At 71.4% G+C, this 115,343-nt stretch carries 98 protein-coding genes, 1 tRNA gene and 2 pseudogenes (1 of these 101 cut by a window edge); 45 read left to right on the forward strand and 56 right to left on the reverse strand.

Annotation, left to right across the window (positions count from 1 at the left end; genetic code table 11):
• The 11 genes and pseudogenes from LPA41_RS19205 to LPA41_RS19255 all read left to right on the forward strand — a co-directional run.
• Nucleotides 1–656, forward strand: the 3' portion of a protein-coding gene (locus LPA41_RS19205) for a WxL protein peptidoglycan domain-containing protein (RefSeq protein ID WP_229072011.1). The gene continues 391 nt to the left of window position 1, outside the view; the window shows 656 of its 1,047 coding nt (coding positions 392–1,047); its start codon lies off the left edge, out of view; the stop codon is at nucleotides 654–656.
• Nucleotides 653–2,233 (forward strand): TIGR03773 family transporter-associated surface protein, encoded by a 1,581-nt coding sequence (locus LPA41_RS19210; protein WP_229072012.1) that lies wholly within the window; start codon nucleotides 653–655, stop codon nucleotides 2,231–2,233. Before LPA41_RS19205 ends, LPA41_RS19210 begins: the two co-directional genes overlap by 4 nt.
• Before the next feature lie 72 nt (nucleotides 2,234–2,305).
• On the forward strand, nucleotides 2,306–2,956 hold the full coding sequence (locus LPA41_RS19215; protein ID WP_229072013.1) for a choice-of-anchor M domain-containing protein: 651 nt from the start codon (nucleotides 2,306–2,308) through the stop codon (nucleotides 2,954–2,956).
• Nucleotides 2,953–3,591, forward strand: a complete 639-nt coding sequence (locus tag LPA41_RS19220) for a choice-of-anchor M domain-containing protein (protein ID WP_229072014.1) — start codon at nucleotides 2,953–2,955, stop codon at nucleotides 3,589–3,591. Before LPA41_RS19215 ends, LPA41_RS19220 begins: the two co-directional genes overlap by 4 nt.
• Nucleotides 3,592–3,654: 63 nt before the next feature.
• Nucleotides 3,655–5,199: an anchored repeat ABC transporter, substrate-binding protein gene (locus LPA41_RS19225; protein WP_229072015.1), complete on the forward strand. Its 1,545-nt coding sequence runs from the start codon at nucleotides 3,655–3,657 to the stop codon at nucleotides 5,197–5,199.
• A gap of 18 nt (nucleotides 5,200–5,217) precedes the next feature.
• Entirely contained in the window at nucleotides 5,218–6,096 is an 879-nt protein-coding gene (locus LPA41_RS19230) for a choice-of-anchor M domain-containing protein (protein ID WP_229072016.1), read from the forward strand.
• A complete protein-coding gene (locus LPA41_RS19235) occupies nucleotides 6,093–6,815 on the forward strand; it encodes an anchored repeat-type ABC transporter ATP-binding subunit (RefSeq protein ID WP_229072017.1) in 723 nt (240 codons plus the stop codon). Before LPA41_RS19230 ends, LPA41_RS19235 begins: the two co-directional genes overlap by 4 nt.
• A 1-nt stretch (nucleotide 6,816) precedes the next feature.
• Nucleotides 6,817–7,665, forward strand: a complete 849-nt coding sequence (locus LPA41_RS19240; protein ID WP_229072018.1) for an anchored repeat-type ABC transporter permease subunit — start codon at nucleotides 6,817–6,819, stop codon at nucleotides 7,663–7,665.
• A 147-nt stretch (nucleotides 7,666–7,812) separates the two neighbouring features.
• Nucleotides 7,813–8,703 (forward strand): annotated as a pseudogene (locus LPA41_RS19245) (choice-of-anchor M domain-containing protein); the annotation flags it as partial.
• 1,476 nt (nucleotides 8,704–10,179) lie between these two features.
• A pseudogene (locus LPA41_RS19250) lies at nucleotides 10,180–10,998 on the forward strand (hypothetical protein); the annotation flags it as partial.
• A gap of 174 nt (nucleotides 10,999–11,172) precedes the next feature.
• A complete protein-coding gene (locus LPA41_RS19255; RefSeq protein WP_229072019.1) occupies nucleotides 11,173–12,885 on the forward strand; it encodes an ATP-binding protein in 1,713 nt (570 codons plus the stop codon).
• A 264-nt stretch (nucleotides 12,886–13,149) separates the two neighbouring features.
• Here LPA41_RS19255 and LPA41_RS19260 read toward each other — a convergent pair whose 3' ends face one another.
• Entirely contained in the window at nucleotides 13,150–14,304 is a 1,155-nt protein-coding gene (locus LPA41_RS19260; RefSeq protein WP_229072020.1) for an acyl-CoA dehydrogenase family protein, read from the reverse strand.
• A gap of 218 nt (nucleotides 14,305–14,522) precedes the next feature.
• Here LPA41_RS19260 and LPA41_RS19265 point away from each other — a divergent pair, with 218 nt between their 5' ends.
• Complete coding sequence (locus LPA41_RS19265) at nucleotides 14,523–19,718, forward strand: SCO7613 C-terminal domain-containing membrane protein (RefSeq protein ID WP_229072021.1); 5,196 nt, start codon at nucleotides 14,523–14,525, stop codon at nucleotides 19,716–19,718.
• 31 nt (nucleotides 19,719–19,749) lie between these two features.
• Here the strand turns inward: LPA41_RS19265 and purE are convergent, their stop codons facing one another.
• The 3 genes from purE to LPA41_RS19280 form a co-directional block, all read right to left on the reverse strand.
• Nucleotides 19,750–20,247, reverse strand: coding sequence for a 5-(carboxyamino)imidazole ribonucleotide mutase (gene purE / locus LPA41_RS19270; protein ID WP_229072022.1), 498 nt, complete (start codon nucleotides 20,245–20,247; stop codon nucleotides 19,750–19,752).
• Nucleotides 20,247–21,389 carry a 5-(carboxyamino)imidazole ribonucleotide synthase gene (locus LPA41_RS19275; RefSeq protein WP_229072023.1) on the reverse strand — a complete coding sequence of 381 codons (1,143 nt, stop codon included), beginning with the start codon at nucleotides 21,387–21,389 and terminating at the stop codon, nucleotides 20,247–20,249. Before LPA41_RS19275 ends, purE begins: the two co-directional genes overlap by 1 nt.
• Nucleotides 21,390–21,603: 214 nt before the next feature.
• Nucleotides 21,604–21,975, reverse strand: coding sequence for a VOC family protein (locus LPA41_RS19280; RefSeq protein WP_229072024.1), 372 nt, complete (start codon nucleotides 21,973–21,975; stop codon nucleotides 21,604–21,606).
• Between the two features lie 63 nt (nucleotides 21,976–22,038).
• On the opposite strand from LPA41_RS19280, the gene LPA41_RS19285 reads away from it, so the two are divergent.
• On the forward strand, nucleotides 22,039–22,587 hold the full coding sequence (locus tag LPA41_RS19285; protein WP_229072025.1) for a MarR family winged helix-turn-helix transcriptional regulator: 549 nt from the start codon (nucleotides 22,039–22,041) through the stop codon (nucleotides 22,585–22,587).
• A 36-nt stretch (nucleotides 22,588–22,623) separates the two neighbouring features.
• Here the strand turns inward: LPA41_RS19285 and LPA41_RS19290 are convergent, their stop codons facing one another.
• The 4 genes from LPA41_RS19290 to mca form a co-directional block, all read right to left on the reverse strand.
• On the reverse strand, nucleotides 22,624–24,636 hold the full coding sequence (locus LPA41_RS19290) for a thioredoxin domain-containing protein (protein WP_229072026.1): 2,013 nt from the start codon (nucleotides 24,634–24,636) through the stop codon (nucleotides 22,624–22,626).
• Between the two features lie 12 nt (nucleotides 24,637–24,648).
• Entirely contained in the window at nucleotides 24,649–27,174 is a 2,526-nt protein-coding gene (locus tag LPA41_RS19295) for a bifunctional diguanylate cyclase/phosphodiesterase (RefSeq protein ID WP_229072027.1), read from the reverse strand.
• Between the two features lie 323 nt (nucleotides 27,175–27,497).
• Nucleotides 27,498–27,848: a hypothetical protein gene (locus LPA41_RS19300; protein ID WP_229072028.1), complete on the reverse strand. Its 351-nt coding sequence runs from the start codon at nucleotides 27,846–27,848 to the stop codon at nucleotides 27,498–27,500.
• A 17-nt stretch (nucleotides 27,849–27,865) separates the two neighbouring features.
• Complete coding sequence (gene mca, locus LPA41_RS19305) at nucleotides 27,866–28,747, reverse strand: mycothiol conjugate amidase Mca (RefSeq protein ID WP_229072126.1); 882 nt, start codon at nucleotides 28,745–28,747, stop codon at nucleotides 27,866–27,868.
• A gap of 112 nt (nucleotides 28,748–28,859) precedes the next feature.
• On the opposite strand from mca, the gene LPA41_RS19310 reads away from it, so the two are divergent.
• Nucleotides 28,860–29,279: a DUF4307 domain-containing protein gene (locus tag LPA41_RS19310; protein ID WP_229072029.1), complete on the forward strand. Its 420-nt coding sequence runs from the start codon at nucleotides 28,860–28,862 to the stop codon at nucleotides 29,277–29,279.
• A gap of 120 nt (nucleotides 29,280–29,399) precedes the next feature.
• A complete protein-coding gene (greA, locus tag LPA41_RS19315; protein WP_229072030.1) occupies nucleotides 29,400–29,894 on the forward strand; it encodes a transcription elongation factor GreA in 495 nt (164 codons plus the stop codon).
• A 67-nt stretch (nucleotides 29,895–29,961) separates the two neighbouring features.
• Here greA and ilvA read toward each other — a convergent pair whose 3' ends face one another.
• From ilvA to LPA41_RS19330, 3 genes are read right to left on the reverse strand one after another with little or no spacing between them, the layout of a single operon-like run.
• Nucleotides 29,962–31,203 carry a threonine ammonia-lyase gene (gene ilvA, locus LPA41_RS19320; protein WP_229072031.1) on the reverse strand — a complete coding sequence of 414 codons (1,242 nt, stop codon included), beginning with the start codon at nucleotides 31,201–31,203 and terminating at the stop codon, nucleotides 29,962–29,964.
• 25 nt (nucleotides 31,204–31,228) lie between these two features.
• The gene (locus tag LPA41_RS19325; RefSeq protein WP_229072032.1) at nucleotides 31,229–32,584 is read right to left on the reverse strand and encodes an amidase; all 1,356 of its coding nucleotides are present in this window, start codon (nucleotides 32,582–32,584) and stop codon (nucleotides 31,229–31,231) included.
• A gap of 25 nt (nucleotides 32,585–32,609) precedes the next feature.
• Nucleotides 32,610–33,761 carry a cystathionine gamma-synthase gene (locus LPA41_RS19330; protein ID WP_229072033.1) on the reverse strand — a complete coding sequence of 384 codons (1,152 nt, stop codon included), beginning with the start codon at nucleotides 33,759–33,761 and terminating at the stop codon, nucleotides 32,610–32,612.
• 24 nt (nucleotides 33,762–33,785) lie between these two features.
• On the opposite strand from LPA41_RS19330, the gene LPA41_RS19335 reads away from it, so the two are divergent.
• The 4 genes from LPA41_RS19335 to LPA41_RS43300 all read left to right on the forward strand — a co-directional run bounded on the left by LPA41_RS19335 (nucleotide 33,786) and on the right by LPA41_RS43300 (nucleotide 35,638).
• Nucleotides 33,786–34,232: an HIT family protein gene (locus tag LPA41_RS19335; protein ID WP_229072034.1), complete on the forward strand. Its 447-nt coding sequence runs from the start codon at nucleotides 33,786–33,788 to the stop codon at nucleotides 34,230–34,232.
• A 2-nt stretch (nucleotides 34,233–34,234) separates the two neighbouring features.
• On the forward strand, nucleotides 34,235–34,894 hold the full coding sequence (gene msrA / locus LPA41_RS19340; protein WP_229072035.1) for a peptide-methionine (S)-S-oxide reductase MsrA: 660 nt from the start codon (nucleotides 34,235–34,237) through the stop codon (nucleotides 34,892–34,894).
• 72 nt (nucleotides 34,895–34,966) lie between these two features.
• Nucleotides 34,967–35,290, forward strand: coding sequence for a hypothetical protein (locus LPA41_RS19345; RefSeq protein ID WP_229072036.1), 324 nt, complete (start codon nucleotides 34,967–34,969; stop codon nucleotides 35,288–35,290).
• A gap of 165 nt (nucleotides 35,291–35,455) precedes the next feature.
• Nucleotides 35,456–35,638 (forward strand): type II toxin-antitoxin system RelE/ParE family toxin, encoded by a 183-nt coding sequence (locus LPA41_RS43300; protein WP_374238182.1) that lies wholly within the window; start codon nucleotides 35,456–35,458, stop codon nucleotides 35,636–35,638.
• Nucleotides 35,639–35,803: 165 nt separating this feature from the next.
• On the opposite strand, the gene LPA41_RS19350 is transcribed toward LPA41_RS43300, so the two are convergent.
• The 4 genes from LPA41_RS19350 to LPA41_RS43020 form a co-directional block, all read right to left on the reverse strand.
• The gene (locus tag LPA41_RS19350) at nucleotides 35,804–36,325 is read right to left on the reverse strand and encodes a GNAT family N-acetyltransferase (RefSeq protein ID WP_229072037.1); all 522 of its coding nucleotides are present in this window, start codon (nucleotides 36,323–36,325) and stop codon (nucleotides 35,804–35,806) included.
• The gene (locus LPA41_RS19355) at nucleotides 36,322–37,227 is read right to left on the reverse strand and encodes a ribonuclease Z (RefSeq protein WP_229072038.1); all 906 of its coding nucleotides are present in this window, start codon (nucleotides 37,225–37,227) and stop codon (nucleotides 36,322–36,324) included. The genes LPA41_RS19350 and LPA41_RS19355 overlap by 4 nt, the downstream gene beginning before the upstream one ends.
• Before the next feature lie 279 nt (nucleotides 37,228–37,506).
• Nucleotides 37,507–38,424: a polyphosphate kinase 2 gene (ppk2, locus tag LPA41_RS19360; RefSeq protein WP_229072039.1), complete on the reverse strand. Its 918-nt coding sequence runs from the start codon at nucleotides 38,422–38,424 to the stop codon at nucleotides 37,507–37,509.
• 80 nt (nucleotides 38,425–38,504) lie between these two features.
• On the reverse strand, nucleotides 38,505–40,034 hold the full coding sequence (locus tag LPA41_RS43020; protein WP_229072040.1) for a CYTH and CHAD domain-containing protein: 1,530 nt from the start codon (nucleotides 40,032–40,034) through the stop codon (nucleotides 38,505–38,507).
• 141 nt (nucleotides 40,035–40,175) lie between these two features.
• Between LPA41_RS43020 and LPA41_RS19370 the strand changes: the two genes are divergently transcribed.
• The gene (locus tag LPA41_RS19370; protein WP_229072041.1) at nucleotides 40,176–40,352 is read left to right on the forward strand and encodes a hypothetical protein; all 177 of its coding nucleotides are present in this window, start codon (nucleotides 40,176–40,178) and stop codon (nucleotides 40,350–40,352) included.
• Nucleotides 40,353–40,636: 284 nt separating this feature from the next.
• On the opposite strand, the gene LPA41_RS19375 is transcribed toward LPA41_RS19370, so the two are convergent.
• From LPA41_RS19375 to LPA41_RS19390, 4 genes are all read right to left on the reverse strand, one after another.
• Nucleotides 40,637–40,963: a hypothetical protein gene (locus LPA41_RS19375; RefSeq protein WP_229072042.1), complete on the reverse strand. Its 327-nt coding sequence runs from the start codon at nucleotides 40,961–40,963 to the stop codon at nucleotides 40,637–40,639.
• Between the two features lie 1,164 nt (nucleotides 40,964–42,127).
• Nucleotides 42,128–42,427: a hypothetical protein gene (locus LPA41_RS19380; protein WP_229072043.1), complete on the reverse strand. Its 300-nt coding sequence runs from the start codon at nucleotides 42,425–42,427 to the stop codon at nucleotides 42,128–42,130.
• A 308-nt stretch (nucleotides 42,428–42,735) separates the two neighbouring features.
• Nucleotides 42,736–44,094 carry a cystathionine beta-synthase gene (locus tag LPA41_RS19385; RefSeq protein ID WP_229072044.1) on the reverse strand — a complete coding sequence of 453 codons (1,359 nt, stop codon included), beginning with the start codon at nucleotides 44,092–44,094 and terminating at the stop codon, nucleotides 42,736–42,738.
• Nucleotides 44,095–44,097: 3 nt separating this feature from the next.
• Nucleotides 44,098–44,442 (reverse strand): YkvA family protein, encoded by a 345-nt coding sequence (locus LPA41_RS19390; RefSeq protein ID WP_229072045.1) that lies wholly within the window; start codon nucleotides 44,440–44,442, stop codon nucleotides 44,098–44,100.
• Between the two features lie 226 nt (nucleotides 44,443–44,668).
• On the opposite strand from LPA41_RS19390, the gene LPA41_RS19395 reads away from it, so the two are divergent.
• From LPA41_RS19395 to LPA41_RS19405, 3 genes are read left to right on the forward strand one after another with little or no spacing between them, the layout of a single operon-like run.
• The gene (locus tag LPA41_RS19395) at nucleotides 44,669–45,694 is read left to right on the forward strand and encodes an SGNH/GDSL hydrolase family protein (RefSeq protein ID WP_229072127.1); all 1,026 of its coding nucleotides are present in this window, start codon (nucleotides 44,669–44,671) and stop codon (nucleotides 45,692–45,694) included.
• 16 nt (nucleotides 45,695–45,710) lie between these two features.
• Nucleotides 45,711–46,499, forward strand: a complete 789-nt coding sequence (locus tag LPA41_RS19400; RefSeq protein WP_229072046.1) for an SGNH/GDSL hydrolase family protein — start codon at nucleotides 45,711–45,713, stop codon at nucleotides 46,497–46,499.
• 56 nt (nucleotides 46,500–46,555) lie between these two features.
• Nucleotides 46,556–47,797 carry an acetyl-CoA C-acetyltransferase gene (locus LPA41_RS19405; protein ID WP_229072047.1) on the forward strand — a complete coding sequence of 414 codons (1,242 nt, stop codon included), beginning with the start codon at nucleotides 46,556–46,558 and terminating at the stop codon, nucleotides 47,795–47,797.
• Between the two features lie 62 nt (nucleotides 47,798–47,859).
• On the opposite strand, the gene LPA41_RS19410 is transcribed toward LPA41_RS19405, so the two are convergent.
• The 4 genes from LPA41_RS19410 to LPA41_RS19425 all read right to left on the reverse strand — a co-directional run bounded on the left by LPA41_RS19410 (nucleotide 47,860) and on the right by LPA41_RS19425 (nucleotide 50,559).
• The gene (locus LPA41_RS19410) at nucleotides 47,860–48,873 is read right to left on the reverse strand and encodes a hypothetical protein (RefSeq protein ID WP_229072048.1); all 1,014 of its coding nucleotides are present in this window, start codon (nucleotides 48,871–48,873) and stop codon (nucleotides 47,860–47,862) included.
• Nucleotides 48,870–49,190 (reverse strand): PadR family transcriptional regulator, encoded by a 321-nt coding sequence (locus LPA41_RS19415; protein ID WP_229072049.1) that lies wholly within the window; start codon nucleotides 49,188–49,190, stop codon nucleotides 48,870–48,872. Before LPA41_RS19415 ends, LPA41_RS19410 begins: the two co-directional genes overlap by 4 nt.
• A gap of 134 nt (nucleotides 49,191–49,324) precedes the next feature.
• Nucleotides 49,325–49,633, reverse strand: a complete 309-nt coding sequence (locus LPA41_RS19420; protein ID WP_229072050.1) for a hypothetical protein — start codon at nucleotides 49,631–49,633, stop codon at nucleotides 49,325–49,327.
• Nucleotides 49,634–49,716: 83 nt separating this feature from the next.
• A complete protein-coding gene (locus LPA41_RS19425) occupies nucleotides 49,717–50,559 on the reverse strand; it encodes a Bax inhibitor-1/YccA family protein (protein WP_229072051.1) in 843 nt (280 codons plus the stop codon).
• Nucleotides 50,560–50,769: 210 nt separating this feature from the next.
• On the opposite strand from LPA41_RS19425, the gene LPA41_RS19430 reads away from it, so the two are divergent.
• Nucleotides 50,770–52,149 (forward strand): hypothetical protein, encoded by a 1,380-nt coding sequence (locus LPA41_RS19430; RefSeq protein WP_229072052.1) that lies wholly within the window; start codon nucleotides 50,770–50,772, stop codon nucleotides 52,147–52,149.
• 51 nt (nucleotides 52,150–52,200) lie between these two features.
• Here LPA41_RS19430 and LPA41_RS19435 read toward each other — a convergent pair.
• From LPA41_RS19435 to eno, 16 genes are all read right to left on the reverse strand, one after another.
• Nucleotides 52,201–52,283: transfer RNA gene (locus tag LPA41_RS19435), tRNA-Leu, on the reverse strand.
• A gap of 57 nt (nucleotides 52,284–52,340) precedes the next feature.
• Nucleotides 52,341–53,720, reverse strand: a complete 1,380-nt coding sequence (locus LPA41_RS19440; protein WP_229072053.1) for an NAD(P)/FAD-dependent oxidoreductase — start codon at nucleotides 53,718–53,720, stop codon at nucleotides 52,341–52,343.
• An 87-nt stretch (nucleotides 53,721–53,807) separates the two neighbouring features.
• Nucleotides 53,808–54,371, reverse strand: a complete 564-nt coding sequence (locus LPA41_RS19445; RefSeq protein WP_229072054.1) for a hypothetical protein — start codon at nucleotides 54,369–54,371, stop codon at nucleotides 53,808–53,810.
• A 2-nt stretch (nucleotides 54,372–54,373) separates the two neighbouring features.
• Nucleotides 54,374–55,735 carry a DUF58 domain-containing protein gene (locus LPA41_RS19450; protein ID WP_229072055.1) on the reverse strand — a complete coding sequence of 454 codons (1,362 nt, stop codon included), beginning with the start codon at nucleotides 55,733–55,735 and terminating at the stop codon, nucleotides 54,374–54,376.
• Nucleotides 55,728–56,717 carry a MoxR family ATPase gene (locus LPA41_RS19455; protein WP_229072056.1) on the reverse strand — a complete coding sequence of 330 codons (990 nt, stop codon included), beginning with the start codon at nucleotides 56,715–56,717 and terminating at the stop codon, nucleotides 55,728–55,730. The genes LPA41_RS19450 and LPA41_RS19455 overlap by 8 nt, the downstream gene beginning before the upstream one ends.
• Nucleotides 56,718–56,730: 13 nt before the next feature.
• Nucleotides 56,731–57,312 carry a hypothetical protein gene (locus LPA41_RS19460; RefSeq protein WP_229072057.1) on the reverse strand — a complete coding sequence of 194 codons (582 nt, stop codon included), beginning with the start codon at nucleotides 57,310–57,312 and terminating at the stop codon, nucleotides 56,731–56,733.
• Nucleotides 57,309–58,010, reverse strand: coding sequence for a DUF4129 domain-containing protein (locus LPA41_RS19465; protein WP_229072058.1), 702 nt, complete (start codon nucleotides 58,008–58,010; stop codon nucleotides 57,309–57,311). The genes LPA41_RS19460 and LPA41_RS19465 overlap by 4 nt, the downstream gene beginning before the upstream one ends.
• 45 nt (nucleotides 58,011–58,055) lie before the next feature.
• On the reverse strand, nucleotides 58,056–58,808 hold the full coding sequence (locus LPA41_RS19470) for a uracil-DNA glycosylase (RefSeq protein ID WP_308036581.1): 753 nt from the start codon (nucleotides 58,806–58,808) through the stop codon (nucleotides 58,056–58,058).
• 60 nt (nucleotides 58,809–58,868) lie between these two features.
• The gene (locus tag LPA41_RS19475; RefSeq protein WP_229072059.1) at nucleotides 58,869–59,993 is read right to left on the reverse strand and encodes a hypothetical protein; all 1,125 of its coding nucleotides are present in this window, start codon (nucleotides 59,991–59,993) and stop codon (nucleotides 58,869–58,871) included.
• Between the two features lie 174 nt (nucleotides 59,994–60,167).
• A complete protein-coding gene (locus LPA41_RS19480; RefSeq protein WP_229072060.1) occupies nucleotides 60,168–61,115 on the reverse strand; it encodes a hypothetical protein in 948 nt (315 codons plus the stop codon).
• Nucleotides 61,112–61,441 (reverse strand): PadR family transcriptional regulator, encoded by a 330-nt coding sequence (locus LPA41_RS19485; protein ID WP_229072061.1) that lies wholly within the window; start codon nucleotides 61,439–61,441, stop codon nucleotides 61,112–61,114. Before LPA41_RS19485 ends, LPA41_RS19480 begins: the two co-directional genes overlap by 4 nt.
• A 98-nt stretch (nucleotides 61,442–61,539) precedes the next feature.
• The gene (locus LPA41_RS19490; RefSeq protein WP_229072062.1) at nucleotides 61,540–62,451 is read right to left on the reverse strand and encodes a Ppx/GppA phosphatase family protein; all 912 of its coding nucleotides are present in this window, start codon (nucleotides 62,449–62,451) and stop codon (nucleotides 61,540–61,542) included.
• A gap of 7 nt (nucleotides 62,452–62,458) precedes the next feature.
• Nucleotides 62,459–62,953 (reverse strand): amino-acid N-acetyltransferase, encoded by a 495-nt coding sequence (locus LPA41_RS19495; RefSeq protein ID WP_229072063.1) that lies wholly within the window; start codon nucleotides 62,951–62,953, stop codon nucleotides 62,459–62,461.
• On the reverse strand, nucleotides 62,950–63,504 hold the full coding sequence (locus LPA41_RS19500) for a DUF501 domain-containing protein (RefSeq protein ID WP_229072064.1): 555 nt from the start codon (nucleotides 63,502–63,504) through the stop codon (nucleotides 62,950–62,952). The genes LPA41_RS19495 and LPA41_RS19500 overlap by 4 nt, the downstream gene beginning before the upstream one ends.
• Complete coding sequence (locus tag LPA41_RS19505) at nucleotides 63,504–64,055, reverse strand: septum formation initiator family protein (RefSeq protein WP_229072065.1); 552 nt, start codon at nucleotides 64,053–64,055, stop codon at nucleotides 63,504–63,506. Before LPA41_RS19505 ends, LPA41_RS19500 begins: the two co-directional genes overlap by 1 nt.
• Before the next feature lie 100 nt (nucleotides 64,056–64,155).
• Nucleotides 64,156–65,439, reverse strand: coding sequence for a phosphopyruvate hydratase (gene eno / locus LPA41_RS19510; RefSeq protein WP_229072066.1), 1,284 nt, complete (start codon nucleotides 65,437–65,439; stop codon nucleotides 64,156–64,158).
• Nucleotides 65,440–65,609: 170 nt separating this feature from the next.
• Here eno and LPA41_RS19515 point away from each other — a divergent pair, with 170 nt between their 5' ends.
• A complete protein-coding gene (locus LPA41_RS19515) occupies nucleotides 65,610–66,242 on the forward strand; it encodes a hypothetical protein (RefSeq protein ID WP_229072067.1) in 633 nt (210 codons plus the stop codon).
• A gap of 83 nt (nucleotides 66,243–66,325) precedes the next feature.
• A complete protein-coding gene (locus LPA41_RS19520; protein ID WP_229072068.1) occupies nucleotides 66,326–67,000 on the forward strand; it encodes a hypothetical protein in 675 nt (224 codons plus the stop codon).
• A 604-nt stretch (nucleotides 67,001–67,604) separates the two neighbouring features.
• Here LPA41_RS19520 and LPA41_RS19525 read toward each other — a convergent pair.
• Genes LPA41_RS19525 through mfd form a run of 4 tightly spaced genes read right to left on the reverse strand, consistent with a single transcriptional unit; the run spans nucleotide 67,605 to nucleotide 74,579 of the window.
• Entirely contained in the window at nucleotides 67,605–69,221 is a 1,617-nt protein-coding gene (locus LPA41_RS19525) for a DUF885 domain-containing protein (protein ID WP_229072069.1), read from the reverse strand.
• Between the two features lie 10 nt (nucleotides 69,222–69,231).
• Nucleotides 69,232–70,188, reverse strand: coding sequence for a nucleoside triphosphate pyrophosphohydrolase (locus LPA41_RS19530; RefSeq protein ID WP_229072070.1), 957 nt, complete (start codon nucleotides 70,186–70,188; stop codon nucleotides 69,232–69,234).
• Nucleotides 70,185–70,919 carry a hypothetical protein gene (locus LPA41_RS19535; RefSeq protein ID WP_229072071.1) on the reverse strand — a complete coding sequence of 245 codons (735 nt, stop codon included), beginning with the start codon at nucleotides 70,917–70,919 and terminating at the stop codon, nucleotides 70,185–70,187. Before LPA41_RS19535 ends, LPA41_RS19530 begins: the two co-directional genes overlap by 4 nt.
• A gap of 39 nt (nucleotides 70,920–70,958) precedes the next feature.
• Nucleotides 70,959–74,579 carry a transcription-repair coupling factor gene (mfd, locus tag LPA41_RS19540; RefSeq protein WP_229072072.1) on the reverse strand — a complete coding sequence of 1,207 codons (3,621 nt, stop codon included), beginning with the start codon at nucleotides 74,577–74,579 and terminating at the stop codon, nucleotides 70,959–70,961.
• 190 nt (nucleotides 74,580–74,769) lie between these two features.
• Between mfd and LPA41_RS19545 the strand changes: the two genes are divergently transcribed.
• From LPA41_RS19545 to ppc, 5 genes are all read left to right on the forward strand, one after another.
• Complete coding sequence (locus LPA41_RS19545) at nucleotides 74,770–76,578, forward strand: hydrogenase maturation protein (protein ID WP_229072073.1); 1,809 nt, start codon at nucleotides 74,770–74,772, stop codon at nucleotides 76,576–76,578.
• 12 nt (nucleotides 76,579–76,590) lie between these two features.
• On the forward strand, nucleotides 76,591–78,405 hold the full coding sequence (locus tag LPA41_RS19550; RefSeq protein ID WP_229072074.1) for a glycosyltransferase family 2 protein: 1,815 nt from the start codon (nucleotides 76,591–76,593) through the stop codon (nucleotides 78,403–78,405).
• Between the two features lie 35 nt (nucleotides 78,406–78,440).
• On the forward strand, nucleotides 78,441–80,351 hold the full coding sequence (locus tag LPA41_RS19555) for a galactose oxidase early set domain-containing protein (protein WP_229072075.1): 1,911 nt from the start codon (nucleotides 78,441–78,443) through the stop codon (nucleotides 80,349–80,351).
• Complete coding sequence (locus LPA41_RS19560) at nucleotides 80,351–81,367, forward strand: glycoside hydrolase family 6 protein (protein WP_229072076.1); 1,017 nt, start codon at nucleotides 80,351–80,353, stop codon at nucleotides 81,365–81,367. Before LPA41_RS19555 ends, LPA41_RS19560 begins: the two co-directional genes overlap by 1 nt.
• Before the next feature lie 125 nt (nucleotides 81,368–81,492).
• Nucleotides 81,493–84,288, forward strand: coding sequence for a phosphoenolpyruvate carboxylase (gene ppc, locus LPA41_RS19565; protein WP_229072077.1), 2,796 nt, complete (start codon nucleotides 81,493–81,495; stop codon nucleotides 84,286–84,288).
• 663 nt (nucleotides 84,289–84,951) lie between these two features.
• Here the strand turns inward: ppc and LPA41_RS19570 are convergent.
• From LPA41_RS19570 to LPA41_RS19590, 5 genes are all read right to left on the reverse strand, one after another.
• Nucleotides 84,952–85,662, reverse strand: a complete 711-nt coding sequence (locus LPA41_RS19570; protein ID WP_229072078.1) for an ABC transporter permease — start codon at nucleotides 85,660–85,662, stop codon at nucleotides 84,952–84,954.
• Nucleotides 85,662–86,600: an ABC transporter ATP-binding protein gene (locus LPA41_RS19575; protein WP_374238183.1), complete on the reverse strand. Its 939-nt coding sequence runs from the start codon at nucleotides 86,598–86,600 to the stop codon at nucleotides 85,662–85,664. Before LPA41_RS19575 ends, LPA41_RS19570 begins: the two co-directional genes overlap by 1 nt.
• A gap of 11 nt (nucleotides 86,601–86,611) precedes the next feature.
• A complete protein-coding gene (locus tag LPA41_RS19580) occupies nucleotides 86,612–87,478 on the reverse strand; it encodes an ABC transporter permease (protein ID WP_229072080.1) in 867 nt (288 codons plus the stop codon).
• Nucleotides 87,471–88,385, reverse strand: a complete 915-nt coding sequence (locus tag LPA41_RS19585) for an ABC transporter ATP-binding protein (protein ID WP_229072081.1) — start codon at nucleotides 88,383–88,385, stop codon at nucleotides 87,471–87,473. Before LPA41_RS19585 ends, LPA41_RS19580 begins: the two co-directional genes overlap by 8 nt.
• Nucleotides 88,386–88,474: 89 nt before the next feature.
• A complete protein-coding gene (locus LPA41_RS19590) occupies nucleotides 88,475–89,731 on the reverse strand; it encodes a glycosyl hydrolase (RefSeq protein ID WP_229072082.1) in 1,257 nt (418 codons plus the stop codon).
• A 195-nt stretch (nucleotides 89,732–89,926) separates the two neighbouring features.
• Here LPA41_RS19590 and cysC point away from each other — a divergent pair, with 195 nt between their 5' ends.
• The 9 genes from cysC (at nucleotide 89,927) to LPA41_RS19635 (ending at nucleotide 100,564) form a co-directional block, all read left to right on the forward strand.
• Entirely contained in the window at nucleotides 89,927–91,447 is a 1,521-nt protein-coding gene (cysC, locus tag LPA41_RS19595) for an adenylyl-sulfate kinase (protein WP_229072083.1), read from the forward strand.
• A 168-nt stretch (nucleotides 91,448–91,615) separates the two neighbouring features.
• Complete coding sequence (locus LPA41_RS19600; protein ID WP_229072084.1) at nucleotides 91,616–93,217, forward strand: lipopolysaccharide biosynthesis protein; 1,602 nt, start codon at nucleotides 91,616–91,618, stop codon at nucleotides 93,215–93,217.
• Nucleotides 93,214–94,584 carry a hypothetical protein gene (locus LPA41_RS19605; protein WP_229072085.1) on the forward strand — a complete coding sequence of 457 codons (1,371 nt, stop codon included), beginning with the start codon at nucleotides 93,214–93,216 and terminating at the stop codon, nucleotides 94,582–94,584. The genes LPA41_RS19600 and LPA41_RS19605 overlap by 4 nt, the downstream gene beginning before the upstream one ends.
• Complete coding sequence (locus LPA41_RS19610) at nucleotides 94,581–95,810, forward strand: hypothetical protein (protein ID WP_229072086.1); 1,230 nt, start codon at nucleotides 94,581–94,583, stop codon at nucleotides 95,808–95,810. The genes LPA41_RS19605 and LPA41_RS19610 overlap by 4 nt, the downstream gene beginning before the upstream one ends.
• 5 nt (nucleotides 95,811–95,815) lie before the next feature.
• The gene (locus LPA41_RS19615) at nucleotides 95,816–96,694 is read left to right on the forward strand and encodes a sulfotransferase (protein ID WP_229072087.1); all 879 of its coding nucleotides are present in this window, start codon (nucleotides 95,816–95,818) and stop codon (nucleotides 96,692–96,694) included.
• Nucleotides 96,691–98,241, forward strand: a complete 1,551-nt coding sequence (locus tag LPA41_RS19620; RefSeq protein WP_229072088.1) for a lipopolysaccharide biosynthesis protein — start codon at nucleotides 96,691–96,693, stop codon at nucleotides 98,239–98,241. The genes LPA41_RS19615 and LPA41_RS19620 overlap by 4 nt, the downstream gene beginning before the upstream one ends.
• The gene (locus LPA41_RS19625) at nucleotides 98,238–98,972 is read left to right on the forward strand and encodes a class I SAM-dependent methyltransferase (RefSeq protein ID WP_229072089.1); all 735 of its coding nucleotides are present in this window, start codon (nucleotides 98,238–98,240) and stop codon (nucleotides 98,970–98,972) included. The genes LPA41_RS19620 and LPA41_RS19625 overlap by 4 nt, the downstream gene beginning before the upstream one ends.
• The gene (locus tag LPA41_RS19630) at nucleotides 98,965–99,963 is read left to right on the forward strand and encodes a glycosyl hydrolase (protein WP_229072090.1); all 999 of its coding nucleotides are present in this window, start codon (nucleotides 98,965–98,967) and stop codon (nucleotides 99,961–99,963) included. The genes LPA41_RS19625 and LPA41_RS19630 overlap by 8 nt, the downstream gene beginning before the upstream one ends.
• A gap of 73 nt (nucleotides 99,964–100,036) precedes the next feature.
• On the forward strand, nucleotides 100,037–100,564 hold the full coding sequence (locus LPA41_RS19635; protein WP_229072091.1) for a DUF4262 domain-containing protein: 528 nt from the start codon (nucleotides 100,037–100,039) through the stop codon (nucleotides 100,562–100,564).
• A gap of 51 nt (nucleotides 100,565–100,615) precedes the next feature.
• Here LPA41_RS19635 and LPA41_RS19640 read toward each other — a convergent pair whose 3' ends face one another.
• A complete protein-coding gene (locus LPA41_RS19640) occupies nucleotides 100,616–101,401 on the reverse strand; it encodes a WecB/TagA/CpsF family glycosyltransferase (protein WP_229072092.1) in 786 nt (261 codons plus the stop codon).
• Between the two features lie 62 nt (nucleotides 101,402–101,463).
• Here LPA41_RS19640 and LPA41_RS19645 point away from each other — a divergent pair, with 62 nt between their 5' ends.
• The 4 genes from LPA41_RS19645 to galT all read left to right on the forward strand — a co-directional run bounded on the left by LPA41_RS19645 (nucleotide 101,464) and on the right by galT (nucleotide 105,293).
• Entirely contained in the window at nucleotides 101,464–102,396 is a 933-nt protein-coding gene (locus LPA41_RS19645; protein WP_308036582.1) for a sulfotransferase, read from the forward strand.
• Nucleotides 102,396–103,310, forward strand: coding sequence for a glycosyltransferase family A protein (locus LPA41_RS19650; RefSeq protein ID WP_229072094.1), 915 nt, complete (start codon nucleotides 102,396–102,398; stop codon nucleotides 103,308–103,310). Before LPA41_RS19645 ends, LPA41_RS19650 begins: the two co-directional genes overlap by 1 nt.
• Nucleotides 103,311–103,428: 118 nt before the next feature.
• Nucleotides 103,429–104,205, forward strand: a complete 777-nt coding sequence (locus LPA41_RS19655; RefSeq protein WP_229072095.1) for a DeoR/GlpR family DNA-binding transcription regulator — start codon at nucleotides 103,429–103,431, stop codon at nucleotides 104,203–104,205.
• Entirely contained in the window at nucleotides 104,202–105,293 is a 1,092-nt protein-coding gene (gene galT / locus LPA41_RS19660) for a galactose-1-phosphate uridylyltransferase (RefSeq protein ID WP_229072096.1), read from the forward strand. The genes LPA41_RS19655 and galT overlap by 4 nt, the downstream gene beginning before the upstream one ends.
• A 52-nt stretch (nucleotides 105,294–105,345) precedes the next feature.
• On the opposite strand, the gene LPA41_RS19665 is transcribed toward galT, so the two are convergent.
• Together LPA41_RS19665 and LPA41_RS19670 are read right to left on the reverse strand one after the other, a co-directional pair.
• Nucleotides 105,346–106,563: an NADP-dependent isocitrate dehydrogenase gene (locus LPA41_RS19665; protein ID WP_229072097.1), complete on the reverse strand. Its 1,218-nt coding sequence runs from the start codon at nucleotides 106,561–106,563 to the stop codon at nucleotides 105,346–105,348.
• Nucleotides 106,564–106,745: 182 nt separating this feature from the next.
• Nucleotides 106,746–107,411 carry a hypothetical protein gene (locus tag LPA41_RS19670; protein WP_229072098.1) on the reverse strand — a complete coding sequence of 222 codons (666 nt, stop codon included), beginning with the start codon at nucleotides 107,409–107,411 and terminating at the stop codon, nucleotides 106,746–106,748.
• A gap of 171 nt (nucleotides 107,412–107,582) precedes the next feature.
• Between LPA41_RS19670 and LPA41_RS19675 the strand changes: the two genes are divergently transcribed.
• Nucleotides 107,583–108,464, forward strand: coding sequence for a DUF559 domain-containing protein (locus tag LPA41_RS19675; protein WP_229072099.1), 882 nt, complete (start codon nucleotides 107,583–107,585; stop codon nucleotides 108,462–108,464).
• Between the two features lie 249 nt (nucleotides 108,465–108,713).
• Here LPA41_RS19675 and purH read toward each other — a convergent pair whose 3' ends face one another.
• The 5 genes from purH to sucC form a co-directional block, all read right to left on the reverse strand.
• Nucleotides 108,714–110,279 carry a bifunctional phosphoribosylaminoimidazolecarboxamide formyltransferase/IMP cyclohydrolase gene (gene purH / locus LPA41_RS19680; protein WP_229072100.1) on the reverse strand — a complete coding sequence of 522 codons (1,566 nt, stop codon included), beginning with the start codon at nucleotides 110,277–110,279 and terminating at the stop codon, nucleotides 108,714–108,716.
• Nucleotides 110,276–110,893 (reverse strand): phosphoribosylglycinamide formyltransferase, encoded by a 618-nt coding sequence (purN, locus tag LPA41_RS19685; RefSeq protein WP_229072101.1) that lies wholly within the window; start codon nucleotides 110,891–110,893, stop codon nucleotides 110,276–110,278. Before purN ends, purH begins: the two co-directional genes overlap by 4 nt.
• Nucleotides 110,894–111,066: 173 nt before the next feature.
• The gene (locus LPA41_RS19690; protein ID WP_229072102.1) at nucleotides 111,067–112,527 is read right to left on the reverse strand and encodes a DUF6350 family protein; all 1,461 of its coding nucleotides are present in this window, start codon (nucleotides 112,525–112,527) and stop codon (nucleotides 111,067–111,069) included.
• 106 nt (nucleotides 112,528–112,633) lie between these two features.
• Nucleotides 112,634–113,515, reverse strand: a complete 882-nt coding sequence (gene sucD, locus LPA41_RS19695) for a succinate--CoA ligase subunit alpha (RefSeq protein ID WP_229072103.1) — start codon at nucleotides 113,513–113,515, stop codon at nucleotides 112,634–112,636.
• Nucleotides 113,516–113,519: 4 nt separating this feature from the next.
• Nucleotides 113,520–114,698, reverse strand: a complete 1,179-nt coding sequence (gene sucC, locus LPA41_RS43305; RefSeq protein ID WP_229072104.1) for an ADP-forming succinate--CoA ligase subunit beta — start codon at nucleotides 114,696–114,698, stop codon at nucleotides 113,520–113,522.
• Between the last annotated feature and the right edge of the window lie 645 nt (nucleotides 114,699–115,343).

The following is a 115,343-nucleotide window of genomic DNA, read 5'->3' on the forward strand; positions in this document are numbered from 1 at the left end:
ACGCCACCCCCGGCGACCACGGGGGCGGGGTGGTGGCCTCGCTGGTCGCCGCGACCACGGACAGCGCGGGCAACCAGGTCTCCGTCGATCACCGAGTCGGCACCCGCGTCTACCTGCGGATCACCGGGCCGCTGCGGCCCGCCCTCAGCATCACCGACATGAGGATCGGGACCGCGTCGTCGTGGAATCCGCTGTCGCTGCCGCGCGTCACGGCCGCCTTCACCATTTCCAACACCGGCAACGTACGCCTCGGCGGCACCCCGTCGGTCCGGATCGAAGGGCCGTTCGGCATCGGCGGCCGCACCGCCACGGCTGAGCCGATCCCGGAGATCCTGCCCGGCGGCTCGGTGACCACCACCGTCGCGCTGGATTCCGTGCCACCACTGTTCCGCGAGAGGCTGACCGCCGGCATCCTGCCGGTTCCCGCCGACGGCCGCGCCATCGATCCCGCACCAGGCCGCGCGACATCCCAGCACACCCTCTGGCTGATGCCGTGGCCACAGCTGATCATCGTCGCGGCCGCCGCGGCACTCCTGCTCGCCTGGCTGTTCGCCCGCCGCCGGCGCCGCCACCGCGTGCGGGCGGCCCTGGTCGCCGCTGAACAACGCGGCCGCGAGCAGGCAAGCGCAACCCTGGAGAAGGAAGGAACCTCATGACCCGCAGGAGAAGGCTCGACCTGCGCAGGACCGTCGCCGTTGCCACCACCTCCCTGGCGATGACACTTGTCGGGGGCACTCCGGCTGTCGCGGCTACGCCGGCCGACGGCGCCGACCTGCTGGCGCTCTCCGTGGAGTCCGGCGATCTGCGCATGAGCTTTCGCAGCCTCGGACAGACCGGCACGGATCCGCAGTCGGTGCGCTTCACCGCCTCCGGTTCACCGGTCGGCGTCGTCCCCGACGATCCGGCCTTCGCCTTCCTCGGCAAGCCCGGCGCGCCGGTGTGGTCACTGCAGGAGGGCTCACCGTTCTCCACCTTCGACACCACCGCGATCACCGACGGCGAGCTGGCCCTCGATCTGGCATCGGTCGACGGTCCCGGCTCCTTCGCCGCCTACACGCTCTCGGAGTGGGGACGGCCCACCCTGCTGCTCGACAGCGACGGCCGAAAGGGCACCCGGCTGGCGGCCGGGCAGCGACTGGGCGGCGTGGTCTGGCTGTTCGACGCCGCCGGCGAGTACCGCGTGACACTGCGGGCGACGGCACGCATCGGCGCCCGGACGTTGCGGGACGAAGCCGTCTACAGCGTCTCCGTGCCCGTCCAGACGCGGGCCCTGACGCCGCAGCGAACAACACCGGCGGAACAGGCCGCTCCGGCCGTCACCAAGACCGCCGGGACCACCAAGGCCGCCGACGTCGCGGCAGCGCCGAAGGTCACGGCAGCGGCCGGCGGCAAGAAGGTGATCTCGGATGGTCACGTCGACATGGGACCCCAGCTGTCCGGCGGCGCCCTCGCGATCAAGATCAAGGACGACTCGACCACTCCTGCGACCTGGCGTGAACTGGCGGACGTCACGCTCAAGGTGACCGAGAAGGCGGTGATCGACGTTCCGTCCGGCGCGGGTTACGCCTTCCTCGGCAAGGCCGGCGACAAGGTATATCTGCTACCGCAGTCGCAGCAGTCCGGCATCGTCTGGCCCGGTTGGAACACCCAGCACGAGTCGGTGGTGAAAGGCACCAAGGGCGACGTCACCTGGCGGCTCAAGCAGGTCAGCGGACCCGGCGACTTCAAGCTCTTCCTCACCGGCTCGTTCGGCACGCCCGAGGTCGTCTTCGACTCCGCCAAGACACTGCCGCAGCAGCTCAGGATCGCGCCCAACACCCACGCGCACGGCAATTGGGCTTTCACCGAAGCCGGGCTCTACAAGCTCACGGTGGACATGACCGCAACCACAACGGCCGGCAAAAGCGTGTCCGACACCAAGACGCTGACCCTCGCCGTGGGTGACTCGACGGACACCGGCGACGGCAAGGACAGCACTGGGGACGGCAAGGACGGCTCCGGTGACGGCAAGGAGGGCTCCGGCGACGGGGGCGGCAGCGGGGGCACCGGCAGTGGAGACGGCGCCAGTACCGGCGACGACTCGGGTGACGGCCGCCTCGCCAAGACCGGCATGAACGTCGTGTCGATCGCCGGAGGCGGCGTCGCGTTGCTCGTGGCCGGAGCGGTCACCGTTGTGCTCGCTCGCCGCCGCCGCGGCGAGACGGACCACGTGTCCACCCCAGAGCCTTCCTAACGACAATGAAAACCAATATCGTTTACGTCGACCCGGCCGCCCCTGAGCCGGACTCGTCTCAAGGAGCTCGCCTTGCGTAAACCGTTCCGCCTCCTGATCGGCAGCGGCGTCCTCGCCGCCGCCCTGCTCGGCCCGGCCGTGCCTGCCCAGGCCGCCGGCGCCGTGGTGCTCAGCTCCGGCCACGTCGACATCGTCGACCTCGCCTACGAAGACGGCGCCCTGGAGATCGGCGTCCACGACGAGACCGTCGAACCCGACGTCGAGCGGGAGGTCGACGACGTCGTCTTCCTCGTCAAGAACGCCGCCAGGACCACCGTCCCGGACAACCCGGCTTTCGCCTTCCTCGGCACCGCCGGCAAGCCGACGTGGATCCTTCCCGAGATCCAGAACGAGGAGTTGCTCTGGCCCGGCATCGCCACCGAGGAGGTCGAGGCCGGCATCTTCGCCGGCGACACGGTCTCGCTCGCGGTGCAGAAAGTGACCGGTCCCGGCCGTCTCGCGCTCTTCACCGAGGACGCGGTCGGCACCCCGAACGTGCTGGTCAACAGCGCCGACGGCCTGCCCGACACGCTGAACCTGGACGCCGGCTCGCATCAGCACGCCAGCTGGGCGTTCTCCAAGGCCGGGGTGTACCTCATCAAGATCCGCGCCACCGGCACCCTCACCGACGGCACCACGGTCACCTCCGACCCGGCCGTCTACAAGGTGGTGGTCAAGCCGTGAAGCGCCTCCTGACCGCGGCCGCACTTTCCGCCGCACTGGTCGTCGCGGCCGGCTCCCCCGCCTACGCTGCCACCACCCTGACCAGCGGCCATGTCGACGTCCTCGACGTCGACTACACCGCTCCGGGCACCCTGACCCTGAACGTCGGCGACCAGACCGGCGGCACCCTGATGGAACGCGACCCCGCCGACGTGGTCTTCCAGGTGCCGGCAGCCGCCAAGATCACCGTCCCGGCCGGCACCGCGTGGTCATTCCTCGGCACCACGGGCGGCACCGCCTGGGTGCTCCCGCAAGGCAACACCAGCGGTCTGCTCTGGCCCGGATGGAACACCGCGGACATCCCGTCCGGCGTCTTCCAGGCGAACTCGGTGACGTTCCGGCTGAACAGCTTCACCGGCCCCGGCCACGTCAGCGTCTACACGGTCGCCTCCGGCACGCCGACCCGGCTGTTCGACTCCAGCGACGGGTTGCCGGACACCCGGGCCGTCGCCTACCACGCGCACACCCACGCCAACTGGGCCTTCACCAAGGCCGGCACCTACACCGTCAACTACGAGGTGACCGGCAAGCTGCTCGCCACCGGAGCGACCGTCACCACCGGCACGAGGGCGTTCACCTTCACCGTCCTGCCGTAAACGAGGCGGGTCCGCTCCACCGGAATTGGAGCGGACCCGCCGCCCCACCGTACCCGGAGACCGATGAAACGCCTGCTCGCCGCCACGTTACTGCTCGGTGCCGTGGCCGGTTGCGCGCCGCCACCCGCCCTGTCCGACACCGACGGCCGTGTCCAGGTGGTCACCACCACCGGCATCCTCGCCGACCTGGTGCGCAACGTCGGCGGCGGCCGGGTCCTGGTCGACTCGATCGTGCCCGACAACGCCGACGCGCACGCCTACGAGCCGACCCTGCGCGACGTGCGCAACATCGTCTACGCCGACGTGGCGTTCAGCAACTACCTGTTGCTCGAAGCCCAGAGCGTGATCAAGACGATGGACGCGAACCTGCCCGACGGGGTCCGGCAGATCTCCCTGGCCGAAGGCGCCACCAAGTACGCCGCCGAGATCATCCCGCTCGTCGAGGACGTCTCCCTGGACACCATCTGGCTCGGCCTGCGCGCCAGGGGCGACGGCACCGCGCACGGTGTCACCCGCTCCTCCGACGTCCGGCTCTCGGCGACCCGCATCGACGGTCCCGGCCGGCTGTCCGCCTATCTGACCGAGTCGTTCGGCAATCCCGACACCGCGTTCGACTCCGGCGACGGCCTGGACCCTGCCAACGGCTACCGCGACGACACCATGACCCTTCCGCCGGATGCGCACACCCACATGAGCTGGGCGTTCACCGAACCCGGCATCTACCGTCTCACGCTGCGCGCCGAACTCGCCGTGTCCGCGGACAGCAGGCCCGTGCCGATGGGCGAGCAGACGTTCACCTTCGCCGTGGGCGTCGACCCGCACACCGTGCCGGGGATGAGCGGGGCGCTGGTGCTGCGCGACGGCCACACCGATGTCACGGCGGACATCGACACGGGCCGGCTGTACCTGTACACCGACGGGGAGGGTGGCACCGAGCAGAAGCGGCACGATCCCGCCCGTACCGTGATCGAGGTCCCGGCCAAGGCCCTCAAGGAGGTGCCCGCCGGGCCCGGATTCCGGTTCCTCGGCCGGCCGGGCACGCGGATCTACCAGCTGCCACAGGCAGTGCTCGGCCGGCATGTGCACGGCGAGATCGATCCGCACCTGTGGCAGGACGTCGGCAACGCGCAGTCCTACGTGGAGCTGATCCGGGACAGCCTGATCGCCGCCGACCCCGCCGGCACCGCTGACTACCGTGCCAACACCGACCGTTACCTGGGCGAGCTGAGCGCGCTCGACGCGTACGTCAGGGCCCAGGTCGAGGCCATTCCGGCGGCGAACCGGCACCTGGTCACCACACACGACGCCTTCGCCTATCTGGCCAAGGCCTACGGCATCCCGGTCGCGGGTTTCGTCACCCCCAACCCGGCGGTCGAACCGAGCCTCGCCGACCGGCGCCGTCTCACCGAGACACTGCGCAACCTGCACATCAAGGCAGTCTTCCTGGAACCCAACCTGCGCTCCCGCTCGTCCACGCTCGTCGAAGTCGCCAAGCAGCAGGACGTGCGGGTCTGCGACATCTACGGCGACGCCTTCGACGACCGTGTCACCGACTACATCACGATGATGCGCTTCAACGCCGACTCCCTCCGCTCCTGCCTCTCCTGAACCACCCGAGGACGAACCTTGATCAAATCTCTGCTCGCCCTGCTTCTCGTGGCGGCACCGAGCCCGGCACCCGACCTCGACCAGTCACTCGACCCCGGCCAGTCCCAGGCATCCGGCCGCGCGGTGCTGGAGACCGGCCACGTCGACATCGGCCCGCGTCTGCGTGACGGCGAGTGGACCGTCCAGATCCACGACGACCACGCCGTACCGTCGGTGTGGCGTGAACCGGCCGACACGGTCCTGCGCATTCGCGACACCGCCCGGCAGCCGGTTCCCGACGACGAGGCCTACGCCTTCCTCGGCGAGCAACCCGGCGCCGAGGTGCACGTCGTGCCGCAGACCGAGAAGCAGGGCGTCGTCTGGATCGGCTGGAACACCCAGGACCCCGGCGTTCTCGGCGCGATCAGCCGCGGCGTGACGATGAACCTGCGCGGCGTCCAAGGGCCCGGCAACGTCACGATCTTCCTGCAGTCGGGCAACCTCGGCGCCCCGCAGGTGCTGTGGAGCTCCGCCAAGCCGTACCCGCAGCCGATGTGGGTGGAGACGAACACGCACACCCACGCCAACTGGGTCTTCGGCAAACCCGGCACCTACCTGCTCGCCGTCGACGTCACCGCCGACCTTGCCGACGGCTCCACCGCCACCGCGAGCACGATCCTGCGCCTCGCCGTCGGCGACACCACCGACCCCGACGACGCCTTCGGCGCCGCTTTCACCGCGCCCCTGCCGGCCGCTTCCGGGTCCGCCCTCGCCCAGGCCACCGAACGCTCCTCCGGTACGGGCAACGCGCTGATCTATGTCGCCGCAGCCGTCGGGTTGGCCGTACTGATCCTGGCCCTGCTCGTGCTCCGGCAGTCCGCCGTGCGCCGCCGCGCCGAACAGGAACCGGGGCGATGACCGCCGCCTTGCAGATGACCGGGGTCGCCGCGGACCTCGGTGGGCGGCCGGTGCTGCGCGACGTCGACCTGCGCCTGGATGCCGGCGAGTTCACCGCCCTGCTCGGCCCGAACGGCGCCGGCAAGACCACCCTCATGCGCGCCGCCCTCGGCCTGGTGCCCTTGCGTGGCGGCACGGTCAGCACCGGCAGCGCCGGGTACGTCCCGCAACGCCACGAGTTCACCTGGGACTTCCCCGCCAGCGTGCAGGACGCCGTGCTCAGCGGCCTGGTCCGCCGGATCGGGCTGTTCCGCCGCCCGAAGGTCGCCCACTGGCAGTCGGTGTGGGCAGCCCTCGACCAGGTGAAGCTGGGCGACCTGCGGAAACGCCCGGTCGGAGAGTTGTCCGGCGGTCAGCGGCAACGGGTGCTCGTTGCCCGGGCGCTGGTTCTGGAACCGTCGGTGCTGCTGCTCGACGAGCCGTTCACCGGTCTCGACATGCCGGCCCAGGAGACGCTGACCGACCTGTTCACCGAGATCGCCCGGGAACGCGCGGTGCTCATGGCCACCCACGATCTGACCGCGGCGGCGTACACCTGTGATCGTTTGATCTTGCTCAATCGCACCGTCATCGCCGCCGGCCCGCCCGCGGATCTGAAAGATCCGGAGATCTGGATGCGGACGTTCGACGTCGGTCCCGGCAGCCACCTGCTCAAAGCCCTCGATCTCGTGGGAGCCTGACGTGTCACCGTGGCAGTTCCTCGCCGACCTGACCAATCCCGACCTGGCCTTCCTGCCCAAGGCCCTGACCATCGCCGTGCTGTCGGCAATCATGTGCGGGGTCGTCGGGTGTTACGTCGTGCTGCGGGGCATGGCGTTCATCGGCGACGCCGTCGCCCACGCCGTCTTCCCCGGCCTGGCCATCGCGTTCCTGTTCTCCGGCAGCCTGGTTCTCGGCGGCACCATCGCCGGCATCGTCACCGCCCTGCTGGTGACGGTCTTCGCGCAGAACCGGCGGCTCAAGGAGGACTCCGTGATCGGGATCTTCTTCGTCGCCGCCTTCGCTCTCGGCATCGTGATCATCTCCCGGGCGCCGGGCTACGCGGGTTCGCTGCAACAGTTCCTGTTCGGCTCGATCACCGGCATCCCCGACCGTGACCTCTACGTGGTCGGCGGCACCACCATCGCCGTACTGCTGACCGTGTTCCTGCTGCACAAGGAGTTCGTCGCCGTCACTTTGGACCGGGAGATGGCCCGGGCGCTGGGCCTGCGCGTCTTCTGGCTCGACCTCATGCTTTACGTGCTGGTCACCCTGGCCGTGGTGATGGCCGTGCAGACCATCGGCAACATCCTCGTCCTGGCCCTGCTGGTCACCCCGGCAGCCACCGCCCGGCTGCTCACCGACCGGTTGCCCGCCATGATGGCACTCGCGCCTGCCATCGGCGCCGGCTGCGCCCTCATCGGGCTCTACCTGTCCTGGTCCTGGGACCTCCCCGTCGGCGGCACCATCGTGCTCACCCTGACCGGGGCCTTCCTGCTCGCCCATCTGCTGGCGCCACGGCACGGACTGGTCGCCCGGCTCGCCACCTGACATCCGTCTTTCGCTTCACACGCCCGGCCACGTCCGGGCGTGCCACCGCCATGCCCATTTTCGAGAAGGACAGAGGCAGTGCACATACGATCACGGCCACGCCGCAGGGCTGCGGCCCTGGCATTGGTCACCGTCGCGACAGCCGCCGTGCTGGCTCCGGCGACGACCGCGACCGCGGCCGAAGGGCCCGCCCCGCAACCACAGGAAAACCGGATCATCGCCGGGGTCCACACCGACGCCGTGTCCACGTTCCTCGACGACGGCCGGCTCGCCCTGGCGTCGAAGGCCGACGTGGCCGAGGGCAACGGGACCCGGTTCACCGCCGACGACATCCGGTTCCACCTGGCCGACGATGCCAAAGCCACCGTGCCGGCCGGCTACGAGTTCATCGCCCCGGCCGGCAGCCAGGTATGGATCGCCCCCGAGTCCAACCCGGGAACGGGCCGGTTGTGGCCGGGATTCTCCACCGAATCGGTGCCCACCGGCGCGATCGACGACAACCAGACCACCTTCACCCTGACCGGCGCCGAGGGACCCGGCAGCCTCGAACTGTTCACCGCCGGCGGTTTCGGCGGCGCCAAGCGCCTGTGGTCCTCCGACGACGACGGCTTGACCGCGTTCACCGTCGGCCGCACCCACATGCACGCCAACTGGGCGTTCACCGACGCCGGCACCTACCGCATCGGCGTCCAGGCCGCGGTCACCGTGGCCGGCCGGCGGCAGACCGCGGCCGCCACCTACACCTTCGTCGTCGGCGGGCTACCCGCCGCGACCGGCACGAGCACCGCACTGGCCGCCGGCGCCACCAGCGTGGTAGCCGGTGACACCGTGCAGCTCGACGCGACGGTCACACCGGCCGGCGCGCAGGGCTGGGTCGAGTTCCTCGACGGCGGCACCGTGCTCGGGCACACCGCCGTGACCGGCGGAAAAGCGCGCTTCGAGGTGGCCACGCTGCCGCTGGGCAGACGGTCGGTCAGCGCGCGGTTCGTGCCGCACGTGCTCAACCAATACACCCGGTCCGCCTCGGATCCGGTGAACGTCACGGTCACCGAACAGGCCGGCGGCGACGTCTTCGCCATCACCGGCCTCGCCGACAGCTATCGCGCCGGCGAGCAGATCGACCTGCGGTTCACCGGCGTCACCCTCGGCGACGGCCACCAGCCGATCTGGATCATCCGCCCCAGCGGGCAGACCACCGAGTACTACGCCGTCGCCGGCGACCGGTACACCCGGGACGCCACCGTCGCCCTCGACGGCGCGGACATCAAGGTGCGGATCCTCGACGCGCGCAACAAACTCGTGCAGGACAGCGAATACCGGCGCCTGAACGTGGCGGGGCCCGACACCGGCACGGGCGAGCCGGTCACGGTCACCGGCGTTCGCGACAGTTACCACATGGGCGACCCGGTGCGCGTCGTGGTCGAGCACCGCGCGCTGGCTCCCGGTGAGAGGGCCCGGTGGCTCATCCGGAACTTCCCCGGCGGCGTCGCGTGGGAAGAGGTAGGCGAATGGGCGTTACCCAAGACGGTTCCGGGCAGCCCGGGAACGCATCTGATCGACGCGCAGTGGGTCAATCAGAACGAGTGGGCGTACGAGATCGTTGCCGCCGACGGCACCGTAGTGGGCCGCTCCCCCGCCATCACCGCGAAGATCATCGACCGGGAGCTGCAGCTCTCCGGTCTTCGTACCGTCTACCGGGCCGGTGACACGATCAAGGCCGCGTCCGAGCTCTACCCCGCACGGGACCGCCTCGCCTACGAGTGGGGCATCGCCTCCGACCAGTGGACCCCCATCCCCGGCGCCACCTCCTCCTCGATCGAACTGCCGGTCACCCCGGACCTCGACGGCACGAGCCTGTACCTGACCGTGACCGATGCCGACACCGGCTACTTCGTCGCCAGCGCCCAGCATGAACTGCGGGTCACCGACGCCGCGCCCGGCGAGCAACTGCTGTTCCTCGACTCGCTGTCCGGCCACTACCACCAGGGCAGCACGATCCGCCTGCACGCCTTCGGCGACCCGGTCGCCAGTGACACCGACACCTATCGGTGGCTGTGGAAGCGGCCCGACCAGTCCGCATACGTGGTGCTGGGCAAGATCACGACGTCGAGCCACGAGCTCCGCGCCGAGCAGGCCCTCGACGGCACGCAGGTCAAGGCCGAGCTGCGTACGGCCGGCGGTGCACTTCTGGCCACCAGCGAGCCGGCGACCGTCCACGTGGACGACCACGGTGCGGCCCCGCAGCAGAAGGTGACCGTCGACGGGCTGGCCGACGGCTACCGGGTCGGTGACGAGGTCACGCTTACCGCAACGGTGGCGCCCACGTCGGTGCTGACCCGCTGGGAGTGGTATGTCCAGAAGCCCGGCGCGGAGGCACCGCAGCTGGTGGTCGGCCAGAACGGCGCGCAGCTGTCGCTGGCCGCCGCCGCCGAGTACGACGGTGCCGGTGTCTTCGCCCGCTTGACCTTCGACGACGGCCGCAAGTACGTCGAGTCCACCCCCGCAGTGCTGCACATCACCGGCGCCGGCGAACCCGGCGGCCCGGCGCTGTCCGTGTCGGGCATGTCCGACGGCGAATACCAGCCCGGCGACGCCGTCACCTTGCAGGCCGTCCAGTCGCCGCAAGGCCCGCTCAGCGCGTACCGGTGGTTCGCCAAACGGACCGGTGAAGACAACTTCACGCCCGTCGAGGGCGAGACCGGCGCCGCTTACTCCTTCACCGCCACCCGGGAACTGAACGGCACGCAGTACCTGGTCAAGCTCTACGACGGGCAGACGGTGGCCGCCGTCAGCGCACCGGTCACGGTGCAGGTCGCGGCCGGACAACAGGTCGGTGACGCGTCGAAGACGGTGACCGCGACCATCAGCGACACCGAAGGCGCGCTCGTCATCAGCGTCGACGCCGCCGACCGGGCCGTCACCCTGCCGGCGGCCGCGCTGAACAGCAGCGGCGACCGCTGGGAGAGCACCGGCACACTGAAACCCGTGACCGTCACCGACACCCGCTCCGGTCAGCCCGGCTGGACGGCGTCCGGACAGGTCGCCGACGGGTTCCGCACCGCCGACGGGAAGACCTTCGCAGGCGGTTACCTCGGCTGGGCGCCCACCGTCGTCGACCAGGGCGAAACCCAGGGCGTGGTCGCCGGACCCATCGCGCTCCCCTACGTGACCGGGCAGACCGGGACCGGCCTCGGCGACAGCGCGGTGCTGGCGACAGCGCCGGGCGGGGCCGGGCGGGGCACCGCCCGGCTCGACGCCGAGCTGACCCTGAGCGTGCCGACCGACACCGCGGCCGGCACCTACACGGGCACTCTCACCCTGACCGCCATCTGAGGAACAGCGCGGTGAGCGGCCGAATGTCCGGGCCGCTCACCGCGTGCTCGTCCGTCCGTTCCGCCACGATCCCGACAGCACGGCACACCCGCACTCTTCACACCTCTTCACCGAGCTTCACAATTTCTTCGCACGTAGCTTGCGAGGTGTGAAGCTCGGTGATGAGATGAGCCCATGAGCGCCGAAAGCGTCAGGGAAGCCCTCGCCACGTTGCGTCGGATGGGCGGCGAACCGACACGAATCGAGGCGAAACGTGCCGCAGGCGGGTTACCCAAGGCGGTGCGCGAGACACTGTCCGCCTTCTCGAACACCGATGGCGGGACGATCTTGCTCGGCGTAGACGAAGCGAGCGGCTTCAGCGTGGTCGAGCTCACCGATCCCAGCTCCCTCCGTGATGCGCTGGTGCAGATGTCACGAGACGACATCACGCCCCCTCTGCAGATCAGCACCGAGATCGTCGAGGTCGAGGACCGGCTGGTGGTCGTGGCCGAGGTCCCCCCGATGTCAGCGGACAGGCGCCCCGTCTACGTCACCACGCAAGGAATCTCCGGCGGTTCCTACCTACGCGGAGGAGACGGCGATCGGCACATGACCGAGGCTGAGATCGCCCTCGTCATGGCAGCCCGGACTCAACCGGTCTACGACCGCGAAGTCATCGACGAAACCTCCGTACAGGACCTGGACGAGGAGGCATGGCGGCGCACCTTGCGACGGGTTCGGGCCGGGTTCCCCAAACTCGCACAGTCCGACGACGCAACGGTCCTCTTCCGCCTGGGCATCACCGCCGGGCGTTCCGCGGACGCCCCGCTGACACTGGCGGGGCTGCTGGCCTTCGGCCAGTTTCCACAGCAGTTCTTTCCCCAGCTGATGGTCTCGGTCGTCGTACACAGTCCGGACCCCAGCTCCGGAACGCGTTTCCTCGACAATCAGACAGTCCGTGGCCCCATCCCCGAGATGGTCGAGACGACACTGGCCATGCTTCGCCGCAACCTCGCGGTCCGCGCCGTCATCAGTGAGTACGGCTCACGCGTGGACGAAGTCGAGTACCCCTTGGAAGCGGTGCGTGAGGCGGTCGTCAACGCCCTGATGCACCGTGACTACAGCCCGGTGACCAGAGGCACCCAAGTACAGATCGAGCTGTTCCCCGATCGTCTCGTCGTCCGCAGCCCCGGCGGGCTCTACGGCGGAGTCGTTGTCGATGAGCTCGGCGAGGAGGGCATCTCGTCGTCTCGGAACGCGGTACTGAGCAGTCTTCTCGCAGACACCTACCTCCCGTCATCAAACGAACTCGTGGCGGAAAACAGGTCCTCGGGCATCCCCGCGATGCTGGCCGTGGCCCGGCGCCGAGGACTCCCCCGGCCGAGCTTTCGCAGCTCGATCGCCAGCTTCGTGGTCACCATGGCCCGGTCTGAACTCCTCAGCCCCGAAGTCCGCGGCTGGATCTCCCGGCTCGGAGCCCACCTGCCCACACAGGCACACCACCTCGCTCTCGCCATGCTGCGCGACGACTACCTGACCAACGAGATGCTCCGGCAGTGGGGAGTGGACCGCGTAGCAGCCGGCCAAGTCCTCCGCGACCTCGTCGATCAAGGACTGGCAGTGAAGGAGGGCGGCAGACGCTATGCACGGTACGTCCTCGACCCCGCAGCCGCAGGCCAGCCACGTACTCCCGATCTCTTCTCGGCACTTTCGCCTCAGTCGCCGCCCGACGTCGCCGAAGCGCTCAAGGCACGTGGAGAAGCGACAGCAGGCGAACTCGTAGAAATGACCGGGCTGTCCCGTAATACCGTCTTGAACCATCTCCGCGCTCTGGCCAAAACCCAGACCATCGAGGTTGTAGGACCTACCCAGAGCCCCAAACGTCGCTACCGATGGGTTGCGCCATAAAGACACCCTGGATCTCGTCGCTCTGTCGCACCGATTGCCTGCCGCGTTCCCGTTGTCGCGTCCTTGTACTCCACGCGGTAGGTGCGGCTCAGTAGGTCGTGCACGAGCAACTCGTCGAGGCAGAGCGATGGGTCTCGTCATTGCGGCTGCGCGGACGGCCGCGGAGGGATCGAGGAAGGCTATTCTATGAGCCACTCGTAGATGACAAAACGGGGCTGACTCCGAAGAGTCAACCCCGCTCTGACCTGCTAAAATCCGCTTTCCCTAACCCTTGAGAAGCTGCCGCGCCATCACGATGCGCTGGACCTGATTGGTGCCTTCGTAGATCTGGGTGATCTTCGCGTCGCGCATCATGCGCTCCACCGGGTAGTCGCGGGTGTAGCCGTAGCCGCCCAGGATCTGGACCGCGTCGGTGGTGATCTCCATGGCGGCGTCCGAGGCGAAGCACTTCGCCGCCGCGCCGAAGTAGGTGAGGTCGGCGTCGCCGCGTTCGCTCTTGCCGGCCGCAGCGTAGGTCAGCTGGCGCGCCGCCTCGAGCTTCATGCCCATGTCGGCGAGCATGAACTGCAGGCCCTGGAAGTCGGCGATGGGCTTGCCGAACTGCTTGCGCTCCTTGGCGTAGCCGAGCGCGAAGTCGAGGGCGCCCTGCGCGATGCCGATGGCCTGCGCGGCGATGGTGACCCGGGTGTGGTCGAGGGTCTTCATCGCGGTGGCGAAACCGGTGCCTTCCGCGCCGATCATGCGGTCGGCGGGGATGCGTACGTTGTCGAAGTAGACCTCGCGGGTTGGCGAGCCCTTGATGCCGAGCTTCTTCTCGGGGGCGCCGAAGCTGACGCCCTCGTCGGACTTCTCGACGACGAACGCGGAGATGCCGCGTGAGCGGGCGGACGGGTCGGTGACCGCGAAGACCGTGTAGAACTCGGAGACGCCGGCGTTGGTGATCCAGCGCTTGACGCCGTTGAGCACGTAGTGGTCGCCGTCGCGGACCGCGCGAGTGGTCATCGAGGCGGCGTCGGAGCCGGCCTCGGGCTCGGAGAGGCAGTAGGAGAACATGCCTTCGCCGCGCGCGACCGGGGTCAGGTACTTGCGCTTCAGCTCTTCGGACGCCGACAGGATCAGCGGCATCGTGCCGAGCTTGTTGACCGCCGGAATCAGCGAGGAGGAGGCGCAGGCGCGGGCCACTTCCTCGATCACGATGGCGGTGGCGAGGGCGTCCGCGCCGGCACCGCCGTACTCGGCGGGGATGTGCGGCGCGTGGAAGTCGGAGGAGCGCAGCGCCTCGTAGGACGCCTTGGGGAATTCGCCGGTCTCGTCCGCCTCGGCGGCGTGCGGAGCGACCCGGGCGTCACAGACCTCACGCACGGCGGCGCGAATGGTCTCGTGGTCCTCCGGCAACCGGTATGCGTCGAAATCAGACATGACCTTAACCTTCCCTAAGCGGTCCCGAGGTCATGTTACCGGCGCGTAGCGCAGTCGTGGCAACAGTGGCAAGTGTGCGGAATCTCCTGCCGGGGAAGGACCCGCAGGGGAACTGCCGGGTTGCGAACCGTTTCCACAGATCTCCACCCGGTTGAGACTGTTCTAATGAGGTGTCCGACCGGCATGCTCTAGTTACACCGAGGAGTCGAGGAGGTCCTGTGGCGCAGGGTGACGAGTCCAGTTACGCCGACGATCTGGCTCGTATCGACGCCTCCATCGCGGAACTGAAGATTCGTGACATGCAGGCCGCGTCCGAGCGGACGAAGATCGCCAGCAAGATCCAGGCGGCTCAGTTCCAACGCGACATCCTGGCGCACGCGCAGAAGGCCAAGGGCACCAAGAGCAGGCGGACCACGCGGCGGCGACCACCCGGCGACGGCGACTTCCCGCCGCCGCCACCACCCGGCTCCCCGGCCGCCGACGAGCCGCCACCACCTGCCCGGGGCGCCAAGCGCAGCAGCACCGCGACCACCTCCGCGGCCGCGCCGCCGCCGGCGAGCGGCCCGGACGCCCCGCCGCGGAGCACACCGAGAGCGACGCCGAAAGCCGCGGCCGGGTCGGTGCCCGACTGGGCCGAGCCGGGCACCCGGCACACCGGTCCGCCCGGCGTCGCCACCGACGGCGTCACGCTCCTGGTCGACGACCCGCCGCCGACCGAGCGGGTGCCACCGCGGACCCGCCCGCGCCGGCAGCCGCCCCCACCGGAGCACCCGCCGGAGGCGTCCACCCAGTCGGTGCAGAACATCCTGCTCGGCCTGGGGGCGCTGCTGCTCGGCGTGGCCGCGGTGGTCTTCGCCGGTGTCGCGGTCGAGAACCCGTTCGCGCGTACGCTGATCCTCGCTCTCGCCACCGGCATCGCCCTCACCGTCGCGCCCGGCATCGCCCGCCGCGGGCTCACCTCGACCGGGGAGAGCATCGCGGCGGTCGGGCTGATCCTGCTGCCGATGACGCTGTTCGCGCTGCACGGCAGCTCGCTGGCCGGCGGCTCGGACGTCCCGGTCGCGCTCTACCTGGGCATCACGTTCGCGATCACGGCGGTGGCCGGCTTCCTCTACGCCGGTGTCACGCGGCTCGCCGCACCGCGGTACGCCACGGTCATCGCCACCCAGCCGGTGGCGCCGCTCCTGGCGTACCCCTTGATCCAGAGCCCGGCCGGTTGGGGCCTGGCCCTGACCGCCGTGGCCGTGCTCGACCTCCTGCTTCTCACCACCGTGATCCGCACCGGCCGGTTGGTGCCGCGCTGGCCGGTCGGCCGGCCCCTGCCCGCCGACCGCGAGTCGCTGGCCGAGGCGGACGCCGACGCCGAGCGGTTCGCCCGCCGGCCGGGTGCGCCCGATCCCGCCGACCCGGCGGCCTACGCGGCGGACGCGCCGCCCCGCCCGGAGTCGCGGCCGGAGGAGCCGGATCTCATCATCTCCGGGCTGAGCCGGCCGCGCCGGCGCTGGTTGCCCACCCGGATCTTCCCGGGTCCGCGTCCGGCCGGCGCCCCGGCGGCCGGTTCGGTGCCGCTCGCCCCGCCCGCCACCCCGCCGTCCGCCGACTGGTTGCGGGAGCTGACGTTCGCGCTGCTCTGCCTGGCGTGCACGGGCGCCCTGCTCTACTCCTCGGTGGCCCTGCTGCAGGCGCAGGTGGTCGGTGACGCGCTGCGGTCCGGCCTGGTGCTGGTCGCGGCCGCGCTCACCGCGGTGGCCGCCGCCCGGCTGCTCAAGAACCCGCTCGCCATGAACATCGCCGGCGCCGTGCTGACCCTCGCGGTGATCGGCACGGCGGCCCGCCTCGCCGACGTGGTGTCGCCGCCCTGGACGCTCGTCGTCGCCGCCGCGACCGTGGCCGTCACCGGCGCGGTCGTCGGCCTGCTGGCCGAGCCGATCCGCCGCGGCCCGCAGTACGCGTCCACCGGCGCCCTGACCGTGATCGGCGTGATCGTCTCGATCGACGCGCTGCGTGCCGCGTTCGCCCCGGTCGCCGCGGCCCGCCCGGTCTGGAACGCCGACACCGCCACCTACTCCCAGCAGCTCGCCGAGGCCGTCGGCCCGTCCGGCTGGCTGCTGGCGTTCAGTGCCCTGCTGATGACGATCGCGGCCGCGCTGGCCCTGCCGTCGAGCATCCGGCACGAGGGCGCGGTCGCCGGCATCGCACTGACCGCCCTCGCCGTGCCGGCCTCGCTGGGTCTGCCCTGGTCGGAGGCGCCGTGGCCGCTCGTGCTGGCGTCCATCGGCCTGGGCGCGGCAGGCCTCTGGGCCGGCACCCGGCGGATCGCGCTGGCGCACGTCATCGCGGCCGGTGTGGTCGGCCTGTTCGGCGCCGCCGCCTCGCTGAGCGCCTCCTGGCTGACCGCCGCGGTGCTGACCGCCATCGCCGGCGCCGGCGTGATGGTGGCGATCGCCGCGCGGCAGATCCCGGTCCGGCTCTTCGCCTGGCTGGTCGGTGACTGGGCGTCCGGCGGGGCCGCCCTCGCGCTGCCCGGTGCCGCGGTCACCGCCGCCCTGGCGGTCACCGACACCGGTGGCGGCCCGCCGCCGACCGGGCAGGCCACCGTCCCGGCCCTGGCCGCCGGTTTCCTCGCGGTCGCCGGCACGCTCAGCTACGCGGCCGTGTTCCAGGTGGCCCGGCGCGAGATCAGCCTGCCGCTGACCCTCGGCACCGGCCTCGGCGCGGTCGCGATGGCGATGGCCGCGCTCTTCGCACCCGGCGCGGCCGCACCCGACCTGTGGGTGGGCGCGCTGCTGCTGGGCGCGGCCGGCCTGCTCTTCTTCGCCAAGTCGATCGACGAGCGCGGCCGCAACGACCGGCTGCTGGACGGGCCGGACATCGCCGCCGCGGCCGCGACAGTGGCGATCTGCGGCGCGCTGTCCCGGGTTGCCGCGCTCGCCTTCCCGGAGGCGCCGCTCGCCGTGGCCGGCGTGGTGGTGCTGCTGGTCGGGCTCGGCATCACCGTGCTGCCGGAGGACTGGAAACGCGGGCCGTCCCGGGGTCTCGGCATCGCCGCCCTGGTGGTCGGCCTGATCGCCGGCGCCCAGGCGCTCGTCGGCGGGCTGCGGATCCTCTCCGCGCCGGGGCCGATCTGGGCCGCCGACCTCAGCCGGTACGCCTCCGACCCGCCCGCAGGCGCCTGGCAGGCGCCGTTCGCCCTGGTCATGATCGCCATCACGGCCGCGATCGCGATGCCCAAGCCGTGGGCGCACTACGCCTCCGGCCTGGCCGCCGCCCTCGCCACCGTCGGCGCGCCGTACGCGTTCGGCATGCCCTGGTGGGCGCCGCTGCTCGTGGGCGGGGCGGTCGCCATCGCGTACGGTCTCGCCGCCGTCGCCGCGTCCTCCCCCGCCGCCGCCCGGGCCCGCGCCGCGGTCGCCGCCGCGGTGCTGCTGCACGCCGTCGCCACCTGCCTGGTCCGGCCCTGGGCGACCGCGCTCGGGCTGCTGCTCGTGGTGCTGCTGGGTGTGCTGGTCGCGGTGACCGCGCGGCTGCGGACGAACGCCGAGGACGCCGAGACCCTCCCCCGCCACCGCGCTCAGATCGGCGGCGCGGCCACCGGCGCGATCCTGCTGGCCCTGCCCGGTGTGTTCGCCGCGGCCGCCGCCGACCAGGGGTACGACCTGCAGGTGGTGCTGACCGCCGCGCTCGCCGCGTCGAGCATCGGACTGGCCGTGCTGGCCGCCCTCGGCAGGTACATCCCGCAATACCTGCCCTGGGCCACCATCGGCCTCGTCCTGGGCGCGACGATCACCGCGATCACCTCGGTGCCGACCGACTACCCGACGGCGCTGTACGCCGCGGCGGCGGCCCTGCTGGGTGTCCTCGCCGAGTTGCTGCGCGGCGCCACCCCGGCACCCGTGGCGCCGGTCTCGCCGCTCGACGACCGGACAGCGCCGCGTTACACCCGGGTCCGGCGCGGCACCCTGCGGGCGTCCGGGCTGACCGCCGGTGGGCTGGGTGAGCGCTGGCTGGCCGACCCGGCGACCGGTGCGGTGTGGCTGGCACTGCTGCCCACCCTGCTGGCGCTCTTCTCGCTGGCCCCGGCTCTGCGCGCCGCCCTGATCGACCCGCTGAAGCAGGTCAACACGATCTGGGAGGGCCCGATCCCGGCGCTGGCCATGCCGGACGCCGGCACCGTGGACGCCACCAGCGCCCTGGCCGCGGTGCTGCTCACCGGGGCCGCGGCCCTTGCCGCGCTCGGTTTCGGCGGCAAGGCGTCGGAGACCGTGCCGGTGATCCTGCCCGGGGTCGCGCTGACCCTGCTGATCACCCCGATCGCGCTGCACGCCGGGTTCCCGGCGGCTTCCGGCGCGGCGCTCGTCGTCTTCACCATCTCGATGCTCGGGCTGGCGCTCACCCCGCCGCCGGCCGCGACGCGGGCGCCGCTGCTGCGGACCACCCGCTACATCGTCTTCGTGGTGGGCCTGCTGGCCGGGGGCGCCGGGCTGGCCGGCAGCCTCGCCGAGGAGCCGCTGACCCTGTTCACACTGGGCAGCGCGATCGGTGTCGGCCTGGTCGCCGCGATCGGCGGCCGGAGCCAGATGGCCCGCATCCTCGGCTGGCTCTTCGCCGCGCTGATGGGTCAGATGTTCGTGCTGACGGTGGCGATCTCCGCGGGCCTGGCCCGGCAGTGGGCGGCCTTCGGGGTTCTCGCGGTCGGCGCGGTGCTGCTCTCCCTGGAGGCGGCGCTGCCCCGGCTGGGCCTGCCGCAGTACCGTGCCGAGGCCGTCACGGTCGAGTGGTGCGGTTACGCCTCCGCGCTCATCGCCGGTGTGCTGGCCTTCGACTCCCCCGCGCACCTGGCCGCCCTGCTCGCGGCGTTCGGCGCAGTGCTGGGCCTGACCGCGTCCCGGCCGGACCGCACACCGCAGCAGCGGCGCACGCTGTTCTGGGTCGCGGTCGGTTTCGAGATCGTCGGCTGGTGGCTGTTCATCGCACTGGCCGAGGTGGCCGTGCCGGAGGCGTACACGTTGCCGTTCGCCGCGCTGGCCCTGGCGGTCGGTGTGGTGGAGGCGCACCAGCGGCCGGACCTGAGCAGCTGGGCGGCGTACGGTCCGGCGCTCATCGCCGCGTTCGTCCCGACCATGGGGATCGTGCTCGCCGACAGTGGTGGCGACAGTGGCGGCGACACCCGCCCGGTGCTGCTGCTCCTCGGCGCGGTGACGACGCTGATCCTCGGTTCCCGGTCGCAGCAGCAGGCGCCCGTGGTGATCGGTTCGGTCGCGACCGTCTTCACCGCGCTGTGGTTCGTGTTCAACCTGGTCGGGCCGTGGCTGGTGCTCGTGCCGGTCGGCGTGGTGCTGCTTCTGCTCGGCGCCACCAGCGAGAACCGGCGGCGCACCCAGGAGCTGCGCAGCGTCCTGTCCAAGATGCGCTGAAGCCGGGTCGGCTTCTCGGTTCGGGGCGGCCTCAGCCGAGCAGTTTGGCGCGCAGCGCCGCGTCCTTCTCGCCGACCATCTTCTCCAGCCCTGCTTGGAAGTCGCTCATCCGGCGCCGCAGCTCCGGATCGGCGGCGCCGAGGATCCGCACCGCGAGCAGGCCGGCGTTGCGGGCCCCGCCGATCGACACCGTCGCCACCGGCACGCCCGCCGGCATCTGCACGATCGAGAGCAGCGAGTCCATGCCGTCGAGGTGCTTGAGCGGCACCGGCACGCCGATCACCGGCAGCGGGGTCAGCGCGGCCACCATGCCCGGCAGGTGTGCCGCGCCACCGGCGCCGGCGATGATCGCCTTGATGCCCCGGTCGGCGGCCGACTCGGCGTAGTCGACCATCTTGCGGACGGTCCGGTGCGCGGACACGACACCGACCTCGAACGGCACCTCGAACTCGGCGAGCGCCAGCGCGGCGGCCTCCATGGTGGGCCAGTCCGAGTCGCTGCCCATGATGATGCCGACGACGGGTGCCATCACTTGCCTTCCTGAAGCCATGTCGCGGCCCGCGCGGCACGCGCCCGGACCTCCGCCAGGTCCGAACCCAGCACGGTCACGTGGCCGATCTTGCGACCGGGCCGGACCTGCTTGCCGTAGAGGTGGACCCGCGCGTCCGGCACCTCGGCGAACAGGTGGTGCAGCCGCTCGTCGATCGACATGCCGCCGGGCTCGCCACCGAGCACGTTGGCCATCACGACGACCGGTGCGGTAAGTGCGGTCGAACCCATCGGGTAGTCGAGCACGGCCCGCAGATGCTGCTCGAACTGCGAGGTGCGGGCGCCCTCGATGGTCCAGTGCCCGGAGTTGTGCGGTCGCATCGCCAGCTCGTTCACCACGATGCCGTCGTCGGTCTGGAACAGCTCGACGGCGAGCAGGCCGACCACGCCCAGCTCGTTCGCCAGGTCGATGGCGAGCTGCTGCGCCTCCAGGGCCAGCTCCTCGTCCAGCTCCTGAGCGGGCGCGATCACCTCGACGCAGATCCCGTTCTGCTGCACGGTCTCCACCACCGGGTAGGCCGCGACCTGCCCGAACGGCGACCGGGCCACCAGTGCGGCAAGCTCGCGGCGCAGCGGCACCTTCTCCTCGACGATCAGCGGGATGCCGGTCGAGATCAGGTCCGCGGCGGCCTCCGGCGAACCGACCATCCAGACACCGCGTCCGTCGTACCCCCCGCGCGTGGCCTTGGCCACCACCGGCCAGGACCCACCCGCGAAGGCCTCGATCTCCGCCGCCGACGTCACTCGCTGCCAGCGCGGCACCGGCGCGCCGAGCGCGGCGAGGCGCTCCCGCATCATGCCCTTGTCCTGGGCGAAGAGCAGCGCCTTCGAGCCCGGGAAGATCTTCACACCCTCGGCCTCGAGTGCCTCGATGTGCTCGGTGGGCACATGCTCGTGGTCGAACGTGACCGCGTCGCACCCTTTCGCGAACTCACGCAGCGCAGCCAGATCGGTGTGCACCCCGATCGGGACATCCGCCGCGACGAGCGCAGCACTGTCATCGGGCCGCTCACTGAGCACACGCAGTGACTGGCCGAGGGAAATGGCGGCCTGGTGGGTCATCCGGGCCAGCTGGCCACCGCCCACCATGCCGACTACGGGCAGACCGGTTCGGGTATCCATCGCCAGGCCAGCCTAGCGACGAGCAGGCTCGGACCGAAAATCGGGGAGTACGGGCCACCGCTTCCCCACCCGCAGCCGGAACCGCACCCGCCCTGCGGGCGCTACCGCATGCCCCTCCAGCCGCACCGGGCACAGCGGGTGTGCTCCTACTCAGGCCGACTCGTGTACTCCCTCAGGCGCGCTCGCGTGCTCCCTCGGCCGACTCGTGTACTCCTCAGACCCGGTCGTGGATGGTGATCGCGTAGCCGTCCGGGTCACTGAAGGTGAAGGTCCGCCCGAACGGGCCGTCGATCGGGCCGGCCAGGATCGGCACGCCGGCCGCGGCGAGGTCGTCGTGCAGGGTCTGCGCGTCGTCGGCGTGCAGCCACAGGGCCACGCCGGTGCGGAGCCCCGGCGTCGCGGCGTCGAGGTCGACGCCGGGCATCGGGGCTCGCACGGCGAACGGTACGGGGCTGGTGGCGAAGACGACGGCGTGCGGCGGGCTGACCGGTGCGCGGCGCAGCCCGAGGCGGGTCTCGTAGAAGTCGGCGGCGGCGTCGAGGTCGCGCACCTGGAGGGCGATGAAATCGGGTCCGGTGACCGGCATGGCGGTTCTCCTCATCAGCATGTCAGGAACCTGACATGCACGAGCGTATGTCAGGATGCTGACATGGTGCAAGAAGTGGGTGACCTGAACCTCTCCGTCGGCTACGCCTTGAAGCAGGCCGCCGCGGCGCTGCGCACAGCCATGGACGCGGGGTTGCGTCCGCTGGGGCTGTCGGTGTCGCAGTACTCCTGCCTGGAACTGCTCGGCCAGCGCCCCGGGCTCTCCGCGGCCGAACTCGCCCGCGGCGCGTTCGTCACCCGGCAGTCCATGCACGCGGTCCTGCTCGGCCTCGAGGAACGCGGCCTGCTGGAACGGGCCGCCACCGCACCACAGGGCCGGGCCCTGCCGACGCAGCTCACCGCCGCCGGCCGCGCAGCACTGACCTCGGCCAGCCGGATCGTCGCCGCCGTCGAGCAGCGGATGACGCAGACCCTGACAGCCGGCGGCCGCGACCGCCTGCACGCCGACCTGATCGCCTGCGTGGCGGCCCTCAGCACCGACCCCGCCGAGGCCGGCGGCGACAACCCGTCCGCAGCACTCGACGCCAACCAGAGCGCACTGCCCAGCGACAACCCGGCCTCAGCACTCGGCCCAGATTCATCCCCGGAGTGAAAGCCGCCCCGGGCCCCCGCACCCGCAGAAAGAGCGTCAGGCAGGCATGACGTCCGGGCGGAGACGGACCGCCAGGTCTTCCGGCGTGCTGACCGGGCGGTCGCAGACGAACCCCCGGCAGACATAGGCGGCCGGACCGCCGTCGATCAGCGGCCGGTCCGCCAGCAGCGGCACCCCCGGCCGGTCCGGTTCCCCCACGACGATCACCGTGCCGCCCGGTGCGGACCGGTGGGCGGCCTCCACCAGCGCGCCCGCGGCTGCGGGGTCGGTGGTGGCGACGGCGATCTCGTACGGCCCGGTCAGCGCCGCCTCGGCCACCGCCGCCGCGTAGCCGGCGAACCGCGGGTGCCCCCCGATCAGCGGGCCGGCCGTGGCGAGCGCCGCGTCGGCCACCTGGCGGTAGGATGTCTCGCCGCTCAGGGCCGCACACGAGACCAGGGCCGCGCAGATCGCCGACAGCCCGGACGGGGTGGCGTTGTCGGTGGGGTCGGCGGGGCGGGTGAGCAGCTTCTCCGCGTCGTCGGCCGTGTCGTAGAAGCCGCCGTCGCCGCTGCCGAACCGGGCCACGGCGACGTCGAGCAGTTGCCGGGCGAGCTCCAGCCACCGCGGCTCGGCCGTGACCTGGTGCACCGCGAGGAAGGCCTCCGCCACACACCCGTAGTCCTCCAGCACACCGGCCGGTTCCCCGGCCACGCCGTCCCGGGAGACCCGGCGCAGGCGGCCGTCGATGAGGTGCCGGTCGGCGAGGATACCGGCGAGCGCGATGGCGGCGTCCCGGGAGGTGGCGGAGCCGGTGAGGACGCCGTGCTCGGCGAGCGCGGTGATCGCCAGGCCGTTCCAGGAGGCGACCACCTTGTCGTCGCGGGCCGGCTGGGGGCGTGCGGCGCGGGCGGCGAGCAGGCGCCCGCGGACGTCGCGCCAGCGGTCGGCGATCGGCGGGTCGGCCTCGTCGATGTCCCGGGCCAGCACGAGGACGCTCCGGCCGTGCTCGAACGTCCCCTCGGGTGTCACCCGGAACAGGTCGGCGGCCCAGGCGCCGTCGTCCGGGCCGAGGGCGGCCACCAGCTCGGCCGGGTTCCACGCGTAGGTCAGGCCTTCGACCCCGTCGGCGTCGGCATCCAGGGCGGATGCCAGCCCGCCGGACGCGGTGCCCAGGTCACGCAGCAGGAAGGCGGCCGTCTCGTCGGCGATCCGGCGGGCGAACGACTCGCCGGTGATCCGCCACAGCTGGGTGTAGACCCGCAGCAGCAACGCGTTGTCGTAGAGCATCTTCTCGAAGTGCGGCACGGTCCAGGTGGCGTCCACCGCGTAGCGGGCGAACCCGCCGGCCAGCTGGTCGTAGATGCCGCCGCGGGCCATCCGCTCGCACGCGTGCCGGACCGTCTCCAGCGCGTCGGCGGAGCCGGTGCGCTCGTGGTGGCGCAGCAGGAAGAGCAGGTTCATGTGCGGCGGGAATTTCGGTGCGCCGCCGAAGCCGCCGAACGTGTCGTCCTGATCTTTCGCCAGGCCGGCGGCCGCCGCCGCGAGCAGCTCGGCGGAGATCGGCGCGGTCGGGCCACCGATCATCTGGGCCCCGCCGACCGCCTCGACGACCGCGGCGCCCTGCGCGAGCACGTCGGCACGCTGCCCGGTCCAGGCGGTGGTGACGGAGGTGAGCAGCTTGCCGAACGAGTCACGGGGGAAGTAGGTGCCGCAGAAGAAGGGGTCGCCGTCCGGCGTCGCGAAGACCGTCATCGGCCAGCCGCCCTGCCCGGTCATCGCCTGGGTGGCGGTCATGTAGACGGCGTCGACGTCGGGCCGTTCCTCGCGGTCCACCTTGATCGCCACGAAGCCGTCGTTCATCTGCCGGGCGATCGCCTCGTCCTCGAAGGACTCGTGGGCCATCACGTGGCACCAGTGGCAGGCCGCGTAACCCACCGAGATGATCACAGGTACGTCGCGGCGGCGGGCTTCCTCGAACGCTTCGTCCGACCACTCCCACCAGTCGACCGGGTTGTCCCGGTGCTGCTGGAGGTAGGGCGAGGTGGCTTCGGCGAGACGGTTGGCCATGTCACCAGCCTCTCATGCCCCCAGGGCGCCGCCACCGCGTGACGAGCCGCGCCGGTGGCCCTCGGGGGCCGAGGCGGCGGCCGCGTCGAGCAGCTGGGACAGCGCCGACACGATCTTGTCGGCGGGCATCGGCTTGCAGAAGTGGTAGCCCTGCGCGGTGGGGCAGCCCAGCTCGATGAGCGCGGCCCGCTGCTCGACCGTCTCGATGCCCTCGGCCACGACCCGGACACCGAGCCGGGCGCCGAGCTCGACCGCGCCGCGCACGACCGCGCCGGCGGCCGGCTTGTCGATCATCTCGTCCACGAACGACCGGTCGATCTTGATTTCGTCGACAGGCATCCGGGTGACCGAGGCGAGCGACGAGAAACCGGTGCCGAAGTCGTCGAGCGAGACCTGCACACCCGAGGACCGCAGCCGGGCCAGCACCTCGTCGACGATCTCCTGCTCGCTCACCGCGACCGACTCGGTGATCTCCAGGACCAGCCGGGAGGCAGGTGTCCGGTGGCGCCGCAGCGCCTCGGTGACCTGGGCCGGGAAGGTGGGGTCGGTGAGGCTGCGCGCCGAGACGTTCACCGAGACCGGGATGTCGATGTCGTGCGCCGTCCAGTCCGCGGCGGCCGCCAGGGCCAGGTCGAGGACCCGCCGGGTGAACGGGATGAGCAGTTCGCTGCGTTCCACGGCGGGCAGGAAGGCGCCCGGCGAGAGCTGGCCGCGGCGCGGATGCCGCCAGCGCACCAGCGCCTCCACCCCGGTCGGCGCGGCGGTCACCAGGTCGACGGCGGGTTGCAGGTGCAGCACGATCTGGTCGTCGGCGGCGAACGCGTCCTGCAGCTCGGCCAGCAGCGCCAGATGGTCGGTGCTGCTCGCGTCCAGACCGCTGTCGTAGGTCCCGACGGTGATGCCCAGCTCCTTGGCCCGGCCGACGGCCAGCGCGGCCCGGCGCAGCAGCTCACCGACCTCGATCCGGCCCGGCCGTTCCGCCACCACGCCCACGGTCACCTCGACCGCGAGGCGCACCCCGGCCACCTCCATCGGCAGCCGCAGGTGCTCGACGAGTTCCCGGGCCCGGCGCAGAGCCGGCGGCAGCGGGCTGGCCGCCCGGGGCGCGGTGTCGGAGAGGGCCGCCATCGTTGGCAGCAGCAGCGCGAACTCGTCGTCACCGGTCCGCGCGACGAGTTCGGACGGCCGCGCCAGCTCGGTGAGCCGTTCCGCGACCAGGCGCAGCACCTCGTCACCGCCGCGGTGCCCGAGCGTCCGGTTGACCTCACTGAAGTCGACCACGTCGAGCTGCAGCAGGGCGACGTGCTGACCGCCGTCGAGCGTGCGCAGCAGCCGGTCGCCGGCCTCGCCGAACGCGACCCGGTTGATCAGCCCGGTGAGCGGGTCGTGCACCCGGTCGTGCGCGGCGCGGGCGTCCAGCTCGACGATCCGCTGGTGTGCCGCCGCGTCGTGCAGGGCGCCGGCGAGCGCCTCGCCGTACGCCGTGATGGCCGCCTCGTCCTGCGGCACCGGCAGGGTGGGCTCGCCCAGCCAGACGGTCAGCTCACCGACTGGCCGGCCGGCGACCGCCATGCTGCGGGTGATGGCCGGGCCGGAGCGGGCCGTGGCGGGGTCGTCCGGGCCGGGGCCGTCCTGCGCGTACCGCCGGTGGCCGTTGAGGCGGACCTCCAGCTCGGCGCGGCGGGCCCCGAAGACGTCGAGCGCACCCCGCAGCCCGGCCCGGGCCACCTCGGCCTCGGTGGCACCCGGCAGCCGGGTCGTGGCGGCCGCGAACGCCTCCCACATCCGGCGTTCCTCGGCGGCGCGCAGGTGGAACCGGTAGGTGCGGTGCAGCAGCCAGAGGGCAGGTCCGAAGGCGAGCAGCCAGAGCGGTTCCCGGACCAGCGCGAACACCGCGCAGAGCCCGACCAGCACGTTGCCCACCGACATCGGCAGCTTGGCGTAGAGCACCCGGGCGGCGATCCGGCCGGGCGCCGCGTCGCGGTGCAGCACCAGGGTCAGCACGACCAGGCTGAACGTGATCAGCAGGTAGGTGAACGCGCCGGCGACCAGGGCCAGCGGCAGGCGGGCGCCACCGATCGGCGCGTCACCGGCGATCAGGGCCGTGACGAGCGCGGCGCCCGCCACGCCGAGGGTCATCGAGGCGACCAGGTGGACGATCTCGGCGACGTTGCGCAGGCCGGTGAACCAGGCGAGCAGCAGCCAGGCCGCGCCGGTGCCGGCCAGGGTGGCGGCGGGCAGCCAGCCGGCCGGGGCGACCACGAACCCGACGACCACCGCCGCTTCGGCCCAGCTCACCGAGACCGCGTCCGGCCCGAGGCGGAACCGGAGGCCGGCCAGCTGAGCGATGGCGGCCAGCACGGCGGCGACGCAGACGCCGTCGAGCGTGGAGAGCGGCCGGTCGGGCGGGCGGGTGCCGGGCTGGAAGATGCCGAGCACGACGGCGGCCAGGGCGGCCACGACGACGGCGACGGTGAGCACCCGGACCGGCCGGGGCCGGCTCAGCCAGGAATGGTCTCGCAGCTGCGGGGCGGTCACGGCAGGACTCCGCCCACTGGTGGGCCGGTCACCCTGAGCAAGGGCGGCCCCGCGACAGGTGGCCCGGTAAAGAGCGGCCTCATCACGAGCGCCTCAGCGACGGCGTGCACGTTCACATGCACGTGCAGATGCGCTGCGGAAATTTCGCGCCGGACAGTCGTCATCTCGGCGCCCCCTTCCGCGCAGGGTCCGAGGGCCGTATGGCCCCCGGGCGGAAGGCTAAATCAATACCGATGAACGCAACAGGGCTTGACGGACCCGAGACCGGGACACTCAGGTCGGACGGGCCGGGACTTCCGGGCGTACGACGAGGGGCCGCGCCCTCAGGCGCGGGCCGCCCCGCCGTCCTTGGCCGACGGAAGCTCGTCGTCCGCCACCGCTGTCACCTCGGGTTCCGCCTTGGTCACCGGAGCTGCGGATCGATCCGCTTCGACGTCGGCGGCCGCGCCGGCGGCCGGCTGCTGCGCGTCGGCGCCCCGGTGGGCGATCTCTGCCACACCTTCGCGTTTCGCGCTGCCCGTAAAACTGTCGGGAAGCCGACGGATCCGCTTGTTCATGTTGCGGATCAACAGCACCGTGGCAACACACATGAGGACGATGAGGAACAACCCCATCGGCCCGGCCAGGCCGCCCGAACGGGTGTCACCGAAGTTGTTGACAGCGAAGACGTCCACGACCTCAGCGTACTGCGTCAGTGTGCGTCGACCTTCTCCCGGATGCCCGCGAACAGGTCGGACTCCGGAATCGGGCTGTCCACCAGCGAGCGGGCCAGCTCGAAGTCCTCCGTGGGCCACACCTTCTGCTGCATGTCCAGCGGGATGTGGAACCAGAAGCCGTCCGGGTCGACCTGGGTCGCGTGGGCGCGCAGCGCGTCGTCACGGACGCTGAAGTACTCGCCGCAGTCGATCCGGGTGGTGATCTTGTCGCCGCGGTCCTGCCGCTCCGACGACTTCTCCAGCCACTCCGCGTAGGGCGACTCCAGCCCGGCCGCCAGCATCCCCTCGTGCAGGGCCAGCATCCGCGCGCGGGTCCAGCCGGAGTTGTAGTACAGCTTCAGCGGCTGCCACGGCTCGCCCAGCTCCGGGTAGAGATCCGGGTCGCCGGCCGCGTCGAACGCCACCACCGAGATCTTGTGGCACATGATGTGGTCGGGGTGCGGGTAACCGCCGTTCTCGTCATAGGTGGTCATGACGTGCGGCCGGAACTCGCGGATCAGCTTGATCAGCGGCTTGGCCGCCTCCTGCGGGTCCTGCAGGCCGAAGCAGCCCTCGGGCAGCGGCGGCAGCGGGTCGCCCTCGGGCAGGCCGGAGTCGACGAACCCGAGCCAGGCCTGGTCGACGCCGAGGATCTCGCGGGCCCGGTCCATCTCGGCGCGCCGGATGTTGGTGATGTCGGCCAGCACCTCCGGCCGGTCCATCTTCGGGTTGAGCACGCTGCCGCGCTCTCCCCCGGTGCAGGTCGCCACCAGCACCTGGACACCCTCGGCGACATATTTCGCCATGGTGGCGGCGCCCTTGCTCGACTCGTCGTCGGGGTGGGCGTGCACGGTCATCAGGCGCAACTGCTCGGCCACGTTGAATTCCCTCTCGACCAGGCCTGCCGTCGGCGGCCCAGGATCGGCTGCGAAGATGGACTCTGCCATTCTGGCCGATCCCACCGACAACAAACGCACGAGAGGTCGTCAGGTGAGCGAGACGCACGCCACAACGCCGGTCTTCCCGCCGGGCCGATACGGTCGGCGCCGTGAGGGCCGGCACAGTCGCTGGCTGCCGATCCTCGCCACCGTGCTGTCCGGGCTCGTCATCCTGGGCCTCACCATGCAGCTCTACAACAAGTTCGGCGAGGGCGACTACGACCCGCAGATCATCGGGTGGAGCGAGCCGTCCGACACCGAGATGGTCATCCAGTTCCGGGTCCTGGTGCCGGCCGGCGAGAACGCCACCTGCATGTTGCGCGCCCGCGACTACGACGGCTTCGAGGTGGGCCGCCAGCTGGTCACCGTGCAGGGCAAGCCCGGCGGCGGTTCGGTCGAGGTGAGCGAGCCGGTGACGACCAAATCCCGCGCCTCCGTGGGCGACGTGATGGGCTGCCGCGCGGCCGGCTGACAACTTTCACCTTCCGGGCGGTACGCATACCGCTGGTAAGCTTGGTGATTCGCTGCGTTGAGCATGGTGCTTTTCAGCGGCATGCCCTGACCCTGCCCAGTTTCAGCAAGGAGATCGACCGTGTCCAGTTCCGAGGCGCCGAAGACCTGGCTCTCCCAGGACGCTCACGACCGGCTGCAGGCCGAGCTCGACGAGTTGATCGCGAACCGGCCGGCGATAGCTGCGGAAATCAACGCGCGTCGGGAAGAGGGCGATCTCCGTGAGAACGGCGGCTACCACGCGGCCCGCGAGGAGCAGAGCCGGCAGGAAGGCCGGATCCTCTACTTGAAGGAGTTCCTGCGCAACTCCGAGGTCGGCGAGGCCCAGGTGGCCGACTCGGTCACCCCCGGTTCGGTGGTCACCATCTACTTCGACGACGACCAGGCCGACACCGAGACGTTCCTGCTCGGGTCCCGGGAGATCTCGTCCACGACCGACCTCACCGTCTACAGCCCGGAGTCCGCGCTCGGCCAGGCCATCCTCGGCGCGCGTCCCGGCCAGACCGTGACCTACACGGCCCCCAGCGGCGCCGACATCAAGGTCACCGTGGTCAAGTTCGGCGCTTTCGAAGGCTGACGAGGCGCTTTTCGAGAGTTTCACCGGAAGGGCTCGCGGGATCACCCGCGAGCCCTTCCGCGTTTTTTCACGGCGTGGTGTCGGCCAGCAGGGCCACCCGGTAACCGGCGTCCCGGAGGGCGCTGATCAGGGCCGAGGAGTGGGCCGGGCCCCGCGTCTCCACGGAAAGGGCCACCTCCACCTCGCCGAAGCTGAGCCTCGGGCTCTGCCGGGAGTGCGCGACGTCGACGATGTTCGCCCGCTGCTCGGCGATCTCGCGCAGCAGCCGGGCCAGCTGACCCGGGCGGTCCGAGCAGCGCACCGCGAGCCGCAGGAATCGGCCGGCCGACGCCAGCCCGTGCTCGATCACCCGGAGCAGCAGCATCGGGTCGATGTTGCCGCCGGAGAGCACGGCCACCGCCGGCCCGCCACGCGGCGGCACGTAGGCGCCGGTCAGCAGCGCCGCGACCGCCGCCGCCCCGGCCGGCTCCACCACCGACTTGTGCCGTTCCAGCAGCACCAGCAGGGCCGCCGACAGATCCTCGTCGGTCACCGTGACGACCTCGTCGACAAGCTTCTCGACGTGCGCGAACGTGAGATCACCGGGACGCAGGACGGCGATGCCGTCCGCGATCGTGGCGCCACTGTCCAGCTTCCGCGGCGCCCCGGCGGCGAGCGAGGGAGGGTACGCGGCAGCCCCGCTCGCCTGCACCCCGACGATCCGGATGTCCGGCCGCAGCGCCTTGGCCGCCACCGCGAGCCCGGAGACCAGCCCGCCACCGCCGACCGCCGTGATGATCGTGGTGGCTTCCGGGCACTGCTCGAGGATCTCCAGCGCCACCGTGCCCTGCCCGGCGATCACGTCGGGGTGGTCGAACGGGTGGATCAGGATCGCACCGGTGCTGCGGGCGAAGTCGTGCGCCGCCTCCAGCGCGTCGTCCACGCTGGTCCCGGCGTACTCGACGGCGGCGCCGTACCCCTTCGTCGCGGAAACCTTCGGCAGCGGCGCGCCCTCCGGCATGAAGACCGTGGCCCGCGTGCCGAGCAGGCCCGCCGCCAGCGCCACCCCCTGCGCGTGGTTGCCGGCGGAGGCGGCCACCACACCGCGGGCCCGTTCGGCCTCGGACAGGCGGGCGATCCGGGTGTACGCGCCACGCACCTTGTACGACCCGGCGCGCTGCTGGTTCTCGCACTTCAGCCAGACCGGCACCCCGGTGATCTCGGTGAGCGGCCGGGAGGTGATCAGCGGGGTCCGCTTGGCCACCCCGGTCAGCAGCTCGCGGGCGGCCTCGACGTCGGCCAGGGTCAGCAGGTCCAGTGGTGCGGTCATGGCCACCAATCGTGCCACTGCCCGGTCAGACCAGGTTCTGCCGCTGCCAGGGGTTCTGCAATTCGAACTGACCGGCCACGGAGAGCAACAACATCTCCGAGTCGGGCGGGCCGACCAGTTGCACCGCGAGCGGCATGCCGTCCGCCCGGAACCCGACCGGCACCACGATCGCCGGCAGGCCCGCGTAGTTCCACGGCGCCTGATAGGGCGCGTACGCCGCGTTCGCCTGCATGTTCTTCCACCAGGGGATGCCCGAGTACCGCAGTGCCGGCGGCGGGGGCGCGGCAAGCGCCGGAGTGAGCAGCAGGTCGATCGAGCGGTCCGCGAAAAACCGGATCGACCGGTCCCGCCACGCGTCCCGCTGCGTCTGCCGGACCAGCCCGGCCCGCATCGCCGCCTTGCCCAGCGCGATGTGCCGCCGGGTGCGCGGCTGCAGCCGGTCGACGGGCAGCCCCTCCGAGTTCACGTAGGCACCGGCGAACCAGGTGGCCAGCACGCCGAGCGCGACACCCGACGGGTAGGTGGGGTCGGCGGTGACCGTGTCGTGACCGGCCTGGGTGAGCAGCCGCGACGCCGTGGTGACGGCCCCCGTGTTCGCCTCGTCCGGCTTCACCCCGGCCACCGGGGAACGCAGCGAGATGCCGACCCGCAGCCGCTGCGGCTCCACCAGTTTCTGCGGGGTCAGGCCGGCCAGCACCGAGAAACCCAGCGCGGCGTCGGCCACCGTGGTGGTCAGCACGCCGTTCTCCACCAGGCCGAACCAGTCCTTGTCACCGAAGTCGACGGGCACGACGCCCCGGCCCGGCTTGAGCCCGACCAGGCCGCAGCAGGCCGCCGGGATCCGGATCGACCCGAGGCCGTCGTTGCCCTGCGCGATCGGCACCAGACCGGCCGCCACCGCCGCCGCGGAACCGCCGGACGAGCCGCCCGGCGTGCGCTCCAGATCCCACGGGTTGCGGGTCGGCGCGGTGTCGTCGTCGGTCGTCGCCCAAAGACCCATCTCGGGCATCCGGGTCACCCCGACCACGACGGCGCCGGCCCCGCGCAACCGGCGGACCACTTCGTGGTCCTCCTCGGCGACCTCAGGAGTACGGGCGGCGGCCGAACCGTGCCACGTCGGCATCCCGGCCACGGCGGTGTTCTCCTTGACCGCCACCGGCACACCGGCGAGCGGCAGGTTCGCCAGGTCTTCCTGATCGTCGACCTTCTCCGCCTCGGTGATCGCCTCGCCGCCGCGGATCACCCGGAAGGCGCCGAGCGCCGGATCGGAGATGCCGATTTGTTCCAGATGATCGGCCACGACCTGGGTGGCACTCGCGTCACCGCGGCGCACCGCACGGGCGATCTGCTTGGCGGTGGCCCCCACCCAGGTCGTCGTCATCGCGCAGAATCTCCAGCGTCTGTCTCTATCCGAGCGCCTGCTCGAGGTCGGCGAGCAGATCGTCAACGGTTTCGATGCCGACAGACAGTCGCACGAGATCGGCGGGAACTTCAAGCGCTGAGCCCGCAGCCGACAGATGTGTCATCTGTCCCGGGTGCTCGATGAGCGATTCGACTCCACCCAGCGACTCCGCGAGCACGAAGAGCTTCGTCCGATTGCAGATCTCGATCGCCTTCTCCGGGCCGCCGGCCGCGCGGAACGAGACCATGCCGCCGAACCGGCTCATCTGCTTGACCGCCGTCTCGTGACCGGGGTGGTCGGCGAGCCCCGGGTAGAGCACCTGGCCCACCGCCGCGTGCTCGCTCAGGTAACCGGCGATCCGCTCCGCGTTGTCACAGTGCCGCTCCATCCGTACACCCAGGGTCTTGATCCCCCGGAGGGTGAGCCAGGCGTCGAAGGGCCCGTTCACGCCGCCCATCGCGTTCTGGTGGAAGGCCAGCTCGTCACCGAGACCCGTCTCCGCCGTGATCAGCGCGCCGCCCACCACGTCGGAGTGCCCGCCGATGTACTTGGTCGTCGAGTGGATCACCACGTCGGCGCCGAGCGCGAGCGGCTGCTGCAGGTACGGCGAGGCGAACGTGTTGTCCACCGCCAGCATCGCGTCGTACTCGTGGGCCAGCCCGGCCAGCGCCGCGACGTCGGCGATGTTGAGCAGCGGGTTGGTCGGCGTCTCCGCCCAGATCAGCCGGGTGTGGCCGGGCCGGAACGCGGCACGCACCGCGTCCAGGTCGTCCAGCGGCACGGCGGTCCAGTCCAGCCCCCACCGCTCGGCCACCTTCGAGAAGAGCCGGAACGTGCCGCCGTACGCGTCGTTCGGGATCACCACGTGGTCGCCGGGCCGGCACACCGTACGCAGCAGGGTGTCCTCGGCAGCGAGGCCGCTCGCGAAGGCGAGCCCGCGCCGCCCGCCCTCGATCGCCGCCAGGCACTCCTGGAGCGCGTCCCGGGTCGGGTTGCCGGAACGGCTGTACTCGTACCCCAGGCGAGGGGCGCCGACGGCGTCCTGTGCGTACGTGCTGGTCTGGTAGATGGGCGGCACCACCGCACCGGTCCGCGGATCCGGCTCCTGGCCGGCGTGGATGGCGAGGGTGTCGAACCCGTACTCATTTGCCGTCATGTTGCGCAAGGCTAGTCTCACCTGGTGGCCGACTGCGTGTTCTGTGGCATCGTGGCGGGGACCGTCCCGGCGTTCCGGGTGGCGGAGTCGCCCGCCGGCATCGCCTTCCTGGACATCAGGCCCGTGTTCAAAGGGCACGTCCTGGTGATCCCGCGACCGCACCTCGTGCAGCTGACCGACCTCCCCGCCGACCTGCTGCCCGACTATTTCGCCTTCGTCCAGCAGATCGCCGCGGCGGTTCCCCGCGCGCTCGGCTCGCAGGGCACCTTCGTCGCCCAGAACAACATCGTCTCCCAGTCCGTGCCGCACCTGCACACCCACGTCGTGCCCCGCACCAAAGGCGACGGCCTGCGCGGCTTCTTCTGGCCCCGCCGCAAATACGACAGCGACGACGAGGCCCGTTCGGTCGCCACACTCATCGGTAAGGAATGCGGCCCCGCCGGCGTTACCGATGGTGGACGAAGGGAGTGACCGTGTTCCTACGGCACAAGAAGCTCGACCTGCCCACCTCCGAGACCGCCGCACCGGGCCGCGACACCGAGATCCCGGTCGCGTCCACCCACACCGTGCTGGGCACCCCGCTGAAGGGCCCCTGGCCGGCCGGGCTCGAGGTCGCCGTCTTCGGGATGGGCTGTTTCTGGGGCGCGGAGCGCATCTTCTGGAAACTGCCCGGCGTCCACTCGACGTCGGTCGGCTACGCGGGCGGTTTCACCGCCAACCCCACCTACGAGGAGACCTGCTCCGGCACGACCGGGCACACCGAGGTCGTCCAGGTGGTGTACGACCCCGAGCGCATCGCGTACGAGGATCTGCTGAAGGCGTTCTGGGAGAACCACGACCCGACACAGGGCATGCGCCAGGGCAACGACGTCGGCACGCAGTACCGCTCGGCGATCTACACCACCACGGACGCGCAGGCCACCACCGCGCGGGTCTCGGTGGAAGCCTTCCAGCCGGTCGTCACGGCGGCGGGGCGCGGGCGGATCACGACTGAGGTGCGGCCGCTGAGCGCGTACTACTACGCGGAGGACTACCACCAGCAGTACCTTTCAAGTGATAAAAACCCCAACGGGTACTGCAACCACGGGCCGAACGGCATGACCTGCCCGATCGGGATAGCTCGGACCAACTGACCAGCCGACACGGGACGGGTGCCACTCCGGAGCTCGTCCCGTGTGACGATGGAAAGAAGGGGGTGGTCTGAGATGCGCCGATACGCCAAACCCATCGTCGTCGCGGACGATCTCAATCTGTTGCGGGGACAGACGACCGGAGTCGTCACCCTGCCGCGTCACCTCGACTGGTCCGGCGCGGCGGACTATGACCTCGACAGCCCCGGCCGAATGGTCGATCTCTACCGAACGGTCCTGATCGAGGCGACCAAGCCCGACGACCTGCACGCCCTTCTTGATCGGGCGGTCCTGACCGGCCTATGGCCATCGATCTGGCTCCCGCCGGAACTACGCCGTGCGTGGGAACAGCGCTTCCCAGAGCTCCGGCGGGCCGCGTCGGAGGCCCCTGCCGCGTAAGGTCGCCGACATGGATCCCCGCCACCGGGAGCTGGCCGAAATCGCCCTTCGCGCGGCCGGAGATTATGGACTTGCGCTCGCCGGTGGCTATGCCGTTCGGGAGCACGGAATGGGTCATCGGCCGGGCGTCTGCCGGAGAAGATCGCGGCACCCGTTTACGAGTTCATCACCACCACACTCCTCGATAACCCGCACCGTGTCGGCAAGCGACTGATGCTGCCGCCGTTCGAGGGCACGTGGTCAGCCAGGCGCGGCACGTACCACGTCCTGTATGAAATTGACGAAGAGGGCCTCGTCGTGACAGTCACGGCAATCGAACATCGTGCGGACGCGTACCGGTCGCGCTGATCCGGAGCAGCCACCGACCACGGGGACCGCTGTCACCAGCCGCACCTCTCCGACACGAAACCCGTACGGCTACTACGCCCGGCTGGGTGCAGCGGCGCCGGCCGAACTGAAACGGCTGTCACTGGCGGCTGGTTCGAAGGGGCGAAGAACAGCCGCGAGTGACAGCTAGGCCGTTGTGGAGGGCTCCAGGGGGTACGAGTACCGGACGTGCGTGACCGGCTGGTCGTTGACGGTGTCGGCGCGTGTGACGCCGTCGCAGGACCAGCCGCCGCGTTCGTAGAAGCGGCGCGCCACCGTGTTGCCCTCCAGCACCCAGAGGACGGCCCGGGGCTGCCCGTAGCGGGGCAGTTCCGCGAGGGCGTCCTGCATCAGGAGGCGGCCGGCGCCGGTGCCGACGCGGGACGGGTCGAGGTGGATGGCGTAGAGCTCGGCGGCGCCTTCGGTTTCGCTGGGGCCGATGTACGAGAAGCCGATCAGCTCGTCGTCGTCGACGGCGAGCGTCATCCGGTGGGTGTCCTGTTCCCAGCGGTGGCGCTCCACCCAGTAGGCGACCATCATGTCGGGGCCGCGTGCCTCGAACGACGCCGGATCGACCAGGTCGGCGTAGGCGGCGGCCCGGGAGCGGTGGTGCAGCGCGCCGACCGCGGGCTGATCGGCTTCGGTCGCCGGGCGCAGGGAGACGGTCATTCTCCCGAACGTAGCCGAGGCGGGAGCGGGACGCGCAGCAGGTCTTCGGCGAGGACGATCGGGCCGTCGAACTCCTTGCGGGCCTCGTCCAGGAACCGGGTGGGGTCCTGGTAGCGCTGGGAGAAGTGCGTGAGGACCAGCAGGCGTACGCCTGACTCGCGGGCCACCGACGCGGCCTGACCGGCTGTCAGGTGGCCCACCTGCTCGGCCAGGAGGGCGTCCTCGGCCAGGAACGTGGACTCGATCACCAGCATGTCGGCGCCGGCGGCCAGGGCGTACACGTTGTCGCACAGGCCGGTGTCCATGACGAAGGCGAAGCTCTGCCCGGGCCGGGCCGTGCTCACCTCGTCCAGCGTGACCGTGCCGAGGTGGCCGGTGCGCTGGAGTTCGCCGACAGCGGGGCCGCTGATGCCGTGCCGGGCCAGCAGCGCGGGGAGCATCCGGCGGGAGTCGGGTTCGGTCAGGCGGTACCCGTACGCCTCGATGGAATGCCGCAGTGGCAGCGCCGTGAGGCGCCCCGCGGACGTCTCCGCGACGAAGCCGGCGCCCACCGGGGAGGGGACGATCTCGGCGTTGTCCCAGTATTTGGTGGCGTGCCGCAGCCGGTCGTAGAACTCCTGCCCGCCGCCCGGGTAGTGCACGGTGACGGGGTGCGGCACCCGGTCCAGGGAGACGCGCTGCAGGATGCCGGGCAGGCCGAGGCTGTGGTCGCCGTGGAAGTGGGTGACGCAGATGCGCCGGAGCGGGGTGACGGCCTGGCCGGCGAGCAGCATCTGGCGCTGGGTGCCCTCGCCCGGGTCGAAAAGGATCACCTCGTCGTCCCAGCGCAGCAGGTAGCCGTTGTGGTTGCGGTGCCGGGTCGGCACCTGACTGGCGGTGCCGAGCACGACCAGCTCACGCATCGGAGCCCCCGAACATAAGCGACCCCAGGGGACTTCCTCGATCGCACGAGGCGAACGAGGTCCGGTCGGACAAGGCCGGATCCCCTGGGGTCGGGTGGCTGTCTGGTACTCGCCGGGCCGCTGCCACACGGTCTCGACGCTCAAACGAAGCTGTCAAGGACAGCGGCTAGCGGACAGCCACCTCACGAGTCCCGTTGCTATACAACTTCGGACCACCTCCCTTCACGTGTACCGCCACGTTAACCAAGGTCGACGGCCGCCGCCAACGCTTTTAAATCACTAGAGCCGCGGGAATACCCGGGGCGACATCTCGGTACTTTCCACCACGAGAGAGGCGGGGCCGACGATCAGCGGGTCCGGGGTGCCGACGACCTCCGGGTCCTTGCCGGAGTAGTCGAACCGGTTGAGCACGTGCCGCATCGCGGCCAGCCGGGCGCGCTTCTTGTCGTTGCTCTTCACCACGGTCCAGGGCGCGTCGGCAGTGTCCGTGTAGAAGAACATCGCCTCCTTGGCCTCGGTGTAGTCGTCCCACTTGTCGAGGGACTCCAGATCCATGGGGGAAAGCTTCCACTGGCGTACGGGGTCGACCTGCCTGATCGCGAACCGGGTGCGCTGCTCGCCCTGTGTCACCGAGAACCAGAACTTGACCAGGTGGATGCCGGACCGGACGAGCATCCGCTCCAGTTCCGGCGTCTGCCGCATGAATTCCAGGTACTCCGCGCGGGTGCAGAAACCCATCACCCGTTCGACGCCGGCCCGGTTGTACCAGGACCGGTCGAAGAGCACGATCTCACCGGCGGACGGCAGGTGCTTGAGGTACCGCTGGTAGTACCACTGGGTGCTCTCCTTCTCGTTCGGCTTCTCCAGTGCCACCACCCGGGAGCCGCGCGGGTTGAGATGCTCCATGAAGCGCTTGATCGTGCCGCCCTTGCCGGCCGCGTCCCGGCCCTCGAAGAGGATCACCAGGCGCTCCCCGGTGTCCTTGCACCAGTTCTGCAGCTTCAGCAGCTCGATCTGAAGCAGGCGCTTGTCGTGGTCGTACTCCGAGCGGGGCAGCCGCTCGTCGTACGGGTAGTCGTCCCGCCAGGTGTCGACCGGTGTGCCGTCGGCGTTCAGCAGGTAGGGATCGTCGTCCTCGTCGTCCACCACCCGGTACCCGGTCAGCTCGGTGACCGGACCGTCGTACGGCTGCGTCATCGGTTCCTCCACATGCTCTAGATCAACATGTTCGGAATCCGACTGCTCATGATCAACCTGGTCCGAGTGAACATCTGTGGTCATGTCTTCACCAGCCAACGCCGCACCTTCTTGCGCCGGGACGCCCGCACCAGCGCGGGCACCTCACGCAGAGTCTCCTTACCCACCTGTTCCTGCCGTCCGTACAGAACGCCGAAATGAAAACTGTCCGAGCCGATCTCGCGCAGCACCTCACGTGCGATCGTGGAGTCCTGGTGGGCACCGAGGCCGTCCTGCAACGCGGTCAGCTCCTTGACGAGCTGCTTCGCACCGGGGCCGGCGCCCGGTTCGAGGACCTCGACGGCGTACCGGGCCCGCTTGTAGGTCTTGCGGGCGTCGTGCAGCTCCTGGTCGACCCCGGAGGCCACTGCCGCGTCGAGCTCACGGTCCGCCTTGCGCAAGATCTTGCGGGTACGGTCCACCGGGTCACCGGCACCACCGACCGGCTCGTCGACCAGCTTGTCGATGGCATCCAGCAGGTCCAGGTAGCGGTCCGACTCCAGGGCCTCGGCCAGCTCGGCGCGACCCGTCTCCACCCGGTGCTCCAGGGCCGCCCGGATCCGCTGCGCGGCCGGCTCGAACTCGGGGCCGGACTCCTCGACACCGGCGAGCAGCTTGCCCTCCAGCACCTGCGGGTCCCGGACCGCGCCCAGCACCCCGGCGAGCCAGCGCAGCTCGTCACCGGCCCCCGTCTCCGGGAACCAGCGCCGGTAGGTCTTCAAGGTGCTGCGGAGCCGGCGGGTGGCCACGCGCATCTTGTGCACCGCGTCCGGGTCACCGCGGCGGGCGGCCGGGTCGTGCCCGAGGATGGCGTCGCGCTGCTCTCGCGCGTACCGGATGACGGGGTCGGGCTTGGCCTTGCCCTTCTTGCCTTTCTTGCCGCCCGCCTCAGCCTTGCCGCTCGCCTCAGCCTTGGCGCTCGCCTTGGGCTTGCCGGGCGTTTCGGACTTGCCGCTCGCCTCCGCCTTGGCGCTCGCCTCGGCCAGCCGGCCGGCCAGAGCCCGGGCCGCCTTGGACGGGCCGGAGGCAGGCTCGGCGCCGGCCTGGAGCAGCACCTGTTCGACCGCGTCGAGAACGCCGGCGTCGCCGTCGACGAGCTCCACCTCGATCTCCTGCCAGGCGCTGTGCTCGTCGCCGGCCTCGGCCCGCACCCGGTCCTGGGCGATCAGGGCGAGGGTACGCCCGTCGGCGTCCTTCAGCGGCGTCTCCACCCGGTGGGTCCGCAGCCGGCACACCGGTTCCAGCGGACGGCGCCGGACCAGACCGCGCACGATGCCGACAAGTTCGTCCGGCACCTGGTCACCCTCATGCCCCGTGACCCGGTGCTCCTTGCGGCCGTCACCGTCCGCGGGCGTCTTCAGATGCCAGCCGGCGTCATGCCCACCGGCCCGGCGCCGAAGTGTCCGGCGATTTCTCATCAACCGGAGGTCTTCGGTGTCGAAATACGTGGCGTCAAGTTCATGCGTCTCGGCGCCGTCCACACCGGTTATGCCGGCCACACCGGCCAGATCCGGGAGTTCGAAGGTCTCAGGGACGTCGTACTTGCGTTCGGTCTCGGTGGCGATCTCCACGTGTCAATGGTGCCCCCGAAAGCGGCTCTTGACACAGCCATGTCTCAGGATCAGATGTCATCGTGGGGGGCCGGTCCGTTGAAGCTGCCGGTCCGGTCAGGAGAAAGCTGTATGGAGAAGAGCTGTACGGAGAAGACCTGTATGGAGAAGTCCGAACGCCGTCCCGTTTCCCTCCCCAACGCCCTCGCCGGTCTGCGCCTGATGGGCGCCGGCGCCGTTCTGGGCCTGGCACTCACCGTCCCGGCCTCGCCGGCGCAGGCCGATCCGCCCCGGCCCCCGTCCACGCCGGTCGCCGAGCACGAGACACCCGACGACTGAGCCGTCACAGCCCGGCGTCCCTGCCGGGTCGCAGGCAGGCGCCGCCGCCGGGTCGCAGGCGGGGCGTCGCTGCCGGGGGCGTTCCTGCCGGTCGCAGGCGGGCGTCGCAGCCGGGGGCGTTCCTGCCGGTCACAGGCGACCATCGCAGCCGGGGGGCGTTCCTGCCGGTCACAGGCGACCATCGCAGCCGGGGGGCGTTCCTGCCGGTCACAGGCGACCATCGCAGCCGGGGGGCATTCCTGCCGGTCGCAGGCGGGCGTCGCAGCCGGGGGCGTCGCAGCCGGTCACAGGTGGGCGTCGCTCTGGTTCCGGAGGTACTGCGCCCGGGCGTAATTGGCGGTCGCCGCGCCGTAGTACATGGTCGCCAGCGACACATGGAAGCTGTTGTTGGTGATCGCGTTCTTGGCGGTGGCGGAGGCCGCCCAGCGGATCTCGGCATCGGTCGTGTTGATCCCACGCCGCGCACACCGCTGCCGATTCATCTCCTTGCCGAGCTTCCAGCTCTCCAGCGCCGCCTCGGCCTCGCGCATCATCGCCCTGGCCTGCTGAATCATGAATTCGGCCAGCTCACAGGCATCCCGTTCATCATTGTTCAAGTACCGCGGTGCCATGCGCCACCCTCCCGCTCTCCCTCGATCCGAGTGTGAGCGAGATGTCAGCACATGTCGATTTTTTTCGACCAACCGCATGAATCCGCACCCCCCAACTTGCCACCGCTCTGCCCCCGGTGACGCCGGACGCCCCCTCCCTGTCGACTTGTTGATCTGCTAGCGATGCGAAATCGCGGTTTCAACCCCATGATCACCGCGATTTCGTAGCGCTAGCAGATCAACAACGCCGCCCCGACGGCACGCAGCAACCGCAAGCCGAGTACAAGCAACCCCAAGCCGCCCTCCGCAGCCGCAGCCGCAGCCGCAGCCGCAGCCGCAGCCGCAGCGACATCTTGCACGAGGCCCCCGCACCCCAACCGACATAAATCCGGCAAAAGGCTCGCACTCGCCGCTTGACGAAATCACAAAGACCGATCCGGAGACGTCGACGTCGGATCGCGAAGGCGCCCGCCGCAGCCGCCAAGGCAAACCCGAGGGCGCAAGCCGCGACCGCCGGCCGGTAGCAGCAGGCGAGAGACGCCAAGGCGGGGCCGGACCGACGCCAGGCCGAGCCGCGCCGATGCGAGGCCGGGCCGATGCCAGGGGCGGGCCGACGCCAGAGGCGGGCCGACGCAAGGGGCGGGTCAAGGCGAGGCCGGAGCGGACCGAAGCCGCAGGCGAGACGGCTCAGTAAATCTCCGAACCACGCAACTCCCATCTTCCCGCGATTGCCGCCGGCGAGATGGCGTGCGATTTTCCGACGCCCGCCGGGTTTGCGGGTGGCGGAAAATCGGATGCCATCTCGCCGGTTACAAGGCAATCGCCGCGGAGCGAAGCGAAGCCAGCTAGCTCGGCAATCGCCGCGGAGCGAAGCGCAGCCAGCTAGCTCAGCAATCGCCGCGGAGCGCAGCCAGCTAGCAGAGCGGGAGCACGTGACCGATGAATGCGGGGGAACCTGTGATCACGTGCTCCCGCCCACCGCCCCGCCCGAACCGGGTGCGCCTGGCCGGAGGCGCGAATCAGCGGAGGCGTGCTGATTCTTGGGAGCCGGTTACGGGCGGGCCTGGGCGCGGGATGCCGGAGCGCTGGCGGGGCGCACCGGCATCACCGCCGGGGGACGTCGGCCGGGCCGGGAAGCCATTGCTTGCCGGGGGACGGTCAAGCTTTCGGCGACGTCGAAGGTCCTCAGTCGGGGTACCTCCTGTAACGATGATGGGAGGGGACGTTGTCTTCGAGTCCGCGGCCGGGCAGGGTCCGCATGCTGTTCATGTCGTGCCGCAGCGTCCACGCCTCCCGCCAGGGGCGGCGTGCGACCGCGGCGGCACGTTCGGCGAGTCGCCGGGCCGAGCACGGCCACTGCCACCCGCACCAGGCGCATGTGCCGTCCGCTCCGGCCGCCTGGTGGCGCCCGAGTGTGTCTTGGGCGTCCCGCCACAGCATGCGGTCCACGATGTCGGCGGGCGCCGTCTCGTCGACGTCGACCATCCCTTGCCCTTCCGTCCGGGACTGGCTCATAGCTCCGTCACGACAGATACAACCGCAGCGACGCCCGAGCTGGTCGGACTGTCTGTGCGATTGTGGCAACTATCTGTAACTGTCCATGTCGCCGGAGGCGGGCCGGACGCGGGCCGGACGCGGGCCGGACGCGGGCCGGACGCGGGCCGGACGCGGGCCGGACGCGGGCCGGACGTGAGCGGCCGCAGGTGGTGGAAGCTCCGCAGCAGCTCATGGCCGGTGTCGGCGATGAGGCCGACCGGCGATGCCGGGGCATCGCCGGTCGGGTGGGACGGGTATCAGCTGAGGTGGGCGAGCAGGTCCTGCCGGGTCAGCACCCCGGCGGGTTTGCCGTCCACCAGGACCATCGCGGCGTCCGACTTCTCCAGCAGCGCGACCGCCTCGGCCACAGGCTCGCCGCCGCCGATCATCGGCAGCGAGTCGCTCATGTGCTTCTCGATCGTGTCGTGCAGGTGGGCCTGGCCGGTGAAGAGCGCGTCCAGCAGCGCCTTCTCCGAGATGGAGCCGGCCACTTCGCCGGTCACCACGGGCGGTTCGGCTTTGAGCACGGGGAGCTGGGAGACCCCGTACTCCCGCATGTAGTCGATGGCGTCGCGGACCGTCTCGGTGGGGTGCACGTGGATCAGCGGCGGGATCTCGGCGCCCTTGCCGGCCAGCGCGTCGGCCACGGTCGGGGTGCCACCGGGGGTACGCAGGAACCCGTACCGTGCCATCCACTTGTCGTTGAAGATCTTCGAGAGGTAGCCGCGGCCGCCGTCGGGCAGCAGCACCACGACCACGTCGTCGGGGCCGGCCTTGCGGGCCACTTCGAGTGCGGCGACCACGGCCATCCCGCAGGAGCCGCCGACCAGCAGGCCTTCCTCGCGGGCGAGCCGGCGGGTCATCTCGAAGGAGTCGGAGTCGCTGACCTCGATGACCTCGTCGGTGACGCTCCGGTCGTACGCCGTGGGCCAGAAGTCCTCGCCGACGCCCTCCACGAGGTACGGCCGGCCGGTCCCGCCGGAGTAGACGGAGCCTTCCGGGTCGGCGCCGATCACCCGGACGTCGCCCTGTTCCTTGAGGTAGCGGCCGACGCCACTGATCGTGCCGCCGGTGCCGACGCCCGTGACGAAGTGAGTGATCTTCCCGGCGGTCTGTTCCCAGATCTCCGGGCCGGTCTCCTCGTAGTGCGAGCGCGGGTTGGCCGGGTTGCTGTACTGATCCGGCTTCCAGGCGCCGGGGATGTCCCGGGTCAGCTGGTCGGAGACGTTGTAGTAGGAACGCGGGTCCTCCGGCGCCACGGCGGTCGGGCAGACCACCACCTCGGCGCCGTACGCCCGCAGGACGTTCTGCTTGTCCTCGCTGACCTTGTCGGGGCAGACGAAGACGCACTTGTAACCCCGCTGCTGGGCCACCAGGGCCAAGCCGACGCCGGTGTTGCCACTCGTCGGCTCGACGATGGTGCCGCCGGGCTTGAGGAGGCCCGCCTTCTCGGCGTCCTCCACCATCCGCAGCGCGATCCGGTCCTTGACCGAGCCGCCGGGGTTCAAGTACTCGACCTTGGCCAGCACGGTGGCGCTGATGCCTTCGGTCACACTGTTCAGACGGACCAGCGGAGTGTTACCGATGATCTCGACGACGTTGTCGTAATAGCGCACGCTTCACTTTACGACCAGGCGCGGGTTTGTCCCCTCCCACTCCAGGAAGCGATCGGTCTCCGCGAGCACCGCCCCGGCGAGCCAGGTGACCGCCACCGCGTCGTCGATGAGCCCGAAGACCCAGACGAACGCTTCCGGGATCGCGTCGATCGGCGACACCACATAGACCGTGGCGGCTGTCATGAGCGCGAGCCGCATGCCGCCGTCGTACTCCCCGCGGGTGGTGGCCCGGATCATCCGCGGAAGCGCCGCGAGCCGTTCACCGAGCGGTCGGCCGCCGCGGGAACCGGCGGTCAGCGCACGGGCGAGCGCGGTGAACGCCGCCGCACGTTTCAACGTCTTGGCCATCTTTGTTCCCCTCTCCGCCACTCCAGCATGACGTGGGCGCGCCATGATTGCCTCTCGCCGTCGCGAGTTAGCCTCAAGTACCCACTTTCCGTGCCGATCTCGGATCAACTGGAATGCTTCCCTTCGAGTGACAAGCGAGGGAACCGTGAGCAGCATCGACTTCACTTCTTCCGCGGACGCCTGGCGGCGGCTGAAAGCCGCCGGCTCCGCGGACGCGTGGCGCCGTCTGACGGCCGCCGATTCCGCTGACGCCTGGCGGCGTCTCAAGGCCGCCGGCCGGATCACCGGTGTGCTCGCCGGGATGACGGCCGGCGCGACCGCGCTCTCCGCCGGCCTGCTGATGCGCCAGGCCGCCGAGGCCCGCCGCGTCATCCCGCTGGCCGAGGCGCCACCGCCGCGCGGCGACGGGGTGTACGGCGCGAAGTTCGGCGGGAAACCGCTCGGCCTGGTGATCCTCGGCGACTCCTCCGCCGCGGGGTACGGCGTGCACCGTCCCCGCGAGACTCCCGGCGCCCTGTTCGCCACCGGCGTCTCCCGCCGCCTGCGCCGCCCGGTCCGGCTGCACCGGCTGGCGGTCGTCGGCTCGATGTCCTCGGGCCTGCCGTACCAGGTGGACGCCGCCCTGGAGTACGAACCGGAACTCGCGATCATCCTGATCGGGGGCAACGACGTCACGCACGCCGCGGCCCGCGCCGCCGCCGTCCGGCATCTCGGTGACGCGGTGCGCCGGCTGCGCGCCGCCGGCTGCAAGGTCGTGGTCGGCACCTGCCCGGACATCGGGGCGATCCAGCCGATCAAGCCGCCGCTGCGCTGGCTGGCCCGGCGCTGGAGCCGCCAGCTCGCCGCCGCGCAGACGGTCGCCGTGGTCCGGGAGGGCGGTCGCACCGTCTCCATCGGCAACCTGCTCGGCCCGATGTTCGAGGCGGATCCGGTGCGGATGTACAGCTCGGACCGTTTCCACCCGTCCGCCGAGGGGTACGCCCGTGCTGCGGCGGTGATGATGCCGACGGTGATGGCCGCTCTCGGTGAGGACGAACGGACTGCGGTCGCGGAGACCGTCCGTACCCTTCCCGAGGCTGCCGACGCCGCGGTGCGCGCGCCGGGCACCGAGGTCAGCCAGGCGGGGCGATGGGCGAAGTTGCGGCGGCACCCGTGGTTCGGCGAGTCCCGCCACTGGTTCGGATCACGGGTGGGCACGACGGGTGCCGTTCCCGCCGTAGGGTATACGCCAGAGGATCATCAAGTCGGCTGATGCAGGGAGGCGCGACATGACTGGTCTGCCGGAACGACTGGGCAAAGCCGCGGCCACGAGCCTGATCGCCGGCGCGGTGGGCGGCGCGGCGCTGATCGCCGGTGAGCTGCTGGCCGCCAAGTCCCGGCGCTACGCGAAGCCCACGATGGGCCTGGCGTTGCGCACGTCGATGGGTCCGGTCAGCGCGCCGCCGCTGCGTCTGGTGCTGCTCGGCGACTCGGCTGCGGTCGGGGTGGGCGTGGAGTGGCTTTCCGACACGGTCGGCGGGCAGCTGGCCCGGTTGCTGGCCGACGGAACCGCCGACTCCGGGCCCCGGCACGTGCTGCTCAGCAGTGTCGGCGTGGCCGGTTCCCGGTCCAGCGACCTGGCCACGCAGGTGGCCCGGGCCCTGCTCGGCGATCGGCCGGACGTCGCGGTCGTGTTGATCGGGGCCTACGACGCGACCTCGGGCCGCCCACCGGAGGACGCCGCCATCCACCTCGGGCAGGCCGTCCGGCGGTTGCGGTCCGCCGGCGTGCAGGTGGTCGTCGGCACGTGCCCCGACCTGGGCGCGGCCCGTTCCCTGGCTCCGCCGCTGCGGCAGATCGCCGGCCTGGTCGGCAAGCGGATGGCGCGGTCGCAGGCGCGTGCGGTGACCGAGGCCGGCGGGACGGTGGTGGACCTGGCGGCCGAGACGGGCGCGGTGTTCCGGGCCGACGCGGGGACCCTCTGTTACGACGGGTTCCACCCGTCCGCCGACGGCTACCGGGTCTGGGCGCACGCCCTCTATCCCGCGGTGGCGAAGGCGGCGATGTCGGGCGTGTGAGCGGGGTGTGAGAAATTAGCGCTTCCGACCATGTTACCGGCGAGTAAACTGGGCGTATGCCGGAAGCTGTCATCGTCGCCACTGCCCGCTCCCCCATCGGCCGTGCCCACAAGGGCTCGCTCAAGGATCTGCGCCCCGACGACCTAGCCGCCACGATCGTCGACGCCGCCCTGTCCAAGGTGCCGCAACTGGACCGCACCCTCATCGAGGACCTCTACCTCGGGTGCGGCCTGCCCGGCGGTGAACAGGGCTTCAACCAGGCCCGCGTGATCGCCACGAAGCTGGGCCTGGACGGCCTGCCCGGCGCGACAGTCACGCGCTACTGCTCGTCGTCGCTCCAGACCACCCGGATGGCCTTCCACGCCATCAAGGCCGGCGAGGGTGACATCTTCATCTCGGCCGGCGTGGAGACCGTCTCGCGCTTCGCCAAGGGCAGCTCGGACGGCCTCCCCTCGGAGGCGCAGGAGCTGGTGGGCCGCTGGACGAACCCGTTCTTCGACGAGGCCCAGGCCCGCACCGCGCAGTACGCCAGGGGCGGCACCACCTGGCACGACCCGCGCGCGGACGGCGCTGTCCCCGACATCTACATCACCATGGGACAGACCGCCGAGAACCTCGCCCAGATCAAGGACGTCTCGCGCGAGGAGATGGACGAGTTCGGCGTACGCAGCCAGAACCTCGCCGAGAAGGCCATCGCCAACGGGTTCTGGGCTCGCGAGATCACCCCGGTCACCCTGCCCGACGGCACCGTCGTCAGCAAGGACGACGGCCCCCGCCCGGGCGTCAGCCTCGACGCGGTCTCCCAGCTCAAGCCGGTGTTCCGCCCCGACGGCAGGGTCACCGCCGGCAACTGCTGCCCGCTCAACGACGGCGCCGCCGCGCTGGTCATCATGAGCGACACGAAGGCCCGCGAGCTCGGCATCACCCCGCTCGCCCGGATCGTCTCCACCGGCGTCACCGCCCTCTCCCCCGAGATCATGGGTCTCGGCCCGGTCGAGGCGTCGAAGCAGGCCCTCAAGCGCGCCGGCATGAGCATCGCCGACGTCGACCTCTTCGAGATCAACGAGGCGTTCGCCGCCCAGGTCATTCCGTCCTACAAGGAACTGGGCATCCCGCTGGACAAGCTGAACGTCAACGGCGGCGCCATCGCCGTCGGCCACCCCTTCGGCATGACCGGCGCCCGCATCACCACCACGCTGCTCAACTCCCTCGACTGGCACGACAAGTCGATCGGCCTGGAGACCATGTGCGTCGGCGGCGGACAGGGCATGGCCCTGGTCATCGAGCGCCTGAGCTGACGTTCCACGCCCGGCCCGCTGCGCCTTTCAGGTCGCGGGCGGGCCGGGCGCGGGCGGGCCGGTTACGGCTCGACCGGCTGGGAGGTGGGGCTGCGGCCCAGGACGGCCACGATCGCCAGGGCTGTCGCGGCCACCACGCCGACCCAGTTGGCCACACCCGTCGCGATGTGGAGCAGGTGGGACCAGACCTCTTCCGCGTACGTCAGGCCGCTGTCGAAGAACAGCAGGAACGGGCCGTAGAGCAGGGCCAGCACGACCACCACGGTCGGCCAGGCGAACGCTCCGGCCAGTTGCGCGGCGACCGAGCCCGCGGCGGCGCGGCGGCCGGCCCAGCCGGTCATCAGCCAGCCGAGCAGAGCGCCCAGCAGCGCGCCGGCCGAGGCCACCCAGCCCATCCAGTACGGGGCCGCCCGCTCCACCGTGAACCACGTCTCGCCGTCGTAGTAGAGCAGCAGCCCGTCCCGTACCGCATAGAGGTCGTCCTCGAACTCCAGCGTCTCGGTGACGTACTTCCCGGCCGCCGGGTTCTCCCGGATCCGCCAGCCGGCCGCCACCAGCCGGTCCCGCACACCGGGCACCAGACCACTGATGTCGGCGCCCTCGGCGACGGCATGTCCGAGCGCGGGGAAGCCGTTGCTGTCCTCGGTGGGTTCGGTGCCGACCGGTACGCCCGGGAACATCACCTGCCGCAGCTCGGCGGACTGCTGCGCGGTGGGCAGCGGCCGGATGAACTCCCAGCCCAGCCGGGTCGCGTGGGCCGCGCCGTAGAGCCCGGCCAGCATCGACACCAGCACCGCCAGCACGACGATCCCGCGGTCGCCGGGACGGCCCAGGACGGCGCGGAAACCCCGTGGCGTGAACAGCGAGGGACCACCGGCCGCGGTCGTCGCGCGGGCCGCCGCGCGCAGGGCGGGCAGCGTCCAGGCGACCGCCAGCAGGTAGCGCCACCGGGTCACCGTCCCGTGTGCCGCCAGGTCGGCGAGATCGGCCGCCCACTCGGCCCGCTGCCGCTGCCGGAACCCGGCCGGCAGCAGAGCCGCGAGCACCGCGAGGGCGGCGCGACCCGGGCCGGTCACCACGCCAGTTTCCGGGACGCCGCTCGGGTGCCGCGGCGTTTCCCGGCGGCGGCCACCGCCTCGCGGCCGGACGCGATCCCGTCGGCGGTGAGGCGGTAGTAGCGGCGCCGGGGCCGGCCCTCGGCGTGCACGTCGACCACTTCCTCGCGGCTGACCAGCCAGCCGGCCGCCTCGAACGCGACGAGGATCGGGTAGACGGTGCCCGGTTCCAGGCCGGCGTCCAGGGCGAGCTCCAGGCCGTACCGCTCGCGGCCCGGCTCGTCCAGCAGCGCCCGCAACGCGAGCAGGCGCGGCGTGGTCATGCGCAACGACGTCACGCCGACGACCCTAGGGGCTATTCCTAGTTCTGCATAGGGTGCCGGACTGGGCCGATGGAGATCCGAGCGGTGGACGGCACGACGGTGGCGCGGGCGGCGGGGCTTGCGGGAAGCGCGCCGCTGGACAGAAGCGGCTAGAGGAGGCGCCGGGCTTCGGTCACCGCGTCGGTGGCCCGGGACAACAGTTCCGGGGACGGGCCGGTCGCCACGAGGTCGGCGGCCGTCACCCGGATCTGGTCGGGCAGGACCATGGCGTGCACGAACGGGACCGGGTGCCGCTGGGCCCCTTCCGCCTCGGCGCCCAGGTCGGCCAGGTGCTGCGCCAGCGCGTGCACGACCTGCGCACGCGTCCGGCCGGCGCCGGCCGGCTGGGACCAGCGGCGCTCCTCCCAGTGGTGCACCTGGGTGAGCAGGCGCTCGATTGACGCGGTGAAGTCAGACATCGCCAGCGAGGGTACCGGAGAACGGGACAACGCCCGGTCCGCGGTGAGCGGGCCGGGCGTTGTGGTGGCGACGGGACGAACCGTCAGTCGTCGCCGCCCTGCAAGAAACTGAGCAGACGGAGGATCTCGATGTAGAGCCAGATGAGGCCGACCAGGATCCCGAACGCGGCGGTCCAGGAGTAGCGCTGCGGCAGACCCATCCGCACGCCCTCCTCGATCTCGTTGAAGTTCAGGATGAAGCTCAGCGACGCCACCACGATGCAGACGAGGCTGAAGATGATGCCGATCGCACCGTTGTCACGCAGACCGGTGTTGACGCCGAAGAGCGCCAGCACGAAGTTGATCAGCATGACGGCGAACAGGCCCGCCATGATCGAGATGATGGCTCGGGTGAACTTCGGCGTGGCCCGGATGACCCTGGCCCGGTAGAGCACGGCCATCAGGAAGAAGACGCCGAAGGTGGCGACCACCGCCTGCAGGACGATGCCCTGGTAGCCCAGGATGTTCTGGAAGAACTTGCTCACCATGCCGACGAACACGCCCTCGATCACCGCGTAGGCGATGACGAGAGCCGGGTTGGCGATCCGCATGAAGGAGATCACCAGGCCGAGCACGAGGCCGACCACGGCCGCGCCGATCCAGGCGGCGCTGGTCAGTTCGGCGGGGATGAGGTTCCATGCGGCCACCGCGGAGATGCCGGTGATGCCGAGCAGTGTGACGGTCTTGACGACGACGTCGTCAAGGGTCATCGGTCGGACAGCCGGCGGAGAGGCGGGGTAGCCTGTCGCCGTCGGGTACGCGTCGCCGTAGACCGGCTGACCGTAACCCGGCTGCTGACCGGCCGGCCCATTTGGCCCGTACCCGGCCGCCCGCTCCCGCTCGGCCGCCTGGCCGAGGCGCGAGAGCACCGGGTTCGATGTCTTCACTGTTTCCAGCCTCCCTCAGAGGTTGCGGCATCCTTTGCCTGTCGTTCAAGGGTACGGGGTCAAGACCCGTCCCGCTCTCCACCGATCCTGTGAGCGTTCTGAGAACCCGAGGTCATGAACTGGAAACCAACGGGGACTGACGATACGTCGCCGCGGCGGCTTCTATAACCTGTGCCACGTCTTGGATCGGCACAACGGAGGAACAACGCAGTGCTGGGGTTTATTCGGCGCAACATTCGCAAGCCATGGGCTCTGGCACTGCTCGTCGCCATGGTCTTCGGAGTCCTGCAGATACCGAAGGGTCCGGGCAACGTCAGCCCGGACATGACGCAGTACCTGAACCAGACATACGACCTGCTCGGTGACACTCCGGCCGAGGCCCGCGACCGCACCATCAAGATCTACTGCGCGAACTGGGGCCGGCCGCACCTCTTCGAGGTGAGCGCCACGGGTCCCTACGACGCGACGAGCGCCACCGAGTACGCCGAGAAGTGTGTCGAGCGCCTCCGTTCGCAGAACGACCTGGCACCCGGCACCGTCTACGGCCCGGCGCTTGCCAAGTCCGGTCTCATCGAGTCACCGCGGTACGAGGCGATCTTCCTGTCCCGTCCCGGCGTGGCGTGGTTCTACGCACCCGCCGTAGCGCTGCTGCCGGACCGGTTCGCCCTGGGCCTGACCGCGTTCCTGCTGGTCGCCCTCGCCGGTTTCCTGGTCTTCCTGATGCTGCGCGCGCTCCGGGTGGCCACCCCGATCGCGCTGGCCGGTCAGGTGCTCTTCTACCTGCTGCCGATCACGTCGTGGTCGATCGACCCGCGCGGCGAGGCGCCGGTCATCCTGCTCACCACCGCGATCCTGCTGGGCACGATCTACGTGATCACCGATCGGGTGCGGGCCGGCGTGGCACTGATCGTGGCGGCGTACGCGCTCGGTTTCGTCGTCAAGGGCTCCCAGTTCATGCTCCTCGGCGCGGCGATGGCCGCGACCGCGACGCTGGCGTTGCTGTTCGCCCGCCGGGCCGGCCGCCCGCTGCGCCCGCTCCTGCTGATCCTCGGGCTCTCCGTCGCGGCGGCCGCCGTCAACTTCTTCGGCGCCAAGCTGATGGGCTGGCCGGGTGGCACCGAGAGCATGCAGGACCTGCTCACCAACCACTACGCGAACCCGGACGTACCGGACCCGGTCGCGCAGTGGCTGGAACGCAACCGCTACTACTGGGTGTGGTGGCTGGTCGAGCAGCTCCGTGCGCCGCTGGTGCTGGCGAGCTGGCTGATCGGCGCCTGGGGCCTGCTGTGGGCGCGTTCCTCGGCGGCCTTCGCGGTCTTCGCGGTGGCGCTCGGCGGCTTCCTCAACCAGGCCGGGCACCCCAACCCGACGCAGTCCGACCGGCTGATCATCACGGCGTGGATGCTGGTGATCATCGGCGTTCCGGTCCTGCTGAACCACTACGTCGAGCGCCGCCGCCGGCCGGCCGAGCCGGTGGACGGGCCGGCCACCGGCGAGCCGGTGGACGCGGCGGACCCGTGCCAGGCCGCGACCGTCACGATCCCCCGGCAGCGTTCCGCCGGGGAACCGGCACCGGCCACCACGCGGTAACGAACGGGAAAGGCGAAGGGCGCTCCGGCAACGGAGCGCCCTTTTTCGTCGTGCCCGGGGCGGGTCTCGAACCCGCACGCCTTGTCAGGCAGCCGCTTTTAAGGCGGCCGTGTCTGCCATTCCACCACCCGGGCGGACCTGCGAACACCGTATCTGGTGCCGCCCGGATGGTGGCAACGGCCCGGCTGGGATCAGCGCGAGCCGGCGGAGACCTTGTCGCCGGCCTTGCCGGTGGACTCGTCGGTGGCCGGCCGCACCGGCGGGGTCACCTCGAGGAACTCCTCACGCGGGTGGTGCAGCTGGCCGAGGGCCACCGTCTCCCGCTTGAGGGCGAACGCCAGGACCCAGTCGGCGAGCACCCGCACCTTGCGGTTGAACGACGGGATCCGGCTGACGTGGTAGAAGCGGTGCATCAGCCACGCCGGGTAGCCCTTGACCTTGACGCCGTACACGTGCGCGACGCCCTTGTTGATGCCGAGGCCCGCGACGCCGCCGACGTGCTTGTGGCGGTACTCCTTGGGCGCTCCGCCGAGGATGACCTGGCGGATGTTGTCGGCGAGCACGGTGGCCTGCCGGACCGCGTGCTGAGCGCTCGGCGAGCACCAGCCACCCGGGTTGGTCAGGTCGGGGACCTGGGCACAGTCGCCCGCGGCCCAGGCGCCCTCGAGCACCTCGCCGGTCTCGATGCTGGCGACCTGAAGGGTCGGCAGGCAGTTGACGTGCCCGCGCGGGCCGAGCGGCAGGTCGGTCTGCTCGAGCATCGGCGACGGCTTGACGCCGGCGGTCCAGACCAGCGTCTCGGCGCGGAACGTGTCACCGTCGGAGAGCACGATCTGGCCGTCGACGCAGGACTTGAGGAACGTCTCCAGGCGCAGGTCGATCCCGCGCTTGGCGAGCTGGCGCGCCGTGTAGGCACCCATCTCGGGACCGACCTCGGGGAGAATCCGGTTGGAGGCCTCCACCAGGATGAAGTGGACCTCCTTCGGGTCCAGCTCCGGGTAGTACTTCAGGGCGTCCGCGACGACGTCCTGCATCTCGGCCAACGCCTCGATGCCGGCGAAACCGCCGCCGACGAAGACGAAGTTCAGCGACGCCTTGCGCACCTCTTCGTCCGGCGTCACCGCGGCGACGTCGAGCCGGTCGAGGATGTGGTTGCGCAGGTAGATGGCCTCACCGATGGTCTTCAGGCCGATGCCGACATCACTGAGGCCGGGGATCGGCAGGGTGCGCGAGACCGAGCCGGGCGCCACGATGATGTGGTCGTACTCCATCTCGTAGGCGGGACCGTCGATCGGCTGGATCGTGACGGTCTTGCGGGCGTGCTCGAGCTTCGTGACCTCACCGGAGACGATGCGGCACTTCTTCAGCTCCCGGCGCAGCGGCACCACAGCGTGTCGCGGCGAGATGTTACCGGCCGCTGCCTCAGGCAGGAACGGCTGGTAAGTCATGTGCGGAACAGGGTCGATGACGACGATCTCGGCCCGGTTCCGGTTCAGCTTCTTGGACAGGCGGAGGGCGGCGTAAAGCCCGACGTGACCTGCTCCAACGACGACTATGCGCGGCGGATTCACGGTCCTATTGTCGCGCGCGCGAGGGGGTTCATGCGTCGTTCTGTGACCATCGCAACCACCAAAGTCAAGTGTCGAAAGACACAGAATTCACTCGCGACGGCCCATACGTGCTAGGAGCATCGTCACAGCAGCCGCTCCGGACAGCCCCACCAGGGTGGCCACCTGGAAAGCACTCCCGCCCAGGTCGGCGGTGAGACCGAGCGCCAGGACGATGAGCACCGACGAGATCAGAATGACCACGGCGGCCCGTCCCAGCCAGATTCCGGGCACGTCCAGGTTGACTATCGCATCGATGGGGAGTACTGCGGCGAGCGCGGTGAGCGTGTGCCCCAGATAGAGCAGGGCGGCGAGCGTGAGCACCCGCCACAGCGCGACCCGGGCGTCGAACCCGGCCGTGTCCAGCAGCCAGCCGGCCACCGCGACCAGGGCGACGGCACTGCCACCGCGACCCGCCGGGGCGAGCGCCGGCCAGAGCGCGAAGAGCGCCAGCAGGCCCAGCCACCGGCTGGCCAGCAACTCCTCCGGCCACGCGACGCCCATGGCGAGCAAACCGGTCAGCCAGACCGAGCCACGGATCATCAGGGGTACGGCCGTCGCGCGCTTCAACGTCGTCCGGAGCCGCCCGGCACGCTTCGTGATCGCGGTCAGCATGCTCAGCGCCCCCTCGGTGCGGAAGCCATCCGGGCCACGTCCCGCAGGACCAGATCGAGGCTGCCCGCACCGGCCCACGTCACCACCGGCACGCCGTGCTCGCGGAGCCGGCCGAGCACGTTCTCCCGTTCCATCCGCCACAGCCGGGTCGCCGCCGGGGTCCACTGGTTGCGGACCGGCGGGGCGGCGTCCTTGGGCAGGGTGTCGACGGCGACGGTGTAACGGCCGGACTGGGTGAGCTGGGCGAGCATGTCGGCGGCGCGCGGGTCGACGAGCGGGGTGAGCACCACCACCAGCGCGGACGAGGAGACGTGGTGCGCGGCGAGGACGTTGTCGTACTGGTCGGTGTCGGCCGGTGCGGGCCGGACGTCGAGCAGCCACTCCAGCACGGTCAGGTACTGCCGGCGGCCGGAGGCGGGACGCAACCGGCGGGCGGTCGCGCCGTACTCCAGCAGCGACACCCGGTCGCCCCGGTGCAGGTAGTGCTCGGAGATGGCGGCCGCCGCCCGGACCGTGGTGTCGAGCACCGAGGAACTGCCCCGCACCCCGCCGGGCAGGCCGACCTCACCGAGCACATCCAGCAGCAGGAGCACTTCGGCGTCGCGGTCCGACAGCGTGTACGCCACATGCAGGTCACGGGTCCGCAGCGACACCCGCCAGTCGATGCGGCGCAACCGGTCACCGGGCGCGAACTGCCGCACACCGGCCAGTTCACCGCCCTCGCCGGGCCGCCGGGACCGGTGTGCCCCGACCAGGCCGGCCGCGGCCGGCATCGCCTCGGTGGCGTTGAACGGCTCGGTCACCGGGTAGACCCGGACGCCCCGGGCGGGCGTGACGATCGGGCGGCAGGCCAGCAGGCCACCACAGGCGGCGGCGCGGGCGGCGGCCGGTCCGACGTCCTGCCGGCCCCAGCGCAACGCCTCACCGGGCAGGTCGATCGCGGCCCACCCGTCGGACGGCACAGTGATCGCGAACGGCCGGTCGGCGTGCCGCAGGCGGAGCCACGGCGACGTACGCGTACGGACCACGACCAGGTCGTAACCGAGCGCGTCCGGGTTCGCCACGGTCAGCCCGGCGTCGACCTGACCCCCCTCGACCAGGTGCTGCTCGTCCGCGGTGATCGTCACCTCGGGCACCGCCCGCGGCCGCCGGTGCAGGTTGATCGCCGCGCCGATCGCGAACGGCGACGCCAGCAGCACCAGATCGACCCGGCCGAGCGCCACCCCGAGCAGCAGCAACAGGCCGGTCAGCAACACCGTCCGGCCGAGCGCCCGGGTCGGCAGCCAGACCGGACCTGCCGGCGGCTCGGCCGCGACGCCGGCACCGGCAGACTCGGCCGGGCGGGAGAGCGAAGCTTCAGTCATGCCGGGCGTAGGTCGGCAGCGCCCCACTGGCCGGCGCCGGCACGGCCGAGAGGACCTCCTGCACCACGAACGACGGGTTCACCTGGCGCAGCCACATCTCCGGGCGCAGCGTGATCCGGTGCGCCAGCGCGGGCACCGCCACGTCCTTCACGTCCTCCGGCACCACGTAGTCCCGGCCGGCCATCGCGGCCCGGGCCCGGGCAAGCAGCAGCAACGCCAGCGAGCCGCGTGGCGACGAGCCGACCAGCACGGCGCCGTGCTCGCGGGTGGCCGAGGTGAGCGAGACGATGTAGCGGCCGATCGAGTCCTCGACCGCGACCGACTCCAGCGCGGCCTGCATGGCCTGCAGCGTCGCCGCGTCCACCACCGGAGCGAGGGCGGCCTCCTCCTGCCGCCGCGACATCCGGCGTTGCAGCACGTCCCACTCCTCCTCGGCGGTCGGGTAGCCGAACGAGACCCGGAGCAGGAACCGGTCCAGCTGGGCCTCGGGGAGCGGGTAGGTGCCCTCGTACTCGATCGGGTTCGCCGTCGCGAGCACGTGGAACGGCGGGTCCAGCCGGTAGGTGACGCCCTCGACCGAGACCTGCTTCTCCTGCATCGCCTCGAGCAGGGCGGACTGGGTCTTCGGCGGCGTCCGGTTGATCTCGTCGGCCAGCAGCATGTTGGTGAAGACCGGACCGGCCCGGAAGGCGAAGTCGCCCTTGCGCTGGTCGTAGAGGAAGGAGCCGGTGACGTCGGCGGGCAGCAGGTCCGGGGTGAACTGCAGGCGGCGGAAATCCAGCCCGAGCGACTGCGCGAAACACCTGGCGGTCAGCGTCTTGCCGAGACCGGGCAGGTCCTCCAGCAGCACGTGGCCGCCCGCGAGGATGCCGGCCAGCACCAACTCGAGCGAGTCGCGCTTGCCGACCACCACGGTGCCGACCGAGTCGAGGACCGTCCCGGCCAGCCGCCCGACCTCGTACGGGGGAAGAGCCTGCGTCACCGGCGCACCTTTCTCACAGTCGTTCCAACGCGTCTAGCAGAGTCTCGACGTCACGTGCCCGCAGGCCGTGACGACCCGGCGCGGCAAGCGCCGTCCACAGCGGCTCGCCGAGCAACTCCCGGGCCCGGCGCGGATCGGTGGCCCGGGTGATCCCGTGCCGCAACCGCAGCCGTTCGTCGGTGAGCTCCGCGAGCACCGGCAGAACGTTACGCGCATACAGATCCGGATCGGAGTGGGCCTGGTCCAGGTTTCGCTCCCAGCGTTTGACCGCGGAGCGCAACGCGTCGGCGGTGGCCGGTGCGTCCCGGCCCAACCCGGAGCGCATCCGCGGCCTGGGCGGCGGCGCGACGGCACCGGCCGCCCAGAGCACCACGCGCAGGCCGACCAGCGCGGTCACCAGGAGCAGGAGCGGGACCTTGACGCCACCGGCACGCAGCCCGGCCACGATCACCACGGTGGTGAAGGCGATGAGCGCCACCTCGCCGATCAGCCGTGGCAGCGGGGAACGGCGCTTGCGGACCGGCGCGGTCTCCTCGACGGGCTCGGCGGGTGCGGCGACCGCCCCGAAGAGATCGTCCAGGCTGCCGTCGCTCATACCGTCACACCACCCAGGTCGGCGCGGAGACGCTCCAGAGCGGACCGGGCCTGCTGCCGCATCTGATCGTCCACGGTGTGCGTCGCGTACCTCGCCTCGCGGTAGACCTCGAGCAGCGCGGCCAGCACCCCGGCGTCGACCCGCTGCTCGGCGAGCAACCGGCCGACCAGGTCCGTCGGGCTGTCACCCGGATGCCGCGGCGTGCCGGCGGCGGCCGCGGCGTCCTCCAGACGCACCCAGCAGGCGATCACCGCGCGGCGCGGATCGCGGTCCGTGTCGGACAGTTCCTCCAGGCCCGCGTCGAGGACCGCCACCAGGTCCTCCGCCGTGCGTGGCCGGCGTCGCGGGCCGAGCCGGCCGGTGCGCCGGCCGCGCCGTTTCAGGTAGTCGTGCACCAGGGCCCAGGAGAGCAGCACCACCATGCAGACCACCACGAGGGCGAGCACCAGCAGCGCGGCGTCACCGGCCCAGGTGGGCAGGCTGCGGGCCGCCTCCGGAACCGTCTCCTCCACCGCGCTCGGCGTCGGCGCGGGCTCGGTCCGCGGCGGCAGCAGCGGAGGCGGGGTGGTGGTCGGGGTGGCGTCCGGAGTGATGCGGTCCAGCTGCGGCGCGGAACGGGTGGCAGCCAGCGAGATCACGAAGAGCAGAACGACGACGGCGGCCAGGGGCCACCATCGGCGCAGTGCGGCGAGGTCCATGCGGGGCTCAGATCCGTGACTCGGGGAGTGTCGTCGACGCACGAATCATGCCAGGCCCGCACGAGCCTTCGCACGGGCGAACACCTCGTCCAGCATCGCGGGGGTCAACCTGCCGGTGAACGTGTTCTGCTGACTCACGTGGAAACAGCCGAGCAGATCCGGTGCCCCCGGGAGGACCACCTCGGCGCCGTGCCCGAACTTGGGGCGCGGTACGGGCGGGCGGATCCCGTACACCCCGGTCAGGGCCGGCCACCACGCGGCCCAGGCGAACGCGCCCAGCGCCACCACCACCCGCAGGGTGGGTCTGATCAGTTCCAGCTCGCGCCGTAGCCAGGGCGCGCACGTGTCACGCTCCTCGGGGAGCGGTTTGTTGTCCGGCGGCGCGCAGCGCACCGCCGCGAAGATGCGGGTGTGCCGCAGCTCAAGGCCGTCGTCGGCGGCGACACTCGTCGGCTGGTTCGCCAGGCCCGCCCGATGCAGCGCGGCGAAGAGCACATCACCGGAACGGTCACCGGTGAAGATCCGCCCGGTGCGGTTGCCGCCGTGCGCGGCCGGCGCCAGACCCAGGATCGCGATCTCCGCGTCGGCGGGGCCCATGCCGGGCACGGGCCGGCCCCAGTAGGTCTGGTCCCGGAAGGCGGCACGCTTGGTGACGGCGATGTCGGTACGCCAGGCGACCAGGCGCGGGCAGGCGAAACAGTCCGCGATGCCGGCGTCGAGCACGCGGAGTGAGGCCGCCGAGGCCGCTTGGGCGGCAACTGCTTCGGGGGTACGCGCGGAGGCGCCGGACGGGAGCACCCGATCAGCACAACATCCGTGGCTGACCGGAGTGCACCCGGGTCCGGCACGCGGCTCGCGTCAGTTCGCCTTCAGGCAGAGCAGGTAGCCGTCGCCCTCCTCGCTGGCGATCACCGCGCCTTCGCCGCCCTCGGCCAGCTTCTCCTCGAAGGTCTTGTCGCAGGCCGAGCTGTTCACGTCGGTGACCTTGTCGACCCGGCCGAGCACGGTGAACTTCGCGTCTGAGGCGGAGCACTCCACGATCTTGGCCTTGATGTCGGCGGCCTGCGCGCCCAGGTTCTCGTCCACCGAGATGCAGTCGCCGACCTTGGCCTCGGCGGTCGGGTCCTTGGCGAGCAGCGCGCCGAGACCGCCCTTGATCACCGCGATGATCACGAAAATGGCGATGGCGCCGAGGACCGCGAAGAGCTTGCTCTTCTTCTTTTTCTCCTCCTTCACCGGCTCCTGCGGAGACGGGAAGGCGGGCGTCTCACCGGCCGGCGGGAACCCGGGCTGCTGCGGGAACCCGGGCTGCTGACCGTAACCGGGCTGCTGCGGGATCTCGGGCTGCTGGCCGTAACCCGGCTGCTGGCCGTAAGCGGGCTGTTGGAAGCCGCCCTCTTGCGGATATCCGCCCTGCTGCTGGTATCCGCCCTGCTGCGGGACGCTCTGCTGCTGCGCGTTACCCGGCCCGCCCTGCTGCGGGAAAGCCGCCGGCTGCTGGCCGAAGCCGGGCTGCTGCGGGTAACCGCCGTCCTGCGGCTGACCGGGCTGCGCCGGGTAACCGCCCTGCTGGCCGTGACCGCCCTGCTGCGGGTAGCCACCTTGCTGCGGGTAACCACCCTGGGCGCCCTGCGGCGGATAGCCGGGCTGACCGTGCCCAGCCTGGTCGTAGCCGGACCGGCCGTACCCCGGCTGGCCGTAAGAGCCCTGACCGTACCCAGGCTGACCATTCCCGGGCTGACCACTACCCGACTGACCGTAACCGGACTGGCCGAAAGCGGGCTGACCATGACCCGGCTGATCGAAAGCGGGCTGGTCGTAGCCGGGCTGCTGGTCGTAGCCGGGCTGCTGGCCGTACCCGGGCTGCTGCCCGTGACCCGGCGCGCCGGCCGGAGGGTAGCCAGGGGCGCCCTGCTGGGGGTGGCCGCCTCCCGGCGGCGGGTAGGCGCCGCCGGGCTGGGCAGGCAGAACCGGGTCAGTCATCGGGTTTCCTCTCGAGGGGCACGACCGGTAATCAGCCGCAGCACGGGAGGATAGCGATCGGCGCGACTTCCGCGCGACCCCTCACCAGGCGTTATTCGCCACTCGGTGCGGGTTGCGCGATATCGCTGGGCGATGCGGGAGCGGAACTCGGCGTAATGATCGCGGACGGTGACGTCACGGAAGCCCCGACGGCGACGGCGCGGCCGGCTCGGCAGGCCCCTCGGAGGGCTCTGCCCGGCGGGGGTCGCTGTTGCCGGCGGACGAGCGGAACGGTGCCTGCTCCGGGCAGTACGGGTAGCCGAGCTGCCGGCTGGCGACCCAGTTCCCGGTGCCCTCCTCGTAGCAGCCGGGGTCACCGAACCGCATCGGGTTGCCGTACTGGTCGTAGAGCTGCGCACCCTGCACCAGGTTGCCCCGGCTGTCGTAGACGAAGACGTCCCGCACGTCGCTGTACTCGCTGACGTAGCTCATCTCCAGGTAGGCGCCGTCGCGGGCCTGGCCGTCGGTCTCCAGGAAACCGGCGAACGCGAAGATCGCCAGGGCGACACCCCCGCCGCGGAGCAGCAGACGCGGCATCCGCTGGGCCGGTTCGCCTCGGCGGCCCAGCCAGATGGAGCCCAGCACCGCGGCGGCGAGCAGCAGCAGGGCCACCAGCTCGTTGTTGCCGATCCGGGGCAGCAGCCCGATCGGCCCGCCGTTGTCGTCGACGACGTAGGCGAAGGCCATCGCCACCAGGTAACCGCGGAGCACCCACCACGCGGGGCGCAGCAGCACGAGGAATTCGCTCGCTTTCGCGTACCCCAGCAGGGGCCCGAAGCGCACATCCGCCCGCCGCATCGCGTCGCGGGCCTGAGCACGGAGCTGACCGAGGCGCGCACCGCGTGCCGGACGCTCGTCGGCGGCAGCGTCCGCCAGGCCGGCGCTGGCGATCAGCTCGGCGGCGTAGGTGGACGGCGAGCCGAGCCGGCCGACCAGGGTGCCGCCGCCCTCCGCGAGGACCTCGGCGAGGTGCTCGGGAAGATCCTCGAGCAACTCCTCACGCGTGGCGGCGGGCAGACCCCCGAGCGCCTGCCGCACCCCCTCGACGTAGTTGAAGATCTCGTCCTGTGCCGTGACGTTCACGCCGTCCCCCGCTCGCGAAGCAGATCGTCCATGACCGATGCGAAGCTGTGCCAGATCTTGCCGGACCGTTGCAGCTCGGCGCGGCCGGCCGCATTTATCGCGTAGTACTTCCGGTGCGGACCCTCGTCGCTGGGCACCACGTAGCTGGTCAGCAAGCCGCTGTTGAAGAGGCGGCGCAGGGTGCCGTAGACGGAGGCGTCACCGACGTCCTCGATGCCGGCGGCCCGGAGCCGGCGGAGGATGTCGTAGCCGTAACCGTCCTCGTCCCGCAGGACGGCCAGGACCGCCAGGTCGAGCACGCCCTTGAGCAACTGGGTCGGATCCACGCGAGGCACACTACTGTGCATTCCGGAGTACCGTCAACAAAGGACTACCGGGGCGGACGCTCCGATGTGCGGTCGGTCAGCCCTCGGTCAGCCCTCGGTCAGCCCTCAGCCAGGCCGAAGGCGATCCCGTCGAGGATGTCGTGTTCGGACGCGATGACGACGTCGTGGCCGGACCGCTCCACGATGATCTGCTCGATCAGCGCGCCGGCCCCGATCACGTCGGCCCGGCCCGGATGCATCACCGGCAACGACCGGCGCTCGGCGACGGTCATCGACAGCAGCTCACGGGTCACCCGGGTGACGTCCGCGGCAGTGGCCCGGCTGTGGTGGATGCGCTCCGAGTCGTACCCGGGCAGGTCGAGAGCCAGGGCCGCGACGGTCGTGACCGTGCCGGCCAGACCGACCAGAGTCCTGGCCGCGCTGCCGGAGACGGCCGCCAGGGCCGTGTCGACGGCAGCCGTGATGTCGGCCTCCGCCGCGGCCAGCTCCGCCGCCGTCGGGGGATCACCGTGCAGGTGACGCTCGGTCATCCGGACACAGCCGATGTCCATCGAGATGGCGTGCTCGACGCCGGTCGTGCCGGTGACGAACTCGGTGGAGCCACCGCCCAGGTCGAAGACGAGGTAGGGGCCCTCCGCCTCCAGGCCTTGCACCGCGCCGAGGAACGACAGCGTCGCCTCCTCCTCGCCGGTGATCACCTCCGGATCGATGCCGAGCACACCGCGGACCATGTCGCGGAACTCCTGCGCGTTACCGGCATCCCGGGTCGCCGAGGTGGCGCACATCCGCACCCGGCCCACGCCCAGCTCGGCGATCTCCGCGGCGTACCCCAGCAGCGCCAGCCGGGTCCGTTCGATCGCGGCCGGCGCGAGCAGGCCGGTCCGGTCCACGCCCTCCCCCAGCCGCACGATCTCCATCCGGCGGGCGACGTCGACCAGCTTGTCCCCGTCGACGTCGGCGATCAGCAGACGGATCGCGTTCGTACCGCAGTCGATGGCGGCGACTCTCATCAGACCCTCACAGGTGCAGCAGCATCCGGGTGTTGCCAAGCGTGTTGGGCTTGACCCGCTCCAGGTCCAGAAATTCGGCAACACCCTCGTCGTACGAGCGGAGCAGCTGCTCGTAGACCGTGTGCGGTACCGGCGCCCCGTCGATCTCGGTGAACCCGAACGAGCCGAAGAAGCGGGTCTCGAAGGTCAGGCAGAAAACCCGGGCCACACCCAGGGCGCGCGCCTCGTCGAGGAGCGCGGCGACGATCCGGTGGCCGATCCGCTGCCCGCGCCGCGCCGGGTCGACGGCGACCGTGCGGATCTCGGCGAGGTCCTCCCACATGACGTGCAGGGCGCCGCAGCCGGCGACCGTGCCGTCGTCGTCGGCGGCCACCCAGAACTCCTGCACCTGCTCGTACAGCGTGACCGTCGCCTTGCTGAGCAGCCGCCGGTCGGCGGTGTACGTGTCCACCAGGGACCGGATCGCCTTGATGTCGCCGGTCCGCGCGCGCCGGACGATCATTTCTCGGTGGTCTTGCCGGCCGTGGTGCTGCCGGCCGTGGTGCTGCCGGCCGTGATTCTGGCCGCCGTGCACGACCCACCCGACCAGTACGGCCCGACCGCGTCACGCACCTCGTCGCCGAACGGGTTCACCCCCGGCCCGGCCGCGAGCGCGTGACCCAGGTGCACGTGCAGGCACTTCACCCGGTCCGGCATCCCGCCCGCGGACACCTTGGCGATCTCCGGGACGTCCTCGATCGCGGTCCGCCGCTCCAGGTAGTCCTCGTGCGCGGCCCGGTAGTGCTGCGCCAGCTCCGGGTCGGTGCTGAGACGCTCCTGCATGTCCCGCATCACGCCGGCCGACTCCAGCCGGCTGCACGCGGCGGTGGCGTGCGGGCAGGTCAGGTAGAACAGCGTCGGGAACGGCGTGCCGTCATCCAGGCGCGGGGCGGTCTCCACCACGTCCGGGTTGCCGCACGGGCAGCGGTGCGCGACCGCCCGGGTGCCGCGGGGCGGACGGCCCAGCTGCGCCGCGACGGTTTCGAGGTCTTCAGGAGTTGGTGCTTCAGCCATCAGTTCGGGGGCTCCGCATTCGCGGCTTGGACGCTGCTCCACAGCGTGTCGTACCAACGGTCGGGTGCGGCCGCCGGCGCTTTCTTGTTGGCGTCGCGAGCGGCGCCTTCCGGGTCGGGATAGACCAGAAGCGGTGTCTCACCGGGACGGACGTAGAAGTACTTCTCCCGCGCCTGGATGCGCAGGTACTCGTCGTCCTGCCACTTCTCCACCTCTTTGGCGGTCGCCGCGATCTCCGCACGCTGCTCCGTGACACCCTGCTCCATCTGCGCGATCTGCGTTTCCTGCTCGAGGTAGACGCGCAGCGGATAGGTGTAGGCCAGCGCCAGGGCCACGAACACCGCGATCAGGATGGTGGCCCGGCCGGTCAGCGCGCGCGGGCGCGGTGCGTCGGTGCGCTTCACGGCTTCGCCGCCCTCGGAACCGGACCCGCGGCGGGAGGACGGCACCCGGATCGGCCCGGTGTTGCGGCTCCGGGAACCTGTCGGACGTCCACCGGCGCCCGGGCGGCGGGACGGGCCCTGCCCGCTCGGCAGGCGACGCTGCGTCATTTCTGCCCTCCCCCGCCTGGCCGTCCGGTCGTTGTGACGCCCGCTCGAACCTACGTCGGCCGGCGCGGGCGTCACAACCTCATGATCTGTCGCCGGTTCGTCAGCCGACGCGGTAACGCGGGAACGCGCCCGCACCGGCGTACCGGGCGGCGCCCTCCAGCTGCTCCTCGATGCGCAGCAGCTGGTTGTACTTCGCGACCCGGTCCGAACGGGCCGGCGCGCCCGTCTTGATCTGACCGGAGCCGACCGCCACCGCCAGGTCGGCGATGGTGGTGTCCTCGGTCTCGCCGGAACGGTGCGACATCATCGTCTTGAAACCGGCCCGGTGGGCCAGGTCCACGGCGTCCAGCGTCTCGGTGAGCGAGCCGATCTGGTTCACCTTGACGAGCACCGCGTTGCCGGCGCCCTCGGCGATGCCCCGGGCGATGCGCTGCGGGTTGGTGACGAACAGGTCGTCGCCGACGATCTGGATCTTGTTGCCGAGCTGCGAGGTCATCGCGCTCCAGCCGGCCCAGTCGTCCTCGGCCAGCGGGTCCTCGATGGAGACGATCGGGTACTCGTCGGCGAGCTTCGCGTAGTAGGCGATCATCTCGTCGGTCGACTTCGGGGAGCCCTCGAAGACGTACGACCCGTCCTTGAAGAACTCGGTCGCCGCGACGTCCATCGCCAGCACGATGTCCGTACCCAGGTTGAAGCCGGCGGCCTGGACGGCCTCGGCGATCAGGTCCAGCGCGGCGGCGTTGGCCGGCAGGTTCGGCGCGAAGCCGCCCTCGTCGCCCAGACCCGTCGAGAGGCCCTTCTTCTTCAGCACGCTCTTCAGCGCGTGGTAGACCTCGGCACCGGTCCGCAGCGCCTCCCGGAACGTCGGCGCGCCGATCGGAGCGATCATGAACTCCTGCACGTCGACGTTGGAGTCGGCGTGGGCGCCACCGTTGACGATGTTCATCATCGGGACCGGCAGCACGGCGGCGTTCGGGCCACCGACGTAGCGGAACAGCGGCAGCTCGGCGGAGAGCGCGGCGGCCTTCGCGACGGCGAGCGACACGCCGAGGATCGCGTTGGCACCCAGCTCCGACTTGGTGTCGGTGCCGTCCAGGTCGAGCATCTTCTGGTCGATCAGGCGCTGCTCGCTCGCCTCGTAGCCGATCAGCTCGTCGGCGATCTTGTCTTCGATGTTGGCGACGGCCTTCTCGACACCCTTGCCGAGGTAGCGGCCCTTGTCACCGTCGCGGAGCTCGAGCGCCTCGAACGCGCCGGTGGAGGCACCGGACGGCACCGCCGCGCGGCCCACCGTGCCGTCGTCCAGGCCGACCTCGACCTCGACGGTCGGGTTGCCCCGGGAGTCGAGGATCTCGCGCGCAACGATCGCTTCAATGGTGGCCATCAGTAATGTCGCTCCCTAACAGTTGGACGATTACAGTTTCGGTCCGCGACCCTGCGGGCCGACCACGACCTGAGCGTATCGAGTCGGGCGGTGAGCCGTTCGCGGGGCCGGACAAGTTCGCACCCGGTTTACCTCAAACCCGCACCCCGGCGGCCGAACCAGAAGTCACTATGACCAGTGACAGGTTCCCCTCCGGCTTCCTCGCTGAGGGCTCGCGCGTCGAGCTGGACAACGGCGAGCAACGCATCCCCGACATCCGGGTCCTCCGGGCCTCCGCCACGGCCGTGACCCTCTCCCTCGCCCTCGACCACATGCCGCCGCACCGGTCCGTGGTGACCTTGCGCGGGCCGGCCGGGCCGCGTGGCAGGTACGCCGTCCGGGGCACCGTGGCCGGCGTCGACGAGAACCGTGCCGAGATCAAGCTGCACGGGGAGCCCTCGGTCGAACAGCTGCGCAACTACGTGCGTGGCGGCGGGGGCGAAAGCGTCCTGCTGGTACGTCCCGGTGAGCGCGAGGCGATCGGCGCGGTGCACGACATCAGCGAGAGCTCGGTGCGCGCCCACTTCACCGACGTCGACCTGCGACCCGGCACCGACATGCTGCTCCGCGTGCAGCTCGGCGACGACGTGGTGGAGTTCCCTGCGGTCGCCACCAAGGTCAGCACGATCCGCCAGCGGGTGCCGGTCCGCGGTCCGCTGATGGTGGAGTTGGTGGCGGTCTTCGAACAGGACGAGCGCCAGGCCCGGATAATCCGCCGATACGTGCTGCGCCAGCAGGTCGCCCGGGCCCGGGAATCCGCCTGACCCCACGTCCGGACTGACCCGATCGTGGACGTCGGTCGGTAACTCGATTGCGGACCGTCGATGCCGTGGGCCAGGGTGGTGCCGTGCCCGCCCTCCCGCGACACCCTCTCGTCCTCACCGTGGCGTTCCTGGCGACCATGTCCGGCTCGGGCGCCTGCTCCGGGCTGCAGCAGGCGCACGCCGCCGGTGACACGCACGGCGACCTGGTCTCCGAGGTCGCCGCGTCGCTGGCCGCGCCAAACCCGGCCTACACCGCGACCTACCGCCTCGCCGGCGGTGACACCGCCCGGGTGACGACGGGGACGGCGCCGGACCGGACCGCTTACGAATACCCGGGTGGGCGACTGATCCGCACCCCGTCGGCGGTCACCCGCTGCGCGCGCGACGTCTGCACCGCCACCGACCCGGACAGCGCCGAGAGCCTGCCGCCGGGTGCCGGCCTGATCACGGACGCTCAGGTGGTGGCGCTGCTGGAGGCGGCCGCGATCGATCCCGACCCGGAGGTCACGCAGCGGGACACCACCCTGGCCGGGCGGCACGCCACCTGTCTGACACTGACCGGCGTGGAGGGCGCGGAGGCCAACGCCTTCGACGTGTGCGTGACGGTCGGCGGTGTCCTGGCCGCCTTCCAGGGCACGATCGGCGGGGCGCAGGTCGACACGGTGCTCGCCGAGTTCGCCGAGCAGGCCGACGCCGGCGACTTCCTCGTCCCGGCGGGCGCGAAATTGATCGACCGCCGAACCGGCCAGGGCAACTGACCGCCAACGTCCACCGGGTCGGCCGGCCGCGGTCTTGACCGGTTCCACCGGCATTCGACCACTCGGCTTCCACCGCTTGCCACCCCTCGGGCGTGCCCGGCCTGACGCCTGCTGCCCTCCTCGGGGTGCCCGGGCTGACGCCTGCTGCCCTCGGGCGGGCCCGGGATCGCGCAAAGAGCCCAGCAGCCCCAGCGACAGCACCCGCGCCCAGCTGTCACCCACGGTCGCCCAAACCACCCTCCGGCAACCCTGAGCGACAGCCGAGCCGCCCCCGGTTGAGGACGACGACGCGGACAGTGCCGCCCAACAACTGCCGAGCCGGAACACCCCAGGTCCGCAGCGATTGTTGTCCCGGAGTCCGATGAGACCGCCCGCCGACGTTCATGGATGCCACATGGGGGACGCTGGCAGTTTCTGCACACCACCTGCGGCCCTCGCCGAGATTGGACAGGACAGAGGTCAGGGCGGAGCAAGCCCACACGCGGCCCGGGCGGCGCGGCGCGGCAGACGAGCCCGGCGCGCGGCAGACGAGCCCGGCACCCGGGAAACGAGCCCGGCAGGCGGCAGGCGGGCGCGCGGCGCGCGGCAGGCGGGCGCGGGTGGGTCAGACGCCCAGCAGGGTGCGCAGGTGGCGGGGTGGTGGGGAGCCGTGTGCCAGCATCGCGTCGTGCCAGGCTCGGGGGGTGGCGCCGAACGGGCGGGCGGCGGCGATGGCGGCCACCTCGGTGTAGCCGACGAAGTAGGTGGAGAGCTGGGTGGAGGTGAGCAGCGCGCGGCGCCACTTGCCGGCGGCCTCGCCCTCCTCCTGGAAGCCGCGGCCGGTCATCAGCTGCATGGCTTCGGCCTCGGACAGGTCGTCGCAGTGGGTTAGCTGGTCGACGATCGCGTTGAGGGTCATCCGCAGTTGCATCTTGAGCTGCTGCAACTTGACCGGGAGGCCGCCGAACCCGAGGTCGGTCATGGCCTCCTCGGCGTAGACCGCCCAGCCCTCGACGAACGGGCCGGAGAGGCCCAGGGCCCGGACGCGGGTGGCTGCCCGGAAGCGCCGGGAGTGGGCGAGCTGGAGGAAGTGGCCGGGCATCGCCTCGTGCACGGTCAGGTTGCGGATCATCTGGTCGTTGTATTCGCGGTAGAAGCTGCGGACCCGCTCGGCCGGCCAGTCCGCCGGGGCCGGCGCGATGCAGTAGAACGTGGGCACGTCGGCCGTCTCCAGAGGGCCGGGCGAGTCGCAGTAGGCGACGGCGACGCCGCGGGCGAACTCCGGCATCTCCTCGATCACGCACGGGTCGTCCAGCAGCGACACCACGTCGTGCTCCCGGACGAAGGCGGCCGCCTCGTCCATCGCCCGCCGGGCCAGCCCGACGATGGTGGTGTTGCCGGGATGCTGCTCGGCCACGCCGTCCAGCGCGCGCCGCACGGTCTCGTCGGTGGCCGGGCCGCCGGTCAGCCGGGCGGCGAAGACCCGCAGCTCCTCGCTGACCCGGTCGAGGTTGGCCCGGGCCCGGGAGAGCACCTCGGCCGCGGAGAGCTCGGTGTCGAGGGTGTGCCACAGCCGCGCCTCCCAGAGCCGGCGGCCGAGGCGGGGGTCGCGGCCGGGCTCACCGCTGTCGAGCCGGGCCCGCAGCCAGGTGTCGAACTCGCCGAGCGCGGCAAGCGCGGCGGTGGCGGCCGGCTCGACGGTGCCGCGCAGCCCGGGCTCCTGGACGAGCAGGGCGGGCACCTCGTCGCGGATCAGCGCGGCCGTGCCGGCGAACTGGCCGGCTGCCGTCTCGGCGTGAACGCGGGGCACGTCGCTCAGGCCGGCCCGGGCGGTGGCGAGCGCGTCCGGGATCGCGGCGAGGCGGCCGGCCAGGCTGGTCAGCCGCTCGGCGGCGGGGGCGAACGGGCGGGCGAGCAGCGCGTGCAGCAACGGGCCCGGGTTGTGCTCCAGCGGGTTCCACTCGTGCTCGCGGACCTCGGTCAGCTCGAACGCGGCCCGCTCGACGAGGGCTGTCAGGATCGCGTGGCCGACCTGGTCCTCGGGGCCGAGACCGTCGGGGTCGACGCCGCTGAGCGCGTCACCGGCGTCGCGCAGCATGGCCACCCGGGCGGCCACCCCGGGCCCGGAGAGGTCGGGCAGCCGATCGTCGAAGCGATGGTCACCGGCGTAGGTGGCTATCCCGGGGTCGCTCTCCAGGAGAGCGTCGACGATGCGCTCGGTGAGCGGCACGAACTCAGCCATGCCGAGAAAACTACTCGGACGGACCGACATTTTCCGCCGCACGCACCGCGTCGGCGTACGCGAGCGCGGCACGGCGCAGCTCGGCCTCCGGGTCAAGACCTGCGGCCTGGGCCTCGGCGACCACGTTCAGCAGGGAAGATCCAAGATCAACGGCTTCCGGCAAGGGTACGCCCACCCCTCCCCGCCGCACCCTGTGAAGCATCTTCGCGGCCAACGCGAGAGCGGGCTGGCTCAGTGCGACCCCGTCCAGCACGGAGTCCCGGGACTTCTCCGCCTGCTTGATCCGCTCCCAGTTGGCGGTGATCTCCTCGATGTCCGAGACCTGCTCGCCGGCGAACACGTGCGGGTTGCGCCGCACCATCTTGTCGACCAGCCCACCGGCCACGTCGTCGATGTTCCAGGCGCCCTCCGGCCGGTCCTCGGCCAGCCGGGCGTGCAGCACCACCTGCAGCAGCACGTCACCGAGCTCCTCGGGCAGCGCAGCCTGGTCGTCGGCGACGATGGCGTCGTACGCCTCGTAGCTCTCCTCCAGCAGGTAAGGCGCGAGGCTCTGGTGGGTCTGCGCCCGTTTCCACGGGTCGCCACCGGGCGAGACCAGCCGGTCCATCACGGCGACCGCGTCCAGCAGCCGGGCACCGGGCGGGTCCCAGGAGCCGTACATCAGCTCCAGCTCGGCGAGCCCGGGCTCGCGGGCCAGCCGCAGGCCGAGCTGGCGGGCGAAGTCCTGGTCGCCGCCGGGACCGGCGAGCCAGACCGCCGCCGGCCGGTCACCGATGGCGTCGAGCAGGCCCTGCGCGTCGGAGTCGAGGACGGTCACCGCGGCGCCCGCCACCCGCAGCGCCGTGGCCTGCTCGCTCTCCGCGGCGGCGAAGACCGGGTAGGCCCGGACCGCGTCCCACGCCTCGGCGGTGAGCAACCCGGCCGGCAGCCGCGGCGACGTGACGAGAAGGATGATCCGCTTGCTCAAGCGACGTCCACCACCAGGGGTTCGGCGCCCGGCTCACCGAACGGCACGGTAACGATCGGGAAGGAGCGGCCGGTGTTGCGGTCGGTGTAGGAGGCGAGGCCCAGTTCGAGGTTCTCGTACCGCGGGCTGACCTTGACGTCCAGCGAGCCGACCAGCGCCGCCAGCTCGTCGCGCAGCGCGAACGTGGCACCCAGTTCCTGCAGGTCGCCCGGCTGGAGACCGCTCCGGAAGGTCGCGTAGTCCTGGTCGGTCACGTCGTTGTCGGCGAACCGCCGGTGGACGTCGCGCAGGTCCTCGTCGGCCGGCGGCCCGGCGGCGGCGGCCGCGTTCTCCAGCAGGTACTGCCGGGAGACCAGGTTCGCCGTGTAGATCCGGGTCAGCTCCGCCGAGACGGGCAGCCCGATCTGCTCGGCGACCTGGTCGTAGGGCAGGGCCGCGGGCAGCGTGACGCGCCGCTGCTCGACGACCCGGTCGTAGAGCTCGTTGGTCAGCAGCAGGCCGACGACGTCGGCGCGGGCGATCGGCATCCGCACCGGCGCGCCGGCCGACGCCGCCTCCAGCACGTCCTGCGTCTCGTCCCAGACCCGCTGAACCTGTGCCTCGGTGACGTGACCGGCAGATCCGATGTAGACGGCGACCCCTGGCTCGGAGCGGCATCCGGAGAGTCCGCCCAGGGCGAGGGACGCGACGACAACGGCGGTGGCGAGTCGGCGGGGACGCATCATGGTCATGACTGTCTCATGCGCAATGTGATCTAGGTCGCCTACCCCTCAGCGTGTCGCCGGCACCGCGGCCGGCACCTCGCCGAGGACGTCTTTCAGCAGTTGCGCGCACCAGTCGAGCAGAGCCTGGTCACGCAGTGGCTCGCCACCCACCCGGCGGGTGCTGGGCCGGGGCACGCTGACCTGGTCGGTGGCCGGCTTGTAGACCGAGTCCGGGTGGTAGCGCTTGAGCCGCATCTGCTTCGAGTCGGGCAGCGGCAGCGGGGCGAACCTGATGTGCTTGCCCTGCATCGAGACGTCGGTCAGGCCGTAGGCCCGGGCCAGCTGGCGGAACCGGGCCACCGCGATCAGGTTCGTCACCGGGGCGGGCGGCTCACCGTACCGGTCAGTCATCTCGGCGACGACCTCGGCGAGCCGGTTCTCGTCACGTGCCTCGGCGAGCTTGCGGTACATCTCCAGGCGGAGACGTTCGACCGCGATGTACTCGGTGGGCAGGTGCGCGTCGATCGGCAGATCGATCTTGACCTCGGGCTCCTCCTCGGGGCGCTCGCCCTTGAACGCCTGCACGGCCTCGCCGACCATGCGCACGTAGAGGTCGAAGCCGACGCCCTCGATGTGGCCGGACTGCTCGCCGCCGAGCAGGTTGCCGGCGCCCCGGATCTCCAGGTCCTTCATCGCCACGTACATCCCGGCGCCGAGCTCGGTGTGCTGGGCGATGGTGGCGAGCCGCTCGTGGGCGTGCTCGGTGAGCGGCTTCTCCCGGGGGTAGAGGAAGTACGCGTACGCCCGCTCGCGACCGCGGCCGACCCGGCCGCGGATCTGGTGCAGCTGCGCCAGGCCCAGCAGGTCGGCGCGTTCCAGGATCAGCGTGTTGGCGTTCGGGATGTCGATGCCGGACTCGACGATCGTGGTGCAGACCAGGACGTCGAACTCCTTCTCCCAGAAGCCGACCATCACCTTCTCCAGCTGCTCCTCGCTCATCTGGCCGTGCGCCACCGCCACCCGGGCCTCGGGGACCAGCTCACGCAGCTTGCGGGCCGCGCGGTCGATCGACTCGACCCGGTTGTGCAGGTAGAAGACCTGACCGTCGCGGAGCAGTTCCCGGTGAATGGCGGCGGCCACCTGCTTCTCGTCGTACGCCCCGACGTAGGTGAGCACCGGGTGCCGCTCCTCCGGCGGGGTCGCGATGGTGGACATCTCCCGGATGCCGGTGATCGCCATCTCCAGGGTCCGCGGGATCGGCGTGGCCGACATGGTGAGCACGTCCACCGAGGCCCGCAGCGCCTTGAGCTGCTCCTTGTGCTCGACGCCGAACCGCTGCTCCTCGTCCACGATGATCAGGCCGAGGTTCTTGAAGCGGGTGGACTTGGCGAGCAGCCGGTGCGTGCCGATCACGATGTCGACAGTGCCGCCGGCGGCCCCCTCCAGCGTCAGGGCGGTCTCCTTCGGCGTCTGGAACCGGGACAGCTGCTTGATCTGCACCGGGAACTGGCTCATCCGCTCGGTGAACGTGTTGAAGTGCTGCTGGGCGAGCAGCGTGGTGGGCACCAGCACGGCCACCTGCTTGCCGTCCTGCACCGCCTTGAACGCCGCCCGCACCGCGATCTCGGTCTTGCCGTAACCGACGTCGCCACAGATCAGCCTGTCCATCGGGACCGGTTTCTGCATGTCGTCCTTGACCTCGTGGATCGCGGCCAGCTGGTCGGGCGTCTCGGTGTAGGGGAACGCGTCCTCCAGCTCGCGCTGCCACGGGGTGTCCGGCCCGAACGCGTAGCCCTGGGAAGCCTGGCGGGCCGCGTACAGCTGGATGAGCTGGGCGGCGATCTCCTTGACCGCCTTGCGGGCCCGCGCCTTGCTCTTCTGCCAGTCGGAGCCGCCCATCTTGTGCAGCGTCGGCTGCTCACCGCCCACATATCGCGAGAGCTGGTCCAGCTGGTCGGTCGGCACGAACAGGCGGTCGCCGGGCTGGCCGCGCTTGGACGGCGCGTACTCGATCACCAGGTATTCCCGGTCGGCACCGTTGACCGTGCGCTGCACCAGCTCGATGTAGCGGCCGATGCCGTGCTGCTCGTGCACCACGAAGTCGCCGGTCTTGAGCTCCAGCGGGTCGATCGTGTTGCGCCGCCGGGCCGGCATCTTGCGCATGTCCTTCGTGGACGCGCCGCGGCCGCCGGAGATGTCGTTGCCGGTGATCACGGCAAGCCGGGACGCCTCGTCGACGAAGCCGTGGTTCAGCCCGCCGCAGGTCACCAGCAGCTGGCCGTCCTCGATCGGCTCGGTGATCGCGTCGACCGGCGTGACGCCGAGGCCCGCGTCCCGGAGCAGCTCGGTGGCCCGCTGCGCGGTGCCCTTGCCCTCGAAGACCAGCGCGATCGCCCAGCCGGACTTGGCCCAGTCGGCGAGGTCGCCGGCGAGCCGCGCGGTGTCGCCGTGGTAGAGCGGCACCGGCTGCGCCGCCAGGGCGATCGCGTCGCCGGCGTCCGGCGAGACCTCCACCGCCGACGCGTCCTCCCACGGCAGCGCCTCGGACCCGGTGGTGTCGGCGTCGGCCAGGCCGAACGGCGACAGGGTCCACCACGGCTGCTTCAGGACCGCGGCGTGCGCGCGCACGTCGCCGAGCCCGCGGAAGGCGACCGCGCCGACGTCGATGGGCGCCTGCCCGCCGACGGCGGCCGCGGCCCAGGACGCTTCCAGGAACTCGTCCGAGGTGCGGGTGAGGTCGTGGGCCCGGGTCCGGATCCGTTCCGGGTCGCAGAGCAGCACGTGGGTGCCCGCCGGCATGCAGTCGATCAGCAGCTCCATGCTGTCGGTGCCGGTGAGCAGCGCCGGGGCCAGCGACTCCATGCCTTCGACGGGGATGCCCTCGGCCAGCTTGTCCAGGATCTCGGCCAGCTCCGGGTGCTGCCCGGCCAGTTCGGCCGCCTTGGCGCGCACGTCGGGGGTGAGCAGCAGCTCCCGGCAGGGCGGCGCCCAGAGCCGGTCGACCTTGTCGATGGTGCGCTGGTCGGCGACCGAGAAGGTGCGGATCTCCTCGACGTCGTCGCCCCAGAACTCGACCCGGGACGGGTGTTCGTCGGTGGGCGGGAAGACGTCCAGGATGCCGCCGCGGACCGCGAACTCGCCGCGCTTGGTGACCAGGTCGACCCGCGCGTACGCCATGTCGGACAGCCGCCGGGCGACCTGCTCCAACTCGGCGCCGCCGCCGCTGACCAACTCCACCGGCTCCAGGTCGCCGAGGCCCTTGAGCTGCGGTTGCAGCAGCGAGCGGACCGGCGCGACGACCACCTGCAGCGGGTGCTCGCCGGGGTGGGCGAGGCGGCGCAGCACGGCGAGCCGCTTGCCGACGGTGTCGGAGCGGGGCGAGAGCCGCTCGTGCGGCAGCGTCTCCCAGGACGGGTAGACCGCGACCCGGTCGGCGTCGATCAGGCAGCCGAGCGCGTCGGCCAGGTCGTCGGCCTCGCGGGAGGTCGCGGTGACGGCGAGCACGGGCCGCTGCGCGCCGCCGGTGGCGGTGGCACCGGCGACCGTCGCGACCACGAACGGGCGCAGCGAGACCGGAGCGGTGAGGTCCAGCGAGTCCGAGTCGACGAAGCTCTGGCGAGCCAGGTCGCGCGCGCGGGCCAGGCCGCGGTCTCGCAGCGCGGCAGGAATCAGACCGGCGAGTTGCATGGGTGTGAACCCCCCTGAGGGCATGACGAACGACCCCGGACGCCCAGGGGGCGGGGGGTGACGACCTCCAGCTTAGTCCGACACGCCGACAGTTCCGTAGAACGCACGCCTTATCGCACAGCATGTCCGACATGGGAGGTGGCGGGTCGAGCAGAGTGCCTCCTTGTTCTCGTGCCAAGGGGGAGGCAACGTGCGGATCCTGCTGCTCGTGTCGGCGTTCAACGGCCTGAGCCAGCGTGTCTGGTGCGCCCTGCGTGAAGCGGGGCACGACGTCGGCGTGTTGCTCGCAACCAGCGGTCGTGCCGTCGTGGACGGGGTGCGCGCGGCCGACCCGGAGTTGATTCTCTGTCCGTATCTGATCCATCGGGTGCCGGCCGAGGTGTGGCAGCACTGGCGGACCGTGATCGTGCACCCGGGACCGGTCGGTGACCGCGGCGGGTCCTCACTGGACTGGGCGATCACCGAGGCCGCGCCGATCTGGGGCGTGACCGCGTTGCAGGCCGTGGAGGAGCTGGACGCCGGGCCGATCTGGGCGACCCGCACCTTCGGCATGCCCGCGGTGCCGCCGCGCAAGTCGGCGCTCTACGCCGGCCCGGTCGCGGACGCCGCCCTGGAGTGCGTCCTCGACGTGGTGCGCAAGGCGCAGGACCCCGGGTTCACCCCGGTCCCGGCGGAGCAGGCCCGGGCCGAGGCACCCGGCGCGCGGGCCCGGCCGATGATGCGCCAGGCCGACCGCGCCTTCGACTGGACCGAGCCGGGCGAGAGGATCCTGCGCCGGTTGCGGGCCGCCGACGGTGCGCCGGGCGTGCTCACCACGGTGGGCGGGCTGGAGGTGTACGCCTACGACGCGCACCCCGGATCGGCCTGCGGCGCGCACCCCGGATCGGCCCGCGGCGCCCGGCCCGGCACGATCCTGGCCCGCCGGCAGGGAGCGGTGCTCGTGGCGACCGGCGACGGCAGCCTCTGGGTCGGGCAGCTGCGGCCGGCCGGCGACGACGGGATCAAACTGCCGGCCACCACGGTGCTCGGCGACCGGCTGCGCGGTGTGCCGCACTCGCCGCTCGGCGCCACCGACGAGCCCGCGGCGCCGGACGCGTACCGGCAGGTCAGGTACCGGCGCACCGGCGCGGTCGGGTGGTTGCACTTCGACTTCTACAACGGCGCGATGGCGCCCGGGCACTCGCGGCGGCTGCTCGCCGGCCTGCGCCACGCGGTCGCGCAGGACACCCGGGTGCTGGTGCTGCACGGCGGCACCGAGGCGTTCAGCAACGGCATCCACCTCAACGTGATCGAGGGCTCGGCCGACCCGGCCGGCGCCGCGTGGGCGGCGATCCGGGCCATCAACGACGTGTGCCGCGAGATCATCACGTGCACCCGGCAGGTCGTCGTGGCCGCGTACTCGGGCAACGCCGGCGCCGGTGGGGTCATGCTGGGGCTCGGCGCCGACGTCGTCGCCGCCCGGGACGGGATCGTGCTCAACCCGTACTACGACATCGGGTTGTCCGGCTCCGAGCTGCACACGTTCACGCTCCCCCGGCGGGTCGGCACGGACGTGGCGCACCGGCTGCTCGACGACCGGCTGCCGGTGAACACGGCCCAGGCCGTCCGGCTCGGCCTGGTCGACGAGGTCGGGCCGCGCCATCCGGAGGCGTACGCCCAATGGCTCTCCGCCCTGGCCGAACAGCACGGTGACGTGCGCACCGCGCGCAAGCGGCGCGCGGCCAAAGCGAGGCGGCTCGCCGCCGAACGGATGCCCCTGGACGTGTACGAGACACGCGAGCTCGCCGAGATGAGTGCGGACATGTACGCCGACCGGTCGGGCTTCGCCGCCGCCCGCCGCGCGTTCGTCCGCAAGATCCGGCCGGCGGAGACACCGCGGCACCTGCTGTTCGCCGCGAACGCCGCGATGGTGCCGCCGCCGCGGTCCCGGATGGCCAACGCGGGACCGACCGGTGCCCGGCGTCCGTCCTTGCGGCCCGCGTTCCCGGTGTCGGCCTGATCCATGAGTGTGATGCACACCCCGGGATCCGGGGCGACTCCCCCTGCCCCCGACCAGGCCAAAACCCAGATCATCCCGCCGCAGCGCCCGCCGACCGGCCGCGCCGTGATGCCGGGCGACGAACTCGGCAGCACGCTGCTGCTGCCGGCGCAGTATGAGTACAGCGCGTACAGCGTGCTCGCCGGTCCCGCCGCGACGCCGCCGGACGGCGAGCACCGGGTCCGGATGCGCCGGCTCTCCCGCAGCCGTCCGATCGGGACGGTGCTCATCACCCTGTTCGCCTTCGCGTTCGAGAGCACGTTCTTCGGCTGGCTGGTCACCTCGATCGAACTGCCCGACCGGCGGCTGCACACCGTGCTCTACGTCGCGACCCTGTTCATGATCGGCGCGACCGCGACGATCGAGCTGTTCCGGCTCGTCAACGTCGTGACGCTGTGCCTGTCCACGCTCTGGGCCCGCGATCCGGCGCCGGTCGTGCCGGACACCGGGACACGCGTCGCGTTCCTCACCACGATCGTGCCCGGCAAGGAGCCGATCTCGATGGTGGAGAAGACCCTGCGGGCGGCCCGGAAGATCCGCTACGGCGGGCAGTTCGACGTGTGGCTGCTCGACGAGGGTGACGACCCGGTGGTCAAGCTGATGTGCAAGCGGCTCGGGGTGCGGCACTTCAGCCGGCGCGGCCGCGACGAGTACAACACCCGGACCGGCACGTTCAAGGCGAAGACCAAGCACGGCAACTACAACGCCTGGCTGGACGCGCACGGCGACTCCTACGACGTGTTCGTCTCGGTCGACCCGGACCACGTCCCGCTGCCGAACTTCTGCGAACGGCTGCTCGGCTACTTCCGCGACCCGGACGTGGCGTTCGTGATCGGCCCGCAGATCTACGGCAACTACGACAACCTGGTCACCCGCTGGGCCGAGTCACAGCAGTACCTGTTCCACTCACTGCTCCAGCGTGCCGGCAACCGGCGCGGCATCGCGATGCTGGTCGGCACGAACAACGCGGTACGCATCTCCGCCCTGCGCTCGATCGGCGGCCTGCAGGACTCGATCACCGAGGACATGGCGACGAGCCTGCGGATCCACGCGAGCCGCAACCCGGCGACCGGCCGGCGCTGGCAGTCCGTCTACACGCCGGACGTGCTGGCCGTCGGCGAGGGACCGTCCGCCTGGACCGACTACTTCACGCAGCAGCAACGCTGGTCGCAGGGGACCGACGAGGTGGTGGTGCGCCGCTTCGCCGGGCTGGCCTGGCGACTCGGACCGGCCCGGGCCCTGCACTACGCGCTGCTGATGTCGTACTACCCGCTGACCGCCGCGGCCTGGCTGCTCGGCGCCCTGAACGCGGCCTGCTTCCTGCTGCTCGGCGCGAAGGGCGTCCAAGTACCGCACCAGGTCTGGCTGATGCTCTATGTGGACGCCGCGCTGTTCCAGATCGGGCTTTACCTGTTCAACCGGCGGCACAACGTGAGCCCGCACGAGGGCTCCGGATCGTCCGGCCTGGCCGGGATGCTCGCGTCCACCCTGTGCACCCCGGTCTACGTCTCGTCGTTCCTGCGCGCGCTGCTGCGCCGGCGGGCCGGTTTCGTCGTCACACCCAAGGGCGACTCGGCCAGCCCGGACCGGTTCGCCACGTTCGGGCCCGGCCTCCGCTGGGCCGCGTTCTACGCCACGCTGCTGGCCGTCGCGCCGTTCCTCGGCCACGTCGACCCGGCCATGTACGCCTGGCCCGCCCTCAACCTCGTCATCTGTCTCGCACCGACCCTCATCTGGCTGACCGGCCGGCGCGGATCGGCCGCCCGTCGAAAGGAAATGTCCGCATGAAGCCCCGCTCGCGTCCCACAGTCGTTCGCCGTCTGGTGAGCGGTCTGGCCACGCTGGTGGTGCTCGCCGTCGTCGCGGTGGCGAACCGGCCGATGGTCGCGGCCGGCGCCGAGGCGCTGCACACGTACCAGATCAACAGGCAGTCCTACAAGGAGAAGTACGGCCACTGGGCGCGCCTGCCGGTGCCGCACGGGTTCCGGGTCAACGCGATCCACGCCGCGCTGCTGCACACCGGCAAGGTGCTGATCATCGCGGGCAGCGGCAACAACAAGGACGCCTTCGAGGAGAAGTCGTTCCGGACCGTCCTCTACGACCCGGCGGCCGAGAAGTTCACCGAGGTGCCGACGCCGACGGACGTCTTCTGCGCCGGGCACACGTTCCTGCCGGACGGCAACCTGCTGGTGGCCGGAGGCACGAAGTCGTACGAGGTCCTGGAGAGCGAGATCGAGCGCGCGGCCGGGGTGATGAAGCTGAAGAACGAGTCGCCGGACGGCCCGCCCCGCGAGTTCGCGAAGGGCACCGCCTTCGTCTCCGCGGCCGGCCTGGTCTACCGCACCCGGACGAAGGTGACCGTGCCGGCGGCCCGGAAGGTCACCCACGGCACCCACACGATGGTGCACGCCGGCGAGGCCGAGGTCTGGGTGGACGCCGCGGTCAAGGGCGACCGCGCGGTGGTGCGCAAGCCCGCGCAGTACACGATCGAGGGCCTGACCGGCCCGGACGCCCGCAACCTGTACGGCGTCGCGGACAAGATCACGCGGGAGAAGCAGGAGTACGGCGGCGACAAGACGTCGTACGAGTTCGACCCGGTCCGGGAACGTTACGTGCGCACCGGCGACCTGCGCGACCACCGGTGGTACCCGACCCTGATCGGGCTGACCGGCGGCGACGTGATCGCGGTCTCCGGCCTCGACGAGTTCGGCCGGATCCTGCCCGGCCGCAACGAGCGGTACCTGACCGACGAGAAACGCTGGGTGGCCGCGCCCGAGCTGAAGCGCTACTTCCCCACCTATCCCAGCCTGCACCTGATGGCCGACGGGAAGGTCTTCTACTCCGGCTCCAACGCCGGCTACGGCTCGGACACCGAGGGGCGTACGCCCGGGATCTGGGATGTCGGACGCAACCGGTTCCGGGAGGTGCCCGGCCTGCGTGACCCGCGGATGACCGAGACCAGTTCGTCGGTGCTGCTGCCGCCCGCACAGGACCAGAAAGTGATGATCTTCGGGGGCGGCGGGATCGGCGACTCCGAGGAGTCCACCCGCCGGACCGACATCATCGACCTGGACCAGAAGTCGCCGGCCTACCGTCCCGGCCCGGACCTGCCCCGGCCGGCCCGTTACCTGTCCACGGTGCTGCTGCCCGACGACACCGTCCTCACCACCGGCGGCTCCTCCGGGTACCGCGGCGGGATGTACCGCGGCCGGCCGCGCAGCGACCTGTTCAACTCGCAGATCTACCAGCCGTCGCAGAACGCGTTCGTCGCCACGGCCGACTCCACGGTCGGCCGCAACTACCACGCCGAAGCCATCCTGCTGCCCGACGGCCGGGTGATCACCATGGGCGGTGACCCGCTCTACGACCGGACCGGGAAGAACGCCGGCACGTTCGAGCAGCGGATCGAGGTGTTCAGCCCGCCGTACCTGTTCCAGGGCCCGCGCCCGGCCGTCACCGGCGGCCCCGCCGAAGTCACCCGCGGCGCGACCGCCCGGTTCAGCACCCCCGACGCCACCCGGATCGCCTCGGCACGGCTGCTCAAGCCCAGCTCCGTCACCCACGTCACGGACACCGACCAGCGGTCCGTCGCGCTGCCGCTCAAACGCGACGCCCGCGGCGTCCGGGTGACCGTGCCGCGAAAGGCCGGTCTGGTCCCGTCCGGCTGGTACATGCTGTTCCTCGTGGACGAGAAGGGCGTGCCCTCGGTGGCCCGCTGGGTGCGGGTGCGCTGATGCCCCGGCACCTCAGGGTGACCGGCCGTCGCCGCCGGGCCGCGCTCCTCGCCGGCCTGCTGCTGGTGACGGCCGGGGTGCTGCTCGACGACCGGGAGCCGGCACCCGCTGTCCGGGTGCCGGAGACGACCACCACCGGCACCCCGCAGCTCTACGTCGACCCGGCCGGGGCGGCCGCCGTCTACGTGCGCCGGCTCGACCGGGCCGGGCGGACCGCCGACGCCGCGATCATCCGGCGGATCTCCGAGCGGCCGGTGGCGACCTGGTTCACCGACGCCACACCCGGGTTCGCCGACCGGGCCCGGCGGCTGGTGCTCGCGGCGGCGCAGGCCGGGCGGCTGCCGGTGCTGGCGCTCTACTACATCCCGCAGCGGGACTGCGCCAACCACTCCCGTGGGGGTGCGCGCACCGCTGACGCGTACAAGAAATGGGTCTCGGCCCTCGCCCTCGCGATGCGCGGCACGCGCGCCCTGGTGATCCTCGAACCCGACGCGGTGCCGCACGCCGTGCGCGGGTGCCTGCGAGGCGCCGAAGCCCGGCAGCGTCTCGCGCTGCTGAGCTGGGCCGTCGCGACGCTGCGGACCGTGCCCGGCGTGCGCGTCTACCTGGACGCCGGCAACCCCAGCTGGCTGCCGGCGGCACGCGTCGCGCCGGCACTGCGGCAGGCCGGCGCGATGCGCGCGCACGGTTTCGCGCTCAACGTCGCCAACTTCGAGACCACTGCCGACAACCTGCGGTACGGGACAGAGCTGTCCCGTCTGCTCGGCGGCCGGCACTTCGTGGTCGACACCAGCCGCAACGGCAACGGACCGGTCCGCCGGGGCGCCGGGGAACGCCGCTGGTGCAACCCGCCCGGCCGGCGCCTCGGAACGCCGCCGACCCTGCTCACCGGGCATCCGCTCGCCGACGCGTACCTCTGGGTGAAACGCCCCGGCGAGTCCGACGGCGCCTGCGGAGCGGGGGCGCCGGCCGCCGGCCGCTGGTACCCCGCCTACGCCTTCGCACTCGCCAGGTGAACGCACGCGCGCGCGGCGCGCATGAGACTCTTGACTCATTCCACCCCCGGTCGGGGGTACGCCGATACGATCGGCGCAGTCGGGACAGCGCCGTCCTGGAGCCATCCGTTCTAAGGAGCGCCCCGATGACAGAGCAGCCTGCCCACCTCGACAGAGAGGGCTCGGACGCAGCGCTTCGTGCCGACATCCGCCGGATCGGTACGCTGCTCGGCCAGACCCTGGCCCGCCAGGAAGGCCGGCCCCTGCTCGACCTGGTCGAGGAGATCCGCGCCCTGGTCCGCCAGGACGAGCCGGCCGCCGCCGAGCGGCTCGCCGCCATGGACATCACCACCGGCACCAAGCTGGCCCGGGCCTTCTCCACCTACTTCCACCTCGCCAACATCACCGAGCAGGTGCACCGGGCCCGTGACCTGCGGCGCCGCCGCGCCCGCGACGGTGGCTGGCTGGACCAGGCGGCCGCCCGGATCTCCGAGCAGGGCGTGCCCACCGACGAGATCGCCGCGGCCGCCCGCCGCCTCGCCGTGCGACCGGTCTTCACCGCGCACCCCACCGAGGCCGCCCGCCGCTCGATCCTGTCGAAGCTGCGCCAGGTCGCCGACTCGCTGGACGCCGAATCCGCCGCCGCCGCCCTCTACGGCGCCACCGACACCACGGCCTCCACCAAGCGGTTCGCCGAGCTGATCGACCTGCTCTGGCAGACCGACGAACTGCGCCTGGACCGGCCCGACCCGACCGACGAGGCCCGCAACGCGGTCTACTACCTCAAGGACCTCTACGCCGAGGCCGCCCCGCAGGTGCTCGACGACCTGGCCGAGACGCTGCGCCGGCTCGGCGTGGAGACCGCGCCCACCTCGCGGCCGCTGACCTTCGGCTCGTGGATCGGCGGTGACCGGGACGGCAACCCGTTCGTCACCCCCGCAGTCACTCGCGACGTCCTGCTGATCCAGCACGAACACGGCATCCAGGCCACCGAGCGGGCCATGGACAACCTGATCGACGAGCTGTCGGTCTCGCGCCGGCTGCGCGGCGTCTCGCTTGACCTCTCCGCCAGCCTCGCGCAAGACCTGGACAACCTGCCGGAGATCGCGCAGCGGTTCCGCCGGGTCAACGCCGAGGAGCCGTACCGCCTGAAGGTCCGGGCGATCAAGGCGAAGCTCGCGAACACCCGGTCCCGCCTGCAGCACGGCACCACGCACGTGCCCGGCCGCGACTACCTCGGCAGCGACGAACTGATCGCCGACCTCGAACTGATGCGCGCCTCGCTGGCCCGCAACTCCGGGCAGCTGTCCGCGATCGGCGTGGTCTCCACCGCGATCCGGCAGGCGTCCGCCTTCGGCCTGCAGCTCGCCACCCTCGACGTCCGCGAACACGCCGAGAAGCACCACGAAGTGCTGCAGCAGATGTACACGCAGGTCGGCGAGGTCGACGACTACGCGATGCTGGACCGGTCCGACCGGACCAAGCTGCTCGCCACCGAACTGGGCGGGCGGCGGCCGCTGTCCAGCGCCGAAACGCCGCTCACCGACTCGGCCCGCAAGACCTTCGACGTCTTCAACACCATCCGCGAGGCACAGGACAGCTTCGGCCCGGACGTCGTCGAGACGTACATCATCTCGATGACCCTGGGCGTGGACGACGTGCTCGCGGCGGCCGTGCTGGCCCGCGAGGCCGGCCTGATCGACATCCACACCGGCCGCGCCCGGGTCAACATCGTGCCGCTGCTGGAGACGCCCGCCGAACTCGACGCCGGCGGCGACCTGCTCGACGAGATGCTGTCGCTGCCCGCCTACCGCGAGGTCGTGCGCGCCCGCGGTGACGTGCAGGAAGTCATGCTCGGCTACTCGGACTCCAACAAGGAGGCCGGCATCACCACCAGCCAGTGGCGCATCCACAAGGCGCAGCGGTCGCTGCGTGACGTGGCCGCCCGGCACGGAGTACGGCTGCGCCTGTTCCACGGCCGGGGCGGCACCGTCGGCCGCGGTGGTGGCCCCACCCACGAGGCGATCCTGGCCCAGCCGTACGGCACGCTCGACGGCGCCATCAAGGTCACCGAGCAGGGCGAGGTCATCTCCGACAAGTACACGGTGCCGGCCCTGGCCCGGGAGAACCTGGAACTGACCGTGGCCGCGGTCCTCCAGGCGACGCTGCTGCACACCAGCATCTCCGTCGACCCGGTACGCCTGAAGGTCTGGGACTCCGTGATGGACACCGCCTCGGACGCCGCGTTCACCCAGTACCGCACGCTCGTCGAGAACCCGGACCTGGCCGCCTACTTCTGGGCCGCCACCCCGACCGAACTCCTCGGCGCCCTCAACATCGGCTCCCGCCCGGCGAAGCGCCCCAACGCCGACGCCGGCCTGAGCGGGCTGCGGGCCATCCCGTGGGTGTTCGGCTGGACGCAGACCCGGCAGATCGTGCCCGGCTGGTTCGGCGTCGGCACCGGCCTCGCCGCGGTCCGCGCCGCCGGCCTCGGCAACGAACTCGACGCCATGCACGAGAACTGGCAGTTCTTCCGCACATTCCTCTCGAACGTCGAGATGATGCTGGCCAAGACCGACCTGTCGATCGCCCGCCGGTACGTCGAAACCCTCGTACCCGAAGAGCTCCACCCGATCTTCCACAAGATCGAGCAGGAGTACGAGCTGACCGTCCAGCAGGTCCTCGCCATCACCGGCGGCACCGAGCTGCTCTCCTCGCAGCCCGAACTGTCCCGCACCCTGGGCGTCCGCGACACCTACCTGGAGCCGCTGCACCACCTCCAGGTGGCGCTGCTCCGCCAGTACCGCGACCTGGGCGAGGCCGGCCGCCAGATGCCGACCGCCCCGGGCGCCCGCCGCGGCCCGTCCGACTCGACGGCCCTGGAACGCGCCCTGCTCACCACGGTCAACGGCATCGCCGCCGGCATGCGCAACACCGGCTGACCCTTTCCGAGTACGGGGCTCCCAGCGTCCAGCCGGGAGCCCCGTTCGTCTTCCCGCCCACTCCCAGCCGCCACTCCCAGCCGCCACTCCCAGCCGGACAACCCGGACCGCGCCAACAGCCGTGAACGACAGCCACCCCTCCAGCTGTCACTCACGGCTGAACAAACCGGACACCCAACAGCCGTGAGTGACAGCCACCCCCGCACCCACACCTCCAGCTGTCACACAGGGCTGGACAAACCAGACGCGCGACAGCCGCGAGTGACAGCCGCCCCGCCTCCACACACCCAGCTGTCACCCACGGCTGGACAAACCAGACGCGCGACAGCCGCGAGTGACAGCCGCCCCCACGTCCACACACCCGGCCGTCACTCAGGGCTGGACAAACCGGACGGCCGACAGCCGTGAGTGACAGCCGCCCCCGCCTCCACACACCCGGCCGTCACTCAGCGCTGCACAAACCGGACGCGCGACAGCCGTGGGTGACGGCTGGGGTGGGTGACGGCTGGGGTGGGTGACGGCTGGGGTGGGTGACGGCTGGGGTGGTGGTTCGGGGTGGGCGGCTACCGGTTTCGGGTTCGGGACGGTGGGTCGGTGCCTGGGGCGCAAAGGGGCACCGGGGTTCAGCCGAACCCCGGTGCCCCTTCGTCGACTGTGATGCGGTCAGCTGGTCTCGCCGGCGAGGCTGAAACTGCCCAGGCGGTTGATGGCGACGACCGTGCAGACGACGACGAAGACCGCGCTCATCACGATCGCGGTGCCGATGCCGACCTGCGTGGGCAGGATGGTTGTCGGGGCGATCCGGTCGGCGATCGTGATGACGTACTGCTCGATGGAGAGGACCCGGGTGCCGCTCAGGAAGCGGCCCAGCAGGCCCTCCCAGACCAGGATGTAGACCAGGCCGAGCAGGACCGGGCGCCGGGTCAGCAGGCTGAGCAGGACGAACAGGGCGGAGTAGGCGAAGGCGCCGACTACCGCGGCGACGGCCAGTGCCGTGCCGAAGGTGGCGCCGTCGGCGAGCACGCCGGCGACGAAAAGCGGGACGGCGGCGGTGACCGCGGAGGCGACCGCGGCGACCAGGTATTTCGCCAGGATGATGTCGCGGCGGGCCAGCGGCTTGGTGAGGATGTGCACCAGGGTGCCGTCGTCCACCTCGGAGCCGAGGACGCCGGTGCCGACGATCAGCGAGACGACCGGGAGCACCACGGCGAAGCCGAGGCCGATGATGACCGCGGCGCCCCACTGGTCGGCGGGTACGTCGTACGCCCGGCAGATCGCGGCCAGGCCGATCAGCAGCAGGGGCAGGGGCAGCAGGATCAGCACCCGGCGCTGACCGAAGAGGCCCCGCGCCGTGATGAGTGCGACGGTGGACATCAGGCCTCCAGCAGGTAGGAGAAGACACTCTCCAGGGACTCGTCGGAGGGCACCAGCTTGTGCAGCCGGATGCCTTGCTCCAAGGCGATGCGCGGCAGCGCCCGGGTGAAGCTGCCGTAGTCGGCGGCGCGCACGGTCATGCCGCCGGCCTCGATCTCGATGCCGCTCACCGATTTCTCGCCGATCAGCGCCACCGCGAGCCGCCGGTCGTCGGAGCTGCGCACGGCGAACACGTGCGGGCGGTTCGTCATCAGGCGGCGGATTTTGCGGTAGTCGCCGGAGGCGGCGAGCCGGCCCGCCACGATGACCTGGACCAGGCCGGCGACCTGCTCGACCTCTTCCAGGATGTGCGAGCTGAACAGGATGGTGTGCCCGCGCTCGCCGAGCGAGTGCAGCAACTCCATCATGTGCATCCGCTGGCGCGGGTCCATGCCGTTGAAGGGTTCGTCGAGCAGCAGCACCCGCGGGTTGTGCACGAGGGCGGCGGCGACCCGGGTGCGCTGGCGCATGCCCTTGGAGAAGGTGCCGATCCGCCGGTTGGCGGCACCGGTCATCTCGACCAGTTCGAGGGCGTGGCGGGCCGCGGCGGCCGGGTCGGGCAGTTTCTGCATCTTGGCGCAGGCCAGCACGAACTGTTCGGCGGTGAGGAACGAGTGCACCGCCTCACGTTCGGTGACCAGGCCCAGGTCGCGGTAGACGCCGGGGTTGCGCCAGGTGGGCTCGCCGTCGACGGTGACGGTGCCCCGGGACGGCGCGAGGAAGCCGGCCATCATGTGCAGCACGGTGGTCTTGCCGGCGCCGTTGGGGCCGAGCAGGCCGGTGACTCCGGCGCCGAGCGACATGCTGATGTCGTTGACGGCGACGACGTTGCCGTACCACCGGGTCACGTTCGTCAGTTCGACGACGCCGGTGCTGCGGGCGTCGGTCTCGGCGGCGATGGTCTGGGTCGTCACAGCGCGGCCACCTTCCGGTATCGGGCGAGCAGCAGCAGGAGGCAGGCGGCGATCAGGCAGACCGCCTCGATGGCGTAGACCGGGCCGAAGCGGCCGATCGGCATCGACATCTCGCTGTCGCCGCCGGAGATCCAGTTGCCGACCCCGGCGATCAGGGTCATCGGGCTGGCCAGGCCGGCCAGGTGGTTCGCGGTCGTGGAGGTCAGGATGCTGAGCACACCCACCACCGGCGTGGTGATCAGGAAGACGGCGACGATGCCGCCGGCCGCGAACGCGCGCTTACCGGTCAGCGACGCGACGAGCAGGCCGATGCTGCTGAACAGCAGTGCCCAGAGCAGGCTGTAACCCCAGCCGGGGGCGAGGTCGAGGAATTCGTTCCACACCCCGGAGGCGCCGGTCTTCGTGGTGAAGGCGGCACCCAGGAACATGATCAGCTGCGGTACGCCGAGCAGCAGCCAGACCGCGGTGACCATGGCAGCGAACTTGGCGCCCACGTAGTCGGCGGCGCGTAGCGGCCGGCTGAAGTAGAGCGGCAGGGTGCCGGACCGGATGTCCCGGGACAGCAGTTCGGGCGCCAGGATCGCGACGAAGAAGATGACCAGCCAGGACATCTGGTCGTCGTACTCGACGTAGGTGAAGATCACCTGGTCGAGCTGGGACCGGACGGCCGCCAGGATCACGGCGACCAGCAGCATGATGCCGGCCACCAGCCAGGGGAAGATCTTCGCCTTGGCCGAGCGGCCGAAGCCGAACGCGGCGCGCAGGCCGTGGATGTAGAGCGCGAGAAAGCTCGCGCCCCGGCCCAGCCGCACCCCCTCGTAGCGCTGGTACCCGATGTCATGGATGACGCCGGTGTCAGACATCGACGGTCTCCTTCGCGGTGAAGAGCTCGGCGACGCGGTGCCGGCGCTGGTCCAGGCGGTGCAGGGAGAGATCGAGATCGGTCACGGCCCGCAGGATCCGGTCGTAGGTGGCGTCCGAGTCCATCGGCACGAGCAGCAGCCGACCGTCCCGGGTCACCGTCATGCCCGCCTGGGTGAGTGCGGCGGCCAGTTCGTCCGTACCGTCGCTGACCTCGACCGCGAGGACCTCGAAGGCCTCGGTCATGCTCGAGATGCGGTCGGCGCGAAGCAGCCGCCCGCCCTCGATGGCGATGAGCGAGTCACAGATCCGCTCGACCTCGCCGAGCAGGTGCGAACAGACGACGACGGAGATGCCGAACTCGGTGCCGATGCGGTGCACCAGCGCCAGCATGGCGTCGCGGCCCGCCGGGTCGAGGCCGTTCGTCGGCTCGTCGAGCAGCAGCAGGTCGGGGTCGTGCACCAGCGCCTGGGCCAGCTTGACCCGCTGCTTCATGCCGGTCGAGTAGCCGCCGATCTGCCGGTAGCGCTCCTCGTAGAGGCCGACGTGGCGCAGCGCTTCGGAGGCCCGTTCGCGCGCCGCGGTGCGCGGCAGCCCGCTCATCCGGCCCAGGTGGGTGACGAACTCGGAGGCGGAGACGTCCTGTGGCAGGCAGTCGTTCTCCGGCATGTATCCGACGCGCGCCCGGACCTGGTCGGTCTGGACGACGGGGTCCAGGTCGAAGACCCGGACCGAGCCCGAGCTGGGCGCGATCAGGCCCAGCATGATTTTGATGAAGGTGCTCTTGCCGGCGCCGTTGGCGCCGACGAGCCCGATGACTCCGGCGTCGACGGCGACGGTCAGGTCGGCGAGGGCGGTCACCCCGCCCCCGTACGTCTTCGTCAGCGCCTGCGTAGCGATGATGGTCACGGCCTCAGCCTAGAAAGGCGCCGCACCCCACGGATCCGGAAGTAACCCTGAGGGGCTCTCAGGGTCTCTCAGGCTCCTCACAGGAAACGTCAGCGTCCGACCGACACCTGGAACACGGGCAGCTTGCCCAGTTTGCGGTATTCGTGCAGCGCCGCCGGCGTGCTGTCCACCGACGAGTTCTGCCCCTTGTGGTTGTGCGGCGTCTCGAAGTGCACCATCGCCTTGATGCCCGGGTAGCGGGTGATGCCCCGGCCCACCTCCCGGTAGAAGCGGGCCATGTGACCCGGGTTGCGCTTGGAGAACCAGACACCCCACTCGGCGACCATCACGGGTTTGCCGGGGTGCCGGGCGCGCACCCAGTTGTAGAAACCGGGCCACCCCGGCTTGCTCGCCGACCGGCGGTTGAGCAGTTCTTCAAAGCCGCCGTGGCCGTAACCGGGGTCGCTGTAGGAGTACGTGTCGAACCCGATCCAGTCGACCACGTCGTTGCCCGGGTACATCTGGGTGAACCAGCTCTTCGTGGTGTGCGGGACGTACGCCATGTGGATCAGCACGGTGACCACGTTGTGCGCGCCCCGGGCCCGCAGCCGCTTCACCACGTGCCGGAACATCGCGGCGTAGTCACGGGCGGTGTAGCCGGAGCCGGGCCGCTCGCGTACCTGATCCTCGGCCTCGTGGTGGATCGCGAAGAAGAACCGCTCGCGGTAGTTCTCGCGCAGGTGCGCCGCGAGCCGGTCGATGAACGCGTCGGTGCGCCGGTCGCCGCGGGCGATCCGGGCCCAGGTGGTGCTCTCCGGCTTCCAGTTGAGCAGCAGGATCCGCTCGCGGCCCTTCTCCCGGGAGATCCTGATCTCCTGCTCGGTCGGGAAGACGCCGTTGATGCCGCGGTGGTAGGCGTGGAACACCGCCTGGTGCCGGCCGGTCTTGCGCTCGAACTCGCGCAGTGCCTGCAGGCCGCGGGCCTCGGTCTTCGCGCCGGGCGCCACACCCCAGAGCACGCCGCAGGTGGGCACCAGCTTGGCGCCGGTGCGGCAGCGCCGGCGCTCGGCACGGTCACTGTTCGCCGCGTGCCGCGCGGGGACCACGCCGGGCATCCGGCCGGCGGACCCGCGCAGCACCGGCTCCCGGAACACGTCACCGGCGGGGCCGGACAGCGGCGCGAGCGCGCCGGGCAGTGGCGCGGCGGTCGACGGCGCGGCGACGGTCGGGTCGCCGTACGGCTCGTCGTGGAGGCCGAACCGGTCGGGACCGCCGGTCCACACCCAGGCGAGGGTGGCCGTCACCGACATGACGAAAGCCATGCTCAGTGCGGCCGGCCGGAGGAGCCGGGATCGGTTGGTTTTCACAAACAGGCAGTATCAAAGGATCATCGCGCATTGTCCAGAAAAGACACGTTTTAAGGTACTTTGTAGTTGAGTCGTTTTATACGCGTCCGGACCGGGTGTCGGAAAGAAGATCCGTAGAAGAGACCGAGCCCGTCTCGACCCACTGGATCGAGGCTGCGAAACTGTCCCCCCAATCTGCTGCAGGGGGATGCGAAGGTGAATGGTTCGGTACTGCCCGAGGACGTGTTGCGGGACGCGCCGTCCTTCACGCCGCGCCCGTACGAGCTTGCGGACCTGGAGCTGCTGCTCTCCGGGGCATACACACCACTGACCGGGTTCCTGGGCCGGGCCGATCTGACGTCGCTGGCCCGCACCGGCCGGCTCGCCGGCGGCATGCCGTGGCCGGTCCCGGTGACGCTGGAGGTCCCCGGCGAACTGGCACAGACGCTGGATCCGGCCGATCCGCGGCGGCGCACGGTCGTGCTGACCGACCCGGAGGGCGCGCCGGTCGCCGCGATCGAGGTGACCGACGTCTGGCAGACGGGCGTCAACCGGTTCGGCGTCGGCGGCCCGGTGCGCCGGATGGGCGACGGCGGGCACGGCCCGTTCCAGCGCCTGCGCCGTACCCCCGAGGAAGTGACCGCGCTGCTCCCGCCGGGCCGGGTGCTCGGCGTGATCGCCGACCGGCCGCTGCATCGGCCGCAACTGGCGCAGATCGCGCACGCCGCACGCACCCTCGCGGCGCACCTGCTGATCCTCATCCCGGTGAGCGGGCCCGGCCCGGACGGCCTGCCACCCGAGTCACTCGTCCGCTCGGTCTTCGCGGCCCGGGACCGGATGCCCCCGGCCACCGTGGTAGCGGTGCCGCTGCTCACCCGCGGCGACGAGATGCGCGACGCGCTGCTGCGCGCCCGGGTGGCCCAGGCGTACGGGGTGACCCACGTCCTGTCCACCGTCGAGACGCTCTCCGGCGCCGGGCTGCGTGTGCTCGTCCCGCGCGAGCTGGCCTACGACAACCGGGACGGGCAGTGGCGCTGGCGCGACGACATCCCGCCGCGCAACCGCCGCCTCGCGATGACCCCGGCCGAGATCGACGACCTGCTGGACCGCGGTTTCCCGCTGCCCGAGTGGCACACCCCGCCGGCCGTCGCCAAGGAGCTGGCACACATCCGCCCGCCACGCCGGCACCGGGGGCTGGTGGTCTTCTTCACCGGCCTCTCCGGGTCCGGCAAGTCGACGATCGCGCGCAACCTGGCCGACGCCATGCGGGAGAACGGCGAGCGGACCATCACCCTGCTCGACGGCGACGTGGTGCGCCGGGAGCTGACCGCCGGGCTGGGCTTCAGCAAGGCCGACCGGGACCGCAACGTGCGCCGGATCGGCTGGGTCGCGGCCGAGGTGGGCCGGCACCGGGGCATGGCGGTGTGCTGTCCGATCGCGCCCTACGAGGCGGCCCGGGCGGCGGCCCGGCGGATGGCGATGGAGGCCGGTGCCGGGTTCGTCCTGGTGCACGTCGCCACCCCGCTGGAGGTCTGTGAGCGGCGGGACCGCAAGGGCCTCTACGCGCGGGCCAGGGCCGGTCAGCTGCGTGGCATGACCGGGATCGACGACCCGTACGAGGTGCCCGTCAACCCCGAACTGACCATCGACACCACCACGATGACCGTGCCCGAGGCGGTCGACGTGGTCCTCAACCACCTGGTGGAGAACGGCTGGGTGGAGCCCAAACTGACGTAGCCCCATCACTCGCGGCGGGAGTGCGGCGTTTACCCCCCTGGGGCGAAACGCCCGAAACACTCCTATACCCGGAAGGGCCGCCGAACTCTGATGGAAGCGTCTCGCCCTGCGTCCGCCGATGTCACCCAATACCTCGGAGCATTCCGCCGGCACTGGTGGATCGCCCTGGTGGCCACGGGGGCGGGCCTGAGCGCGGGCGCCGGCCTCACGCAGGCCATGCCCAAGGTGTACGAATCGTCGACCTCGGTCCTCGTACAGTCCGTCGACCAGGACACCAACGCCCAGGGTGGCCGCACCAAGGGTGCGGTGAACCTGGACACCGAGGCACAGCTGGTGGGCTCCGGTGCGGTGGCCGTGAAGGCCGCCGCGCTGCTGCGCTCCGGAGTGTCCCCGGTCGAACTGGCCCGCTCGGTGTCGGTGCAGGTGCCGGCGAACACCACGGTCCTGGTGATCACGTTCCAGGCCGACAAGCCGGAGGCGGCCCAGTACGGGTCGCACGCGTTCGCCGAGGCCTACCTGCGCAACCGTGAGGAGACCGCGCGGGCGCAGCTGGACAAGCAGATCAGTTCGCTGAACCTTAAGGTCAAGCAGCTGACCGGCGCGCTCACCGGGATCAACGCGAGACTGGCCGCGGCCGCGCCGGGCAGCTCCACCGAGAGCAACCTGCTGAGCCTGCGGAACAACTCGCAGAACCAGCTGAACTCGCTGACCGGCCGGCTCAACGAGCTGACCACCACCATGGTCGGCGGCGGCAGCATCATCAGCGACGCCCGCCTGCCGGAGCGTCCGACCAGCCCGAACACCCTGCTCAACGTGGGTACCGGCGGCATGATCGGGCTCCTGCTCGGTCTCGGCCTGGCCTACCTGCGGGAACGGTTCGACAGGCGGCTCGTCACCGCGGCCGACGTCCGCGACCGGGGCCGGGTTCCGGTGCTGGCCGCGCTCGACGACCGCAGCACCCCGCACTTCGACGACGTGGTCCAGCCGTACGGGCCGGGCGGCCGGGTCTTCAACCGGCTCCGCAACGAGGTGCTCGCCAGCCTGCGGGACGGCGACCAGATCATCGTGGTCACCGGGACCAGCCGGGGATCGGCGAGCACGCTCGTCGCCGCGAACCTGGCGGCCGCGCTGGCCCGTACCGGAAGCGATGTGGTCCTGATCGGGGCGCACCTGCCGGACAGTGTCGTGGACGCCGCGCCGCTGGCGCGGATGCTCGGGGTCTCCGCCGTGCCCGGCCTCTCCGACCTGCTCGCCGGGCGGGTCTCGCTGGTGCACGCGTTGCAGCGCACGCCGCGCATCCCGTCGCTGCGGGTGATCACCACCGGTGGTGCCGCCACCGCCGCCGGGCTGATGCAGTCGCAGCGGCTCAAGGACACCCTGGCGTCGCTGCGGCGGCAGAGCGGGTACGTGGTGATCGAGGCACCGTCGACGAGCAGCAGTGCCGACGCGCAGAGCCTGGCCAGTCTCGCCGACGCGGCCATCCTCGCGGTCGAGCTGCGCCGCTCCACGCGGCCCGCCCTGCTGGACGCCGGCGAGCAGTTGCAGCGGGTCGGCACCCGGCTGCTCGGCGCCGTGGTGATGCCCCGGCTCGCGCCGGTGCGCCCGAGCGACGTGGTGGCCCCGGCGGTCACCCTCGCACCGCACGCGGCCGAGGAACACACCCAGAGGCTCCAGTTCGCCGGTTCGCCGCGCCAGCGCCCGGCCGAGGGTGTGACCGACGAGACCGCCGTCATCGAGAAGATCACCAGCGCGGACGGCGACGAGAAATGACAGCGGTCGCCCCGGCGATCCCCGTCGCCGGACCGGCCAACCGCAGCGCCAAGAACCGCTCCCTGCCGGCCTGGCCGGTCGCCGGCATCCTGCTGCTCTACCCGCTCTGGTGGGCGCTCGGTCTCGGCGTGCTGATCTTCCCGCTGATGGCGGTGCCGATGCTGTTCCTGCTGGTCCGCCGGCGCACGGCCGGGCGGCCGCTGCGGCTGCCACCCGGCTTCGCGTGGTGGGCGATCTTCCTCATCGCGGTGGTGGTGAGCATCGCCGCCCTGGGCGCGGACCCGGCGGGCACGGTGGTGGAGCGGGCGAGCAGCCGGCTGCCGGCCGTCGTCTACAAGCTGTCGATGTACGCGTCCCTGACCGTCCTGCTGGTCTACGCCGGCAACCTGACCGAGGTGGAACTCTCCCGGCACCGGCTGGTGCGCCTGCTCGGCGGCATGTTCGTGCTGACCGTCGCGGGCGGCCTGCTCGGCATGGTGGCCGGGACCTTCGAGTTCACCTCGCCGGTGGAGTGGCTGCTTCCCTCGGGGGTGCGGAACAAGGGGTTCGTGCGGTCGCTGGTGCACCCGTACGCCGCGCAGATCATGGACCTGGTCGGCGGCGAGAAGCCCCGGCCGGCCGCGCCCTGGGGCTACACCAACACCTGGGGCAACAACTTCTGCCTGCTCGTCGGCTTCCTGCTGGTGGCGGCATGGGCGAGCCGCTCGGCCGGTAAGAAGGCGCTGGCGATGCTCTGCCTGGTCGTCTCGATCGTGCCGGCGGTGGCCTCGCTCAACCGGGGCCTCTGGATCGGCATCGGCGTGCTCGTCGTCTACGTGGCGATCCGTCTCGTGCTGGCCGGCCGCCTCTGGATCATCGGGGCGGTGCTCGTCGCGGCCGGCACGCTGACCGCCGCCCTGGTCGCCACCCCGCTCGGCGGCACCGTGCAGGCCCGGCTCGACAACGGCAAGTCCAACGGAGTCCGCTCGTTCCTGATCGAGAAGGCGATCGACGGCTTCGCCGCGTCCCCGGTGATCGGTTACGGCGGTACCCGCAACACCCTCGGCGGCCGCAACTCGATCACGGTCGGGGAGAGCGCGGGCTGCGAGCGGTGCGGCAACTTCACGGTCGGCGGCAACGGGCAGCTCTGGCAGCTGCTCTACGCGCACGGCGCGGCCGGCACGGTGGGATATCTCGGCTTCTTCGGGTACGGGCTGTGGCGCTTCCGCCGCGACCGGACCGCGATCGGGGTGGCCGCGAGCGGAGCCATCGTCACCTCGTTCTCGGCGATGCTCTGGTACAACTCGCTGGTCACCCCCCTGGCCTTCATGGTTCTGGCGTATGCGCTGCTCTGGCGCAACTGGCTCGAGGGGAAGGACAACGAATGAGTCCGGTCAAGACCGCGCCCGCGGAACTCACCGCCGACGACGCGGCCCTGCGGACCCGATACCTCGCCGAAGTGCTCGGTCAGCTCTACCCGGCACCGTGCGACACCGGCGGTGGGCCGGGACCGGTGGTGGCCGAGTACCTGGTCGTGCCGAACGCGCGCCGGCCACGCCTGCTGGTGCCGACCCTGAACCCGGCGGTCGCCGCGGCCGCCGTCCGCCGGTACGCGGAACCCCAATCCCGCCTGGCCCGGCTCAAGCGCGACGCCGTGGTCGCCGCCGTGCACACCCGCACCACCGGGCTGCTCTTCCGCGACCGGATCCGGGTGACCGGGCCCGCCTCGGCCGGCATCGACGGGTACCTGAGCGACGCGCTGCGCCGGGACCTGGCCGTGAGCATCCACATCGGGCCGGCGCGGGCCAACCGCAAACCGGTGCTGCAGCTGCTCAGCACCGACGGCGACACGTTCGCGTTCGGCAAGCTCGGCACCGGCCCGCTGACCCGGAGCCTGGTCAAGGCCGAGACCGCGGCACTCACCACGCTCGCCACCAGCAACCTGAGCAAGCTGGCCGTGCCGGTGGTGCTGCACGCCGGGCAGTGGCGCGACTCCGAGGTGCTGATCCAGTCGGCGCTGCCGGTCTGGCTCCCCCGGGCGCCGCTGACCCCCCGCCGGCTCACCGCCGCGATGCTCGACGTGGCCGGCTGCCGCGGGTTCACCAGCGGGCCGCTGACCGGCAGCGGGTACTGGCAGGAACTCCAGGCGCGGCTCGGCGCCGTGGCGGACCGGCCGGAGGGCGCCGGGCTGGCGGCCGCCGTGGGTGTGCTTGCCGCGCACTCCGGCGACACCACGCTGCGGTACGGCGCGTGGCACGGCGACTGGGCGCCGTGGAACATGGCGAACGTCGAGGGCTCCCTGCTGGTGTGGGACTGGGAACGGTTCGCCACCGGGGTGCCGCTCGGCTTCGACGCGGTGCACCACGAGCTGCAGACCCGCATCCAGTCCACCGGGGACGCCCGGGCCGCGGTGGAGGCGACCGTACGCCGCAGCGACGAACTCCTGGCCCCGTTCGGCGTCGCGCCGGTGTCCCGGGAGATCACCGCGCTGCTGTACCTGGTCGACCTGGCCGTCCGTTACCTGACCGACCGGCAGGCGGAGGCCGGTGCGCGGCTCGGCGTGCTCGGCACGTGGCTGCTGCCGGTGCTGATCCGCCGCGTAGAGGAGCTCTAGAGACCATGGACGTACGCAAGTTGCCCGCCCCGATGAAGCGGGTGGTGCACCTGGGCTCCCGCTCCTACGGCCGGCTCACCGCGGAGAACCGGATGCTGCCGTCGTTCCTGATCTGCGGCGGTCAGCGATGCGGCACCACCTCCCTCTACCGCGCACTGGCCGCGCACCCCGTGGTGCTCAAGGCCGTGCTGCACAAGGGCGTGCACTACTTCGACACCGCGTACCACCGCGGGCTCGACTGGTACCGCGCGCATTTCCCGCTGCTGCGCAGTGCGGAGAAGGTGGCCGAGCGGTACGGGGTGCCGGCGCGCACCTTCGAATCCAGCCCGTACTACATGTACCACCCGCAGGCGGCCGCCCGGATCGCCCGCGACCTGCCGTACGCCCGGCTCATCGTGCTGGTCCGTGACCCGGTCGAACGGGCGTACTCGCAGCACCACCACGAGGTGGCCCGCGCCTACGAGTCGGAACGTGACTTCGGCGCGGCCCTCGCGCTGGAACCGGCCCGGCTGCACCGCCAGGAGGAACGGCTCGCCGAGGACCCCGCCTACTACAGCTTCGCCCACCAGCACCACGCCTACCGGGGCCGCGGCGAGTACGCCCGCTACCTGGGCGTGATGGCGCAGCACGTCGGCCGGGAACGCATCCACGTGGTGGAGAGCGAGCGCTTCTTCACCGACCCGGAACCGGTCTACGACGAGATCTGCGACTTCCTCGGCCTGCCCACCGACCTGCCGCGCCCGCCGTTCGAGCGGCACAACGCCCGGCCCCGGACCAGCGACATGGACCCCGGTCTGCGGCGTGAGCTGCAGGCCTACTACCAGTCGCACGACGAGGCGCTGGCCAGCTGGCTCGGGCACACCCCGATCTGGCGCCGCACGTGACCACGACCACCCTGCCCGCGGGCCCGGACCGGGCGGCCCGCGGCGCCGCCCGTGGCGGGCTCGCGAACATGGCCGGCTCGGCGCTGGCCGGCGGGACCGGAGTGGTGGTCACCTGGGTGGTCGCGCGCACCCTCGGCGCCGAGCAGGCCGGCGCCTTCTTCGCCGCCACGGCCGCGTTCGTGCTGGCCGGCGGCCTGGCGAAGCTGGGCACCAACACCGGGCTGGTCTACTGGCCGGCCCGGCTGCGGGCCACCGGGCGCAGCCACCTGCTCGGCGCCTGCCTGCGCACCGGCATCCCACCGGTGGCGGTGTTCTCCCTGGTGCTGGCGGCGGCGATGTGGACGGCGGCGCCGGCGATCGCCCGGCTGACCGCCGGCGAGTCGCCGCACCTGGTCACCGAGCACGCCGCCGGCCTGCGGGTCCTCGCCGTCTTCCTGCCGGCGCAGGCCCTGACCGACGTGCTGCTCACGGTGACCCGCGGCTACCGGGCCATGCGGCCGACCGTGCTGCTCGACAAGGTGCTGCGCAGCGGGCTGCAACTGGTGGCCGTCAGCGCGGCCGGGGTGGCCACCCTCTGGCTGGCGGCCTCACTGCCGGTCTTCGCGCTGGCCTGGGCGGCGCCGTACCTGCCGGTGGCGATCCTGGCGGGGTGGGCCGCGCGGTCCGCGTACCTCAGTCATCGCCCGCCCGGAGTGACCACCCGCCCGGAGGAACGCCGCCGCCTGCGCCGCGAGTTCTGGCGCTTCACCGGGCCGCGCGCCCTCGCGGCGGTCGCCCAGCTCGCCCTGCAACGGGTGGACGTGCTGCTGGTGGCCGCCCTCGGCGGGCTCGCCCCGGCCGCGGTCTACGCGGTCGCCGGCCGGTTCGTGGTGCTGATCCAGTTCGCCAACCAGGGCCTGTCACAGTCGGTGCAGCCGCGGCTCGCCGAGGCGCTGAGCACCGGCGACTCCGCCGCCGCGAACCGGCTCTACCAGACCGCCACCGGCTGGCTGGTGCTCGTCACCTGGCCGATCAACCTGCTCGTGATCGCCTGCGCGCCCTGGTACCTGCGGCTCTTCGGCGCCGAGTACGCCGCCGGCCGCCCGGTGGTCCTGGTGCTGGCCGGCGCGATGCTGGTGGCCACCGGCTGCGGGATGGTCGACATGGTGCTGGCGATGGCCGGCCGCACCTCGATGAACCTGGGCAACGTGCTCGTCGCGCTGGTCGTGATGGTCGGCCTCGACCTGCTGCTGATCCCGCGCCACGGTGCGCTCGGCGCGGCCGTCGCACTGGCCAGCGCCGTGGTCGTGAACAACCTGCTGCCGCTCGCCCAGGTGCACCGCAGCACCGGGCTGCACCCGTTCGGCACCGGCACCCGGGCCGCCGCGCTGCTGTCGCTCGGCTGCTTCGGCGTGCTGCCCGCGGCGGTCACCGCGCTCGCCGGACCGGCCGGTCTGGCACCGGCGCTGGCCGTCGCCGCACCCGCCTACTGCGCGGGGGCCTGGCTGCTGCGCCGCGAGCTGGGCCTCGCCGCCTTCGCCCGACGATCTCACTTGGAGGAGAGTTGACAAGCGAGTACACCGAGGTGTTCCAGGACGCCGCCGCGGTCGAGAAGTACGAGAACGTGACGTACGCACCGGACAGCTACGCGTCCCGGATCAGCGACCGGCAGCGGGACTACCTGCGGTCCCTCGTGCGCCGCGAGTTCACCGAGCACCCGCCGGTGCACCACGACTTCGCGTGCGGAACCGGCCGGGCGATCCGAGCCCTGCACGGACTGGTCCGGGAGGCGCACGGGTACGACACGTCGGCCGAGATGATGGCCAAGGCGGCCGACGTGGGCTCCCGGGCGTACTGGCACCAGGTCCCGATGGACGGCCCGGTGCCCACCCCGGTGCCCGCCGGCTTCCCGGCGCTGGTCACCATCTTCCGGCTCCTGCTCAACGTCGACGACGGGGTACGCGACCGCGCCCTCGCGTTCGCCGCCAAGGCCCTGCCGCACCGCGGGTCGGGCCTGCTGGTCGTGGAGAACCACGGCAACGCCGGCTCGCTGCGGCACCTGCGCGCCCGCAAGCACGACGGCGAACGCTGGTTCGCCGAGCTCTCCCACGAGCAGGTGGCGGGACTGCTGGCCCGGCACGGCTTCGAGATCGTCGAGCGGCGCGGCTTCTCGATGCTCACCCCGTCGCTGCACGAGAGCCGGACGGCGCGGATCGCGGACGCGGCGGCCCGCCGGCTGCCCGGCACGGACGGGTACGCGGTGAACGTCCTCTACACCGCGCGGCGGGTCCATGCGTAAGGTCGTCGTCGCCGTCACCGCCACCGCCCTGTTGCTGCTGACCGGCTGCACCGAGGACCGGCGCAAGGAACCCGCGCCGGCGCGGCCGCCCGACCTGAGCAGCCCACCGCGGGCCGTCGCGGTGAACGCCGGGCCGTTCCGGGCCGGCCCGTTCGAACCGCCGGAGAAGGGCGCCTACGTCGGCGCCTGGATCAAGCCGGACGAGTTGACCCACGTCGGCCGGATCAGCGCGGTCGGCGGGCTCGAGCAGTCGCTGGGCCGGCGGCTGGACTTCATCAACACGTACCGCCGGTTCGACCAGATGATGGGCACACCGTCCGACAAGGAGTTCCTGTCGCAGGGCGCCAACCTCATGATCAGCTGGGCGACCGGCGACAACCGCTCCATCCTGGCCGGCGACCACGACAAGATGATCCGCAAGCAGGCCCGGTCGATCCGCCGGATCAAGCAGCCGGTGATGCTGCGGATGCGCTGGGAGATGGACCGGCCGAACCTGCGGGCCACCATGTGGTCCGGCGCCGACTACGTCGCGGCCTGGAAGTACGTGCGGAACATCTTCCGGCAGGAACGGACCACCAACGTGTCCTGGGTGTGGTGCCCGACCGCCGAGGGCTTCGTCCGCGGCGACGCGCCGGAGTTCTACCCCGGCGACGATCAGGTGGACTGGACCTGTGTGGACGTCTACGCCGGCGCGCAGTTCCAGCCGATCGGCACCCTGATGGGCCCGTTCCTGGACTGGGCGGCGCAACGGCCCAAGCCGATCGTGATCGGGGAGTTCGGGGTGGCGAAGGTGTGGGGGTCGGCGGGCCGGGCGGCGTGGCTCGCCGACGCCGAGCGGACCTTCAAGGCGAACCCGCAGATCAAGGCGGTCGCCTACTTCGAGTCCAACCCGGAACGGAACAAGCCGAACCAGCATTTCCAGCTCAGCGGCGACAAGCCGGCGTTCGACGCCTTCCACACGATGGTGAAGGACCCCTACTTCAACCCTTGATCATCTAAAAGTGTCGTACACCTGTTTCAAGATGGCACGGTAATCCCGAACCTCACTGGCGGGGGTGCCACCGATGGACCTCGACGACTTCTTCGAGGAACAGAGCAGGCTGATCGACAAATACGGGTGGACCGTCGTCCACGTCGAGCCGACCGAGGAGGACCCGCCCGACACGTCGCCGTTCGGCTACACGGTCGGCCTGACCGGCTTCGGCCACCCCGAGGTGGCCGTCGCGGGCGTCCCGCTCGACCTCACCGGCGCCCTGCTCAACGGGGCAGCCGCGCGGGTCCTGCGGGACGCCGGCGAGCCGCTGCGCCACGGCCGCCGGGTCAGCGGCCTGGTCGCCGGTCACGACCTGCTGGTGGTGGCCGGCGAGCCGACCGACGAGATCTTCCCCGGCTCGGCCTACTACCGCTACGGCGAGGACCGGGTCCGCCTGCGCCAACTGGTCTGGCCCGACCCGGCGGGGCGCTTCCCCTGGCAGGCGGGCTACGCGGCCGAGCAGTGGCCGCAGCCGACGATCGGGGTGGCGAGCCTGGGTCCGGCCCGCCGCTGCGCCGGGTTCCGCGGCTTCCCGCGCGGCCGCACCCGTGTCTCCTGAGCCGGCCGCGCGGCGGCACTTCCCGGCGCGGGCTCCGCCGCGCGGCGGCGGCTAGCTGCGGCTCCGGGGGGCGCGGGCCAGCAGCCGCAGGGCATAGGGCGCGTCGTGCCGGAGGTAACGGCCGGCCAGCCGGCGGGGTTCGGCGCCGAGCCGGTGCGCCCACTCGAGACCGGTCCGCTGCATCCAGCGCGGTGCCCGGTGCACATCACCGGCGACGAAGTTGACCGCGGCGCCGCAGCCGATGAACCAGGTCGCCGGCAGGTGCTCGCGGAGCTTCTCGATCACGCGTTCCTGCTTCGGGAAGCCGAGCCCGACGAAGACCAGGTCCGGCTGCGCCTCGATCACCTCGGCGCGGAACCGGGCGTAACCTGCCGCCCGCCGCTCGAACCCGAAAGGCGGGCTGATCGCACCGGCGATGCGCAGACCGGGGCAGTCCTCGGCGAGCCGCGCCGCGGCCCGGGTCGCGCCGGGGGCGGTGTCCGTGGTGCCCGGCGCCCCGCCGACCACGAAGATCGACCGGCCGTCCCGGCCGAGGCCGCGGGAGAGGGACCAGATCAGGCTGCTGCCGGCCACCCGCTCGGGCAGTGGCGTGCCGCCGAGCCGGCTGGCCCAGATCAGCGGCATGCCGTCGGCCACGATCAGGTCGGCGTCGTCCAGGTGCCGGCGGGCCCGGGGGTCGGTCGCGGCGCGCCGCAGGATGTCGATGTTCGGGGTGATGATGCGCCCGCCCCGCCCGGCGGTGAGCGCGTCCCGCACCACGGCCACGACCTCATCCTCGGTGATCGGGTCGATCCCGGTGCCGTCCAGGTGGACGCGGTCGAAAGCCTCGATAGTCACCTAACGCCTCCTTTTGCCTGCTTCACTCGTTACCAGAGCGAAACGAGCGAAGGTGAGCCAAAGTGGCACATGTTCTTTTTTTAGGCGGATTGGGGCGCAGCGGAACCACGCTCGTCGAACGCCTGCTCGGGGAGCTGCCCGGGATGTGTGCCCTCGGCGAGGTCGTGCACCTTTGGCAGCGCGACATCCGTGACGACGAGCGCTGCGGCTGCGGTTCCCGCTTCTCCGGCTGCGCGTTCTGGACCCAGGTCGGCGAGCGGGCCTTCGGTGGCTGGGGGAACGTCGACGTCGACCGGGTGCACCAGCTGCGCGAGTCCGTCGAGCGGACCCGGCACATCCCCCGCCTGGCCTCGGCCACCACCGCGACCGCCGAGGTCCGCGAGTACGCCTCGTTCTACTCCCGCGTCTACGCCGCCGCCGCCGAGGTCTCCGGCAGCCGGGTGGTCGTCGACTCCTCCAAGCACTCCGCCCTGGCACACGTGCTGCGCTGGGCGGACGACATCGACCTGCGCGTGGTGCACGTGGTCCGGGACGCACGTGGGGTCGCGTACTCGTGGACCAAGCGGGTGTCCCGCCCGGAGACCGACGGCACCGAGGAGATGACCCGGTACTCCCCCGGCCGCTCCGCGCTGCTCTGGAACGCGCACAACGCCGCGTTCGGCCTGCTCGCCCGCCGGGGCGTGCCGGTGCGCCGGATCCGCTACGAGGAGTTCCTCGCCGACCCGCGCGCCGGACTGATCCGCCTCGCGGACTTCGCCGGAGTCCCGCTGCACCCCGACGACCTGGCCTTCCTGCGGCCGGGCCAGGCCGACCTCAAGGCCGGGCACAGCGCCGCCGGAAACCCGATGCGCTTCACCGTCGGGCGGTTGCCGCTGCGCCACGACGACGCGTGGGTGAACGCCCTGCCCAGCTCGCAGCGCCGGCTGGTGGGCGCGGTCTGCGGTCCGATGCTGCGCGCCTACGGCTACCCGATCAACGTCGCACCGGAGGCATGATGAACTGGCCGTCCGTCGGGGTCGTCATCCCGACCCGCAACCGACCCGAGCTGGTCCGCCGCGCCATCGCCGCCGTCCGCGAGCAGCGCTATCCGGGCGAGATCAAGATCGTGGTGGTGTACGACCAGACCGAACCGGACTACCTGCTCGCCTCCGCCGACGGCATCGGGGTCCTGGTCCTGACGAACTGGCGCAGCTCCGGGCTGGCCGGCGCCCGCAACACCGGGCTGCTGGCTCTCGACACCGAGCTCGTGGCGTTCTGCGACGACGACGACCGCTGGCTGCCGGACAAGCTGCGCCGCCAGGTCGCCGCGCTGCTCGCCGACCCGGACGCCGAGTTCGCCACCTGCGCGATCGAGGTGGAGTACGAGGGCCGGACCACCGCACGCCTGGCCGGTCGCAGCCGGGTCACCGTGGACGACCTGGCCCGCTCCCGGATGGCGATGCTGCACTCGTCGTCGTTCCTGATCCGCCGGGACGCGCTCGCCGAGGACGCCGTCGGCCTGGTCGCCGAGGACGCGCCGGGCAGCCAGAACGAGGACTGGGACCTGCTGCTGCGGGCGGCACGCCGGGCGCCGATCGTGCACCTCGACGAGCCGCTGGTCCAGGTGCTCTGGGGTCGCACCTCGCACTACGCGTACGAATACGCCACCAAGATCTCTTCGCTGCGCTGGATGATGCAGCGGCACCCGGAGATCAGCGGCTGCCGGCCCGGTGCGGCCCGGGTCTACGGGCAGCTGGCGTGCTGGTCGGCGGCGACCGGGAACCGCAGTCAGGCGTGGCGGTACAGCAAGGAGGCGGTGCGGGCGAACTGGAAGGAACCGCGTACCGCCATCGCCCTGGCCGCGATGACGGGGGCGGTGAAGGTGGAGAACGTGCTGTCCGCCCTGCACAAGCACGGCCGAGGTATCTGAACTCACTCTTCCGAACCGAGCCGACCGCAAGGTAGTGTTCGAGTGTGTTCGAAATAGTTCGGTTCCCGGCGGCACTAGCGACAACGTCGGCGGTCTTGAAGACGTCGGTGCTCCGCTGATGCTCGCGCAGCAGCGGCAGGCCGCGATCCTCGACCGTGTCCGCGCCACCGGTGGCGTGCGGGTCAGCGAACTCGCCGCGGAGTACGGCGTGTCCGACATGACCATCCGCCGCGACCTGGAGGCGCTCGCCGACCGGGGCCTGCTCGCGAAGGTACACGGCGGCGCGACCACCGTCAGCCCTGGTTCCGCGCACGAGCCCGGTTTCGCCGCGAAGTCGGTGCGCCAGCGCGACGAGAAAGCCGCGATCGCCATGCGGGCTGCCGCCCTGGTCTCCCCCGGTGACGCCATCGCACTCTCCGCCGGCACGACCACGGCCGAGCTGGCCCAGCGCCTCGTCGACGTGCCGTCGCTGACCGTGGTGACCAACTCGATCCCGGTCGCCGACGTCTTCTACCGCGGCGGCCGTCCCGATCAGACGGTGGTGCTGACCGGCGGCACGCGAACCCCCTCGGACGCGCTCGTCGGCCCGGTCGCGGTGGCCGCGATCGGCACACTCCACCTGGACCTGCTCTTCCTCGGCGTGCACGGGATGAGCGAGCGCGCCGGGTACACCACGCCGAACCTGATGGAGGCCGACGCCGACCGCGCCCTGGTGCAGGCGTCCGAGCGCCTGGTGGTGCTCGCCGACCACACCAAATGGGGCACCGTCGGCATCTCCTCGATCGTTCCCCTCAGCCGCGCCGACGTCCTGATCACCGATTCCGGTCTGGACGAGGAAGCGCGAACCCTCCTCTCGGAAACCGTTCCTGAACTCGTGGTGGTGAACCCCCAGTGACACCGATCCGCTCGACCGTCCAACTGTCCGACGGCCGGGAGTTGATTTACTTCGACGAGACCGCCGACAGCGGCCGCGCCGCGTACCCCGACACCCGGCAACTCCCCCCGCCGCCGCACGCCTCGCAGTTGCGCTACGACCCGCTGGTCGACGAGTGGATCGCGATCGCCGCGCACCGCAACACGCGGACCTTCCTGCCGCCGTCCGACGCCTGCCCGCTCTGCCCGACCACCGAGCGGTTCGCCAGCGAGATCCCGGCACCCAGCTACGACGTCGTGGTCTTCGAGAACCAGTTCCCGTCGTTCAGCGACCGGATCGCCCCCGACGAGATCACCCAGGTGACCGATCTGGTGCCGGTCCGTCCCGGCCTGGGCCGCTGCGAGGTGGTCTGCTTCACCAGCGACCACAACAGCGCGTTCGGTGCCCTGCCGCCCGCCCGGGTGCGTACCGTCGTCGATGCGCTCGCCGACCGTACCGCCGCGATGTCGCAGATGCCGGGCGTGGCGCAGGTCTTCCCGTTCGAGAACCGGGGCGTCGAGATCGGCGTGACCCTGCACCACCCGCACGGCCAGATCTACGCCTATCCGATGGTGCCGCCGCGGACGGCGGCGATGCTTCGCGCCGCCGCGCGGCACGCGGAGAAGACCGGTGGGCGCAACCTCTACGCGGACGTGCTCGCGGCCGAGCAGGCGGCGAAGGTACGGGTGGTCGCCGCGAACGAGCACTGGACGGCGTACGTGCCGGCGGCCGCCCGCTGGCCGTTCGAGGTGCACCTGGCCCCGCACCGGCAGGTCCCCGACCTGCCGGCCCTCAGCGACGCCGAACGTGACGCGTTCGGGCCGCTCTACCTGGACGTGCTGAAGCGCTTCGACGGCCTCTTCGGCAAGCCGATGCCCTACATCTCGGCCTGGCACCAGGCCGTCGTCGGCGAGGGCCGCGACCTGGGCTACCTGCACATGCAGCTCTTCAGCATCCGCCGGGCCGCCGACAAGCTGAAGTTCCTGGCCGGCTCCGAGTCCGCGATGGGCGCCTTCATCAACGACATAGTCCCCGAGAACGCCGCCCAGCTGTTGCGCGAGGCCGCGTAGGAACGAAGAAAGGGGGACCTCTGCCGAGGTCCCCCTTGTCCTTACTTCCTGGTCAGACCGCGAGCTTGCGCGCGAGGTTCTCGTCCAGCGCGTTCATGAACTCGTCGGTGGAGAGCCACGGCGCGTCCCGGCCGATCAGCAGGGCCAGGTCCTTCGTCATTTGACCGCCCTCGACGGTCTCGATGCAGACGCGCTCCAGCTTCTCGGCGAACTCGGTCACCTCGGGGGTGCCGTCCAGCTTGCCGCGGTGCTTGAGGCCGCCGGTCCAGGCGAAGATCGAGGCGATCGGGTTGGTGGAGGTCTTCTCGCCCTTCTGCCACTGCCGGTAGTGCCGGGTGACAGTGCCGTGCGCGGCCTCGGCCTCGACGGTCTTGCCGTCCGGGGTCATCAGCACCGAGGTCATCAGGCCGAGCGAGCCGAAGCCCTGCGCCACGGTGTCGGACTGCACGTCACCGTCGTAGTTCTTGCAGGCCCAGACGTAGCCGCCCTCCCACTTGAGCGCGGCCGCGACCATGTCGTCGATCAGCCGGTGCTCGTAGGTGAGGCCGGCCGCCTTGAACTGGTCGGCGAACTCGGTCTCGAAGATCTCCGCGAACAGGTCCTTGAAGCGGCCGTCGTAGGCTTTCAGGATCGTGTTCTTGGTGGAGAGGTAGACCGGGTAGTTGCGGGCCAGGCCGTACCGGAACGAGGCGCGCGCGAAGTCGCGGATCGACTCGTCGTAGTTGTACATCGCCATGCCCACGCCACCGGCCGGGAAGTCCGAGACCAGGAACTCCATCGGCTCGGAGCCGTCGGCCGGGGTGAACGTGACGGTCATCTTGCCGGCGCTCGGCGCGACGAAGTCGGTCGCCTTGTACTGGTCGCCGTGCGCGTGCCGGCCGATGATGATCGGCTTGGTCCAGCTGGGTACCAGCCGGGGCACGTTGCTCATGATGATCGGCTCACGGAACACGACGCCGCCGAGGATGTTGCGGATGGTGCCGTTCGGCGACCGCCACATCTTCTTCAGGCCGAACTCCTCGACCCGCGCCTCGTCCGGCGTGATGGTCGCGCACTTGACGCCGACGCCGTGCTGCTTGATGGCGTTGGCCGCGTCGATCGTCACCTGGTCGTCGGTCTCGTCACGGTACTGGATCGAGAGGTCGTAGTACTCGAGGTTCACGTCGAGGTACGGCAGGACCAGCTGCTCACGGATCTGCTTCCAGATGATCCGGGTCATCTCGTCGCCGTCGATCTCGACGACCGGGTTCTTGACCTTGATTTTCGCCATCGGCCGGCGCTCCTCTCCCGAAACACACGCTTAGCAGTACGAGCGTACTGCCCGCCCGTCGACACTCACCGGGCGGCCCCGGACCGCCACACCCCTCCACCATTCCAGGCGAGCCGGATCCGGCAACCCGATCAGCGATTCCGGCACGTCACAGCGTGACGCTCAGACCCGTACGCCGGTGCTCACAAGCTCAGCAACCGCCAAGCGTGGCGGGTGCGCCAGCTCTCCTCGCCCGCCCGGAACTCCAGCAAGAACCGGATCGCCTCCGCGACCTCCGGGGTCTCCGCCCGGACGTGCTCGCCGTCCCGCCCGGCCCGGTGCTCCAGCGCGTAGACCCCCGGCGGCGCACCCGCGCTCGCGCCGTAGCCGACCTGCGCGAAATGCCCGTCCGAGCGCTCCAGCAGCGCGTAGAAGTTGTCGCTGCCAAGGCCGCGCGCCGCCCGCTCCAGCTGATCGTCGTCCGGGTCGTGCACCATCGGCCAGTCCGCCGAGGTCAGCGTGAAGGCGGCCCGGTCACCCGGCGCGTTCGGGTCCAGGATGTGACTTCGCGGCTCATAGCAGACGAGACCGTACGCGGCCGCCAGGTCCCGCACCGCCTCACCGAACTCACCGGCCCGTGACCACACGCAGGACAGCGCCAGCACGGCGTCGGACTCGTTCGGCGGCCGGTCCCAGACGCCTTTCCCCACGTCACTCAGCGGGAAGCGGCGCAGCAGCTCGGCGCGCAACGCTGACACCGACTCGTGCGGGGTGAACATCTGCTCGTCCGCCCAGCGGCGCACCTTCGCCTCGGCGATATCCGCGCTGATCGGCGCCGGCTCGTGCCACACATAGAGTTCGAAACTCATCGGCGCTCCCCACGGCACATCGTCAACGCATCGACAGCTGTCAAGATCGACCGTAATCCCCCTGGTCAAGCGCGTCAACAGTTCCTTTCCCCAGGTTGTCCACAGCCCGGCCGCCTTCGCTTGTCCACAGCCCGCCCGCCGGATCATGTGCCGGTCCGCCATGCTCACCCGGTGCCGCCGACCAGCCGAATCCCGTCCCGATTGACAGGCGTGCCGTTCGTCGGCGCCGAAGCCGTCCACGCCGGCCTGCTCACCCCGGCGATGCTGCGAGGCCCCGCCTGGCGCAGGCTGTTCCACGGCGTCTACCTGGACCGGGCCACCGAGCCGGACCACCGGACGTGGTGCGCGGCCGCCGCGCTCCGGCTACCGCCCGACGCCGCGATCGGGGGCCTCAGCGCCGCACACCTGTGGGGGGCCGTCACGATCCCGGCCGACGCGCCGGTCGTGGTCGTGGTGCCCCGGGACCGCGCGCTGCGCCCCGAGCCGCGGATCGCCCCGCACCGCACCGAACTGGAGCCGGCCGACCTCACGACCGTCGGCGGCGTACCGATGACCACAGCCGAGCGAACCGCCTTCGACGTGGGCCGGCGCTGCGACCTGGTCGACGGCGTGGCCGTCCTCGACGGCCTGCTCCACCGCGGGACCGTCCGGCTGGGCGAACTCCGCGCCATGTCGCTCCGGCGGTACACCTGGCACGGCAGCAACCGGCTGTCCTCGGTGATCCGGCTGGCGGACGGCCGCGCCGAGTCGCCGATGGAGACGCGGCTCCGCCTGCTGTTCACCGGCGCGGGACTGCCGGCGCCGATCCCGCAGTTCGAGGTGCGCGCCGGGGACGGCCCTCTCATCGGCCGGGTCGACCTGGGCTGGCCGGAAGCCCGGGTGGCCGCCGAGTACGACGGCGATCACCACCGGGACCGTGCCGTGTTCCGCAAGGACGTGGCCCGCCTGAACGCGCTGCGCATGGCGGGGTGGACGGTGCTCCGATTCACGGCGGACGACGTCTACCGGCGGCCCCGCGAAACGGTCGCGATGCTCGCCACCCTCCTCCAGTGACCGCAGCGCCCGCCCGTCCAGCCCACCCGATCCCCCCGCCCGCCGGCGCCCGCCCGGCCCCCGACCGGCCCGCCCGACCGGCCCGCCCGCCCGCCCGCCGGATGTTGATCTGCTAGCGACGCAAAATCGCGGTGATCATGCCTCGATCACCGCGATTTCGTAGCGCTAGCAGATCAACTCACGCGTCCAGCGACCCGTGACCCACCCCGCCGGGGCCGCCCGCGACCAGCCGGCGGACCCGTGCCGGGCTCAGTGGTAGAAGTGGCGCGTACCCGTCAGATAGACCGTCAGGCCTGCCTTCTCCGCCGCCTCGATCACCAGGTTGTCCCGGATCGAGCCGCCCGGCTGCACCACCGCCGCGACACCGGCCTCGATCAGCACCTCGAGTCCGTCCGGGAACGGGAAGAACGCGTCCGACGCCGCCACGCTTCCGGCGGCCCGGTCGGCGCCGGCCCGGGAGACGGCCAGTTTCGCGGAGTCGACGCGGTTCACCTGGCCCATGCCGACTCCGACCGTGGCGCGGTCGGCGGCCAGCAGGATCGCGTTGCTCTTGACGCTGCGGATGGCGCGCCAGGCGAACGCGAGGTCGGCGAGCATCTCGGGCGACGCCGGCGCACCGGTGGCCAGGGTCCATCCGGCCGGGTCGTCGCCGGGGGCGTCGATGCGGTCGGCTTTCTGCACCAGGTAGCCGCCGCCGACCTGCTTGACCTCGGCGGGCGGCGGGTTCCAGGCCGGCGCGACGAGGACGCGCAGGTTCTTCTTCTCCTTGAAGAGTTCGAGCGCGCCCGGCTCGTACGCGGGTGCCACGATCACCTCGGTGAAGATCTCGCCGAGTTGCTCGGCGAGTTCCCGAGTGACGATGGAGTTGACCGCGACGACGCCGCCGAAGGCGGACACCGGGTCGCACGCGTGTGCCTTGCGGTGCGCCTCGGCCACGTCGGCGCCGACGGCGATGCCGCACGGGTTGGCGTGCTTGATGATCGCCACGCAGGGCTCGGTGAAGTCGTTGGCGCTGCGCCAGGCCGCGTCGGCGTCGACGTAGTTGTTGTAGGACATCTCCTTGCCGTGCAGCTGCTCGGCCTGGGCGAGACCGGCGGGCGCGGCGGGGTCGACGTAGAGCGCGGCTTCCTGGTGCGGGTTCTCGCCGTACCGCAGCGCGTTCTCCCGGCGCAGCGCGAGCCCGGTGAACTCGGGCCACTCGGCGGGCGCCAGGGTGGTGGCGCACCAGTCCGCGACGGCGACGTCGTACTCCGCGATGTCGGCGAAGGCGCGGGCGGCGAGCAGCTTGCGCTGCGTCAGCGAGAAGCCGCCGTTCCGCACGGCTTCCAGGACCAGGGGGTACGCGGAAACGGCCGTCACCACGGCCACCGAGGCGTGGTTCTTGGCGGCGGCACGCACCATCGCCGGCCCACCGATATCGATCTTGGCGATGCACTCCTCCTCGCTCGCACCCGAGGAGACCGTCTCGGTGAACGGGTAGAGGTTGCTCACCAGCAGGTCGAACGGCTCGATGCCGTGCTCGCCGAGTTCCCGGACGTGGCTCTCCAGCCGCATGTCGGCGAGCAGCCCGCCGTGCACGCGCGGGTGCAGCGTCTTGACCCGGTCGCTGAGGATCTCGGGGAAGCCGGTCAGTTCTTCGACCCGGGTCACCGGCACACCGGCCTGCTCCACGGTCGACGCGGTCGAACCGGTCGAGACGATCTCCACACCGGCCTCGTGCAGGGCCTGCGCGAGTTCGACGATGCCGTCCTTGTACCAGACGCTCAGCAGCGCCCGCTTGATCGGACGACGCCCCTCGTCAGAAGAGGTGGTCACGGGATCCGTACCTTTCTGTCCTCGATGGTCCAGCCCTCCCGGACCAGCCGGCCGACGTACTCCACCAGCTGGGCCCGTTCGGCCACCTTGATCCGCTCGGTGAGCGAGTCCTCCGTGTCGCCGTCGAGCACGGGGACGCTGACCTGGGCGATGATCGGCCCGGTGTCGACACCGGCGTCGACGAAGAAGAGCGTCGCCCCGGCGATCTTCACGCCGTACGCGAGCGCGTCCCGCGGCCCGTGGATGCCCGGGAAGGCGGGGAGCAGCGCGTTGTGGGTGTTGACGTACCGGTCGCCGAACGCGTCCAGGAACTGCTTGCCGACCAGCTTCAGGAAACCGGCCGAGATGACCAGGTCGGGCCGGTGCTCGGCGACGTGCGCGGTGAGCGCGGCATCCCAGTCGTCGCGGGTCGGGTAGGCCTTCACCGAGTCCACGAAGGTGGGGATGCCGGCGGCGGTGGCGTGCTCGAGACCGGCGATGCCGTCCCGGTCGGCGCCGACCGCGACCACCTCGGCGCCGTAGGCCGGGTCCTTCGTCGCTTCGAGAAGAGCCTGCAGGTTGCTGCCCGATCCGGAGATGAGGACGACCAGGCGGGCGGGCGCGGGGTCAATCACCTGTGCACCCTATCGCCGCAGCACGGACCGGGCGTCAACGGGTCATTTCCCTGCCGGACGACCCGGCGGGCGGCTTTGCGGGACAGCGGCGCAACGATCCAGCGACGGGCGACGGCCCGGCGCGCCCGAGGCCGGCGGCGCAACGCTCCAGCGACGGCCGACGCGCGGCGGGCTCAGGGACGGCGGCCCGGCGCCGGGGGTCGCTGCGGTCCGAAGACCCGGGCGACGGCGGCGCCGGCCAGCACCGAGACCGCGGCGACGGCGGCGCCGACGAGGCCGACCAGCAGCGGGTCCGGTCCGATCTCGGCGAGCCGCCCGGCGCCCATCGAACCGCCGGACAGCCAGGCGAACAGGCTCAGCGTGCACCCGGCGACCGGGCCGGCGAGCAGGCTCGCACCGATCAGCAACGGCCAGGGCGGTCCGTCCGGTCCCGGTGCGCCGCGCCGCGCGGTCCGGCGGCCGGCGTCCCGCCCGGCCTCCCGTCCCGGGTGGCGGAGCCGCTGGGTGAGCAGCCAGCCCGCGGCGCCGCCGGCGATCACCGGCAGGAGCAGCAGCGCCGCACCTGTCGCGCCCATCGGGCCGGCGGGCAGGCCGGCGGCGAGCGGCAGCATGGGCAGCGGGCCCACCGAGACCTCGGTGAGGCTGACCGTCGACCCGGTGCCGAGCGCGAAGCCGGGACCGAGCAGGTAGGCGGCGGCCCAGATCGAGGCGTTCACCGCGTACCCGATGCTGATCACGGTGATCCCGGCCTGACCGGCCACGCCGGTGCGGTAGGCCGCGATCATCTCGGCCGCCTGCCCGGCGCCGAGGGCCACCGAGAGCCCGCCGGCGACCGCGCCGGCCCCGAGGATCAGGAACGCCGCGACCAGCCCCGCCCGCGCGCCGTGCCGCAGCACCGGGGGCGAGCGCCGGGCCAGCGTGGCGAGCGCGCCGGTGCCGCGCAGCGACCCGATCAGGGCACCGGCGAGACCGAAGGCGAAGAAGTGCAGCGCGGCGCGACCGGCCGAGATCTGGGTGCCTCGGCCGTCGGCCAGGACGGCGGTGAGCGCTCCGACCAGGGCGTACGCCAAGGCGAGCGCGCCTGCCACCCCCAGCGCGCGGGCCGCCGAGCCGGATCGCCGGGCACCCACCGCCCGGGTGACGTGCAGGCCGGCCCGGTTGAGCCGCCAGATCACCAGGAGGGTGAGCAGGAGCGGAGTGACCGCGAGCGGCCCGATCGAGGTGCCGATCGGCAGGCCGTGGCCGAGCAGCCAGCCGGCCAGCCCGGCACGCGCGGCGTCACCGAGCCCCCCGGCGCCCTCCATGGTCCGGGCCAGGCCGATCACGACCGCCACCGGCAGATAGCTGAGCAGCGCCGCCCAGAGCGTGGCGAACGCGACCGCCACGATCATCGGCGCGCGCCGCGCGGGTTCCTCGGGCCGTCGCGGGTGCGGCAGGCGGACCGTGTCCCGGCGCCCCAGAAGTTCGTCGTCGACGACGACGGTGTCCCGCCGCCCGGCCGCGTCCGGCCCGTCCTCGGCGGCGGTGTCCCGCTCGATGACCAGGTCCTCGGTGTCCCGCACCACAGACTGCAGCGCCTCGGCGACCGCGAACGGGTCTTCCGAGCCGTCTGGCCGGTCGGTTGTGCTGGGCATCGCGACTACTTTTTCACGCCGCGGCGGTTCCGGCGATGCAGAAACAGCGGCGCGCCGCCGATCGGGTCGATGGATTCCGGTCGGCGGCGCGTCATGACCTGCTGTTTCAGCTCATGACCTCACGCATGAGGCGAGCCGTCTCGCTCGGCGTCTTGCCGACCTTGACGCCGGCCGCCTCGAGGGCGGCCTTCTTGGCGTCGGCGGTGCCGGCCGAGCCGGAGATGATGGCGCCGGCGTGGCCCATCGTCTTGCCGGGCGGCGCGGTGAAGCCGGCGATGTAGCCGACGACCGGCTTGGTGACGTTGGCCTTGATGAACTCGGCCGCACGCTCCTCGGCGTCGCCGCCGATCTCGCCGATCATGACGATCGCGTCGGTGTCCGGGTCCTCCTGGAAGGCCTTCAGCGCGTCGATGTGGGTGGTGCCGATGATCGGGTCACCACCGATGCCGACCGCCGTGGAGAAACCGAACTCGCGCAGCTCGTACATCAGCTGGTAGGTCAGCGTGCCGCTCTTGCTGACCAGGCCGATCCGGCCCTGCGGGGTGATGTCGGCCGGGATGATGCCGGCGTTGGATGCGCCCGGCGAGGCGATGCCCGGGCAGTTCGGGCCGATGATGCGGGTCTTCTCGCCCTTGGCGACGTTGTACGCCCAGAACGAGGCCGAGTCCTGCACCGGTACGCCCTCGGTGATCACCACGGCGAGCGGGATCTCGGCGTCGATCGCCTCGATGACCGCGGCCTTGGTGAACGCCGGCGGCACGAAGATGACCGACACGTCCGCGCCGGTCTCCTTGATCGCCTCGGCCACGGTCGCGAAGACCGGCAGCTCGGTGCCGTCGAAGTCGACCCGGGTGCCGGCCTTGCGCGGGTTCACACCGCCGACGACCTGGGTGCCCGCGGCGAGCATCCGCTTGGTGTGCTTGGAGCCCTCACCACCGGTGATGCCCTGGACGATGACCTTGGAGTCCTTGGTGAGCCAGATAGCCATTAGTTCACTTCCCCGCAGCCGCGAGCTCGGCGGCGCGCTCGGCCGCTCCGTCCATCGTGTCCACCCGCTGCACCAGCGGGTTGTTCGCGCCGTCGAGGATGGCACGGCCCTCTTCGGCGTTGTTGCCGTCGAGGCGGACCACGAGCGGCTTGGTGACGGTCTCGCCGCGCTCGGTGAGCAGCGCCAGGGCCTGAATGATGCCGTTGGCGACCGCGTCACAGGCGGTGATGCCGCCGAACACGTTGACGAAGACCGACTTGACGGCCGGGTCGCCGAGCACGATCTCCAGGCCGTTCGCCATCACCTGGGCGCTGGCGCCACCGCCGATGTCGAGGAAGTTGGCCGGCTTGACGCCACCGTGCTTCTCGCCCGCGTAGGCCACCACGTCCAGCGTCGACATGACCAGGCCGGCGCCGTTGCCGATGATGCCGACCTCGCCGTCCAGCTTGACGTAGTTGAGGTTCTTGGCCTTGGCGGCCTGCTCCAGCGGGTCGACCGCGGACTTGTCCTCGAGCGCCTCGTGGTCGGGGTGCCGGAAGCCGGCGTTCTCGTCCAGCGTGACCTTGGCGTCCAGCGCCAGCACGCGGCCGTCGCCGACCTTGGCCAGCGGGTTGACCTCGACGAGCGTGGCGTCCTCGGCGACGAACGCCTGCCACAGCTTGACCGCGATGTCGACGACCTGGTCGGCGACCTCGGCCGGGAACTTGGCGGCGGTGACGATCTCCCGCGCCTTCGCCTCGTCCACGCCCTTGCTCGCGTCGATGGCGACCTTGGCGACCCGCTCCGGGTCCTCCTCGGCCACGGTCTCGATCTCCATGCCGCCGGCGACGCTGGCGATGCAGAGGAAGGTCCGGTTGGCCCGGTCCAGCAGGTAGGAGAAGTAGTACTCCTCCTTGATGTCGGCCGTCTCGGCCAGCATCACCTTGTGGACCGTGTGGCCCTTGATGTCCATGCCCAGGATGTCGCCGGCGCGGGCCTCGGCCTCGTCGGCGCCGTCGGCAAGCTTCACGCCGCCGGCCTTGCCGCGGCCGCCGACCTTGACCTGCGCCTTGACGACGACCTTGCCGCCCAGCCGCTCAGCGATAGCCCGGGCTTCCTGCGGGGTCTCGGCGACGCCGCCGCCCAGCACGGGCAGGCCGTGCCGTTCGAACAGGTCGCGCCCCTGATACTCGAACAGGTCCACGTGTCTCCTTTCGCTCGCGACGCCAAGCGCCGGCAAGCCGCACCGTTGCGTCCCGACCTGTGTGCGCGGCGCGTCGCAGCAGCGCCGCCAGCGTGAGGATCGTCCGACCATTCCGCCTGGTGCGAATTGGCCTTCACCCGCAGAGTAGCGACCGTTTGGTCCCCTGTGACCGCGCGGGTGCGCGGTGTGCAAGACCACACACCAGAGTGCCGAAAACGCAGCTCCGAGGGCTTTGCGGCAGTTGCGCACCGGTGTGCCTGCCGTGACCCCGCCCGACGTTGTCCACAAGTCGTCCACAGGCACCCGGCCGATCGATGCCGCCGCCACCCTGCCCGCCCGCGCCGCCAAGCACCAGCGCCGCGCCCGCACCGCCAACACGCCACCGCCAGCGCCGCCACCTCCCCGCCCGCGCCCCGCCACGGGAGAGTGAACGGAAAAAGTCCCGTGGCCGCGCGTAACTCGGCTGAGAAGGACGTCGTTGAGTGTGATGTCGGCGCGCTCAGGCGCCCGCGAGGAAACGGCCGATGCCCTGTCGGTCGAGGGGTGGCGGCGGGGCATCGCGCATAGAGGGGCCGGACGTGTGAGGGGTGCGTCCGGCCTCTCCCCTTGCGCTCGATCAGCCGGCCGACCGGCCTGCCTTCTCGC

It is taken from the genome of Actinoplanes sp. DH11 (assembly GCF_020873875.1).
Classification (GTDB): Bacteria; Actinomycetota; Actinomycetes; order Mycobacteriales; family Micromonosporaceae; genus Actinoplanes.

Bases quoted from the DNA above. Each gene is read 5' to 3' on its own strand.
- LPA41_RS19210 (WP_229072012.1), top strand. From the start codon at position 653: ATGACCCGCAGGAGAAGGCTCGACCTGCGCAGGACCGTCGCCGTTGCC.
- LPA41_RS19225 (WP_229072015.1), top strand. From the start codon at position 3,655: ATGAAACGCCTGCTCGCCGCCACGTTACTGCTCGGTGCCGTGGCCGGT.
- LPA41_RS19235 (WP_229072017.1), top strand. From the start codon at position 6,093: ATGACCGCCGCCTTGCAGATGACCGGGGTCGCCGCGGACCTCGGTGGG.
- LPA41_RS19255 (WP_229072019.1), top strand. From the start codon at position 11,173: ATGAGCGCCGAAAGCGTCAGGGAAGCCCTCGCCACGTTGCGTCGGATG.
- LPA41_RS19260 (WP_229072020.1), bottom strand. From the start codon at position 14,304: ATGTCTGATTTCGACGCATACCGGTTGCCGGAGGACCACGAGACCATT.
- purE (WP_229072022.1), bottom strand. From the start codon at position 20,247: ATGGCACCCGTCGTCGGCATCATCATGGGCAGCGACTCGGACTGGCCC.
- LPA41_RS19275 (WP_229072023.1), bottom strand. From the start codon at position 21,389: ATGGATACCCGAACCGGTCTGCCCGTAGTCGGCATGGTGGGCGGTGGC.
- LPA41_RS19280 (WP_229072024.1), bottom strand. From the start codon at position 21,975: ATGCCGGTCACCGGACCCGATTTCATCGCCCTCCAGGTGCGCGACCTC.
- LPA41_RS19285 (WP_229072025.1), top strand. From the start codon at position 22,039: ATGGTGCAAGAAGTGGGTGACCTGAACCTCTCCGTCGGCTACGCCTTG.
- LPA41_RS19290 (WP_229072026.1), bottom strand. From the start codon at position 24,636: ATGGCCAACCGTCTCGCCGAAGCCACCTCGCCCTACCTCCAGCAGCAC.
- ilvA (WP_229072031.1), bottom strand. From the start codon at position 31,203: ATGACCGCACCACTGGACCTGCTGACCCTGGCCGACGTCGAGGCCGCC.
- LPA41_RS19325 (WP_229072032.1), bottom strand. From the start codon at position 32,584: ATGACGACGACCTGGGTGGGGGCCACCGCCAAGCAGATCGCCCGTGCG.
- LPA41_RS19330 (WP_229072033.1), bottom strand. From the start codon at position 33,761: ATGACGGCAAATGAGTACGGGTTCGACACCCTCGCCATCCACGCCGGC.
- LPA41_RS19345 (WP_229072036.1), top strand. From the start codon at position 34,967: ATGCGCCGATACGCCAAACCCATCGTCGTCGCGGACGATCTCAATCTG.
- LPA41_RS19350 (WP_229072037.1), bottom strand. From the start codon at position 36,325: ATGACCGTCTCCCTGCGCCCGGCGACCGAAGCCGATCAGCCCGCGGTC.
- LPA41_RS19355 (WP_229072038.1), bottom strand. From the start codon at position 37,227: ATGCGTGAGCTGGTCGTGCTCGGCACCGCCAGTCAGGTGCCGACCCGG.
- ppk2 (WP_229072039.1), bottom strand. From the start codon at position 38,424: ATGACGCAGCCGTACGACGGTCCGGTCACCGAGCTGACCGGGTACCGG.
- LPA41_RS19370 (WP_229072041.1), top strand. From the start codon at position 40,176: ATGGAGAAGTCCGAACGCCGTCCCGTTTCCCTCCCCAACGCCCTCGCC.
- LPA41_RS19375 (WP_229072042.1), bottom strand. From the start codon at position 40,963: ATGGCACCGCGGTACTTGAACAATGATGAACGGGATGCCTGTGAGCTG.
- LPA41_RS19380 (WP_229072043.1), bottom strand. From the start codon at position 42,427: ATGGTCGACGTCGACGAGACGGCGCCCGCCGACATCGTGGACCGCATG.
- LPA41_RS19390 (WP_229072045.1), bottom strand. From the start codon at position 44,442: ATGGCCAAGACGTTGAAACGTGCGGCGGCGTTCACCGCGCTCGCCCGT.
- LPA41_RS19400 (WP_229072046.1), top strand. From the start codon at position 45,711: ATGACTGGTCTGCCGGAACGACTGGGCAAAGCCGCGGCCACGAGCCTG.
- LPA41_RS19405 (WP_229072047.1), top strand. From the start codon at position 46,556: ATGCCGGAAGCTGTCATCGTCGCCACTGCCCGCTCCCCCATCGGCCGT.
- LPA41_RS19420 (WP_229072050.1), bottom strand. From the start codon at position 49,633: ATGTCTGACTTCACCGCGTCAATCGAGCGCCTGCTCACCCAGGTGCAC.
- LPA41_RS19445 (WP_229072054.1), bottom strand. From the start codon at position 54,371: ATGCTGACCGCGATCACGAAGCGTGCCGGGCGGCTCCGGACGACGTTG.
- LPA41_RS19450 (WP_229072055.1), bottom strand. From the start codon at position 55,735: ATGACTGAAGCTTCGCTCTCCCGCCCGGCCGAGTCTGCCGGTGCCGGC.
- LPA41_RS19460 (WP_229072057.1), bottom strand. From the start codon at position 57,312: ATGAGCGACGGCAGCCTGGACGATCTCTTCGGGGCGGTCGCCGCACCC.
- LPA41_RS19465 (WP_229072058.1), bottom strand. From the start codon at position 58,010: ATGGACCTCGCCGCACTGCGCCGATGGTGGCCCCTGGCCGCCGTCGTC.
- LPA41_RS19475 (WP_229072059.1), bottom strand. From the start codon at position 59,993: ATGACTGACCCGGTTCTGCCTGCCCAGCCCGGCGGCGCCTACCCGCCG.
- LPA41_RS19490 (WP_229072062.1), bottom strand. From the start codon at position 62,451: ATGAGAGTCGCCGCCATCGACTGCGGTACGAACGCGATCCGTCTGCTG.
- LPA41_RS19495 (WP_229072063.1), bottom strand. From the start codon at position 62,953: ATGATCGTCCGGCGCGCGCGGACCGGCGACATCAAGGCGATCCGGTCC.
- LPA41_RS19500 (WP_229072064.1), bottom strand. From the start codon at position 63,504: ATGGCTGAAGCACCAACTCCTGAAGACCTCGAAACCGTCGCGGCGCAG.
- LPA41_RS19505 (WP_229072065.1), bottom strand. From the start codon at position 64,055: ATGACGCAGCGTCGCCTGCCGAGCGGGCAGGGCCCGTCCCGCCGCCCG.
- eno (WP_229072066.1), bottom strand. From the start codon at position 65,439: ATGGCCACCATTGAAGCGATCGTTGCGCGCGAGATCCTCGACTCCCGG.
- LPA41_RS19515 (WP_229072067.1), top strand. From the start codon at position 65,610: ATGACCAGTGACAGGTTCCCCTCCGGCTTCCTCGCTGAGGGCTCGCGC.
- LPA41_RS19525 (WP_229072069.1), bottom strand. From the start codon at position 69,221: ATGGCTGAGTTCGTGCCGCTCACCGAGCGCATCGTCGACGCTCTCCTG.
- LPA41_RS19535 (WP_229072071.1), bottom strand. From the start codon at position 70,919: ATGACCATGATGCGTCCCCGCCGACTCGCCACCGCCGTTGTCGTCGCG.
- mfd (WP_229072072.1), bottom strand. From the start codon at position 74,579: ATGCAACTCGCCGGTCTGATTCCTGCCGCGCTGCGAGACCGCGGCCTG.
- LPA41_RS19550 (WP_229072074.1), top strand. From the start codon at position 76,591: ATGCACACCCCGGGATCCGGGGCGACTCCCCCTGCCCCCGACCAGGCC.
- LPA41_RS19560 (WP_229072076.1), top strand. From the start codon at position 80,351: ATGCCCCGGCACCTCAGGGTGACCGGCCGTCGCCGCCGGGCCGCGCTC.
- ppc (WP_229072077.1), top strand. From the start codon at position 81,493: ATGACAGAGCAGCCTGCCCACCTCGACAGAGAGGGCTCGGACGCAGCG.
- LPA41_RS19570 (WP_229072078.1), bottom strand. From the start codon at position 85,662: ATGTCCACCGTCGCACTCATCACGGCGCGGGGCCTCTTCGGTCAGCGC.
- LPA41_RS19580 (WP_229072080.1), bottom strand. From the start codon at position 87,478: ATGTCTGACACCGGCGTCATCCATGACATCGGGTACCAGCGCTACGAG.
- LPA41_RS19605 (WP_229072085.1), top strand. From the start codon at position 93,214: ATGACAGCGGTCGCCCCGGCGATCCCCGTCGCCGGACCGGCCAACCGC.
- LPA41_RS19610 (WP_229072086.1), top strand. From the start codon at position 94,581: ATGAGTCCGGTCAAGACCGCGCCCGCGGAACTCACCGCCGACGACGCG.
- LPA41_RS19615 (WP_229072087.1), top strand. From the start codon at position 95,816: ATGGACGTACGCAAGTTGCCCGCCCCGATGAAGCGGGTGGTGCACCTG.
- LPA41_RS19630 (WP_229072090.1), top strand. From the start codon at position 98,965: ATGCGTAAGGTCGTCGTCGCCGTCACCGCCACCGCCCTGTTGCTGCTG.
- LPA41_RS19635 (WP_229072091.1), top strand. From the start codon at position 100,037: ATGGACCTCGACGACTTCTTCGAGGAACAGAGCAGGCTGATCGACAAA.
- LPA41_RS19650 (WP_229072094.1), top strand. From the start codon at position 102,396: ATGAACTGGCCGTCCGTCGGGGTCGTCATCCCGACCCGCAACCGACCC.
- LPA41_RS19655 (WP_229072095.1), top strand. From the start codon at position 103,429: ATGCTCGCGCAGCAGCGGCAGGCCGCGATCCTCGACCGTGTCCGCGCC.
- LPA41_RS19665 (WP_229072097.1), bottom strand. From the start codon at position 106,563: ATGGCGAAAATCAAGGTCAAGAACCCGGTCGTCGAGATCGACGGCGAC.
- LPA41_RS19670 (WP_229072098.1), bottom strand. From the start codon at position 107,411: ATGAGTTTCGAACTCTATGTGTGGCACGAGCCGGCGCCGATCAGCGCG.
- LPA41_RS19690 (WP_229072102.1), bottom strand. From the start codon at position 112,527: ATGCCCAGCACAACCGACCGGCCAGACGGCTCGGAAGACCCGTTCGCG.
- sucD (WP_229072103.1), bottom strand. From the start codon at position 113,515: ATGGCTATCTGGCTCACCAAGGACTCCAAGGTCATCGTCCAGGGCATC.